Origin of the sequence: Dyadobacter sp. CECT 9275, from assembly GCF_907164905.1 — a bacterium.
Lineage (GTDB): Bacteria > Bacteroidota > Bacteroidia > Cytophagales > Spirosomataceae > Dyadobacter > Dyadobacter helix.
On the sequence record NZ_CAJRAF010000001.1, the window covers coordinates 1 to 115,343 of the forward strand.

The window sequence follows — 115,343 nt, forward strand, 5'->3', positions numbered from 1 at the left end:
CCACTTTCCAGGCTTTCTTTCAACTCTTTGGAAGAATACGCAGGTGCGACAATATTTTTCACCTCCGAAAATTCTTTGATATTTTTCACGTAGCTGTTTATCAAGCAAACGCCTATCTGTAACCACGATTACCGAATCGAATAATGGGTTTTCGACTCCTTTGCTGCCCGGAACCTGATCGTTTTCAGGGTAGGTTTCAATGAGCTGATAAGCAGCCCAGGTAATAGAATTGGACTTTCCGGAACCAGCAGAATGTTGTATCAAGTAACTTTTTCCAACACCAAACCGACTGGCATCGGCAATCAGTTTGCGCACCACATCCATTTGATGATAACGTGGAAAATACAAACGCTTTTTGGCTAACGGATCGGTGTCCTTGCCATCGAACCGGACAAAGTGTTGCATGATGTTAGCCACACTTTGCCGTGTAAGCACTTCATTCCAAAGGTAAGCGGTTTTGTGTCCGAGAGGATTGGGTGGATTGCCTTTGCCGTAATCATCTCCCAGGTTGAATGGCAAAAAGAAAGTGTTTTTGCCGTCCAGCTTTGTCGTCATGTACGCCTCGTCGGTATCCACGGCAAAATGCACCATACATCGGCCAAAGTTCAGTAGCGGTTGTGTAACGTCCCGCTCATTTTTATATTGATTTTGCCCGTGAAACTTCGCGTTTTGTCCTGTCCAGTGGTTTTTAAGCTCCATGGTCGCGAATGGTATACCGTTCAAAAACAGCACCATATCAATTTCCTCGCCGGGTTTGGTGAGGGAATAACGTACCTGCCGCGTTACACTAAACTGATTGCTCTCGAACTTCTGTTTGATCGCCTCACTACTACTGGCCAATGGCAGCACATACAGAAATGTAAAGTGCGCATCTTCCACATCCAAACCTTTACGCAGAATACTGATGATTCCTTTCTTTTTCAGCATCCGGTCAAGCCGTTCCAGTATTTTCAGTTTCCAGTCACTTTGCTTTTGCAACTTGGTCAGCTCGTCTTTTGAGTTGTTTCCAAAAAATCCCACAGCCTCACCTCGTCTACCGCATAACGTGCATTGAAATCACCTGGCAATCCCAAATAATACCCCTGACCGCTTCTGTATAGCGGCCTTCGTTCTTGGAGTGTTGGAAGTGATGAAATGGGTTTCAGATATTCTTCCAGGGTTGTTCCTGTTAACTTTTTTTCAATGGCAGATTCGAGGGCGGCTTCGTTGGTTTGGCTGGGCATCAGGAGGTTTTAGAAATTACTAAAATTAGGTTATATTTGAAGGTATGAAATTATTTGAAAAATATTCCAAGCTGCGCCAGAAGGCATATGTTACATCCATGGTCACCGATATGGTTAGCGGTAGCATGGCGTTGGAAAATCAGGAAGTTCCCCAGCCACAGATACAGGCTATCGTCATTGCGCTGCTACGTGAAGCAGAATTAAAAGGCCGTGAGTTCATTAAGAATTAGGTTTGTAAGTCCATGAGCATCGCCTCCGTCCGCTTTTCGTAAGGCCTGAATATACTCTTTTCTAGCTTCCCCTTCTCTGTGATACAATTGTACCGGTTCAAATCCTTTTAGCATCGCCGCCGCATTTAGAAGTAAGCGGGCGGTGCGTCCGTTTCCATTATTGAAAGGATGAATCCATACAAAGCGGTGATGTAAATAGGCTAACAACTCCGCGACTTCAACCTTTTCCTGTACAAATTTCAATCTATAATTTACATCATCTGCATACTGGTACATCAAGTTCGGCACTTGTGATGGATGAGGTGGAGTTAACTTCCCAACCTGAACTTCTATCGTCCTCCATTTTCCTGCCCAATCATACAATTCACCAAAAGCAGTCCTATGAATGTTCAGAATCAGACTTATATCAAACTCAGCTTCCTCGTCCAGTTCCTGAATCATGATTTCAGATTTCGCAATACCACTAGCCTCATATAAGTTCAAAAGATCTTTTTCTGCAATATTAGCAGATTCTCGTCAATTGAAGGTGTATAATTCGTCCCGTCAGTCATGTTGTTTTGGAGTTTGATCCATTTATTTTTGATTGCTATGATTACCAGCAATTAATCAGATGTAGAACTGTCAATCTTTCCAAAACGTTAAATGCTCGCCCGGCTGGCAACAATAAAGCCTCTCATCAAATCAACCGAGTCAGTAAGTTGTTGAAAGGTATATCTTATGTTGTTTGCATTCTCAGGGTGGTGAATCTGATGTCTTATGTACTCTGTCAATATTACAGGAGTCGGACCGACCGTACCGTTTCTAAATATCTTATTGTACGTAACGGTTTGTTTTCCCAATCTATATGCGCCAAGGAGCTCCTCAGCTTCAATATATCCATAAAGCTCATTGTGGTATTCTTCCGTCAAGTCTCTAAATGCTATATAATTAATTTCATTTAATGACGGATACGGTAATTGATGAGGTATAATACTTTCAATGCATTTGCTTCCAACTGCATCAATTGAAACCAATCTCAGATGGTCAAAATTGAGCCCTTTGACAATTGTACAACTATGGGTCGTAAGTAACACCTGCGTGTTTGCAGCACTAGCCAACTGCTTAAAAGCTCTGATTAGCATTTTTTGATGGTCCGTATGCTGTGACGTCTCAGGCTCTTCAATAGCATAAATGATTGATCTCGAATTGCCTTGCTGCTGCCTTCGCTCTGCCTCTGCTCGGAAGAAGTTCAATAACACAAGCCGCTTGATTCCACTCCCTCTTTTATTGATTGGAATATTCTCATCACCGGTTATCGAAACTGATTTAAACACGTCAGCCCATTTCAGAGCGTTGGCGGGAGGAATTATCGGCTTTAACGACGAGGCGACTTCCGGATTCATTTCCCGTAACTTTTCCAAAGTGCTATTGGAAACATCTATCAGGCGTTGCTCAACACGCTCAGCGACATCTGCCAATAAAGCAGTAATCGTGGCATCTGCCATGATCTGCTTCACAGCCTCTTTGAGTGGATCCTGTACTTCACTGTCGCTATCGCTATTCTTTCTGTCGGACTGGAATAGTGTATAGAGCGGTAAATACGTTTGCAGCTTTTCCCAAATATCCTTTGTATCTCCTTTGGTTACGTCAAGCTCAATCTCTCCAAGTTGCAAGTCTTCGGCAAAGTGATTCCAAATAGCCGATCGCATCTCCGCGTTTACAGATTGATTCGAGCATTCTATGCTATTGTCTTTGACTATTTTCTTTAACTCTGCGTTCTTCTTAACCAACAAATCTGCACAATTAGAGTTATTGGGATGATTTGCATTGACGAATACTTTGGCAGCGCCCGCATTTGGATACCTCTTGATCACCTCCAAACACCCATCAGAATTAAGCAAATATTCGCCTTCGAGCGTAGTTTCGTAAGAACTGTCAATCACCACCGAAGCTGGCAAATCATCAAAGAGCACGGCAATTGATATATTAGTATCCCGGCAGCTAGTGCAGTCTTGTTTACATCGTCTTTGTCGAGTTTTACAACCCCTTTACCATCATTGAAGAAAATATCCAAAGCTTCCAGCACGGTAGACTTTCCGATATCGTTTTGCCAACAATTACAGTCAAGTCATCGAAGTCAATGGAGGTTTCGTTGTAATAACCCCGGAAGTTTTTAAGACGTAGAGATTTAATGCGCATTTTAAAGGTAGTTTTATGGAGGATTTGTAATTGTTATTGAATTCTAGGCGATCTTTATTTTCCCCGTCACCGCACTATTAATCAAAGTCGATCTGTACTCCTTTAATTTTTCAATCTCTTTTTTTCAGGGAAATGGCGGTGGCAATTTTGCTGGTGACATCCTTCAAGTATTCAAAGATTGCTTCTCTCTCTTCCTTCGGAGCAATGATAACAGGAAAATTTCCAAGTTTCGTGCTATTAGTAGAAGCTAGATTGGTTGTTTTTTGCTGTATTGGTAAAATATTTTCTACCATAATCTGATTCCATTAATATAGAGGCAAATTGGGGCGAGATTACAGAAGTATCTACCCGAACCGCAAAACATGATTTTGGTGTAAGCAATTTTCAATTTCTCCATTCCAAACTGTACCTCTTCCAAGCTTATCTAAATCTCCACCTTCCGTCACCAGAATGTCTCCTTTTCTAACTAAATATTTATCCGCTTCTCTTTTAGGCATACTAATCTCAGCCATTTGATCAAGATTAAAATAACCTGATTGTACATTTGCAACCCTCAAATATGGGTAGGTTATAACATTCTTAGATACGTAACTTTTACCCAATGTTATTCCACTTTGAACAACTGAAAAATATTTCAATTTCTTCACTTCCCAATTCTCCGGAATCTCCCCAATCCATTCTACTCCCGAGTCCCTCATCTTCACATCCGGATCTAACCCCCGCGTAACAGCATTGTGAATCAGTATTTGCCTGCGATCTTTGAGTAATTCTATTTGTTTTTCTTTGATGGAAATGGCTGGTCAATTTGGGCCGTTTTACGATCGAGGAAATTGGCGATGGTGGTTTGTTCGGCGAGGGATGGAATTGCCACAATGATGGCTTTCATTTCATCATATCGTGTAGTCCAAAGGTCAGCAACGATCCCATGTCCCATTCGATAAAACTCTTCGATGAAAGAATAACTTTTTAGATAGTAATGACAAAACTTTGAATTTAGATTCTTTGGCTCCATCACAATATTATCAAAGAAACTGAGCCATCCAGATTTGAAACACCGCTTGATCCCTTTCTATCTGACCGACTATTAATAACAAAGTCTCCTGACTTAACGAGCTTTCTGTTGTCTCCATCATTACTTTTGCCGCGCTGTCAAGTTGCGGCAAAATTCCATTTTTAGTTACTGAAAGAGGTGCAAAGTCTTTGTCAGAAACTTTTGTGCGCCTTTCTTCAAATCTTGTCCCCAATCGAGTTAGCTCCCAATTCTTTGGAACTTCTCCTAACCATTTTACGCCGAATCCCTGTACTCACTATATTTCTCAAACATCAAATATGATCATTTAAAACGTCCACACCTTCACCCATAGCTAAAATCTCCCGAATCAACCCATCACTTTCCGCTTCCAAAGCCAATATATCAGCAGCCACCTCTTCAATACTTCTCAAAGGCTTGTGGCGGTAGAAATACTTATTGAAACTGATCTCGTAACCAATTTTGGTAGCATCCAATGATATCCAGGCTTCTTCCACGTGGGGTTTTACTTCGCGTAGAAAGTACTCGTATATATTCTCTTTAAGCGTTACATTCTCCGTATCCCGCAAATCGCTTTCCGTTTCGTATTGCAGGTATTCGCCTTTTTTATTGGTTGGAAAATATCCATGGTCGGATAGTTGCTCTTCTGTACAGTTTAGGTAATCCAACAGCTTTTCCAGTTTTTCACCCGGCAGTTTGGTAATTCCTTTCACTACTTTTTCGGCCCCGGCATCATACCAGCTCACTGCATTCAGGATTGCGTTCTTTTCAGAAGAAGACAGTTTGGCACCTTGCTTTTTAAGAGCGGCATCTACTTTTTCCTTGAAAATATTGAAGTCGCTAAATTCTGCTGTACCCATTGCCGCCAGCAAATCCGTCGCATTGTTCAACAGATCCAACTGCTTTTGCCAGGTATCTTTGCTGGTGAGGGCTTTGGCTTGTTTGGCGTTCAGGCTCAGGTCGTTTTTTTCACAGTAATCCAAAATCGCCTTTTCGTGTGCTGCGAGATTGGTGTACACTTCTTCTCCAAATTCTGTATATGCCCAGGTCATGGGTTCGCGTAAGGACTTGTCGAAACGGAGGTCAGCAATGCGTTCTTCGGTAAACTGTGCTTTCAGGCGTTTTGGCCGATCGATGGTCACTTTGTAATAACCAAAATCGGCATTTTCAAAAACCTGTGAAGCAATACCATCATCGCCTTGGCGTTCGATTGCTTCCAAGCTGGTGTACACCTGCACAATCTCTTTGATGTGCTCAGGAGCAAATTCACAGTTTTTGTTACCCAGGTTTTTGCGAAGCTTGCGGTAAAGCTGTCCGGCGTCAATAAGCTGCACTTTTCCCTGGCGGTGCGGTGCTTTGTTATTGCTTAAAATCCAGATGTAAGTCGTAATGCCGGTATTGTAAAACAAGTTATTGGGCAACTGCACAATCGCTTCCAGCCAATCATTTTCAATAATATAACGGCGGATATTGCTCTCCCCGCCACCAGCATCACCCGTAAACAAGCTCGAACCATTGTGTACAGACGCAATGCGCGAGCCAGTTACGCTTTTCTCTTTCGATTTCATTTTAGAAACCATTTCCATCAGGAAAAGCAGCTGGCCGTCCGACGAACGCGGCGTAGCATCCGCATCATCCTCCACGCCCCAGTAATCTTTCAGTTTGATCTGGAAACGCGGATCAATAATATCTTTTCCATCCTTGATATACTTCTGTTCACTCGCCCAGGATTTCCCATAAGGCGGGTTGGACAGCATAAAATCAAAACTCGTTCCGGCAAATTCATCCGTAGAAAGCGTAGAGCCCACCCGGATATTCTCCGGATTGTTGCCCTTGATCATCATATCCGACTTACAGATTGCATACGTTTCGTCGTTGATTTCCTTGCCATACAGATACACATCACCTTTTGCGCGGATCTCGCCCTCTTCATCTTTGATAAAATTCTGAGATTCCGTGAGCATACCACCACTTCCACAAGCAGGATCGTAGATCGTCATCACTGGCGGCAGCTTATCTTTGATCGGATCAAAAATAATATGCGTCATCAGGTCAATCACTTCACGCGGCGTAAAGTGCTCCCCGGCTTCCTCATTATTATCCTCGTTGAATTTCCGGATCAGCTCTTCAAAAACATAACCCATTCCTAAATTGGAAAGCGGCTGTAGCTTGCGACCATCCGGGTCCACCTTTTCAAAAGGCGTCAGGTTGATGTAAGAAGAAGTAAATTTTTCCAGTACGTTCAGCAGCACGTCCTTACTGGCCATGTGCCGCACCTGACTTTTCAGCTTAAACTTGTCAATGATCTCCTTCACATTGGCACTGAAACCATTGAGATATTCTTCAAAATTACCTTGTAAAATTTGCTGGCTGTTGGTGGCAGTGCTGTGCAGTCGCTGCAAAGTCCATGGACTCGTATTGTAAAATACATAACCCGAAGCCTGCATCAGTCCGTTTTCATCCCATTCGGTGAAACCTGCTTCGTCTTTTTGAAACGCCAATTCCTCCATCACAGCTTCTTTAGTAGGTTCCAGTAACGCATCTAACCGCCTCAATACTACCATTGGAAGAATTACATCCCGATATTTCCCACGCACATATACATCACGCAGACAATCGTCTGCAATGGACCAGATAAAAGAAACAAGCTTATTGTGTACTGTATTATTCATGTAATTTGATAAAATCGTAAAGGGTTGTTTGCTCCTGCTCTGTAAAAATAGTCTGTTTTAAGGGTGTCCTAAAACAAAATTTTGATTTTGACTAGAAATGAGACAAATTAAGCTCTCGATTCAGCCCGGGGTACTCTGCTGAAAGCAATATAGATAAGGCATCTAGATCTTTTGAAGTAATTTAATGACCCTGGCCTTTAAAAATAAATAATTTTACAAAATCAAGCTTCTTGATTATAACCGTAAGGAGACTCAATATAACTAGTAAGTAAGTTCACAACTAAACAACCACTGGATGAATTTAAATATTTACTCTGACAAATTCGAACCGATAAATGTGTACATCAAAGACATTCTGGAACTAGATAAATATGATCCAGTTATGTCAGTTGTAAGGTCAAATTTTCAACTTAACATAGCCCAGTATTTAGCATCTTTAAACGCAGAAAGTAGGAAAGATCCCGCAGAGGAAATCAGAAAATCTTCCACTATTCTTGGTAGTAATATAGAAAATGCTATCGAAGTACAAAAGGAAATATATTTAGACATCGGCAGAAAGTACGCATGTACTATATTTATGTTTGATTTAGTTAAAAAGCCCATCGAGGTAATAGACATACAATTATTTTACGAAATCCTTTTTTCCGAATATCACTTTCGACAGTCTGATGCTTTTCTTATCGATCAAAGCGGGCTTACACATCGATTCCCAAGATATCAAGATATCCAGTCCAACCTAGATAAGTTGATTGAGGAATTTAAAACCTTACAAGAAGATAGTGAGCTTCATCCTTTAGTTATAATAACATACTTTCATTACCGACTATTGGCCATCCATCCATTTCCTGACGGAAATGGTCGTATTTCAAGACTGATATTGAATGTCATGCTGGAAAATTCGGTGAAACTGACCACCCCAATTCGGTTTAAACTGACCACCTGTTCCGGGCGAAATTGACCACCCCATTTCGGATCAAACTGACCACCTGATTCCGGAGTAAACTGACCACCTGAGAGATTAGAAAATGCTGTAGAATCAACCATATTTTTGGCACGAACCAATCGTGTAAAAGGTATGGCCAATTCGACAATCAGCATGAGCAAAATAAGACAGATTTTACGGATGTACAGCCAGGGCCGCAGCAAGCTCTGGATAGCGGAACAGACAGGTGTTTCCCGCAATACCGCTAAGAAGTACATGACCACTTTTGATGCGAGCGGACTTACCTTTGAACAGATCAACAGCCTGAATGATAAAGAGCTGGATGACTTTTTCGGAACGGTTAAACAGCAGCCACCGCAAGACAGATTGTTGAATCTGCAACGTTGTTTTCCGCAAATAGACAAAGAATTAAAACGGACAGGTGTTACCCGTCATATGCTTTGGGAAGCCTATAAAAAGGAATTTCCGGAAGGATTTGCTTATACCCAGTTTTGCTTTCATCTGACCAAATGGAAGGCCCGCGTTAACCCTGTGATGCATCAGGACCATAAGGCCGGCGATAAGCTGTACATCGATTTTGCAGGTGTTAAATTAAGTATTGTAGATAAAGAGACTGGTGAATTAACTGAGGTTGAAGTGTTTGTGGCTATCCTGGGAGCGAGTCAACTCACTTACGTGGAAGCAGTCAGTAGCCAGCAAAAAGAAGATCTGATCGCAGCTTGCGAGAATGCACTTCATTATATCGGTGGTGTGCCGGCAGCAATTGTTCCGGATAACCTTAAAGCTGCTGTTATAAAAAGCAATAAATACGAACCTACGCTGAACGAGGCCTTTGCCGATTTTGCTGATCATTATGGGACTACGATATTACCTGCACGCGCTTACCGGCCAAGAGATAAGGCGTTGGTGGAAGGTGCTGTCAAAATCGTTTACAGCCGTATTTATGCGCCTTTAAGAAAGCAGGTTTACAACTCACTGACAGAGTTAAACGCAGCTATATTGATTGCTCTCGAGGCTCATAATAACCAACTGCTTCGGGGCCGTAATTACAGTCGCAGACTCCAGTTTGAAGAAATTGAGCGCAGTGCTCTGGCCCCGCTTCCGATCCTGCATTATGAGTTCAAAAAACAGCTACATGCCACTGTAATGAAGAACGGACATGTCTGCCTGAGCGTTGACAAGCACTATTATAGTGTCCCATACCGGTTTATCGGCAAGAAAGTCAAGTTGTTGTATTCCAATTCTGTGGTTGAAGCATATTATCATTACGAACGTATCGCCCTTCATAAAAGGCTTAAAAGTCCCTATAATTATTCTACCGATAAAGAACATCTGGCCAGTACACACCGCTTCGTAACAGACTGGACACCAGATCGATTCTTGGAGTGGGCTTCCTCGATCCATGAAGATGTCAGGTTGTATATTCTTAAAATCCTGGATCGCAAACAGCATCCCGAACAGGCCTACCGCTCCTGTATTGGTATCCTCTCTTTTGCGAAGAAAGCTGGTGAACAACGCCTGATCAGCGCGTGCCAAAGGGCTTTAAGCTATGGTATCTACAACTATAAAACAATCCAGACTATACTGGAAAAAAATATGGATCAATATGAAGACAGCCTGTTTGCAGACGAATTACCCATGCCCAAACACGATAATATCAGAGGCGAAGACTATTATCAATAATCCTTTAAACAATTAATAAAAATGAACACAAACACTTTGGAAAAGTTACGCAAGCTAAAATTTTACGGCATGTTCCATGCCTTTAAAAGTAGCCTGGAAAGTGGAAAGACTAATGATTACACGGCGGATGAGCTTTTAGCTCATCTAGTTGACGCTGAATGGGATGACAGAAATAACCGTCGGGTCGAACGCCAGATCTTGTACGCACGGTTCCGCTATAAGGCCATGGTCGAAAATATCCACTATCATGCTGATAGAAGTATTGACCGTAATCAGATCATGCGCCTAGCAGAATGCTCCTTTATTGGCCGAAATGAAAACCTACTGATCACAGGCAGTACCGGAATCGGTAAAAGCTATGTAGCATCTGCGATTGGTCATCAGGCATGTATACTTGGCTACCGCGTAATGTATGCCAGTACTCCCAAATTGTTTGCCAAACTCAAAATGGCCAAGGCGGATGGATCCTATATCAAAGAAATTACAAAAATAGAACGGCAACAACTTCTTATCCTGGACGACTTTGGTATCCAGCCGTTCGATGCCCAGAGCCGGGCAGCACTGATGGAAATCATAGAAGACAGGCACGGAAAAACATCCCTGATAATTACTTCTCAGTTGCCTGTTAGCAAATGGCATGAAGTAATAGGAGAAAAAACCATTGCTGATGCCATTTTAGATCGTATAGTACATGATGCACACCGGGTTGAATTAAAGGGGGAATCAATGAGAAGAAAACGAAAAACGGAGCTCGAAACCAGCTACGAATAATTATAACTTTTATTTACTAATTTTGAATCGCTTCTACTAGCATTTTCTACTACCGGCCGCCAGTTAATTAGGTGGTCAATTTGCCACGGAATCAGGTGGTCAACTTCTCCGAAATACCCACAAAGAACGGTGACCAAGCCTTTTTGACACTGTCTCAACAGGAATTTTGTTACTAAGTGTAACTGCCGTCGCAAAGGTGTTACGGGCGATATAAAAGTGAGCATTTTTTAAATCCCACACAGGATGGCAATCTCTTTCAGATAAGCATTCCATCTTCTGGATGCTTAAAACCGGCAGCATAACATCCCTGTTACTGCACAAAGGGTCATTTTCGTATTATTTCATTATTTCCAAGGCCATTTGAAGTAGCGAAATCCTGGTGGCTGCATCATTTTTCTGTCTGGTCGTATCGATCCAGATATCTCCATCCATTCCAGTAACAATATCTGTCCGTTTCAACTGCTTAACATCGACGTATGCAAGGCGGGTATAACAGCAGAAAAAAGATATTACGGATGTTACTTAGACAATCCAGTTCAAATTCCTTTTCTGTCAGGTGTTTTGAGCTCTTGCCGAGACAACGGATTTTTTACAGCTTCCTTTTTAGTCAGTTTGAATACCTGAAACGGTCATTATCAAGCCATTTGTTACTAACGCATATGTATTCAATTCTTTTGAGGTTAGACATATACTTGATGGCTGAATTTGAGGGGGGCGGGAAATTCTCAGCCCCTTTTTCATTTACGTCGTTTATGAGTTTGGGTCTTTAGTGTTTATATTATGTAATCAATCGGTATCTATATCTGAAGTATCGAACTTAATAAAATTGAAATTAGGCCTAATAATTCCTATTTAGCACACTAATAATCAACTTCTTAACCGTATCCATTTCCTCAGGTTTACTTGCAGCTGCAAAAAGAGTCAGACTTGCAAGCGCTTCATTGCTTATGACCAGGGCTCCGGATTTTGTTTTCAATATATCGTTATTTTCTAAAAAAAGTAAAAAACAAGCAGCAGCGATTCGCTTATTCCCGTCAACGAATGAATGGTTCTTAATGATCAGATAGAGTAATGTAGCTGCTTTTTCTTCAATTGAAGGATAGAAGTCGATATCTCCAAACCCTTTACTGATTTGTGCAACGGAACTCTGAAAGCTATCATCCTTTTCTTTACCAAAAATATCAGAGTCGAAATCCCTTCTCATACTCTCAATTATATTTCTGTAATCCGATAAATCCGGAAACTCTGCCTGCCGTGTTGTGATGCCCTTCGAATCCAATTTTTCATGATCGTAATCGTCTAGTAATTCAAGGCCTTTAGCGAATTGGTCTAGCAATGTTAGATCTGCATCGTCCATTTTTGTTTCAATTGCCCGGCTTAGTATACGGATTCCATCTTTTAAGGTCTGAACCTCTTGCTGCTTTTGGCTCAACCGTTTCTCATTAATTGCATAACCCTGGACCAGATAATCTCTTAAACGCTGTGTAGCCCACTGCCGGAATTGAGTTCCTTGCTGTGATTTAACCCGGTAGCCAACTGAGATTATTACGTCAAGATTATAATGATCCACCCGGTAAACCTTACCGTCTGCGGCAGTTGTCGCAATATTTGCGACTACTGCCGACTTCTCTAATTCTCCTTCAAAAAATACATTGTTTACATGCTTACCTATTGTTTTAACGTCACGGCCAAAAAGCTCAGCCAATTGATTCCTATTGAGCCATACAGTGTCTTCTCCAAATTTTACTTCTATTTGAGTTTGTCCGTCCTGGCTTTGATATATTTCTATTTGATTTTTCATTTTCTGGATTTAGAATTCAAGTTTACAATAAATTTATAATTCTTCTGGAGCCAGTAGCAGCCGAGGCTGATTGGTCAACACGTTGCGCTCAGAAGTCTTTATATTTCAGAGAAAGTCTTCGATTCTTTCTCTGCCACCTCCCACGATAAAAAACGGCTCATGAAAGCCATTAAGGTATGAACAAGATATTTGTAATTATAACACTACCAATGTATCGCAGGCATATTAGCGCCGCCTGCGATACATTGGTCTTAGGTGTTTCTCAACCGCTCCTTCAGCGCTTTCATATCCTCACTGATCTTCACATCCAGAATTTTGGCATAAACCATCGTCTGCTTCAAAGATCGGTGTCCAAGCATTTTTGACACTGTCTCAATTGGAACTTTGTTACTAAGTGTAACTGTCGTCGCAAAAGTGTGACGTGCGATGTGAAAAGTGAGCGTTTTTGAAATTCCGCATAAAGTCGCAATTTCTTTGAGGTAGGCATTCATCTTCTGGTTGCTTAAAACCGGAAGCACAACTCCCCGGTTACTACACAACGGATCATCTTCGTATTTCTTCATTATTTCCAAAGCTGTCGGAAGCAGTGGAATTCTGGTGGCTGAATCCGTTTTCTGTCTGGTTGTATCAATCCAAAGATCCCCATCCATTCCTGTAACGATATCGCTACGCTTTAACTGCTTTACATCAACATAAGCAAGGCCGGTATAACAGCAGAAAAGAAAGATGTCACGAACATTGTTGAGGCGATCCATTTCCAATTCCTTTTCCGTCAGGCGTTGGAGCTCTGCTCGCGACAACGGATTTTTTACAACTTCCTTTTTAGTCAGTTTGAATCCCTGGAAAGGGTCTTTTTTCAGCCATTTATTATTAACACAGATGAGCACAATCTTTTTCAGATTCGACATATACTTAATGGCCGAGTTGTGATTACAACCGCGTGCGCTGCGAAGCCAGAAAGAGAACTCGGAGATGAATTCAAAATCAAGGTCGCTGATCCGTCGGTCATCCATTTTGTATTTCCACTGGATAAATGAGCGCGTATGCTCGAGCGCAGTTTTGTATCTGCTTAGTGTAAGCGGAGCAAATTCTTTTCCAACAAGTGCTGCCATCTGCTCATTGTGGTACTGGAAAACTTCCAGAATGGTTCTTGTTTCAGTACTCTTTCCCAAAAGAACATTTTTGAGTGCTTCCGCGGTGACTTTTATGTCATCTTCGATAAGCATCTTTTTAGCCTGATGAACCTTCGCTGCCAACATGTCCAGATAGGCATTAAGCGTTCTGGTGTCTTCCTTGTTGCCGGTCGCTCTTCCAGCTATCGAATTCCAATGTCTGGTACTCCATAGCTTTTTTGTAGATAGCTCTGCAACTTTTCCCTGGACTGTAATCCTCAGATAAACATATCTGACATTTCCCTTTTGATTTTTAGCGGGCTTTAAATAAAAAAGCAGGCCGAAACTCTTTTCCAACATAACACAAGCGTTTAAGATGAATAAATATCGAGCCGCCGCGCTTGTAAAACAAGATGTTTATCTCTTGAACATCCTGCAAATCAATGATTTAACCCCACTTCAGTGAGTCTTTTTTCAAAAATGAGCGAACTACACGAATTACTCACTGAAACATTGAGAATTTTTGCATATTTTGGGATATCCCGGAAAGCAAAAATGCCCGTAAATCATTGATTTACAGGCATTTTGTTGATTTTAAAAACTTCTAAATGGGAGGGAGACGGGTCTCGAACCCGCGACCTCTAGAACCACAATCTAGCGCTCTAACCAACTGAGCTACAACCTCCGTTTTCGAAACGCGAAACGTTTCGGAGTACAAAAGTAGGAAAAGGTTTGAAGCTTGCAAGACTATTTTGCAGTTTTTTTACAGACTTCAAACCTTTTGTCAATTATTTATTGGCAACGTAAAGAGCGTCAGCCGCTTTCCAGTCTACCACGTTCCAGTATGCATCGATGTAATCCGGACGTTTGTTCTGATATTTCAGGTAATAGGCATGTTCCCACACATCCAGTCCGATCACGGGCGTACCTTTTACCTCAGCGATGTCCATCAGAGGATTGTCCTGGTTGGGGGTAGAAGTAATGGCGATCTCGCCGTCCTTCACGATCAGCCATGCCCAGCCTGAGCCGAAACGGCCGATGGATGCTTTTTTGAACTCGTCTTTGAAAGCCTGGAATGAGCCGAATTTCGCGGTGATGGCTTTGCCTAGTTCGCCGGTAGGTTCGCCGCCGCCGCTTGCCGACAGGGATTTCCAGAAAAATGTATGGTTCCAGTGCCCGCCGCCGTTATTGCGTACCGGAGTAGGCGCTTTGCTGATGTTGGCAATGATTTCCTCTATGGTTTTACCTTCCAGGTCCGTACCGGCAACGGCAGCGTTCAAATTGGTAACGTATGCCTGGTGGTGACGGTCGTGATGTATCTCCATTGTTAATGCGTCGAAATGGGGCTCCAAAGCATTATTTGCGTAAGGTAAGGGATCGAGTGTAAATGCCATTTTGAATCAGGTTTTATGGTTATTAAAAATTGTACAGTAAATGACTAACAGCAGAAAAGAGGTTTATGTTCTTAACCGTTTAAAAAATTTGAGCAGCAGTTCCCGGCTTTCTTCTCCGAGTACCCCCTTTACCAGCCTCGTCCTGGGATGTAAAATTCCCGTGCCAAGCCTGGAAAATCCTCGTTTTTCGTCTTCGGCTCCCATCACCACCCGTTCCATTTGCGTCCAGTACAGGGCTCCGGCGCACATTACACAAGGTTCGAGGGTTACATACAGGGTGCAGTCGGTGAGGTATTTGGAGCCCAGATAGTCCGATGCCGCCGTAATGGCGATCATCTCGGCATGGGCGGTAACATCGTGCAGCTTTTCCGTTTGGTTATATCCCTTTCCCAGTATTCTTTCACCGGATACCACCACCGCCCCCACAGGAATCTCCCCCTCCTCGTAAGCTTGCCTGGCCAGGCGATATGCCTCGCCCATAAAATATTGATCCAGTAGGTCCGCCTGTATATCCATACATGAAAAGCATTTATAAAAAAGCAAAAATGGGATATGATTGCCGTGCAATGTATATCCCATTTTTTTGATTATTCCAAAAAACAAAAGCTATGGTTTCACCACACGCTGAACGCCGGAGAGGTTTCCGTTTTGTACCCTGATCAGGTATAACCCGGATGGATAGGTTCTGAAATCCATATCTGAAATTTTATCCCTTGTCTGCTGATGTTTCAATACCCTTCCGTTCAGGTCAATGATTTCAAGGCTGGCTCCTTTTACGGAAACGGGCTCGGTGATTTCAACAACACACTTTTCCCCGACCATCGTGGGATATACCTTCATCCATGCCGTTACGGGCGGCTCTATGCCCAGGATCGGGTCCACCTGGATACGCGCACTGCCTGTACCTTTTCCTGTTCCACAGGTATTGGTTACCGAACTGACGGTATAAATGGTCGTTTTGGAGGGGGTGATCTTAAAGTTGTAAGGAGAAGTAGCCGCGCTGATCAACGAGTCACTGACACCGTTGTTGAGGGTAAAAGTCCAGGGGGCTTCACCAAAAATTTCTACATTCAAATTAGCACTTTCTCCGATCAATATGGTCTTGGATCCTGTGATTACCGCTGTTGGTATCGGATTGGCTTTGATACCGATCTGGCTCACACTTCCTTTTACCGTAAAAGCGGGGTTGGTACCTTCGCTCACTACCCTCACCAGATAGGAGCCGCCTTTGGTGGTATCCGGGAAGGTGGCGGTGATGGTATTGCCGGTCACTACGGAAGGTATCGAATAAAACTTGGTATCGTCATTGGTGGTGGATATCTGCGCTACAAATTTATTGTCCTTCGGAAATTCACCGGATTGTGCAAAAAGCAGCGAGAATGTTTTACCCGCACAGGCTTCGGCAACAGACGGGTTTCCGGTGGTGATCGTTGGGATTTTTACGGTCACCACGGCACGCCCGATCGGGAAACCTTTGCCACATGCGTTGGAAACTTCGGTCACCACATAGGTGGTCGTAACCGGCGGTGCAACGGAGATGATGGTGGAGGCAGTTTCAGAAGTTGCCGTTTTTCCGCTGGAAAGAACATAGGTCCACGGGCCATCACTGGTAAAATCAATTTTCAGGTTAGCGGTCTGTCCCAGGTCAATGGTGGCGTCGCCGGAAATGGTAGCAGAAGGAAGCGCCTTGATATGGATTTTTATTTCCTGTTTAGGGCTTTCACATCCGTTGGTACCCGTTTGTGTCACATAGAAAGAATAATCCTGTACTTTCTCTGTAAAAGGTGTGAACGGCACGCCCTGCCATTCGGTGCCGTCTGCGGTGCGGTACCATTTCAAAATCGTACCGGTTGCGTCCAGTATCGGTGCCACTTCTCCCTGGCAATAGGCCAGCGCAGGGGTAGTAGTGGGCTTTGGTGTGGTGTTGATTTTTACTTCAATTTTTGCCCTGTCACCGGTGCAGCCTTCCAGCGTTTGCGCCACAAAATAAGCGGTGGTACCTCCTGTTGCCGTGGAAGGCGTTGGAGCTGTGCCGGAAGAAGTGCCACCGGTTTCGTTGGTCCCAAACCAGTTCAGAGAAGCATTGGTAACCGGCGTGGCTGTCAATGGAGCCGCAGCTGCAAACTGGCAGTATTCGATAAGGGCTTGGGTGATAGTTGGCAGGCTTGGCAATGGTTTCACCCGAACTTTCTGCGGAATACGGGTAGTGCTTTCACAGCCCTTGTTTGTCACCTGGGTTGCGTAATAGGTGGTTTCTCCGAAATTTTTCAAATTGATGGAAGGGATAGATGTGCTTGCTGTTCCGCCGGTAGGATCAGTATACCAGTTGAGAGTGTTGCCACTTTCCGCCTTAGTGGGAAAGGTATAGCTTTTGTCTGCCCGCTCTTGGCAGAATGCCTCCGACAATGAGTTGACAGCAGAAGGAGTTGCATTCACGATTATATCTACTTTAGCGCGTGAGCTTTCGCAGGACAAAACTCCGTAAGTATTGGACTGGGTTACATAGTATGATGTGGTACCAGGTATTGTAGCTGTAGGTGTGGGGGCGGCACTCAATGCCGTTCCTCCGCTACCAACAGTATACCATTTGTATACATCGCCCGAGGGAGAAAGAGATGTGGGAGTTTGACCCACACAATAATTTATCGGTGTCTCTACAGTTGGAGCAACCGGTGTATCTTTGATCACTACATCCATCTTCGCACGCGGTCCCTCGCAGAGCCCAGAAGTAGTTTGGCTGACGTAATAACTCGTAGTTTCTACCACTGTTGTTGATGGAACAGGGGCAGACCCAAGTGCAGAACCACCGCTAGCTACTGTATACCATTTCAGAGAAGTACCCGTCGCAGTCAATGCGGTCGCCGTTGAATTCTGACAAAGGTTGAGCGCAGTGACTATCGGGGCCTCAGAAAGATTTTTGATAACCACTTTTATTTCCGCTCGCGTACTTTCACAACCGTTCAATGTTTGCGTTACGTAATAGCTTTTTGTACCCCCTATATTGGTGGCCGGTGTCGGGGCGGCCCCCAAAGCAGTGCCTCCCGACGCCTCTGCATACCATTTCAGCGCTGTTCCAGATGCCGTAAGGGCAGTGGCAGTAGCGTTCAGACAGTATTCTAAATTGATCACGACGGGAGCATCCGTTTTGTTGACAGTAACCTTAATTTCCGCCCTAGCACTTTCGCAAACACCGACAGTCTGTGTTACATAATAACTTTTGTCCCCTGCAGTAGCACTCGAAGGAGTCGGAGCAGCCCCCAAAGCTGAGCCTCCCGATGCATTGGCATACCATTTCAAGTTAGTTCCTGTTGCGGTGAGGGCTATGGTAGAAGCACCTAGGCAATAAGAAATGTCACTTACGCCCGGTGCGGGCGGCGGCGTACATGCATTGATCGTAACCACAATCTCGGCACGAGTACTTTCACAGCTAGCCACAGTCTGTGAAACATAATATTTTTGCGTTCCTGCAGCCGTTGTAGTTGGTGTAGGTGCACCGCTCAGGAGATTACCGGCAGTAGCAGCATCATACCATTTTAAAGTAGATCCCATTACACCGGTAGCAGTAAGTGCGGCTGGTGTATCGCCAACAGTATATGATACGGGAGCTACTGTGGGTGGGGCAGGTGGCGTACATGCATTGATGGTAACCACAATCTCGGCACGAGTACTTTCACAGCCAGCCACAGTCTGCGAAACGTAATATTTTTGCGTTCCTGCAGCCGTTGTAGTTGGTGTAGGTGCACCGCTCAGGAGATTACCGCCAGTAGCAGCATCATACCATTTTAAAGTAGAACCCATTACACCGGTAGCAGTAAGTGCGGCTGGTGTATCGCCAACAGTATATGATACGGGAGCTACTGTGGGTGGGGCAGGTGGCGTACATGCATTGATGGTAACCACAATCTCGGCACGAGTACTTTCACAGCCAGCCACAGTCTGCGAAACGTAATATTTTTGCGTTCCTGCAGCCGTTGTAGTCGGTGTAGGGGCACCGCTCAGGAGATTACCGTCAGTAGCAGCATCATACCATTTTAAGGTAGAGCCCATTGCACCAGTAGCAGTAAGTACGGCTGGTGAATCGCCAACTGTATACGAGACAGGGGATACTGTTGGCGCCGCAGGAGGCGTACAATTCACCGTAACCACAATTTCGGCACGTGCGCTTTCACAGGTACCAACTGTTTGCGTTACCCAGTAACTGGTAGTGCTGGCAGTAGCGGTAGATATGGTCGGTGGCGTTCCGGACCCCGATCCGCCATTTTCAGCGGTGTACCACATCAGATCTGTACCAGTTACCGACAGTGTCAAAGATACGGGTGTATCGCCGACGGTATAAGTTTTATTCACCACCGCTGGTGCGGCTGGTTTTGCATTGATCGTAAAAGCAGCACTTTCGGTGCCGGTAGTGACTGGCAGGGAAGCAATGACCCTCACCTTATAGGTAGCTCCCGTGGCCGCGCCTGACGGTATATTCACGGAGATGGGGGAAGTGCCCGTACTTGTTGCGAGCGGCGTTGTAAAAGACCCGGTGGCATCCGAAAGCTGTGCGGTGAATACATTACCGCCATCAAAAGTACCCGTTGTTGTAAAAGCAACTGAAACAGAACTTCCGGCACAATAACTCGCCGGAGACACAGCCGAAGTAGTGATTGTCTGGGCGAATGAGGCGGCTGCACCTAATATAGCAGCCAGGCATGTAAATATTCTTTTTGAGATAAACGTGTTTTTCATGTACCTGAATTAATAATATCTTTCCACTTACCAGTTTGCCGGTAAAGTTAGATATAATTTTCAAATACCGTTTGCTCAAAAGGTTAATGGAGAAGGCTTTTCCTTTCCCGGATAGAACTGTAGGCTACATCATGAATTCGCCTGCGTATGCGCTGGGTATTGATGAGGGTATTTTCAGGGTCGGGATACACGCGGTTGGACAGAAAAATAAATATAAGGTCTTCCTCGGGATCCACCCATACCATGGCGCCGGTGAAACCCGTATGCCCGAATGAATTCACAGAAGCCATCGGGGATACGTATGAACTGTTGCCATCGGAAGGGGCTTTGTCCCAACCCAGGCCCCGGTGATGGGCCTCATCATAAATCCTTGAAAAAAGCGGAACAGTACCTGGCTGAAAAATATTAGACCCTCCGTAACTGCCTTTCCATAAATTCATCTGGTAAAGGACTGCCAGGTCGCGAGCGGTACCAAACAGCCCTGCATGGCCCGAAACGCCTCCTACTTCTGCCGCCATCTGGTCGTGAACGGTGCCCTGCAGCAGCTGTCCTCGATAGCGATAGTCCTGTTCCGTGGGGGCGATCTGTCTGGAGGGAAATCTGCGCAGCGGATTAAAGCCCAGATAGCTGAGCCCGAGTGGTTCGTAAATATTCACGGCAACGAAGGTATCCAGCGGGATACCGGTAATTCTTTCCACCACTTTCTGCAAGGTAAGGAAGCCGAGGTCACTGTACAGAAATCCATACCCGCCTGACCGCTCCTTTTTATTGTTGAGCGGGGATTTTACCACCCATTTCCATACCGAATCCCGTAAGGCTTCTTTGGCAAATAACTTGGGAGCCACCTGCAGATTGTAAATGCTGTCCTGCCTTGAACTGTAATATTCTGGCAGCAACCCACCGGCGGCAGTTTTGGTGCGTTCCCACAGGGAAGGATAAAAGGACAACAGCCCTGACCGATGCAAGAGCAGGTCGCGGATGGTCATGTTCTCTTTATTGGTACCCAGGAGTTCGGGCAGATAACGCGATGCTTTTTCTTCGAGGCCGATCTGCTTGCGGTCGTATAAAAGCATGATGGCCTGCAACGTGGCCGATACCTTGGTGAGCGAAGCCAGGTCATAAATCGTTTCGGAATTTACGCGGTCGGGCATCCGGTAGTCAAGCCCGCCAAACTGTTTGTCGTAAACAATCTTTCCTTTGCGGGCCACCAGTATCTGACAGCCTGGAAAAACGTGGTCGGCAATGGCAGCGGTGGCAATGTTGTCTATATTTTTGAGCATCACACTGCTCATTCCTACACTTTCGGGCGTTCCAATTGCCATGCGGTTAACCGTTTCTGTTTCAAAACCGGCTCCTGTTTGATAGGACGATACCGAAACGGGAAGTTTTCCTTCGGACGAAAGTGCCCCGAAGATGATCTGCGGAACGATCTCCTGCTGTTCGGTACCATCCTGGTTGGCACAAATCAGCGCATCGGTTTCCGGGAAATACTGGATACTATACGGCGATCCGAAAAGGCAGAGGATTACCTTTTTCCCTTGTTGCCGGAGCTGTGTTACAAAACTGGCGGTTTCGGACGTTATCCCGTAATACTTGCGGGGATTGGAGGAAATGCCATGTACATCAACCACCACCACGTTGTAGGGCTGAAGATATCCCAGCATTTCCGTGATTTCTTCCTGGTTGGCGGGGCCATCATAAAACGTAAAGGGTCTTACCGTTTTATAAAAAGCCATCATCTTCTGGAAAATAAAATTGCTGCCTCCGCCCAGTGAAACCGTTGCTATTTTTACATCTCCCGAGGTCTGTAACGGAAGAATCTGATTGTCGTTTCTGACAACGGTAACAGAAGCTTCGCAAAGTTCCCGGTACAATTTTTTACTTTCGTCCCGGTTGAGGTCGGTGTACAGATTGGTGATATCAACCGGTTTATACTGATTTAGTCCCGCCCAGTATTTTGCCTGAAGTATCCTTTTCACTTTGTCATCAATAATTTTTTCGCTGATCAGCCGCTGGGCAACCGCATCCTTGATCCGCGTAACGGTTTCACCAACGTTTTCAGGATACAGCAGTACATCATTGCCCGCCACCAGTGCTTTCAGGTTTACATCAGCAGCCCGCCCTGTTTTCAGTACCCCCCGCATGTTCATGGCATCGGTGAATACCAATCCCCGGAAACCCAAGTCTTTTCGCAACAGGCCGTTGATCACTTTTTCGGAAAGTGAACTTGCAAGCTGCGGCGTGTTGTCCAGGGAAGGGATATATAAATGCCCGCTGAGTACCCCCATGAGGCTGTCGGCGATCATCCGGCGGTAAGGATACAGGTCTACTTCGGAAAGCTGTTCCGGAGAGTGTGTCAGCACAGGAAGGGTAAAATGGGAATCTGCGTCGGTATCACCATGTCCTGGAAAGTGTTTTGCGGTAGCAATGACCCGGTTATGCTGTAGCCCTTTCATATAGGCCACGGCTTTGCGGCTGACATTCTCACGGTCTTCACCAAAGGACCGTACGCCAATCACCGGGTTATTAGGATTGCTGTTGATATCCGATACCGGAGCAAAATTGATATGAATTCCCAAACGCCGGCATTGCTGGCCGATGTCCGCACCCATTCGGTAAATCAGGCGGTTATCCGGTATAGCGCCCAGCACCATTTGTTTTGGGAAAGTGATGGTACTGTCCAGCCGCATTCCCAGCCCCCATTCGCCGTCGATACCTATAAACAAGGGAACCGGGGATTGTGCCTGATACCGGTTGGTGAGCTGTGCCTGGGCAAGGGGCCCTCCCTGGAAAAATATAAGGCCTCCGATATGGTATTCGCTGATCAGCTTTTCAACATATTTGTAATGGCTCTCATCACGGTTGGAGAAGGTGGCCACCATGAAAAGCTGCCCGATTTTCTCATCCAGTGTCAGAGACTTCAAGGTACTGTCTACCCATTCCGCTTCGGGTAATACCAAAACAGGGTGATTGATTTTCTTAACTTTTTGGGGAGATTTGGCAGCGATAGTTTCCGGCCGGGTTGCCGGATTTACCTCAGTCTTCAGTATCAGTCTCCAAGCAACAGCGGCGACCGAACTGAGCACAAACAATGCTGCTACACTTAAAGTAAATCCAAAACGGTTCTTCAACCAATACTTCATATCAAAAATACGCTGATAACACAGAGGGAAACAGATCAGAGTTAATTAGACAGCGCGCCAAATACGCTGGTCACTGTTACAATGTTAACAAATTTTCGTCTGGATTTAGCAATGAAAAATTGCGATTTAATGCAATTCTAATAATTACTATACTTATAATAGATAAAACAACAAAGTGAAGGGCTTTTCTAGCGGGTCAGCTCCCTGAAAGTTTCTTCGAGGGTATGCCCGGTCTGACGAAGGTTATCCAGTGTGCTGTCGTTCACCACTTTACCTTTGTTGATGATAATCACCCGGTCGCAAAGTGCTTCCACTTCCTGCATGATGTGCGTTGAAAACAGCACGGTTTTATTGTTTCCGGCGGTCCGTATCAATTCCCTGATCTCCTGAATCTGATTAGGATCGAGGCCGGTGGTGGGTTCGTCCAGAATCAGCACTGATGGGTCATGTAAAAAAGATTGCGCGAGCCCAACCCGCTGACGGTATCCCTTGGACAACTGCCCTATTTTTTTCTTTTTTTCCACCTCCAGTCCGCACAAACTTACCATTTCATCAACCCGTGCTTTCAGTTTATCTCCTTTTATCCCATAAAGCTTCCCTGAAAATAGCAGGAACTCCTTTACATACATATCCAGGTAGAGCGGGTTGTGCTCGGGCAGGTATCCAATGGCCCGCCTGGCTGATAAGGACTGAGACATCACGTCGAAATCTGCCACCCGGGCGCTGCCTGAGGTGGGGGTGAGATATCCCGTGAGTATCTTCATCGTAGTAGACTTTCCGGCTCCGTTCGGTCCCAGAAAACCTACAATTTCGCCCGGAAGGAGCGAAAACGAGATGCCGTCAACGGCAAGTTGAGAACCGTATGCCTTTGTAAGATTATCTACTTTGATAGACATTCATTCAATCGGATTAGTAAGTTATGCCAAAAGGTTAACCGCCTGTGACCGTGTCCATCAAACGATTAACCTTTTGCAAAGAACATATTTACCCGTCAGACTTTCAAAAATAATTTGTTGCGATACAGCAGATACATAAATGCCCACTGCACCCCAATGAATGCCAGTACTTCACCTACCTTGGCGGAACCTTCCGGTAAAAAGCTCAGGATACCTCCGAATAAGGCCTCGGCGGTATAGCCAAAGTCGATATAACTTCCGACCATGTAAATCACGATTGAATTCATACCGATCACGACAAAGAAGAAGGTCCATTTACGGTAGTTAAGCACATCTACAATCCAGTAGAACAAGGCCAGCAGAAGCACACTGAAACCGCCTGCACAGAGTACGAAAGAGCTGGTCCAAAGGTTTTTATTAATAGGGAAGAAGTAGTCCCACACAAGGCAAAGCAGCAGACTGGTCATACCGGCCGCAACCAGATAGACGACTTTGTTATTTTTGGATATCAATGTTTCGCTCGTGCGGAGCAGTTCACCGGAGAATATGCCCATCAGCCCGGTTGCAATGGCAGGAATGGTAGAAATCAATCCTTCGGGGTCATGGATCTTTACGTGCAGCCTTCCCGGAAGGATCATCCTGTCAAAATAACTGGCGGGGTTACATTCCATGGTCAGCAGACCAGCCCCGCAGCCTGGTACCGGATAGAGCATCATGAAGGCATAATAGCCCAGAAGCAATCCGGCAAACCAGATCCACCGGGCCTTCCATCCGAAATAGAGGTAAATGATCTGCGCAAACATACCTGCCAGTCCTATACGTGCCAGCACACTCGGATAGCGCATGTTGGCCCATTCTGTATGAAAAATTCCGTTGTTGTAAATGATTCCGAGCAGTACCAGAATGATCCCGCGCTGGATTACTTTTTTGATCAGCTCCGAGGGGGCTACTCCTTTTTCCAGCCTGCTTCCCAGGGAAAATGGTGTGGAAACACCTGCCATGAAAAGGAAAGTCGGAAAAATAAGGTCATAAGCGCGGAAACCGTGCCAGTCGGGGTGGGTGAACTGATAGGCCAGAACGGCGGCCCAGGACCACCCGGTTACCTTGGCCAATACATGAAATATTTCCTCCCCGCCCGATATCCAGAACATATCGAAACCCCGCAGGGTGTCAAGAGACAATAATCTTTTAGAGGGAGGAGTTTCAATTCTCCCGGGAATTTCCGCCTCGGGGGAATTAAATTCGGTGTTTGTTAACATGAATCAAATAATCTAAAAACAAATTTCAAATACGAATACTGGATATTCTGATAAAGATACTACGACCTTCCGGAACTAAATATCAGTTTGTTCAAATAAACATATTAGTCCTTCTTATAATAATTTTTTAATCTTATTTCTTCGTAGTACTTTTCTGTCAAATTACTTGAATTTACCCCTAATTAGTTGTCATCAGCATACTGCCATGATCCGTTTTTCTACGTTTAAATTTATCTTCATTTTTGTCCTAATTGGTTGGATAAAAAATGCTTATGCTCAACAGGGCATTCCGAATTGCGGCACGCTTGATTCAACGGTCTCGGCCTATCTCTCAAAGTTTACGAAAACAAAGGATCTGACAAAAGCGCGTGTGGCAGCCGGAGAAAAACTGGAGTACCGTCTGGCACTGGATATAAATTACGGGACCTACCTGATGTACAATGGCGACAAGGAACTGCTTACCCGCACAGCCTATCGTTTCATTGAGGATGCATCCGCCATTTTTGAGCGGGATATTAATGTAAAACTCACGGTTACCTCCATTTTAATATGGGATCATCCGGAGCCCTATCAGCTCCAGAACGATTTTGACTACTATGGCAACGTGCTCAATTACTGGGAAAACAATCGCTTTGAACCCCGAGACGCTGTGGTAAGCTTGTCTGTCCGTTATGGATGGTTTTATGGCGGTTACCGCATGTGTTCTTCCAATTTTCCGGAGCCTAACAATCCTGGTCTGGCGGTTGACCTGCTGTGCCATGAGCTGGGGCATACGCTGGGATCGCCGCATACCCATTATTGCGGTTGGCCCGACGGCCCTATAGATTACTGTAACATCCTGGAAACGAACGACCCAGAATGCACCAGTGATTATATAGAATATGTAAACGGATCGTTGATGTCGTATTGCCGGACCGTACTGAGGTTTCATCCCTACTGCCAGAATCTGATGCGCGACTATGCGGAGGGAAATCTCAATCCTTATTTCAAATTGAATCCTGTAAACGCAGCACTGTCCGACCCGGGAACACTTAGATTGAAAGAACCTGATCCTCAGCTAGTTTCCAATACACCTTCCTTTGAATGGAACGCTCCCGTCGGAGTTGAACAATACCGCATTCAGATTGCAAAAGATGCCGATTTTACCCAACTGACTGAGGATACGCTCGTAAAACAGTCCTATTTCCGATCTGCAGGACAGGGAGAGGGCAATTATTTTGCGAGATTCAGAGCCTCCAGCCAGGTAGGAAACAGCAGCTGGTCAGAGGCCGTGGCTTTCACAATACCGTCTTATTCGGACAATTCCACTCCGCCGGTGCTCATGAATCCTTTATTGTTTAACGGAGGCACCTTCACGGGATATTTCTACAAGTATCCGGGAATAGAATCGTATCAGCTGGAAGTAAAGAACATATATATACCCGATCAGATTTACCTGCATGAACTGAAGACCACTGAAGCAAAGGTGCAGTCGTTCAGGCTTCCGATCTATGGAGATATTTACGGGCGTTATGAGATCAGGCTGAGGGTCAGAAAAAATGAGGTGTGGAGTACCTGGTCGAAACTTTCTTATATGTATCCGGCCTGGAACAGTGAGATATGGAGGTTCAACAACCTGAGTAAAATTACTGACAAACCCCTTCTGGCAGTGAATCTTTATCAGCCCTCGTTACACAACGGAATGCTTTCCAGCATGGAAATTGCGCGTGATGCTGCCTTTAAAAATGTGGTTTTCAAGGATTCCCTTCTTTCAAATGATTTAAACGACTGGCAGACCAACAAAGCCACCTTTCAGCCAACCTTGGATGCTAACAGCTCCTATTTCGTCAGGACCCGTATTCTTTTTCAGCCAGGTGTGTATTCTAACTGGAATGTATCCCAGCTCACCACCGGACAGCAAGACCAGCGTTTTGAATACCTTGGGTTGGTTTCAAAAAATCTCCAGTCTACCAATTATGCTTTTGGTGATTTTTTGCGAAACCGGTTTTATAAATCCGGAGACAAGTTGTATGTCTCTGCCCTAGGATCTGGGTATTACGCCACCAGTGATCTGAAAACCTGGCAGCCATTTATCACCTCCACCACCAGAGGTAAAAGTCCCAACATCTTTAATCTTTTCGGAGCATCTGAAAACGGGGATACCTATGTTCTGGACCAGAACAATGCAGTGGTCAGGAATTCTGGAGGCAACTATGAGAAGTTTTTCTCCAATGGTAGTTTTTATCTGTATGAATACAATTCCATTGCAACTACGAAGAACGATGGTATATTTTTCAAAACTGACAACCAGGGTGTAGCCAATCTTAAAGATGGTATCTGGACGTTTTATGACCAGAGTGTTTTATTTTCTGCCAGACCGCTTTATGTGGCTGCCAATGCCAATGACCAGGTTTATGCGGTCATGGACGGCGGGTATGTCTGGTCTTTCCAGAACGGGCGTTGGAAACAGGAACCGTATATGTTCCAGTGGCAGGGTGTAAGAGGTATTGCTTTTGATCAGAACCAGGCGTGTTATCTGTATGGCGACTGGGGTGTGGCTAAGCTCAACCAGCAACAGGGGACCTGGGATATGATTCAGCCGGTTTCGGGATACCCTGTCCGAAAGGTAACATTTGACAAAGACAACCAGATGTGGATTGCCGCCTACCGGAACGACGGACAAAACTATCAGTATTACGGACTGATCAAATTAAAGGATCAGAAAATGAATATCTATACCGATGGACTTGGGTTTTTAAAAGAACCATTTGATCTGGAAATATTTAACAACAAGGTTTTAATACTTACGGCTGGCGGAGAAATTCACTCTTTTGACGAAAACAAAATCCAGCGGTTTGACGGAAAAACGAGTTACTGCGTGGGAGAAGAACTGGGTGTTACCATTACCTCTAACTCAACTTTCGGGCGTGATAACCAGGCAGGCCTGCGGCTTGTTCACACCGAAAGCAACGCCGTTACCACGCTCACGGGGCAGCAGACAGGTAATGAAATCAAGGCGGTTCTGCCGTTAACCCTTGCCGAAGGTACCTACAGGGTAAGCACGGTTACCACCCAGCCGGAGCTCCTCAGCAATGAAAGCGCCACGTTCAGGATTTATGCGCAGGCTCCGGCGGTTCTGACCAAGGCTGAAACCTCCCGATTCAAAACCAAACTGGTAGCAAGCACCGGGCAGGGATTGACATATCAATGGTATCTGAATGGCAACGAAATCCTGGGTGAAAACTCAGCTACGCTGGAAGTTTCGCAGTCGGGAGAGTATACGGTGATGGTAAGCAATGAAGGAGGGTGTAAAACAAAATCGAATGCAGTAACCGTAGAAACTGATGAGCCTGCTGAAATAACCTTGTTGCAAAACATGCCGAATCCGGTGAATACTACAACGGAAATAGCGTTTTACCTTCCGCAGGCCGAAGAAGTATCCCTGGACTATTATAACGTAAGGGGCCAGAAAATGGGACAACTCAAAAAAGGAAGTTTTCCGAAAGGGTGGCATTTTGCCAGTGTGGACGGTAAAACCATCCCGGCCGGTGTGTATATCTACAGTCTCAAGGCGGGCAAGTATACCAAATCCCTCAAAATGCTGAAATTATAGGGATTATGTTAGGCCAGAGCCGACAGGGGTAATCAGCCCGGTGCTGAACCTCTGTTCACAAAGTTTAACAATTCCATTCGGTCTGAATATATAGCAGTTGCCGGGGCAAGCGTTATTAGCTACAAATTTAAACCCCACGACAACCATGCGCAAATATTGGATGGCCGCGATGATCTCCGCAGGTCTTATTTTTACCGGATGTGCCTCTTCCAACCAGGGGATATCACATGATTCATCTCAATACGAAGAAACCAGCCAAAACAGTAAACTCAACAACCGGCGCCTCGAAAAAAACCTTGAGAAGTATAAAGATGAACTTCATCTGACTAAAAAACAGGTGAAACAACTTAAAAAAATTGACCGCCGTTATGCACGAAAGGACCGGAAATTATCCCGGGACGACGATGCCAGGCGCCGCGATCACCGCCAGCTGGCAGAGCAAAAAAGGGAGGAAATGTTAGACGTCCTAACCCGCGAACAGCAGGATCAGTTACAGGCGCTGATCAAAAAAGGAAGATTCAGCTTTGACCAATGGTTTGGCAAATAAGGCAGGCAAAGGGCGAAAGCAAATGTGAGTAGCCCTTTATGTTTGGTTTAACGGAAGTGTTGTTATGCAATTGAAAGGCTCTGTGTTATTTCCAGCTTTCCAAAATCACACTTCCTTCTTCACTTTCTTCAATTTTCAGATAGGTTTGTATCTCCTGCTGAAGATCTTCCACATGGCTGATGATACCAACGATCCGGTTTTCTTTCCGTAAGGATTTTAACGTTTCAAAAACCGTCTGCAGGGCATTTTTGTCCAATGAGCCGAAACCTTCGTCCAGGAAGAAAAAGTTGTGCTGTGATTCGTTCCGTAAATGGATATGATCCGCAAGGGCCAGCGCAAGCGAAAGGGCCGCCTGAAATTTTTGCCCGCCGGATAAGGTTTTTAACAACCGCATGTGACCGCCATTGAGCAAATCTCTGACCCAGAAACTGTTATCCTTTCCAAGCTCCAGGTGCAGCCGCTGGTGTGTCATCTGGTGGAAGCGGGTATTGGCGGCATGGATCAGGTTCTGGAGGTATATACTGGAGGCATAATCCACGAATCCGCTGGACCTGAATAACCCGGCCAGATCATTCAGATGCTGTCCCCGTAAATCCAGTCTTGTTTTTTCCGTCAGAAGTTGTGTCCGTCTGGCCAGATCTTCCATCTGTTTTTTAATTATTCCGTCCAGCCGTCCTTCCTCCTTTCGCAAGGTATTCAGGTTTTCGGTAAGCTCCTGTTTTCTTTGGATGACTGTTTCATGGCGGGAAGGATCATATTCCGCAACCGCATTTTCCGCGAGCTGATTTTCCAAATCCTTCTTTGTACTCTGCAGACTAAAATAGAACTCCTCCAGTACTTTACGTTCCGTTGTGATATTCAGGGCTTTTGACAGTACCGTTTCTACCCAAAGCTCGGATTCATACTGATGCGCTTTTAATTTTTCCTGCATCTCTTTTTCCGTTGCTTCCAATGAAAGTGTGTTGGTATCTATCCCATTTTTCAGCATTTCCTGTCGCCCCGCAAGCAGATGATTCTCCTTTTCAAGTTCATCTATCTGTTTCTCTGCCTGTTCGTACAGCCTTTTTATCTGGTCATATTCCTTTTTTAAACCCAGTACCTTCTCCGCAATTCCGGAACGGTTCTCTATATCATAATCTTCCGCACGGATACTTACCAGCTGGGACAGCAAAAGGGCATTCGTATTTTCCATTCCGGCTATTTCCTCCCTGAGCTCCTGTAAAGGTTTTTCAACCTTAACCCTTACCTCTTCCTGTTCCTTTTCCAGCTGGTGAGTCAGGTTTTTGAGCAGCAGATCGTTGGATCTGATCTGTTTCTGAAGGCCCTCAATTTCCGTTTCATACCTTTCAAAGGCGGGACGATCTTTTTTGTCGAACTGAGCCCAGACAAACCGCTCCTCCCATGTTTTCATATTTCCGATCGCTTCCTCGTACCGGGTGCGGATGGATTGCTTCTGATTTTCCAGACTTTGAATCTTCAGGAAGAGCCTGTCTATGGTTGTGCCTTTTTGCCTGAGGAGCTGTTCCTGCTGCTGTATATGCTCCCGTCTGCTTTCTATTTTTCTGATTGTCCCTGTAAAATCTCCATCCGTATGCAGGAGCAACGGATGGTGCTCCGCGCCGCATAACGGGCAGGGGTCGCCCTCCTTTAAATGGAGCGCATATTGCTGCAATCCGGCCCGGGTTTTTATTTCCAGAATCTCTTCATCGATCTCTTTCCGCCTGTTCTCAGCCGACAGCAAGAAATCCTGAAACGCTGTATTGACCCGTTCCATATCACTCTCTGGCGATAATTGCAGCAGGAATTCTTCCGACACGCCGAGGATAGTCTGCCTGAGATCGGCCTGCAGAGCTTCCTGTTCCCGCTTTAACTGCTGTGCCTCCTCCTGAATACGCTTCCTGTTTGCCGCATGACCATCCATGGTGGCAAACCATGATTTTACATTGCCGATTTCCGTAATATCCGGCAGTTTGCTTTTCAGGATATCCGTTTCCTGGTCTTTTTCCTGTTTTTGTTTTTTTAGTATTTCAATGGCCGCCGTTCTTTCTTCAAGCTGCTGTTTCCCGCGCTCAAACGATGCCTGTTTTTTATGCACCTGAATGGTATTCTCAAATACCTGCCCCAGCTTTTCCAGCTCTTCTGCTTGTTTCAGAAGAACCTCCCTGCCCTCATACTGCGGACGCAGATCAGCCTGTCCGGCCCTGAGTTTGGCAAGCTGCTCCGTTAGTTCACCCGTGCGAACGGCATTTTTAGTATAGGTATCGGTATCCGTTTTAAGGGAAATCGATAATTTCTTCTTTTGTTCCAGCAGTGCCTTAAAATCATAAGAGCAGGTCTCGAATATCTTCAATGTTTCCTGCCTGCTTTTCATAAGAGGCTCCTGCGCTTCCAGCGCCGCAAGCTGATTTTGTAACTGAAGAATTTTCTCTCCGGCCATTTTCTGCCTGGCCAGCAAAAGCTCCAGTTCCGTCAGGACGAGCAGTTCTTCACTTTCGGTTCTGATAACCTGCTTCACCGCTTCGCGGTTTTGTTCTTCGGCCAGGATCATTTCCCGGGTAACTTCTCCCAGGCTCAGAAGCTGGCCTTCTATATGCGACTTATCCACGTCGTTCTGTCTGACGAGCGTCGTAACTTTACGGCTCAGATCATACTTTTCCAGCTGGAAAAGCTCTTTCATCATTCTGGTCCGTTCTGCATCCTTTAGCTCAATGAATTCCTGAAACCGGCCCTGCGGAATGATGATTGTACGCCTAAAATTATCATAACTAAGGCCGATGATACTTTCAGCCGATTCGGATTCAGGAAGGGGAACCCACAGTCCCTCCCTTTGAATATATGCTCTTCTTTCAAAAGTTTTTACATCTCTGAAATTCTTGCTGTTCCGCTTTCCCCTGACCGTAAACCGGTACTGCTCTCCTGCTTTTCCGGCAATGCATTCAAAGTCGATCAGGAGCTCATCCGACCGCAGGTTCATCATGTTGTAGGTACGGTCATCACCGGACCGGTTCAGCCGTTCGGTATCTCCGTAAAGGGCAAAGGTTATCGCTTCCAGTATGGATGATTTCCCGCTTCCCACTGCCCCGAAAATGCCGAAAAGGGATGCGTCGGTAAGTGCATCAAAATGTATTTCCTGCTCCTTCTGATAGGAATAGAGCCCTTTGATTTTAAGATATTTAGGAATCATTATACTGATGAGGCTATTGGCTGCCGGCCAACGGCTTTGGATACTTGTCCGGGTGAGGTATTTATTTTCAGTTTTCCTGCAGTATGGCCAGCAGATCGTCCAGATATTCTCTGTCATTGCTCAGCCGGGGTACCTTATTCTGCCCTCCGAGTTTATTTCTTCTGCCCATCCAGGCATAAAAGGTACCGGGCGGCACCACATGGACAAGGGGGGGCAGCAGTGCCATATCTTTATACCGTTTGGCATCATAGTCTGAATTCACCTCTCTGATCGATTCATCCAGAATTCTGTTGAATGCCGCGGCGTCTTGCGGCTCACTGGTGAATTCTATTACCCATTCGTGCCTTCCGCGGGAGCCATCCCCCATGTAAACCGGGCCTGCGGTGTAGTTTGCCACAAGGGCATTGGTTTTCTGCGCGGCGGTTTTGATGCCATATTCTGCATTCTCAACAATTACTTCCTCACCAAAGGCATTGATAAAATGCTTGGTACGCCCGCTTACTTTAAGCCTGAAAGGATACTTGGATGAAAATTTGACAGTATCTCCTATAAGATAACGCCACAACCCGGCATTGGTAGAAATTACCAGTGCATAATTTACACCGATTTCGATTTCGTCCAGCAGCAATGCCCTGGGATGTTGTTTGCCTACTTCATCCAAGGGTAAAAATTCATAAAATATGCCATAATCCAGCATCAGTAGCATTTCTCCAACTTTATCGAGGTCGTCCTGAATGGCAAAAAAGCCTTCGGAAGCACTGTAAGTTTCGAGATAGGTTACCTGGGGAGAAGGAAAATATTTCTGACAGAATAAATCGCGGTAAGGTTCAAACGATACGGCTCCGTGGACAAATACTTCGAAATCGGGCCATACCTCCAGCAGATTCTTTTTGCCGGTGAGTTCAAGTATCTGGTCCAGTAAAACGATTGTCCAGGTAGGTACCCCCAAGATACTGGTAACATTTTCCTGGGAACAGATGGTGGCCATTTTCTCCAGCTTGCTCTCCCAGTGGTCCATCAGCGCCACGTCAAGCGGAGGTGTCCGCATGATCTGGCCCCAGGCAGGCAGGTTTTGCATAATCACAGCCGAAACGTCCCCCACCTGTGTGTAATCATCAAAGGGGTTGGCGTGTAGGGTTCCTCCGATGGACAAGCCTTTGCCGTCAAACACCCTGGTTTCGGGCCGGTTGTGGATCAGCAAGGTCATCATATCCTTGCCACCTTCGTAATGGCATTCTTCCAGGGCTTCGGGCGAAACAGGTAGAAACTTGCTCCGGGCGTTGGTAGTACCAGACGACTTGGAGAACCATTCTATCTGAGATGGCCAAAGTACGTTAGGTTCTCCTTTGAGTACCCGTTCAATGTATGGATACAGATCTTCATAGGTCGAAACCGGAACCTGCTCCTGAAATTCTTTAACGGTCCGGATCTGCCCATAATTAAATTTTGCACCCCATTCTGTATATCTGGCAGTTTCCAGTAATTCCGAAAACATGCGTAACTGCGTTTCAACAGGATTTTTCTTAAACTGATCTATCCTTTCAAAGCGGCGCTTTAAAAACCAGACAGTCATATCATTTACCAACTTCATATCCTATCCTAACGTTTGAGAATTTGACCCTGAAAATTGTAAAAATAACAAATAAAAATGGTGAGAGAGTACTATTCTACTGATTCCCTCACCCTCAACATGCTATTCCTTTCAGGCTTTATTGCTGAATTTACGGTATAAAAATAAAAGCAGAATGGCTCCTAATACGGCGATAAACAAACTGGATATATCAAAGCCATCCACCACACCAAATCCTAAAAGAGAAGATATCCACCCGCCCACTACGGCACCAGCTATACCGATCAGAATGGTTACGATAAATCCGCCGGGATCCTTTCCCGGGTGAAGCGCTTTGGCAATGGCTCCCGCCACCAGGCCCACAATAATCCATGATAAAATGCCCATTGGGTGTATAGTTTAGTTGAAGTAAATATTTTTATCTAAACTATAACAAAAATTATATTGAACAGGAATTCTGTCCAACTTTATTTACCGATAAGCAGGAGGCTTCGATTTAGTGGCTAAAGAACATGTTACTTCCTCCTGCTTTTCTGGAGACCGACGACATGATTTCTACCCCGGAAAATAGTTTTGTTTCTGCCAAGGGTATCCTTCGTACCACGCGTGAGCCAAGGATTTTGAAAAGCGCCTCGCTGAGCAGCGGGTCGCGCAGGTCTCCGTAAGGATATAAGAGAATTCCCTCCGTAGCACGAACATCGGGGGTAAATCCCACAGAATAGTCGGACTTGTGAAGGCCATTGAAAGATTTGGAAACGATGGGCTGTAACCCCCAGGTAATGCCGTCTTTTTTGTTGGACAGGGTTATGGATCCCACATTTTTCCCGACGGTGTTATCACCTACCAGAATCACATTCATGAAGGGTTTCAGACCGTTAATGAGCAATTCGCTTGCCGAAGCGGTACGGGAAGAGGTAAGTATCACCAGGTTATTCAGGGTTGAGCCTATGTTCTGGGTTTTTGCCGTAAACTTATCATAGAAATAACCTTCTCCATACTGCTTTTTCAGCGCGGTGGTGGCTGTGGGGTTGTACTCCTTGTAAAAAAAGATATCGTTGGTGGTGGCTTTTACCAACAGGCTGGCAAGGCTGGTTGCGGAACTTACATAACCTCCTGGATTATATCTTAAATCCAGAATAATAGAACTGACATTTTTTTCCTTGAATGAACCGACAATTTGATCAAGCTCTTTATCGTACTGCAGGGTTTTGGACTGATAGGGTTCGGGGATGAACTGGTGATATACGATGTATCCTATTTGAGTACCATTGAACTGAAAGAGGGTGTCAAAATAAACCGGGTTTTCCTGCAGCACAACCGGCACAACTTCCCTCTTGACAGTACCTTCTGTCACTTTCCCCCCCGAATCAACTTTTGCAAGCGTATAGGTTTTGGTTCCTTCGGCGTTCAGCAACTGGCTATAGTTGGCGCCTGTGAGTTGCTGGTTATTGACACTGGTAAAAATATCTCCGCGTTTGAAACCTGCTTTCTCGGCTGGTGAACCAGGTAAGGTATAGGTTACAACGGCAATCACATTACTGGTCCCGCTGGGGTAGTAAAGCAGCTTGTACTCCATACCCGGTGTTTTTCCTGAGCCGCTCAGGCTGGCCTGAAGTTCGTCCGCACTTTTCTGGATCCACGAAAAACGGTCGCCATCCGGTCGCAGATTGGCGTCGTACTTATAAAGCAGGGAGTTAAACAAGTCGGCGGGAGCCTTTGTGAGGTCGGGCGTAGCTGTAATTTTATCATTCCAGTAGTACCAGTATTTCATCTGGCTGTAAATCCACTGATTGGTTTCAGCGTCCGTAGCGGGATCCACGGTTTTATCTTTACACCCCCAAATAACCAGTACCAGAACCGAAATTTTCAGTAATGTTTTAAAATTCATATAGCGTATCAGTTATACCCCAGGAAAACCTCTTCAATGATATCACAAGCCTGATTTATTTGTTCTGCACTGATCACCAGCGGCGGAGCGAAACGTATTTTGTTACCATGCGTCGGCTTACAGAGCAATCCTTTGTGCATCATGCCGTAGCAAAGGTTCATAGCCGTAGGACTGTCCTCATCATCATTGATCACGATCGCATTCAGCAATCCCTTTCCTCTAACGAGCTCGACCAGAGAACATTGCTTTTGTAACGAAAGAATTCTTTCTCTGAACAATTGCCCCATTTTTTCGGCGTTCTCAGCCATTTTTTCATCTTCCACCACCTGAATAGCTGCCATGGTAACAGCACATGCCAGCGGATTTCCCCCATAGGTGGAGCCATGTTCCCCCGGTGCGATGGTGAGCATTACTTCATCGTTGGCCAGAGCCGCAGATACAGGCATGATACCTCCCGAGAGTGCCTTTCCGAGTACCAATATGTCTGGCTTCACATTTTCCCAGTCGCAGGCCAGCTTTTTTCCTGTCCGCCCAATCCCTGTCTGCACCTCGTCTGCGATGAAAAGGACATTGTGCCTGGTACATAACTCCCTCACGCCGCTGAGGTACCCTTCTGCCGGTACCACCACGCCCGCTTCTCCCTGAATGGGTTCAACCATAAACCCGGCGATATCGCGATCCTTTTTGAAAAGATCCTCCAGCACATTCAGGTCGTCGTAAGGAATAATTTCATATCCGGGTAAAAACGGACCGTAATCGTTGGTACTGGAAGGGTCGGTTGAAGAGGAGATGGCCGCCAGGGTACGTCCCCAGAAGTTCCCGGAAGCATACACGGTTTTGGCTTTTCCGGGTGTTATGCCTTTCACCTTATAAGCCCATTTACGGGTTAGCTTCAGAGCGGTTTCACCGCCTTCCACTCCTGAATTCATCATCAGTACCTTGTCATAACCGAAATACTCGGCCAGAAACTTTTCACACTCGCCAAGCCTGTCATTGTAAAACGCCCGGGAGGTCAGGGTCAGTTTTTGGGCTTGCTCTATCATAGCGTTTACGATACGTGGATGACAATGCCCTTGACTTACAGCGCTGTATGCTGAAAGGAAATCAAGATACTGCCTGCCTTCCACATCCCAGACATGCACACCCAGGCCTCTGGAAAGCACAACGGGCATCGGTTTATAGTTATGTGCTCCGTAACGGTATTCCAGGTCCATTGCATTTTGAGAGGCGTCTATCACGGTAGTTCCCGTGCTGGCGGTGTCTGTATAGTCAGGCATTTTCTTTGTTTTTTGCTAAAAAAATTGTGTTGTGTAAAAATACAAAAAAGGACAGGGATTACTAAAATCCATATTTTTATTGTCGAATAAGCTTCCTTGCACTACCTTTGTAACGTAATCTCAAAGGGGTGCCCTACCGAACGGGCTGAGATCATACCCATATCACCTGATCCGGATAATGCCGGCGAAGGGAGAGAAGCTAATCTTAAACGTTTTTCGGACGCCGTGATAGACGCGTTTGACCGGCTGATGGTTCGTTAAGATTCAGGCGATTTTCAAAATTAATTTTTGTAAACCTAAGGATAGGTGGCCCCTTGCCTGTTCGTAACAACTTTTTATCGCCATGCGAAAAGTTACGACCTATCTGAATGTGCTACTTTTTAGTGCGCTTATATGTATTTCTGCTTCGGCTCAGCATACCATCACGGGCCGCGTGACCGATGCCACGGACGGGAAACCACTTCCCGGGGCGTCGGTAAAAGCCGGGGAGATCCGCGGTACCAACACCGGCGAAAACGGTACGTTTAATCTCCGAAACATACCGGACGACATCCATATCCTGGAGGTATCCTATGTGGGGTATCAGACCGTGAAACTGGACATGACCGGAAAAACCCAGCTGGATATCCGCTTAGCCAAAAGTACTTATCAGGCGGATGAGGTGATCATCAGCGCAACGCGGGTGAATAGTAAAAGTGCCATGGCTTTCACCAATGTAACTGCCGATGCCATTGATAAACAGAACCTTGGGCAGGATTTGCCGGTTTTGCTCAACTTTACGCCGTCGCTGGTCAGTACCAGTGATGCTGGCGGCGGTGTGGGATACACCGGCATCAGGATAAGGGGTTCGGACGCCACCAGGATCAACGTTACGGTTAACGGCATTCCTTATAACGACGCAGAAAGCCAGGGTGTGTACTGGGTTAACATGCCCGATTTTGCCTCTTCCGTCAGCAGTATCCAGATACAACGGGGCGTAGGAACGTCTACCAACGGAGCCGGAGCTTTTGGCGCAAGCGTGAATGTGAACACAAATACATTCCGCCAGGAGGCATACGCCGAACTGAATAACGCGTATGGTTCTTTTAATACCTTCAAAAATACCCTTAAACTAGGCACCGGGCTGATCAAGGATCAATTCACCTTCGATGCCCGGCTGTCACGGATTTCATCTGATGGATTCGTGGACAGGGCGACGTCTGAACTGCATTCCTATTATTTATCGGGGGGGTATTTTGGCAAGAAAAGTTTTGTAAGAGTCAACGTTTTCAGCGGAAAGGAAAGAACATACCAGTCCTGGAACGGAACACCAGAGGCCAAATTACGGGGCGACCGGGCTGGTATCCTCGCCTATATCGACCGAAACGGTGTGGGTGAAAAGGATGCAGAAAACCTGCTGAATGCTAATAACCGTACCTATAATTATTATACCTACAAAAATGAGGTGGATAACTACCGCCAGGATCATTACCAGGTGGTATCTTCCCATGCTTTAGGTAACAATCTTACTTTCAATCTGAACGCTTTCCTGGTGCGTGGACTTGGGTATTACGAACAATACAGGAGCCAGGATAAATACAGCAATTACAACCTGCCTGATGTAGTCATTGGCGGGGATACCCTTTCCAGAACGGATTTTATCCGCAGAAGGTGGCTGGACAACTACTTTTACGGGACCACGTTTTCACTGGACTACAACTCTTATAAAAAGCTGACCGCAAGCTTTGGTGGAGGGTGGAACCAGTACGATGGTGAACATTACGGGCAGGTCATCTGGGCGCGGAATGCAGGAAATATTGGTAGTGAGCATCAGTATTACTATAATCTGGGTACGAAAAAAGACATTAATTTTTACGGAAAGATATACTACCAGTTTACGGAAAAATTAAATGCTTTTGCAGACCTGCAGTACCGCCATGTCAACCACCGGATTGCTGGTCAGGATAACGATCTGGTGGCGTTACATTTCGATAAGAGTTTCTCTTTCCTGAATCCTAAGGCGGGAGTTAATTATCAACTGTCTGCTCAGAGCTCGGTTTATGCTTCTTACAGTATCGGCAACCGGGAGCCAAACCGCGATGACATTGCTTCGTCCGTCACAGGCATGTTCCCTACCAGCGAATCCATGCAGGATGTGGAGGCCGGGTTTCGTACCCAGCATGGGAAACTGGCGTTTGCGGCCAATTACTATTTGATGTACTATAAAAACCAGCTGGTACTTACAGGACAGATTAACGACGTGGGAAACTCCATCCGTGTCAACGTCCCTAAAAGCTATCGTATGGGTATTGAACTTGAAGGGGCAGTCGCCATCAATAAACATCTGAAATGGAATGTAAATGCCACTTTCAGTCAGAACAAGATCCGTAACTTTACCGAGTATATTGTGGATTATGATAATGGCGGTTATAAGACCATCAGTCATGGGAAATCCGATATATCCTTTTCCCCGAATGTTATTGCTGGTAGCCAGTTCAGTTTTACACCTGCCAAAAATCTGGAACTTACCTTGCTGAGCAAGTATGTAAGCAGGCAATATCTGGACAATACTACCGATAAGACTCGCCAGTTGGATGCCTACTTCACCAATGATGTCAGGTTTTCCTATGCTGTTAAACCCGGATGGGCGAAAGAAATATCCTTCAATCTGTTGATCAATAACATCTTTAATGAACGTTACGAGTCCAATGGCTATACCTATAATTATCTGGCGGGTGGAGCGGTCACCCAGGAAAACTTTTACTTCCCACAGGCAGGAACAAATTTTCTGATAGGGATGAATTTTAAATTTTAACACTTTTAAAGGCGCACCGCGGAGTAAGTGTTTCCGGTGCGTCTTTTTTTATCTTTAACCGACCTCCTGAAAATAGCCTAATTATTAATTTAAATAGTTCTAAAAATTAACCATACGATAAGTTAACGGGCTGTAAATTAGGTTTTTAATGATAAAATTGTAAATTGCTTAACGCGCCTCCCGGCTGAGAATTTCTACCTAAGATAGATTTTCCATCGTTATGAAAAATTTTACAATTTTTACAGCCTATGTCCTTGTGATATTTGCAGGATTATGGCATCATGAAATGTGGCGGGACGAACTCCAGGCCTGGAACCTGGTCCTGCACACAGTGAATCTGATTGACGTTTTCAGCAATACCCGATACGAGGGGCATCCCGTTCTGTGGTTCTACGTCATCTGGCCATTGGCACAGCTAACTTCCTCTCCTGTGGCCATTCAAGGCATTAATCTCATCATGGCGGCGGTTACGGCCTACCTTATTGTGTTTAAGAGCCCCTTCCGCGATTTTGAAAAAATCCTCATACTTTCCGGATATTATTTCCTGTACGAGTATTCGGTGATCAGCCGAAACTATATGATTGGTGTGATGCTTCTGCTGCTCATTGCATCGCTGTGGCATAAGAAAGATGCAGCCCTCGTGTTATCGGGCGTCCTGATTCTGCTGCTGTTTCAGACCAATGCTTTCATGGCTGCCATTGCCGCTGCCATATCACTGGTACTCTTGCTGCGGTTAAGCCGGCAAGGCAAACTGGAAACTTCCCAAAGTAAAGCATTCATGTGCATCATTACTGCCGGGGCGGCGTTGTTTGTTTTTACCACCCGTACACCGCACGACAGCTCGTACGCCAGCACATGGCACGTCACTTTTGATCCCGGGCGCTGTTCTGCGGTTCTGGGCAATGTGTTCAAAGGGCTTTTTCCGCTTTCCGACTTCACCAGGAATTTCTGGGAAGGGTATCACCTCATTCAAAATAATCATTTTCATGCGATAGCGGGCATTTTGTTGTGCGCTATTGTTTATTTCCTGTTCAGAAAATCCGTTTACTCATCGGTTTTCATTGTTGCAGCATTCGGGTTTATCATGGGGCTGATGTACCTCAAAATCATCGGACAACCCAGGCACTACGGACATTTTTCGATGGCTCTTCTTTTTGCTTACTGGATTGGTTACGATCAGGTTCCGGTCTATGCAAAACGTTTTTTGTGGGTTATTTTCAGCGTGCAGATGGTCCAGGGGGTCTTTGCCTACACCGTTGATCTGCAGTATCCTTTTTCGAACGGGAAAGAAGTTGCCGAATATATCAATCAGCGTTACGATCCAAAAGTACAGGTGGCCGGAGCTTACAACAACCTGTCCACAACCGTTGCCGGATACCTAGGCAGAGACATATACCTGCTGAACGACAAGCGCTTCTCGAATTACGTAATATGGAAGCAAAAATTCTGGAATCCCGATCTTTTCTTCATAAGTGACAGCGTATTGCTAAAACGCTTTCTTACAATGGTCAATACTAAAAAGAGCAATCTGCTGCTCATGGAGAAAGGTGCCGGGCAGTCGTTGCTGACCAAAATGAAAGAAGGGCAAAGTTTTATACTGTTGCAGAACCGGATGTTTTACAGAGTAACGTGCCTGAAAATTTTCAGAGGTGCCATCGTGTCTGACGAAGATTACTTATTAGTCACAGTAACACCACCCTAATGACTTTCTCCCTACCTTTGCGCCATGAAATTGAAAAATGACCTTATACTTCGGGCGGCGCGGGGTGAACAAACTGAACGCACGCCCGTATGGATGATGCGCCAGGCGGGACGGATCCTGGCGGAATACAGAGCTGTACGGGAAAAAGCCGGTAGTTTTATAAAACTGGCCACCACCCCTGAACTGGCTGCGGAAGTGACGGTTCAGCCGGTGGATTTATTAGGAGTTGATGCTGCCATCATTTTTTCGGACATACTGGTGGTACCCGAAGGAATGGGGCTTCCTTATGAAATGATTGAACAGCGGGGTCCTGTTTTTCCTCAAACCGTCCATACTCTTGGCGATCTTGAAAAACTGCGCATTGCTGACCCAGAAGAGCATTTGGGTTATGTGCTGGAAGCAATCCGGATCACAAAAAAGGCGCTTGATCACCGGGTTCCTCTGATCGGGTTTGCCGGTGCTCCGTTCACAATTTTTTGCTATATGACCGAGGGAAAAGGTTCTAAAACTTTTTCGGTTGCCAAGAAACACTTGTATACCGATCCCCTGTTTTCGCATGCATTACTTCAGAAAATTACCGATAGTACCATTGCTTACCTCAAAGCACAGATAGCAGCCGGGGCGGATCTGGTACAGCTGTTTGATTCCTGGGCGGGCATTCTTTCTCCTGAGCAATACCGTGAGTTTTCGCTTCCGTATATCAAACAGATCTGTGATTCTATTACCGAGGTGCCTGTCACGGTTTTTGCCAAAGGTGCCTTTTTTGCAAGAGAGGAAATAGGCCAGCTGAGCTGTTCGGTGGTTGGGCTGGACTGGAATATGGATATTTCGGAATCAAAAAAGCTAATTCCAGACAAAACGCTTCAGGGAAATCTGGACCCCTGTGTACTGTATGCTTCCTATGACCAGATCAGAACGGAGGTAAGGAAAATGATCGCGCAGTTCGGAACTCATCCCTACATTGCTAATCTGGGACATGGGGTATATCCGGACACAGACCCCGACAAGGTAAGGTGTTTTATAGAAACGGTGAAGGAGTATTCGGAAAAATAGGCGCTTTGTTATCCGGACTGCTAAAATCATAAAAACCTGCCCATGCAAAAGAATAAGTGTGTCTTCCTCGACCGGGACGGAGTCTTAAATGAAGACCTGGGGGATTATTTGTACAAGCTGGATCAACTCGTCATACCGTCCGGTGTACCCGAGGCACTAAGGATGTTGAAAAATGAGGGCTTTCTGCTCATTGTAATTACCAATCAGGCCGGAATAGCAAAAGGGCTTTACGGACCTGCAGAAGTATATGCCATTCATGAATATATGCAGCGGGTTTCGGGAAATGCGCTGGATGATATTTACTTTTCACCTCACCATCCTCTGTTTTCCGGGATGTCTCTTTCCAGAAAACCGGACTCGCTCCTGATTGAAAAAGCCATTGCAAAATATAATATTGACCCGGCTCAGTCCTGGATGATAGGAGACAGGGATCGGGATATGCAGGCAGGCAAAAAAATGGGGCTCAGCACCATACACATTCTCTCCGGTGCGGAAAGGCTTGCCGGAGACTATGCAGCAGAAAATTTATGGAGTGCAGTAAGTATTATTCTTCGGCAAAAAAATTAAGCTCTCTCGGTGTTCGCCGTGGCTGCTTTTTGTACCTTACCGTAAGCAGGACAGGCGTGCTTTGTGCAGGAAGAAAAAGCAAGTGCTCCGCAAATCACAAATAGTAAACCAAGTCTTTTCATTTTTCTTGTTTGTTAGATTTTTATACCGTTGTCACTTTCCCCGGCGGCAGTGGTAACCGCAAAGTTATAAAAAAGAATTCTTTGAATGATATCCCTTAGTATACCTAATAACGATCTCATTCAAAGAACTTTATATAAACGCTTAAATTTTTGTTTCAACCAATTCCTCTTCAAGGGCCTCGCCGGAAGTTTCGGCCGTATTTTTTACCACAGGGGCCACAAAGGAATCATCTTTAAATCCCAGAATACGCAGCATCGACTCGCTGTTCTGCTCATCTGCAAACACCCTTGTGTAAATTCTGCCCTCCTCATCCTTGTCAACCAGTACATGTTTGGGGGCCGGTATCAGGCAGTGTTGTATACCTCCGTACCCGCCCAGTGATTCCTGATAAGCTCCGGTATGGAAAAAACCGATATACTGCGGCTGGTCATCCTCAAAAATGGGCATATATAAATCAGCGCTGTGCATCTCACTGTTGTAGAAATCCTGCGAATCGCAGGTTAATCCCCCCAGGTTGACTTTTTGATACGGGCTGTCCCAGTTATTGATCGGCAGCATGATATACTTCTGGTTCATTCCCCAGGAGTCGGGAAGCTGGGTGATAAATGACCCGTTGATCATATACCATAGCTCTTTGTCGTTCTGAAGTTTTTTATCGATCACTTCGTAGATTACCGCTCCGCTTTCACCCACTGTATAACTCCCGAACTCCGTAAAAAGATGAGGTACCGGGACGTTATTCTTATTGCAGATCCACTGGATATTTTCAACGATTTCGTCTATCATCTGCTGATAGTCGTAGTTGGACTGCAGGGAAGTTTGTATCGGGAGCCCGCCACCTATATCAATAGAATCCAGGTCGGGGCAGATCTTCTTCATCTCACAATACTTGAACATGAAACGGGTAAGTTCACTCCAGTAATAAGCACTGTCTTTGATGCCCGTGTTGATGAAGAAGTGAAGCATTTTCAGCTTAAACTTCGGATTGGGAGCTATTTTATCCTTGTAAAGTTCCTGAACATCGTTGTACCGGATTCCCAGTCTGGAGGTATAAAAAGCAAAATTAGGCTCTTCGTCCGTAGCGATCCTGATGCCCAGATTTACGGAGTCCGCTGTCACCAGTTTCTCATAAGCCTCAATCTCTTTCAGGTTATCAAGAATGGGAATACAGTTGAAACCTTCATTGATGAGCTCACTCAGATACTGCGTGTAAAGGGGTCTTTTAAACCCGTTGGCAAGTACGAAGGTGTTCTTGCTCACTTTCCCGCGGCGGTACAGCTCCCGGATGATGGGGATATCAAAGGATGACGACGTTTCAAGGTGTATGTTATGCTTAAGAGCCTCTTCCAGCACAAAACTGAAATGGGAAGACTTGGTGCAATAGCAGTAGGTATAACTTCCTTTATAATTATGTCTTTTAAAAGCATTTCTAAAAAACATATTTGCATTCTCGATATGCTCTCCAATCTTTGGAAGATAGTTCAGTTTCAAAGGCGTACCATGTTCCTTGATGATATCCATCAGGGGTACATTGTTGAACAGCAACTGGTGATTATCAACGTTAAACTCCATGGTGGGAAACTCGAACGTCTGCTGAATCAGGTCAATGTAGCTTTTCATTTATGATTGTTTCGCGGTAGCTGTTTGTAAATTGTGATTAAAAATAACGGTTATCCTTCTCCTTTGTTGTTTCATAGCCAACATAACCCCGTTTTCAGAAAATTACTACCTAAAAACCAAAGTATCGTTTTCTAAAAAAGATCGGAAATTTGATCAGAAATTGTGTCTTTTCCAAACATCGGTATTTTATAAATCATTCCATCGCCAGAGAATTTTATCCTGGATTTTTGCCGGTTCACACGGCAAATCTTATGCTTAGTATTTTTTTGATTGTCCATGGACAAAAAGATGCCTTATATTTAGAGTCTGATAAAAGGATATTGGTTACCAATGGTAACATATTGACCTGTTACAGCATAAATATATCCTGGTAAAGTACAATTAAAAAATAGTAATCATTGTGTTATACCTGCATGCTATTCCTTATCTTGGACAGGTTTTGGGGATCAGACCGAAAACACCATCTTACTTTAATTTTATGCATTTCAGGATGTTATGAAATCATTAATTTATTCTCCTAAAAAATGGTAAGAAAAAATTATTGAAAATGATGATGAAAACTCTGAACAATTTTAAAGTTTTCTTGGTTTTTGTCGTAGAAAAACATAAGATTTGCTTTGTGAGAGAGAGAATCATCAAATCGGCCCTGTCGCTTTTCTGGCGATACGGCATTAAAAGTGTGACAATGGACGATATTGCCCATGATCTGGGGATATCTAAAAGGACTATTTACCAGCATTTCCCTGATAAGGAAGCTATTCTTGTCCTGGTAATTGAGCAGGAGCTGACTTCTCAAAAATGTGAAATGGAGAAACTTGGCGAAGCAGCGCCCAACCCCATAGACGAAATGCTGCGGGCCTCGGAACAGATACGTATATGTATGGTGAACATCAATCCTGTATTTTTATATGATTTGAAAAAGTATTACCCCAAAGCCTGGAATCTTTTTGCCGTATATAAGAATGATTTCATCCTGCGCGGAATCCGTGAAAACCTCCTCAGGGGAAAACACACCGGTTTGTACAGAGATGATATTGATGTGAATATACTCTCTATTTTACGCATTGAACAGATCGAGTTGGCCTTCGATCCTACAATATTTCCTCCGGATAAATTCAACATGACGGATTTGCAACTGGAATTCGTACAGCATTTTCTCAGGGGGGTTTTAAGCGAAAAAGGCCATCAGTACTATAACACCATTCAAAATAAATCAGTAATTGAATCTAACATTCCATGAAAAATGATCGAATGATTCGCAGTTGCCTCTTGGCAATTGTGTTACTTGTATCCATACATTCTACTTATGCACAGGACGGAGGGTACACAGTAAAAGAAGCCGTTGACTACGCGATCAAGCACAATCTGAATGTCAAAAACTCGCAGCTTGACGCATTGTCCGCAGAAGCAAAAATCGGGGAAGTTCGTGCAGCAGGCCTTCCGCAGGTTACCGCTAATGCCAGCATTACCGATAACCTGATCATTCAAAGGTTCTTCCTTCCGGCTAATTTTGCAGATCCCACCGCACCGGCAGATGCTCCTCCTGTGGCGCTTAAATTTGGGGTGAAATATCAGGGTAGTGCATCGGCTACCTGGAACCAGCTCCTGTTCAACGGTACCTATCTGGTAGGTCTCAAGGCTGCGGCCACCTATCGGGAACTGGCGCAGAAAAACGTGCAGCAATCGAAAATAACTGTCGCAGAGGCGGTTACCAAAGCCTATTATTCGGCACAGGTTGCAGAGGAAAGGGCCAAAGTACTGGACCTTAACATTACCCGGGTGGATTCGCTTATGCTCGAAACCAAAGCCATGAACCAGAGCGGATTTGTGGAACTGCTGGACGTAAACCGTCTCGAGGTGCAGATCAACAATCTGCGAACGGAACGCCAGCGCGTACAAAATCTGATAGAGTTGAGCTATGCCCTTTTGAAATATCAAATGGGAATGCCGCTGGATGAGCCTCTGCAGCTCAAGGACAAAATTGAGGATGTTGATGTGGAGTCAATTAAAACGGAAGTAGCACAGCCCCAGGTAAACTATACCAGCAGGATCGAATACTCGGTGCTGGCAACCCAGGGGAAACTGGCAGACCTGGATCTGAGAAGTATCCGCAGCGGTTATCTTCCCGTGGTATCGGCATCGGTTGGCTACGGACACAATAACGGGCGCGACAGCTTTGGCGATCTTTTCGGTTCCAAGTGGTTCAATAACTCAGTATTGAGTCTTAATCTGATGATACCTATTTTTGATGGTTTCAGCAAGAGATACCAGATTTCCCAGAAAAAAATTGCCCTGGATAAAGTGAAAGTGGGGCAGACATTACTAGAGCAGTCCATCGATTTTGAAGCAAAACAAGCCGCCATCAACATCAAAAATGCAGTGGCAACGCTTGAAACCCAGCAACGCAACCTGGATCTTGCCAAAGAGGTGGCGCGGGTGTCCAAAATCAAATACAAGGAAGGCGTCGGTTCCAACATAGAGGTAATCAATGCGGAGTCGTCCCTGAAAGAGTCACAAACCAACTATTTCGCGGCTTTGTACGATCTGGTTATAGCCAAAGTGGACCTGACAAAGGCTAAAGGCGAGCTTTATTCAGACACTCAGAACTGATTTTATAAAATTAACACCGAAACAAATTTTGAAACTGCTACTTATCAATCTCATGAAAAGACATATTCTAATACTGATGGCCGTAGCCTCTTTTCTTGCCTCCTGCTCAGGAGAGAAAAAGGATGGCCTGGCCGGAAAAAAAGAAGAGTTAGCCAAGCTTAAAACCGAACAGGGCGAAACCGAAAAGAAAATTAAAGCGCTGGAAATTGAAATTGCCAAACTGGATCCTAAAAAAGCAGGAGAAGCGAAGGTGAAACCTGTCACTGTGGCGCCGTTGGTCGCCGAAACCTTCCGCCATTATGTGGAGCTTCAGGGTACTGTGGATGCCAAAAACAGTGCGATGATCACCCCGAAAACGGGCGGTGCCGTTACGGCCATGTATGTAAAATTGGGTGATTATGTGAGTGCGGGAGGTGTAATCGGGAAGATCGACGACACGATTCTACGCGAGTCTATTGAGGAGCTGAAGACGCAACTCTCATTGATGAACACGCTTTACGACAAGCAAAAAAATCTCTGGGATCAGAAAATAGGAACCGAACTTCAATTCCTTCAGGCAAAAAACAATAAGGAATCACTTGAAAGGAAACTTACTACGCTTAACGCACAGCTGGCGCAATCGAAGATCATTTCTCCAATGGCGGGTGTGGTGGATCAGGTTAACGTGAAAGTAGGAGAACTGGCCTCTCCCGGCGTAGGGGTGGTTCGCATTGTGAACCTTAACGACCTCAAAGTAGTGGCCAAGGTATCGGATACCTACTCTGCCAGTGTAAAAAAAGGAGATGAGGTAATTATCAAGTTTCCTGACCTTAAGAAGGAATTTAAAGCACGGGTAACGTTTGTCGGTACTACGGTAGACCCTCTTTCCCGGACTTTCATTATTGAAGCCAGCCTGCCTTCATCAAAGGATATCAAACCAAATATGATGGCACAGGTGCAGATCAATGATGTTACCAGCAAAAATGCGTTAGTTATTGATCAGAATTACGTTCAGAGCACCGAAAAAGGCACAGTTGTGTATGTTGCCCAGACAGAAGGAAATAAAAAGGTGGCAAAGGCCAAGGAAGTAAAAACCGGCCTGAGCTATGACGGGAAAATAGAGATACTGGAAGGACTGGCTGCCGGAGATCAGATCATCACACTGGGTTACCAGGACGTTTCCGACGGACAACCCATATCGTATTAGGAAGGATTTGGAAATATAAGCTCGGGTATCACGGATGGATACCTCTGCTACTTTTTCCAACGCCCCGTAAAACTTTTAACTTTCATACCTATGAAATTTGACGAATATAAAACCCTTGGCTTTACCAACTGGTGCGTAGAAAACCGGACAACGGTGTACATCTTTACGTTCATCATTACCCTGGCCGGGTTCCTTGTCTATACCAATCTGCCGAAGGAACAATTTCCTGATATAAAGATACCTCAGATATACATCAATACCGTTTACTTTGGTACGGCTCCGGCTGATATTGAGAACACCATTAACAAACCGATAGAGAAACAGCTGAAGTCGCTGAACGGGGTTAAGAAAATCAAATCCAATGCCTTACAGGATGTATCGGTAATCCTCGTGGAATTTACCCCGGATGTCGCCGTTGAAGTTGCGCTTCAGCGCGTACGGGATGCTGTGGATAAAGCAAAAACGGATTTGCCACAAAATCTGGACTCTGGGCCCACCGCTCAGGATGTTAACTTCTCGGAATTTCCGATCATGAACGTCAACATCGCGGGGAATTATTCTCTTAAACAATTGAAACAATATGCAGAGGATCTGCAGGACGGAATTGAGGCATTGCCCGAAATTACACGGGTAGACATCCTGGGTGCGCTGAACAGGGAAATCCAGATCAACGTGGATCTTCCGCGTATGCAATCTACGGGCCTTACTTTTTATGACGTACAAACGGCCGTTCAGGGAGAGAACATCAACATTTCGGGAGGTGAACTGAATGTGGATGGCGTTCGCCGGACCTTGCGTGTAAAAGGGGAGTATACCAATGTTGCGGATATGTCCAATATCCGGATCAGAACCGGTACGGGGGCAACCGTGCGCCTGGGAGATGTGGCCGACGTAGTGGACAACTTTGAAGAGCAGCAGGATTTTGCACGCCTGACGGGCAAGCCTGTTATTACCCTCAACGTGATCAAACGTTCTGGAGAAAACCTGGTGGATGCCTCTGATAAAATTGAGAATCTGATTGCAGAATATAAGGAAAACCGTTTTCCCTCAGGGCTGGATATTAAGATTACGGCGGATCAGTCCATCCAGACCCGCGCCGACCTCCATGACCTGATCAACACCGTTGTACTGGGTTTTATCTTCGTGGTAATGGTCCTTATGTTTTTCATGGGTGTACGTGATGCCATATTTGTCGGGCTGTCCGTACCACTGTCTGCTTTGGTGGCCTTTGTGATGATGCCACTCATCGGACCGATCGTCGGTACTGAATTTACCCTGAACACCATTGTTCTTTTTGCATTTTTGCTGGGGATCGGCCTTGTAGTGGATGACGCCATTGTGGTAATTGAAAACACCCACCGGCTTTTTAATCAGCACCGCGACTGGACCATCCAGCAGGCTGTGAAAGCAGCGGCAGGGGAGGTGTTTATACCGGTACTTTCCGGAACGCTCACCACCATTGCTCCGTTTTTCCCATTGCTTTTCTGGACAGGTATAGTCGGGGAATTCATGAAATTTATGCCGCTGACGCTCATCATTACGCTGGGTGCATCGCTCTTTGTTGCTTATGTGATGAACCCGGTATTTGCCGTATCATTCATGGGACGGCATGAAGACGAAAAGGAAGCGCATGATACCAGTTTTAAGGCTATTCGCAGGCCGATGATCATTCTGGCAGTGGCAGCAGCATTGGGATACTTAATTGACCGAGGTGTTGGGAATTTCTTTATTTTCCTCATCATTTTGTATGCCTTCAATCATTATATCCTTACCCCCCGAATTCTGGTACCGTTCCAGGATAAGCTTTTACCGGAGCTGAAAATAAATTATCGTAAACTAATCAGCTGGCTGCTCGTAGGCTGGCGCCCGGTTGTGCTGGTACTGTCCATGCTGGTTCTGTTTGTTTTCTCGCTTGTGCTGACCGGCATTGTGCAGCCAAAAGTACTTTTCTTCCCAAGTGGTGAGCCGGATTATGTGTATGTATACACCAAAATGCCGATTGGAACGGATGCCAATGTGACCGACTCGGTTACCAAAGTAATAGAGAAAAGAGTATTTGATGTCCTGGAAAAAGAAAAAGCCATGGACATGGTGAACTCCGTGATTGCCAATGTGGGTAAAAATGCGGGTGATCCCTATGCGCCAGATCGTTCAGCTACCCCTCACAAATCCAAAGTTACTGTTGCGTTTGTATATGGTACCGAAAGGGGCGGGCGTTCGTCCCAGGCCATACTGGCCAAAATAAGGGAAGCGGTTTCGGGCATTCCCGGCGCCGAAATTTCCGTGGAACGCGAAGCTGTGGGGCCTCCTACCGGAAAACCAATTTCTATTGAAATTTCGGGAGATGATTTTACGATACTTCAGAAACTGGAAAAGACAGTACTTAAAAAAGTCCAGGATTCGGGTATTGAAGGGATAGACCAGCTCCGTTCGGACTTGGTAACCAACAAACCTGAAATAGTAATAGATATCGACCGTGAAAAAGCACAGCGTGAAGGGATCAGTTCGCAACAGATAGCTATGGCTGTAAGGACCGGGCTTTTTGGTTTTGAAGTTTCCAAGTTCCGCGACGATAAAGACGAGTACCCGATCATGGTCCGTCTGAAAAAGGACGACCGCGAGCAAATTGAAAAACTGTTGAGCCTGAATGTGGTGTACCGGGATATGAATATGAACGGAGCCCTGCGGCAGGTACCGATTACCTCCGTTGCAAACATCCGCTATTCAACTACTTTCAGCCAGATCAATCGCCAGGACCAGAGGAGGATCGTAACCCTGGGGTCGGATGTATTACCAGGTTACAATGCCAATGAAATTGTAGCCCAGATCCAGACACTGGTTGAAGATATGGACGTACCCAACGGATATACTATCAAAATGGGTGGAGAGCAGGAAGAGCAGCAAGCTTCCATGATGTTCCTCGTAGGCGCATTAGGAGCAGCCATCCTGATGATCTACCTGATCCTTGCGACGCAGTTTAACTCTGTTGTGAAGCCGATGATTATTTTCTTTACCATCCTGTTATCCATTATCGGGGTATTGTTAGGCTTCATCATTTTCAACCGCGACTTCTCGATCATCATGTCTGGTGTGGGTATCATCGCCCTGGCCGGTATCGTTGTGAAAAACGGTATCCTTCTCATTGAGTTTATCGAGGAATTACGTGAGCGGGGATATCCCATGCGGGAGGCCATTATTGAAGGTGGGACCATCAGGCTAACACCCGTGCTGTTGACAGCCTCCGCAGCCATCTTAGGCCTGGTACCGCTTGCACTGGGTATCACAGTAGATTTCGTCGGACTCTTTCAGGATCTGTCGCCGCACCTCATCGTTGGCGGCCCAAGCGCAGTTTTCTGGAACATATTGGCCTGGACGATTATTTACGGGCTAAGCTTCTCCACCATACTGACATTGGTGATTGTACCATGCCTTTATTACATCAATGAAAAAGTACGGGATAAGTGGTTTAGAAAGAGTAAAGAAGTGGTAAATCCCAACTGGCAAAACGAGACAATCTGATTTCGTTTGCATCGTTAGCCACGATGCCCATTTCTGTTCAAAGATTTTTGTTTCAGAAATGGGCATTTTTGCAAAAGATTCTTACATTTGCAACCCGAAAGCATTCGGGATGTAGCGCAGTTGGGGACGCCCAGTCCGGTAGTGCACTGGAATGGGGTGAATTCAAGTTAGCTAAACAAATACGGGATGTAGCGCAGCTCGGTAGCGTACTTGCATGGGGTGCAAGAGGTCGCAGGTTCAAATCCTGTCATCCCGACAAAAGCCTGGTCAGAAATGATCGGGCTTTTTAGTTTAAAATATCCAGGTGATTGAAGGGGTGGGCGCCCCCGTTCCAATCCTGGCATCCGTCAGCAACTGCGAAATCGCCGCGAGCAACTGTGAAACGAAAACGAGTGCTTTAGGTGGACTGAGGTATTTAGGAGGATTTTCATTGGGCTGGGGCTTTAGTAAGTACGTGGTGGTTGGTTACGCCTGGGGAGATGGGTGTTCAAATTTTTCTTCCAGGGAGGAAATGTGCTCTTGTTTACTACTGGCAATTGTTTTTTATTTAATTCTGCTATTTTTACATAACCAAATGTAACTCGGATCATGAACCTACCGGGAATTAAAACAGAATATACAGCCAAAGGCCAGGTAAAACGTGTAGTGATCAATGGCTCCACGAAGTCGGAACTCGTAGAGGATCTGCTTGACATCATTGCCTACGAGGAAGCCAAGCAGGCTGATACCGGCGAACGACATAGCTGGGATGATGTGAAGGAAGAAATGGAGAAAAAGCACAAAACTGCCAAATGAGGTATAAGGTAATCGTTACCTCAAAAGTTCTGAAGTACATAAAAAAGCTGTCGGCACGTGATTACAAAATTGTTGCCAATGCACTCGAAGGACTGGCGGCTGATCCCTACGCAGGCGATGTCAAAAAAATGAAAGCCTACGACCACACATTTCGAAAGCGAGCCGGCAATTATCGGATTATTTATGAGATAAATGGCGATATACTATTAGTAGATGTGCTGGACATCGGTGACCGGAAGAACATATATGAATAGAAAGGCATTATCATCCCAGCCCTTTTACGAGACAGGTCCCGTTCAAAAATCCTCCTTTTTTGTGCAATCCAAAGCGCGCCGCACAGGCAGCATAGCGTCAGCAGCCAGGTTATAGTAGATTCTGTGTCTTAATACGTTGGTCGAAGAATAATGTAACAGGGTCATTTCAAGTCGTACTTTCGCTTTATTCGAATCGTAAACCTATATTAGCAGCTACATATCCAATCTACTACTTTACGAAATATTCGCGTGATCAAGTTAATCCTCCAAACCCCGAAGCAAACACTCAACAAGGCTTTCCTGAAACAGCGGCCACTTCGAAAGGAGATTGACCTCTTTAAGGAGAACTGGATCAAGTTGTTGGGGAAGGTGGATGAAATAGAACGTGAGGAGAACCAGAAGAACAACATCCGTGATTTTTGGGGCGACGAGCATGACCCAGCGTTTGAGGACGCTCATTGAAAGGAACCTTTAGGGCCGTGAAGTCATCATTAGTTTTGACAGCTCATCGGGCAGGTTCTTTCAAAAAGCCTGCAGGATGTCCCAATATACCCGCATCATTTCAGAATGAAAACTCTGCCCTCGCCTGAGGCCTGTTGAAGTTTTCCTGATTTTCCAAGCCTGCCAGAGTCACCCAAAATGGTCTACTTCATTGGAAGTTTTCGATCCCCGTAATGAACAAATGGAGCATTGGACGTCAGGAGTGTGCACTGCCTGGCTGGAAGAGAAACAAGACTGATGGATCGCTTGCTATTCTGTCCTGCAGGTGGTGAAATAAAAATACAGATCACCGTTCGTCTTTGTGAGTGCTTGTCGGTACCGAAAGGACAGTGATGTCGAGGTGCATGTCTAAATATTTTTTAAAATTTTTATAAAAAATAGGATTAAAATACCTCATTTCAGCCATTAGTATATAGAGGGGTGTTCTTTCGCGACGATGGCGGGGAAGATGCTTTACAGGATCAAGTATTTGATTGACGTTGTCTAATTAACGGTGGCTAGTGGCTTCACAAATGTTGGATATTGAACTTTGGAATGAATTTCGCGGCGGGTGCCAGGAAGCTTTTCAGCGGCTCTATCAGCTTTATGCGCGTGACCTGCTGAATTATGGATACAAGGTAACCGGTAATACTCAGCTCATCGAGGATAGTATTCATGACCTCTTCATAGAATTGTGGCAGCAGCGTAATAACCTGGGTGAAACCGATTCAATTAAATTCTATCTGTTTCGTTCGCTGCGTAATAGAATAAACCACAGTCAGCGCAAAGACCTTTTTTACAATACCACCGACCTTAACAACGCCTGGGGGAGCCCCGATGATTTTTTGATCGAAAGCCATCTGATCGAAGCAGAAGAGAAGGAAATACTCCTGCAACAGCTTCGCAGCAGTTACGGGCTGCTAAGCCCAAGACAGCAGCAAGCGCTCAATCTGAGGTTTTATATGCATTTCAGTAATGAGGAGATTGCGCGGATCATGGGTATTAATTACCAGTCTGCCTGCAAGTTTATCTATTCAGGATTGAAATCCCTGCGTGAGGCAGTAAGAATATTAAGCATCCTGCTCGTGTTCGGGGAAATCTGATCTGGCAGCCGTTTTTTTATTTGATCAGGGAAAAATCACTTTACAGGTACCGGATGATTTTAACTTTTGCCATACTGTACGGCGTCAGCATCCAGCTGACAATATGATAGGAAAGAGCAACTGCAGGATTCAAGCCCCGGCGGTTTGTCAGATAAAATTTTAAGAGCTATGAACTATTATCAATTTAGGGCGGAAGATTTTGCCGCGGACGACTACTTTAAACAGTGGGTATGTTCGCCTGATGCGGAGTCGGAGGCATTCTGGCAGGAGTTTTTGAAAGACTATCCTGAAAAGTACTACCAGCTGAATGAAGGGAAAATACTGGTGCAGGCACTTCATCATATCAACAAGATAAAAGCGGATGAACCACAGGTAGCCCGGGTATGGTCCCGGATAGAGGATACCGTTGCTTTGAAGAATAAAAGCGGGTTTAGAGGCTGGGTAAAAAGGTATTATGTATGGCAGGTAGCCGCCTCGGTGTTGTTAGTCCTGGGCGCGGCTGGGTTATGGCATACAAGGCAGGCCAATACTCAGCAGATTGCCGGTACAAAGCCTGCATCCGGACAGTGGGAGGAAGCTGCCAATGATACCGACCAGCCCATGGGGGTACTCCTTGCGGACGGCAGCAAAGTGCTGCTTGAGAAAAATAGCCGCCTGAGGTATACAAGAGAATTTGATGGCGGCCAGCGGGAAGTATATCTACACGGCGCGGCGTTTTTTGAAGTACGTAAAAATCCTGAAAAACCTTTTTTGGTATATGCCAATGGATTGATTACAAAGGTTCTGGGTACCAGTTTCCGTGTTCAGGCACATGATGGTGATCCCAATGTTACCGTGGCTGTCAGTACAGGAAGGGTGTCGGTATATTCGGGAAATACTGCAAGGGCGCAGGATCCGGAAGTGCACGGGATTATATTGACACCTAACCAGAAAGCTATTTTTCAGCGTGACATCAGAACACTCAGCAAAACGCTGGTAGAAAAACCTACTATACTTGTTGAAAAGAACCATTTGCCTTCCTTTAGTTTTGAAGATGTACCGGCTGCAGATGTTTTCCAGACCTTGGAAAAAGTATATGGTATTGATGTGGTTTTTGACGAGGAGCTTATGAAAAATTGTACACTTACGGTCAACCTGAGTAAAGAAGATCTGTTCCAGAAGCTGGAGGTGATCTGTAAAGTGCTGGAAGTGAGTTATAAGCTGATCGACGCACAGGTAATTATTTACAGTAAGGGCTGTTGATATCCGTCTATTATTTGTTCCTGCAAGAGTACCAAATGGCCATTATCTGAGTACATATCAGATAAGTGCTAAATCCGTTTATCCTGAATATCTGCACATTCTAAACCCAGGCGGCCTATGTAAAACCCAGAAATTTACTTCACAAAAAAAAGCACCAGTAGTGTTGAGACCACCCTGGCGCTTGGTTTCCTCCAGTCATGTACCGTTCAATGCACAGCGTCAGTTTCCTGACGTGATAGGAGGTGTTTTTGCTCAAAAATTCACAAAAACATTTGAATCTAATGAAAAGACAGCTAATTATAAACCCATTTTTATTTCACCTCATGAAAATCTCACTTCTCCAGGCCTTTTTGGCAGTGATTTTTACAGGTGCTTCGCTTGCCCGTAATGTCTCTGCCCAGGAGTTACTGAACAGAAAGGTTAGTTTGAGGGTTGAAACTCAGGAGATTCGTAAAGTGCTGAATAAAATAGAAAAGCAGGCCGACATCCGGTTTGCTTATCGTCCGCGTGTATTGCCCTCCGATCATAAAATTTCGCTGACTGCCACCAACGTTTCGTTATCCGAAATACTTGAAATGATAACAAAGCCGCTCAGGCTCAAGTATGAAGTAGTTGGGCAGCAGATCATACTGAGTCCTGAGCCAAGCTCTGCTCTCCCTACCGGTACTCCTGGGCGCAGAACGGTGGAAGGAATCTCCAGCGAACAGACCGTTTCGGGGAAAGTCTCAGATGAAAAAGGAGAGGGATTACCTGGGGTAAGTATTGTTGTAAAAGGTACGCAGCAGGGAACGATTACCGATGCTCAGGGACAATATTCACTGAGTTTTCAGGAAAAGAATCCGGTACTGATTTTTTCATTTGTTGGTTATGTCCCGCAGGAAGTTTCGGTTGGTAACCTGGCGAACATTGACATTATCCTGAAAACAGATACTAAGGCACTGGAAGAAGTAGTGGTGGTAGGATATGGAACGCAATCCAGGAGAAATGTGACGGGCTCGGTTTCAAAAGTGGATATGAAACAAACCCAAAACCTGCCCAACACCAATGTTACGCAGTCGCTCCGCGGACGGGTGGCTGGTGTACAGTTTACAGATAACGGGCGCCCCGGGCAGAACGGCACGATCCTGATCCGCGGCCCGCGTTCGTTGAACGGAGGAAATAATCCGCTGATCGTGGTGGACGGGATATTTTTTAACGGTAGCCTGGCAGATCTTAATCCAAATGATATTGAGTCAATGGAGGTTCTGAAAGATGCCAGTTCAGCAGCGATATATGGCTCCCGTGCAGCAAACGGAGTGATCCTGATCACCTCTAAAAAAGGGACTACCGAAAAACCGACAATCCGTATCAACGCTTTTTCGGGTTTATCAGACTGGAGTTACAAACCCAAATTATTGTCGCCGGAGCGTTACCTGCAAAAAACGCTGGACAACCGTCAGCAAAGTGGCCTGACAGCCGACCCTTCCAAGATCCGGGATTATCTGACCACTTCGGAACTTGTTAATTATGATGCGGGAATTACCACAGACCCGTACGATGCGATCAGCCAGCAGGGCCGGATCAATTCTTACGACCTGAGCTTATCGGGTAAAACGAATTCCACCAATTATTTTTTATCGGCTTCCATAGCAGATGAGAAGGGGTTGATTTATAACGATAACATGAGGCGCCTGGCGGTAAGAGCCAATGTGGAGAACAAGGTTACCAAGTGGCTGTCCATTGGTTTAAATTCAACTTACATCAAAAGAGATCTTTCAGGAAAAGAGGCGGACCTGGGCGCGGCTTATGCGGCCACACCCTACGGGACCTGGTATTATCCGGATGGCGAACCTACCTGGTACGTGATTGCCGAGGACCAGATTCCTTACAATGCCATGCGGGATGCCATTTTTACAACCAACGAAGAAGTGTACAATAATTTGTTTGCGAATTTTTATGCACTTATTGATTTACCAATGCTTAAAGGTTTAAGCTACCGGTTCAACTATTCTCCTAATTACCGCTGGCAGCACAATTACAATTTTGTAAGGCAGGACAAACACGAACCTGCTATTAACAATACCAGTGCAAGTAAATTTAACCGGGAAGATTTTGACTGGGTAATGGAGAACATAGTTACCTATTCCCGTCAGTTCGGGGCCAATCACGCGCTTGATATTACCTTGCTTTATGGCAGAAACCATTCGGGGTTTGAGTCCACTACAGCCAGCTCCTCCAGGCTTTCTTCGGATGCGCTGAGCTGGAATAACCTGGGATTAGGGGAAATCCTCACGAATAGTTCCACTGCCCAGGCCGCTGATGGTGTATCTTCCATGTTTAGGCTCAACTACCGGTTTATGGATAAATACCTGTTTACGGGTACCGTTCGCAGGGATGGAAGCTCGGTTTTTGCCGCCAACAACAAATACGCTACTTTTCCCTCGGTTGCACTTGCCTGGATTGCTTCGGAAGAAAAATTCCTGAAAAATGTTTCTTTTCTCGATAATCTGAAACTTCGGTTGTCTTATGGAGCCGTGGGTAACCAGGCTATCAATCCATACCAATCACTTAGTTTGTCTGCCACCAACCGGTATGTTTATGGCGACGGCGGGCTATCTTCTCTTGGGGTATATCCGGCGAATATGGCAAACTCAAACCTGAAATGGGAAACTACCTACACAGGAAATGCGGCTATTGATTTTGATCTTTTTAAGGGACGATTGGGGGGTACATTTGAGTTTTACAATATGAACACCCGGAACTTGCTGGTACAACGGTCACTGCCGGATATGACAGGTTATAATTTCGTACTGACCAACCTGGGAGCAACCAACAATAAGGGGGTGGAGATAACGCTTAATTCCGTCAATCTCAGGAAGGGGAAATTTGAGTGGAGCAGTAACATTGTATTTTCAAGAAACAAAAACAAAATCGTCCATCTGTATCATTCGGATACCAACGGCGATGGCAGGGAAGACGATGATTTAGGAAACCGGTGGTTTATCGGACAGTCACAGAACGTAGCTTTTGATTATGTCTTTGATGGTATCTATCAGGAAGGAGATGAACTGCCGACCGGCTACAAACCGGGATTTGTGCGCCTGAAAGACCTGAACGGAGATAAAAAGATAGACGCCAGCGACCGCCGCGTGATCGGACAAACGCTGCAGCCGAAGTATCGCTGGGGCGTAACGAATACCTTCCGCTACGGAGATCTTTCAATGTCGGTTTTTGTGAACGCAATGCAGGGATGGATTTCCAACCTCAGTACGGTTGATTACAGCGTAACAGGTGGAAATTACCCGCACAGGCCGCTGAACATGATTGATGCAGGATGGTGGAATGTAGAGAACAAATCCAACACGAGGCCTTCCATGGTCTACACCAATCCCTATGGCCATGGGTATTACTACAGCCGTAATTTCATCCGCATCCAGGACGTTTCGCTTACGTATGATATGCCTAAGAACCTCATTAACAAGGCAAAATTGACCAATCTGAGACTCACCCTTAGCGCTAAAAACCTGTACAATTTTACCAAATGGATTGGTCCGGATCCAGAAAGCGGGTATACCGACAGGGGAAGCTTTTATCCTACAGCAAGGTCGGTTACGATGGGAATCAATTTAGGTTTTTAATGAATTCAAAAATATAGCCTCTTAGTTATTATGAAAATAGTTAGATATATCGTTGGCAGCTATCTGTATCTGATGCTGTTTGCAGGCTTAGCAGTATGGGCACTGACCGGCTGTGAAGACAAGTTCCTGGATGAAAAACCACTTGCATCGCTGAGCTCTGATGTGGTTTTAAAATCAAAGGCCGGATTTAAAAATTACATTACCGCCCTGCATCACGCGGCAAGGGAAGAGCAGACCCTGGAAGATAACCACGATTATTACTTCACCATGCAAAGCGGTACCGACATCGCTACCACCGGACAGGAGGATGCACGTCCGTTCAGGAGTTATGTGACTTACCTCAACCCCAATGCCAATACGGTGGTAAAATACTGGAGATGGGCCTATCAGCTGATGCTGGTCAGAGCAAATACCGTCATTGTTTATGCCAATAAACCGGAACTGAAAGGTATATGGAGCAATGAAGCCGAAAAAAATGCGATCATTGCGGAGGCCCGTTTTTTTCGGGCTTATGCACACAATACGCTCGCGAACCTGTATGGCGGCGTGCCCATTGTGGATACCATTTATACCGGCCCGAAAACAGACTTTGTAAGAAATACACGCAAGGAGGTATACGAATTTGCCAGAAAAGATCTTGAATTCGCTTCGCAGTATTTACCTGCCACCGTGGAGAAAAGCAAAGAGGGGCGTATCGTAAAAGCCGCGGCAGATCACCTGCTCACTGAAGTTTATATCAGCCTTGGCGAGTACGACAAAGCCGTAGAAAGTGCCTCCAAAGTGATTGATTCGGGGCTTTACAATCTGATGACAACGCGTTTTGGGAGTGAAAAGGATTTGCCGGGCGACGTATTTTCTGACCTTTTCAAACTCGGAAATCAAAACAGAAGTTCTGGCAACAGGGAATCCATCTATGTGTGGCAGTTTGAAGATCTTACACAGGGAGGATCGGGTAGCTCGGGAGGCAACAGCATACTGCGCGGCTGGGGGCCCTGGTATATCAACCTGCGGGATCCTGACGGGAAAGCCGGGATGATCATCGTGGATAGCCTGGGCCGCGGCGTAGGTTTGACAAGGCCGACCACCTATTTTCTGTATAATCTCTGGCAGAACAACTGGACGAACGATATCCGGAACTCAAGCTATAACATCCGCAGGACAATGTATTACACCAATCCGGCGTCCAAATATTTTGGGAAACCGGTTGAGCCAAAAACAACCAGAATTGATACGATGCAGAACGCATATCCAACGCTGAGAAAGATTGAAGGTAAAACGCCTAAGTCAGGAAACAACACTACTGGCCGGACTTTTGCGGATTTCATGGTTTATCGGCTGGCAGATACCTACCTGCTGCGAGCCGAAGCCCACACCCGGAAGGGCGACCTGCTAAAAGCTGCGGCTGACATTAATGTGGTCCGTGCCAGGGCCAACGCGAAACCTGTCACGCCTGGTGAAGTCAATATAGATTATATCCTTGATGAACGTGCACGCGAACTGATAGTCGAGGAGCCGCGCCGCCGTACGCTCATACGGATGGGTAAACTTGTGGAGAGAACCAGGAAATATAATATGCGTGAAGATACCCGCAGCAGTATCCAGGATTTCCATGAATTGTACCCTATTCCCCAAACGGCAATTGACGCTAATTTCAGTGCCAAACTTGAACAAAATCCTGGTTATTGATTTTTTACCCAAACTATTTTCGCATGAAATTTTTAAAATCCATCCAAGTACTTCAGGCTTCTTTAGTGATTGCAGCGGCAGCTTTCCTGAATCCTTCACAGGCGCAGGTTGACCTTAACAAAGCGGATTCCCGCCGCGCCGCCGCAGGTATCATTCTTGAGCAACCCGTTAATGATCCCAGAATACAAAACAGGCAGCACGAGATGGTATCGTCCATTGCGGCCTCTGCAGATGGTAAACAACTATTTCTGGTATGGTATACCGGCGGAAAAGGGGAGGGGCCTGGCAATTATGTAACGCTTGCTGTAAGTGTGGATCAGGGCAAAACCTGGAAAAACGATCAGCTTGTTATTTTCCCAAAAGAACCCACAACAAGATTTTTCGATCCCGTCCTCTGGCGTGATAAAAATGGGACGGTATGGCTGTTTTATGCCGTTTCCATGGATAACAAGCATTGGGACCTAAAAGAAGGGGTGAATGCAATACCCATTTCCTGGAGCGGTTCCAAAGTGGTTTATGAACAGCCAAAGCTAATTTCATATGGGGTCATGATGAATAAGCCGGTGTACATTCCTCAAAAGAACTTTGCACTTTTCCCGGTTTCGGTATGGCAGTTGGGTACTGATCATTCAAAAGAGCCGGGATACATCCAGGACGGAACCTTTATTCATAGCTTCGATTTTAAAAAGAAAAATGCCAGAATTAATACCTTGTCTGCCCATGGATCGGTGCCAGTTCTGCCCGATAGTATGCGTACATTTGACGAACATCAGGTGGTGCAGACAGGAAATGACGGCAATCTGCTGTGCCTGGTCAGGACAAAAAAAAGGATCTATTTTTCAAAAAGTGCTGACTACGGTAAAAGCTGGTCTAAGCTTGAGCTTTTCAAAGCAACTGGTCCAACTACCTCGAGCCGGTTTTACATCGGGAAACTTCGGTCGGGAAATCTGCTGCTGATACTTAATAATAGTACCTCCAGAAACAATATGACCGCCTTTATATCAAAGGACGGTGGCAAAACCTGGCCTGAAAAGCTACTGCTCGACAGCCGTGATAAGGTCTCCTATCCTGATGCTGACCAAACCGAAGATGGTGTGATTCATGTAACTTTTGACAGGGACAGGTCTGGTGCGAAGGATATTTTGTATTGCAATTTCACCGAACAGGATGTGGCGGCAGGTAATACCAGCGGAGTTTTTATTACACGGGTAAATCCATAATGATGAGCAACTACCTGTTATGCTGTGATTGGGGAACAACCTCTTTCAGGCTGCGACTCACCGACATGACCAACCGGGAGATTATCGGGGAAATCACAGCCGGGCAGGGCATTGCAGCTACATCCTTGGAATGGAGCCTGGTTTCGGCCGGAGGATCTGTAACGCGTGAAAATTTTTACAGAAAAGAGTTATCGCGCCAGATCACAAATTTGTCGGTCAACCTCGCTTTGGATCTGGACGGTATCCCCATTGCCATGTCGGGAATGGGGTCCTCTTCTCTCGGGATGGTGGAACTACCCTATGCTTTTTTGCCATTTTCCCTGGCCGGCCAACAGGCAGTTGTCAGTATTGTGGAAGCAGCAGACTGGTTTCTGCACGATATTTTCCTTATTTCGGGGATTACAAATGGGCTTGACGTCATGAGGGGAGAAGAAACGCAGCTGCTTGGTGTGTGGGAGTTGATGGAAACAGTAAGGCAGGCCGCCGGAGAAACAATTTTTATATTCCCTGGTACCCATTCCAAGCACATTTATGTACAAGCTGGCCAGGTTACCGGTTTTAAAACGTACATGACGGGGGAGATATTCTCACTTATGGTCAGCACGAGTATTCTCAGGGAGTCCGTTGAATTCCCGTCTGCTCATGCAGCTGATATGAAGGCTTTCGCAGAAGGAGTGAAATATGCAGGTGCTGAAAACCTGCTGCACACTTTGTTTTCGGTGAGGGGCAACCAGCTTTTTGAAAGGAGAAACAAACGTGAAAATTTCTACTATCTGAGCGGATTGATCATTGGTGCGGAATTGAAGGAGCTGGTATCCGAGATTCGCCAGATTGTATTATGTTGTGACGAAAAACTTTACGAATTTTATAAATCGGCACTGAAAGAATTGAGCATCCCGGCCGTGCTGGCGGATCCATCCATGATGGATAGGGCCGTTGTCGCCGGGCAGATCAAAATTTTCCAGAACCAGATTTGCGGGATACTACCTGATCAAGTTTGAAAATCCACCTGTTATTTATGAATCGTCGTATTTTAAATTCTCTGATATTCCTTTCTGTAGCTGCTCTTGTTCTGAGTTTTGCTGCCAGGCCATCGGACCCGTTTGCGGCTGACCGGCCCACGGAAATAGCAAAAAAAGGAAAATGGGTTAGCTTATTTGATGGTAAATCATTTGACGGGTGGCACTCTTATCTTAAAAAAGAGGTACTCCCGCAATGGAAAATAGAGGATGGGGCTATCATGCTCTCTGAAAAAGGCGGGGGAGATTTGCTCACCAACAAAGCGTATGAGAATTTTGAACTGGAACTGGAATGGAAAATTTCGGAAGGCGGCAACAGCGGTATTGTTTATCATGTCAGGGAAGATCCGGCCTTCAAGTCTGCCGATGTTACCGGTCTGGAAATGCAGGTACTCGATAATGAACGTCACCCCAATGCCAAACAGGGGGCAGACCGTACAGCGGGCTCCTTGTTTGATATGGTTGCTCCGTCGGATTCAACTGCTTGCAAACCAGCAGGCGAATGGAATAAAGCCCGGCTGGTTGTGAACAACAGCAAAGCCGAACATTTCCTGAATAACAAAAAGATCGTACAGTATCAGATCGGCGGCGCTGAATGGGATCGGTTAATAAGTCAAAGCAAATTCAAGGATTGGAAATATCTGGGCAAATTCAAAACCGGGCATATTGCCTTGCAGGACCATGGAAATAAGGTATGGTATCGGAATGTGAAAATCCGCGAATTGTAAGGCGGCTGCTACATCTCACCGCAGCGTTATATTAACATTTTCAGGCAGGAACAGGTAAAACCGAAATACGAGTTACTTATTAGTATCACGTTTCTCCATCGTCATTTTAACGAAAGCAGGCCTGCCATGCAACTAAAAAAATACCTTTGTTTTCTTCTTTTCTGTATATGTGCCTTCACAGCCCAGGCAAAAGACTACCGTGCTTCCCTGTTTGGCATATATTCAGATGGCGTTACACTCAATACCCGTTCCATCCAATATGCCATTGATTACATACACCAGAACGGTGGCGGCAGGCTCGTTTTCTTTGTAGGCCGTTACCTCACAGGTTCTATACATCTCAAGTCGAACGTGACGCTGCATCTTGAAGAAGGCGCGGTGCTGGTGGGGTCACTCAACCCGTGGGATTATGACCGGAAGGTGTGGACTTCACTGATTTTTGCGCAGGATCAGAAAAACATAGCCATTACCGGACAGGGAAGTATCGACGGCCGCGGCCGATATATTGCCAGGAATATCGTCGACATGATTCATAAGGGATTAATCAAAGATCAGTTTCGTTTCGACCGGCCGGAAGCGGAGTGCAGACCAGTACTTGTCTATTTCCGGAACTGTGAAGATGTAAAAATCCACGAAGTGACCATGCAAAATTCATCGAGCTGGGTACAGATCTATGATCAATGCAAGACGGTGGAAATCGACAGAATCACGGTAGATAGTAAAGCGTACTGGAACAACGACGGCATCGACATTGTAGATTGCGACGGGGTCAGTGTGACGAACTCCTTCATCGATTCTGACGATGACGGTATTTGTCTCAAGTCGCATGACGCCAGCAAGGTTTGCAAGAACATCGTCATCCGGAATTGCACCGTTCGGTCCAGTGCTAACGGAATCAAATTCGGTACAGCCTCATACGGAGGATTCAGTAACGTAAAAATATCGAATGTAAAAATATACGATACCTACCGTTCAGCCGTGACACTCGCCGCTGTTGACGGTGGGTTTGTAGAAAACGTGCAGGTGGACAGCGTGCAGGCGTACAACACCGGAAATGCGATTTTTTTGCGTATCGGTGAAAGGGTCAAAGGCAAGAAAGGCCGAATGGAAAACATCCACATTTCAAATATATATGTGGAAGTACCTGCCACCAAACCTGACGCGGGCTACGAATACGAGGGGCCCACGGAAGATATGCCGCGCAACATCTCCCCGGCTGGTATTGCAGGCATGCCGGATGCGCTCATCGAGAATGTCACGCTGAAAAACATAGAGATAAGGTATCCCGGCGGAGGGAATCCGATGTTCGCCGGTGTACGCCTTACCGACCTGGATAAGGTACCCGAAAAACCGGAATTTTATCCGGAATTTTCAATGTTCGATGAATTGCCTGCCTGGGGTTTGTATGTACGTCATGCCAGGAATATCAAGGTAGAGGGCCTGACCTTATCCTGCGAGAAAAAAGATTACCGGGCAGCGGTGGTTCTGGACGATGTACACGGGGCTAACTTCAAGGCTGTTAAAATTTCGAAACCCGACAAAAGAGATTGGATTTACAGTCATAAATCTACCGGTGTGGTGACAAAGTAGTGGCTTTGGTTACTGCTTGCGTTCAATATACGGAAACCAATTTATTGTATGAGAAAGTGTTACATCTCTTTTGCGTTCATTTTGTTTACTGGCGTTGCTTTGGCACAAAATGTAAAACCTTGTAAACCCTGCGAGGAATTAAAAAATCTTCAGCTTCCGGATGTGACGATTTTGGCCGCAGAAGCTAATGTCGGCAACACAACTGTCAGCACAAGGAAGCCATTCTGCCGCGTACTGGGCAGGATAAGCAAGGAAATCAATTTTGAGATATTACTTCCGGACGAAAGTAACGGTCGTTTCCTGATGTCTGGAGGTGGTGGGTTTGTGGGCAGCATTCAAAACCAGTTTCGCAGCAAAGTAGAAGAGGGGTTTACCACGGCTGGCACGGACACAGGCCACAAAGGTGGCGGTGACGCAAAATGGGCCTTCAACAATATGGAGAGACAGTTGAACTTTGGCAGACTGGCCATACATCGTACGGCGGTAGTATCTAAAGCCATTATGCAATATTATTATTGTGGCGCACCTTTCAAATCCTATTTTGCCGGTTGCTCCCGAGGCGGTGGACAGGCGATGGTCGAGGCACAGTATTACCCGGAAGATTTTGATGGGATCGTGGCCGGGGCACCTGCCTTTGCATGGCCAGCGATATCAGCTAAATTTTTGCAGCATAGTCAGTACAATTATCCGGATCCAAAAAAACTGAGGCCGGTCATTACCAACGATAACCTCAAACTTTTACAAGCGGAGGTACTCAAACAGTGTGATCAGCTCGACGGTGTCGCCGATAACATACTTGACAACCCCGGCAAATGTAAGTTCGATTTTTCTAAACTGGCTGTGTGTGCCGACAATAAACCAGGAAGCACATGTTTTACAAAAGAACAGCTCGAGGCAATCAAGTCGGTTTACAATCCACTGGTGCTTAACGGGAAGCAAATTTACCCGGGTTTTCCTTTTGGTGCAGAAGCTGAGGAGGATTCCTGGGATACCTGGATTACCGGCTCGAGCCCCTCGATGAAAAATAGGCCCAGCCAGCAATATATGTTTGGTACAAACATTTTCAAGTATCTCATTTTTAATGATTCAACTTTTGACTACACGAAGTACGATTTCAAAAATTTTGATGTGGAAACGGAATATGCTTCTTCTTATCTGGACGCCACGAGTACTGACTACAGTGAATTCAAAAAACGAAACGGCAAGATCATCTTCTTCCACGGATGGAATGACCCGGCACTTTCAGCAAACGCAACTGTAGAGCACTACGACGGGATACTAAAAAGCGACAAAGATGCGCAGTCTTTCGCAAGGCTGTTTCTGCTGCCTGGGGTCTTGCACTGCGGAGGCGGCTTAGGTTGTGACAAGGTAGATTGGATCGGCCTGATTATTGACTGGGTAGAAAAGTCCAAGGCGCCTGATCAGGTGGTTGCCACGAAGGTGGGTGGGGGGAAGGTTGTTACGAAGGCAATCTTGCCTTATCGCAAGAAGCAGGAATGATATAACACCCTGGGGTTTTCTTGCAGGCAGCGATACCACAGAATGGTATTCCAGTTTTTATAAACATATACGACCGCCGGGCAGCCTGCAGCTGTTACAACTGCATTTCAGATATAACGATTTTCATCTTAATTAATCTTGATTTAATATATAATTAAATTATATATATTTGCATAATACTAGCACGAAGTTTCATTTGCTGTCTCTGGTCAATGCATCAAATCATGTTAAAATCCGTATTGTTATCGTTAATTTTTGTGCTATTGTGCGTTCCTATGCACCTGGTGGCCTGTTCGTGTTCGGGTAATTTTCAGAGAATCAAGTCGCAGCAGGATTTGAATAGTTATGCGTTCGTCGCATTGGTAAAGATTACCTCAGAAACCATCAACCCTCCTTCAAATGCATCCTCTTTTCGCGAAGCAACGCTCGGATTTAAAATTATTGAAAAATTTAAAGGGAAGGATACTGACGAAATAATCGAGCGGGGTGTTCTTTCTTCTTGTGATATGGGTATCAATGTGGGAGATGAATGGGTGTTATTTGCTACCGCTCATACAGGAAAACTTGTAATTTCGGCATGTAACAGAAATGTCCGGTACCGCGACAAGGACGGCGTGCATGACTGGCATTACAAGGACGGCATCCAAGAGGTGGAGGATCTGAGGAGTGCGCATGGGCGCCGCCAGAAGCGGCCAAAGGATGGTATCAGTCACCAGTATTATCCCGACGGCAAAATCGAAATTGAAGAAACCTTTCATGACGGTCTCAGAAATGGTGCCCGGACGGTATACCACCGGAATGGGAAGGTTTGGGGTAAGCAAACGTATGTGCGCGACTCTTTACAAGGAAAGTCAGAATGGTTCTTTCCGTCGGGCCAGCTGTATGATCAAAAGTTTTACCGAAATGGTATTTTAATCAATTTGTCGAGGGTGTATCACGACACGACGATCATCGATCGGTGGAAGCATCGTCTCATCCAAGACTTTTATCTGACGGAGGACTCGCTTCGTAAAACTTTTAGTCGTATTCAGGTTTGGCATGAAGCACTTTACGATTATAACGGAAAAATCGTTTTATCCCGGGAATATTCAAGATGGGGTAAAATACGGCAGGAAACCGTTTATCATCCCGAAGAGAATTATATTACTTCGGTTTATTATCATGACAATGGGCAGGTGAAAGTGATACAGCATCATAAAGATTATAAAAACTTTGGCCATTACCAGGAATATGACCCCGAAGGGAACCCCACCAAATCCTGGGATTACGACACCAATGGCAGGCAGATCAACCTGCACATTCCCAGGTAAATGCTGGCGAAAACAGGAAAAGCCACCCCCTATATTTTATCAATAGGCGGCGGCTTTCCGGTATTGCTCCAGGAGAAATTTTTATTTGCTGATCACTATTTTTCTGATCATCTTTAAACCTTCTGCCGTCGTTATTTGAATCAGGTATATTCCATTCTCAAACCGGCTCAGGTCGATACCTCTTTCAGTGACTGAGTCATATTCTGCCAATGCCTGGCCATTGATATGGGTTAAAGTAACTTTGCGGATAGAGGGCAAAGCGGCATTATTGAAACGAAGTATGCTTGATACCGGATTCGGATGTACAGATATATCCGACATGCTCTCCTTTAACCTGACATTGATCAGATGAGAAAATGCGAAGCTGCCATCCTGATCCACCATCCTGAGGCGATAATAGCTGATTCCTGCACAAGGATTTGCATCGACCGCATTGTAATTGGCCAACTCATTACTCCACCCGGTGGCTAGTACTGTTGTTAATTTGCTCCATTGTCTTGCGTCGCTGCTCCGTTCCAGTTCGAAATGAGATGCATTTGTCTCCTGAGCCGTCTTCCATCTTAAGCTTACCATAGTGCCTTCCACGCTCGCCTCAAAACTTACAAGCGTTACCGGAAGGGATTCGTTCCAGCTAAGCGTATAGGTTGCCGGAGGCGACGCTACGCCGGCCTGATCTACATAGGCGTATTCAAAAACAGTCGATTTGGCCCCCGCACCAGTCATTTTTAGCTTGAGTTTCGACGGGTCAAGTACTTCAATCGTAAAAGGGTTCGAGGGTGAAGGCGGATTCGTCGCATTTTTTCCGACTGTAATCTTTGTGTTATCATACCACAGCTCCATCCCGTTGGTTGGCAACGAGGTAATGAGTATGGTTTTACCTGACAAAGATCCCGAGGTAGATTGATCTTCCGGGTCACTTCCCGAAAGTGCAGGAGCGTTCGTAAATGTTCCATCTACCGGAATGAAATCATTCATAGATGGTTTAGCCGTCAGGATTCCTGATTTGATATCTGCGACGGGAGGTCGCTCAATTCCAAAGTTGGCGTTGGTCACATCTTGGTCTGTGACTGTGATGTCCGTCAGGATACCGTTGGCAACACCGTCATTTCCAGTTTCAGTACCCAGATGCTCACCGCTGTAAAGCCAGCCGGTAGGAGGCGTTACAGTGATACCAGAGCCCAACGTTCCTACGGCACTGGAAGTGACGTCTGCGGTAGTGAGTCTGACACTGTATTTTCCGGGACCTACCGGGAAGGAGTAGGTTCCAGTTGCTGTTCCTACGGTTGTGACGGCCACTACATATCCGGCTTCATTCACAAGCACGGCTTTAAGGGCTAAATTCTCAACAATGTTAGAACCATCTACTTTTTCGTTTTTAAGACCGTTGGCGTCTTTAAATACATTTCCTGACAGGGTATTACAGAGGTCGTTCGTCTTGTTGAAAGTGATGGTACTCGCCTTTTTTCCCCACAAGCTAAGCGGATCACTGGAGGGTTCTGTGGTACCATAATAAGCCGATAGCCCTCCAAAATTTGCTTGAAAATCCACTTTTGCGCCGTCGGTAAACTGGTCTCCACCCGCTACCACTTTGATTTTTAGCTCAAACGGCAGATTCACGGGATTCCCGCTATTACTGGTGGTTCCCTCCACAGCCATGCCCGTTACATTAAGTTTGTTGTTGGTTCCCAAGCCGTCGTTGGAAATCATTACCGCTACCGAAGATCCGAAAATCCCTTTAAGATAGGTTTCAATGTCGTCTTTTGTATCCGCGAAAGAAAAGCGGGGATCAAGAGGAAACTCAAAGGTAACACCTGAAAACGCCCCGGATGCCGTGTTCTTTGCCCCGAATTGGATGTTGAAGTCAGATGGCTTCGAGCAATTGGGGATATCCACATTGCCGTTGCCATCTCCGGCCGTAAGCGTAAGGCTCAGCCGATATGCACATTCACAGCCATCGGATTGCGGAGATGTGGCCGAAGTCCCTATGCTGCTAACGGTACCGTCGGTCTTATCTATCGCGTAGAAATTGACATGGTCTCCTCCCTGGCCGGGTACTCCATAGCTAAACAACTGTCCTCTTTCATTAAAAAACAGCGTGCCCATGGTATAATCTGCTGCTGCTCCTATTTTTACAATGGCTGCGGTTCCGGTTGTAAAGTTCTGGATCTCGTATAATCCCCTTGCGGAATTACCTGCATTAGTACTACCGTGGTACCAGGCATAGGCTTTTCCGGTTAACGGGTCAAAGGCGATATCCCCCCAGAGTCGGGTACCATTCCCTGTCATGGTAGTGGTTGCGGAAGTTGCGGATAGTCCGGTATCCCAGTTCTTAAGATCAATTTTATATAGTATTGGGCTGGCGTCAACCGACAATATGTACATAATACCGTTCTTATCCACCCCTGCATTGTTGTAGTTGAGATTAGAGCCCGTAGGCATATCGCTTACCGTCTTAGTTGTATAGTTATTCGTAGCACTGTAATCGGCTATTCTTGCCAGCTGGAAGCTGCTCTGGTTCCAGCGCTGCGTAAATATGTAGCCGTTATAATACACAGTGGCATTTGTCAATGCGTTTGGATTTAAAGACAATTTGTCAGAAACAGAGACGGTTCCATTGGAACTCACATTCACGGAGCTGATGCGGGTACTGGTGTTATCAATCTGACGGGTAAAGTACAGGCTTCCGTCACAAGGAATGCTGCCCTGGGCCAAGGCAGGAGTATTGGCCCAAAGTGAGACCACTACAAATGCAAGAATCGAAAATTTCATTTTCGTATAACGTCTGCAATCTTGTCGGGAACTGGTAAATTGCTCTAATAGAAACTGGCTGATGCCAGAATAGACTGCTTTACCTATGGGGTTAAGGTACAATAGGGAGGTTTTTTGTAAATGGTGTTTCATTACTGATTGGTTTTATTATGATAGAGGTGATATTGAATACCAAAATACCGCAAGTCCATCTGGCTTGTTTATTGAAATTCGCATACAGAATATCCTGCGTCTAAGAAAGACTTGGGATGACTTACGTTGTCGGAATGCACGAATGAGATGTCTAAGTTCTCAACACACATCCTGATCCCACAACGGATGGGATGACTATCCAAGAGGCTATGATTCAGGCCCGGCCTGAAGGGGTAGCTCTCTGAGGAATAATGATGAACCAACCCACTACGCGGACGACTTCAGGACAGCGAGTGCCTGATCAACAGGGGTTTTCAAAAATTTCATTTTAAATGTTTGGAACTGAATAGATAGGGTTATTAAGCGAAATCCTGCGGCGAAAATAGAGAAAATTTGTTTTTGGATAACTAATTCATCCTTAAATACATGCATTTTCTTTCATGTATTCAACGTTTTCTACGACTCTATTTTAAGTCCATTAATATCTTCACAGAACGGTGGAATAATTTGTATAAATTCGATAAATAACTTACTACAATATACGTAACCAACTTCCAATGTTTTTGACAGAAATAAATAGCGCTCAGAGCTATTTATTTCTGTCTGCCCACCTGAAAATATTACTAATAATAGAACCCTGCCAGCAAGATTATCGATATTTGGACCTAAAGGTGGGAAACGGCTAAGCCGGAAGAATCTGAAAGGATGAAAAGCGCTGTTGACTTATACAAACAATGGACATCACTGAAGCGAAGCTCAGTGTGTCCAAATGCCTGCCAGATTAAAAATTGCTAAGATAGATTTACTCAGGCTATCCAGGGATATTGATTATTATTTCACTCCTCTTCCGTTAGAGAAATCCAGTGTAAGATTATGGCCTGTTGGCGAAACCCTGAAAATCTGCCCGCTCCCCGGTTTGGAAAATGAACCTGAAACGGCCGGGATCGTGTATGTCAGCCCTTCGAATTCACATCTGGCCTGAACTCCGTCAATGTTTTTAAATGGCAGGTTTTCAGATTTAGCGGCGGCCAGATCCAGAAACCATTTTTCTCCCTGGCCGTCTTTTACTGAAACAGCCATTTGATTTTCATTCAAATCCATCACCAGCGTGCCTTTTATAGTAGTCAGCGGCCAGGTGATGTGTAGCTTCCCGGCTGCCGTACTGGTAATCACAGGTGTTCCGCCTTTGACCAGCACCTCTTTTCCCCCTACCACCGCCTTGAGGCGTAGCCCTGCCAGATGATTCTTCTTACTCCACAGGTATCCGTCTACCACCGGAAGTGTAAAAAACTGGCATTCGTTGGAAGTGGCTTTCTGTGTGGTGTAAACGGATGGAAGTTTTTCATCAAACATGTGGATGTCACGGATCCGCAGTGATCCATCTTCCCAAAGTATATTCGTGCGGTAAAACCGGCTGTTGAACCACACTGTTTTCAGATCACTGCCCGGCAGGTCATTATTGACCGTAAATGAGGTTGCCGGTGTCAGTTTGAAGTTGTTTCGGAACCAGCGACCCGAGGCCTCCAGTGTTTCCACCCTTATTTTGCCCTGGTCACGTAATCGGGAGATCAGCGGCATCTGCATTTCAAATCCTTTAGACATACCGTTCCAGGTGAAGGAGTTCTCCTGGCCTGCTTGGGTGTAATTGAATGCCAGGGCTTCTCCTTCCACAAATTCTTTAAAAAACCAGTTGACCCAGGCCGCACTCCCGCCCGCCTCAGGGTACACCGGTTCCAGGGAAACCACCCCTTGCCTGCTGTTGCCAAGGCCGGTGTCGTATTGCCGGATCGGGTCGCTGCCCAGCATTCTGAAAACAGGTATCGGAAGCTGATTGGAGATCGTTTGCGCGGGCATGTAGGAATTGATCCTGCTTGGATAGTAGGCCTGGTTCCAGTACCCGCCCCAGAGGGTATACCCATCCGTCCCATACTGATCCTTGCAGTTGGCCGACGCGACGATCTTGTATTTGTCATACATATAGTTCAGTGAATGCGCGTCGATGAACCAGGAAGCGACGGATTTAGGGTAGTAACCAAAAATCTTTTTGAAATCCTCCATGTAAACGTCAATAAGCTTTTCACGTTCCTGTGGAGTATAACCTGTAGAAAAGCCAACATCGGCATGCCAATCCCAGGGATATCTTCCGCGCCATTTCAGCCCTGCCTTTTCAATTAGCGGTTGTGGCAGCTCCCACCATGCACCGATTTCGAAAGTTCCTTTTGGCAGGCCTTTTAATAATTTCTGGTAACGAGCATCCATCAACGCGTCGTATTGCAGGAGAAAAGTACCCCCCAGACGGTTTTTCGTCATGACTTCAACCTGTTTGACCACGGTCTGATACAGTACCTCCTGAGTAATGAGCGGATCCCGGGGTTCAAGCAAACGGATGAAATTGACAATATTTACGATTTTCGGGCTCTTGCTTTTAACGTCTCCTTCTGCCTGAGAAGTTTGCCTTTTAAAAGAAGATGCCAGCCCGGCAATCAGGATAACAGATATGACAATAGCTACTTTGTGGATACGTTGCATGGTTTAGGAATTATTTGACCAAAGATAAGACTGGATCGGTTTGGGGCTCAATTTTCTGATGTAATATCTTAGGTATGGTTCGTACTTGATCCTGGGGTTGTGATTTGAACTGGAGTTCCAGGCATTTATTCCGCTTACCGGATGTACAGGAAAGCAGGCACAAAGAAAGGATAAGACTCACTTACCATTAATTTTTACGTCCCTGAACATAAAAGGATTATCGCTCACCCTCAGTGGTTTTCCGCTGGCGGTTGTTACATTTCGGAGAATAACCTCTCTGGTCTTGATGTAAGGGAATTTTTCCTGATAGGTATCGTCCGTCATTTCTGGATTAAAATTAGTGAAAATGGCAGGCCCCAGATAGTTTTCCGGATGAAGGGAGTCGTCGATCTTAAGATTTTCAATGGTAATTTTTTCGGGCATGTAACAGGTATAACCGAAGTCATGCTGCCCCGAATAGGATCCGCTGATCAGCTCCGCATGACCGGCCTTGCCATTGGCAGGCACAAATACACAGTTACGTATCACCAGCTCGCCTTGCCAGGTACTGCCGTAGTCGGAGCGCAGGTTGACAATGCTCCTGCCACGGATCGTGGAATTCTCTACCAGCAAAAGCCCGCTGCCAATGGCATTGATACCCATATGGCCGAGGGTGGAGTTACGAATGGTGGCATTGGCAACGCCTTGGTGGGCATCAAACCGGGAGAGGGTACAATGGTCATAAAGCATGTTTTTGCAGAAATTGGAACCCAGGATACCCCAGTACTTATTGTCGTTGATATCATTGGTCTGGCTGCAGTTAATAAAGGATACGTTCAGCGCACGGTTGGCCGAAAGGTCGTAAGTCCCCATGGAGACGGGCTTCCCCGCGGCACCGATGGTACTATAGGTTTTATGCCCGGTCAGGATGGTGTTTTTCATCGTTACATAGGAACAGTCCCCGATACTGATGAAACCTCCGTAAGGTGCTCCATGGTCTTCCTCCCCCGTAATGCGGTGTTCAAGTCCTTCAACCAGTACGTTGGACCGCCGTATCGCGATGTTCCTGCTATAATAGGTATACTTTGACTCGGCCCGGTTGGCGATGGTGGTGAAACGTCCCCCGGTAATCTTCAGGAGTTTTTCGTCAATAGGCAGCACCGTAATGTCGGTGATCTGATCAAAATCCCAGATGATCGGCGCTTTCATATCCACATTGCTATTTTTATCCACCACAAAAATGTCGGTTTGCGCAGAACCGTTGTTTTGGTTAAGGCCAAACCGTATGTACTGCTTTACGTTAGCATTGGTAACGGTGATCAGGCAAGGGCCTGGCAAAGCCGCCTCGATTTTCTTCTGATTTCTTTTAAGCGAAGTGATCGTTTTCGGTTTAAATGATTTTAAATCCGACCCCACCAGGAAAACCGACGCATTCCGGTTCTGTACTTCGGTGTCGTCAATAATAAAGGAAGCCTTGCCAAAATCGGTATTGGTCCGGATCATGGCCGTACGCTCTTTCCCACCGATGTAGTAGGTAGCGTGATCTGCCGCTTTCACAGCCAGACCATGCAGATTGGCAAATGCGTGTGTTGCGGCGATGGCGTCCATATCGTCGGTTTTGCCGTCGCCCGCAGCGCCAAAGTCAGCGTAGCGGACCAGTCCTGCTGCTTGATGGCTGCGTACGTCCTTTGGAGGTACATTCACATATAATTCCCCGTTTGCAGTATGTACCCTGACTTTCCCCTTTTCGGAAGTGATGACAATGTTTTCAGACTTTTTATCCTGGGCATGTGCTGCCCCCAGTGCACAGATAAAAAATAGAAATATTTGCAGTGTATACCTCGTCATAAAAGTGCCGGTTAGTTTTTCATTACACTCTGAAAAGCAAGATGAACGAAAAGGCTACTCTCTGGATAAGGCAATCGGAGTGCCTGCGTCATGGTCTTTACCAGTACTTGGGGGGCTATCCCGCCAGGATTTCAGCAAATCAGCTTGTATCCGAAGCCTCGGTGGTTAATGATTTGGACCGACGGATCCGGATGAAAATGTCGCCTGAGTTTTGAAATATAGACATCCAGGCTCCGTGAGCTGAAAAAATCGTCATTTTTCCATACTTCGAGCAACAAAGTTTTTCTTGTAAGCAATCGGGTTCTGTGCTGGTACAAAATCGTTAAAACCTCACTTTCCCTGGCGCTCAGCCGTATCAATCGGCCTGCATACAAAAGGGTGTGCCGCATCCTGTCATATTGAAATATGCCGATAGCCACCCTGTCTTCCGCCCGGTGTTCTGTTACTGCCAGTAAACGGTTACGGTTCATGAGTACCTCCATCCGGATAGCCAGTTCTTCGAGATCAAAAGGCTTTTTGATATAATCATTTCCTCCGGCCGTAAAACCTTTAATGAGGTCTTCGGTGGTGGATCTCGCAGTCAAAAAAAGAATGGGAGTCTGTTTGTCTTCCTGCCTGATCCTGCCTGCAATATCCAGTCCATTCACGGCGGGCAGCATCACATCCAGTACGATAATCTGTGGTTTTTCTTTTAAATAAGTACTGTAAGCCAAAGCCCCGTCGGTGATATGAATGACCTTAAATCCCTTGATCATCAGTACATCACTGATGATCTGTCCGAGCGCCGCTTCGTCTTCCACCAGAAGTACTTTACCATTGTTACTCATTGCTGGGGCAGTTTGATGATAAATTTACTTCCATGTTTCCCTGAATCTGCCAGCACAATGGAGCCCCGGTGTTTTTCGATAATCATTTTCACATAACTGAGTCCCAGCCCATAACCTTTGATCTGGGGGGCGGCGGCAGGTACTCTGAAAAATTTGTCAAAAACAAAATCACGATATTCCGCCGGAATACCGTTGCCCTCATCACTTACCGACATTTCAATTCCGCCTGCATAATGGCTGCACCTGATGTGTATCCTGGCCTCCGGTCCGGAATATTTGATGGCATTGTCTATCAGGTTGATCACCACATTCTGAAGCTGCGTTTTATCTCCAAATATCTCAGCATCGGCAGTATAGTCCAGCGTTATGGTTACAGGTTTTTCCAGCCTGGCCTGCTGAGTATCTACCACACCGGTTAGCATCGCTTTAAAATCAAATCGTTCGGTACTGAGCATAAAAGAAGGACTTTCATAAAGTGAAATGTTCAGTATTTTGTCTGCCATCAGGGACAACCGCTGGATTTCGGAAGATGCCGCAGTCAGATAGGAACTGGCTTTTTCGGGATTCTGGCCGAGATCAAAAAACTTCAGTCCCTGAACAGCCGCCAGAGCGGTGGCAATCGGAGTTTTCAGTTCGTGAGAAATGTTACTGATAAAATCGTTTTTGAGGTTCGATAGTTGCTTTTGTTTCAAAATGGTCTGGTACATATACAACAAAGCAAGCATAATGAAGATCATGAGTGCGAAAGATCCGAAAATGCCGGCAGACATTTGTTTGCCTATCCAGGTAGACGGTGTATGAACCGAAAGCAAAAAGGTCGGTACTGTTTCCGTCAATATATTGTTCACGTCATAGAGGAGCGGTTTGGCAACAAAGGTGGAGTCGCCAAGCTGGTTCAGACTATCTGTGAATGCCTTCAGTAAATCCAGTTTTATTGCCAAAGATCTGCTGTTATCGGAACCAGAAAACACAGATACGGATTCCTGACTGACATTTTCCTGAGTCAGATTTATCTTTTTCGGTTTGTTGTAGACACTGCTGATATCGTTGTAACACCGAATGTTCCCCTGGAACGGCCGGCCTGCCTGAGAAAAGGTTTTTCTCAAAATAGTCGCCAAACCGGCCGTCTGCTCATGAATTCTGAAACTGCTGCTCAATTTCTGTTGTAGGTCTTTTTCAGGTGTATTGTCGGCGTACCGGTTCATGCCAATCAGGGTAACGTAAAGCGGGTCCAGTTCATCCAGTTTTAAACGGGCCATTTTTTTGATCAAAAAATCGTAAGGATCTTTTTGAAGTGCAACAGTGTCTTCCGCTGAGGCGGCATATTTGGCAAAAGTATTCTGATTTCTCCCCGCAAAGCAAATTTGCACCCCCGAAGGCCAGTTCAGGATACGGTACTTAAAATCTTTGTCGGAGCGAATGAGCTGTCGGATCAGGCCCCGGACGCTATCGGCTGTCTGGCGCTTTTGTTCGGTAACGGCCAGGTCCAGCAGTGCTTTCACCTCCACTTCGTTTTTTTCTTTGCTTACTGCATAGCTACTGAGGAGCCAGCTTCCCTGTAAAATCACTACTGCCGCAATGGCCGTGCACATCAGCGCGACAATGGCTGTCATCCTGGATCGGGTCATCTTTTCGAGGTTACTTTGTGATTAAACGTTCTATATCTTCGGCCCTTTTGGTATGGTTACCCACCACATATCCTTGTTTGTCAACCACAAAATGGGCAGGATAAGAATAGAATTCAAAAACATTGTTCATCATCGCTACCTCGTCGTTTGTGAGATTGATAAAATCTGCCTTGATCTTGTATTTTTCTTTAACCCTTTGCACACTCATGTCTTTGGTGTTAGCCGAGAAGAAAATGAACTTCAGCGGTTTGCCCTCAAATTGGTTGATCAGCTGCGGATAGGCGGGCATTTCCATCATGCAGGGGCCGCACCAGTCTCCCCAGAAATCAATGAATATGTTACTTCCTGCGGCTTTTTCAAAGGTACTTAATAGTCTTGTTTTTAATTCGTTACTGGCTTTCAGCTCCCGGATACGGCTGATGATGTGATAGGGCTTGAACCCGTCGCCTATGGAATCTGCCAGTTTTTTGAGACTGCTTTTCAGATAGGGCTCCTCCAGAACGGATTCAAATCTTCCGGCAGTGGGTGCCATGATATTTTTCCTTGAAGGAGATTGAAAATGCGAAACATACAGATTGAAATACAGGATCTGCCGGGTAATGCCGGTAGTCAGTTTGTCAAACTGTGCGAGGTTGACGGGAACCGGATTGTTGCCGTTTTCCTTCTTTACCTCCGCGTAATCCGGATTGATGTTAACGATAATCTGATGGCCCAACATCAGCATATTCAGAAAATCGTAATAGGCAGAATTATGAAGGGCGGAAGTGTCACTGATACTGATGGAACCAAGCATTTCCAGTAACTGAGGTCCGGTTATGGAGGTGTTCATTTTGCCTAAAAAAGGATACATCAGTATCTCCTTCCCTGCAGCATAAACGAGCTGGTTCTTTTGCCAGCGGATAAATGTTTCATTCGGTGTTTTTAGCGTATCGGCGAATGTATTCAGAAAAACCAGTTCTTCTTCTAGCCTTTTGCGCCTGTTTGCAGCAAAGGTACTGTCGGTCTGCTCTTTATTGCCTAAGTCGGCCTGATACAGAAAGTCATGTTCCCTGAATACCCTTTGAAAATCAAAAAGCAGGTTATTCACCTCTGACAGCTCGCCTGTTGCCTTGAAAACATTTTTTCCTGGTTCACCGGCATTGGTAATACTGTTTTGTATTTCCAAGTGAAGAGGAACGCCTGGCCTCACAAAAAGACTGGCGAAAGCGGTCTTGTAATGAACGGTAATGTCACCCGCAAAACTTTGATAAACGGTGATATTGAAGGAGCCATCCGCCGAAACCTGAAACGCCTGTTTTCTGCCGTTTCCATTGATATCGAATGTCAGAAAGCTGATAAAGTCGTTTCCATCTCCCGGTTTGAAGCCGATGATCCTGCCACTCACCCGAATGCTGTCCCGGTCATTAAAAAAAAGTGATGCAGTTTGCGCGGAGCCAGGATTGGATCTGAAAAAACAGAAGAAGGGAAACCAGATCAGTAGATATTTCATATATAGGCAGGATTTAATTTCTCCCAAAACTACGGGGCCTGAAAATCTTAAAAAACTGAATTAAGGAACGTTAACATACAACCGGCTAGTCAGGGCGCAGTATCTTTCATCGATTTTTGAATGTCTTTCATCGATTAAAAAAAGCAGGATGAGATTATTGCGGATACCTTTCGAATAAATCGGTTAGGTGGCTAACCGTCTTGATTCAACTATTAAAACTGTTCTGCGCATGCTACGCCCGGGGTTTTTACTGGTTTATTTCTGCCTATGCTGCCATGCTCTGGCTTGTGCGCAGCAGGGAGGTCAAAAAAACACGCGGGTTCAGTTTTCAGGGGGGCTCAATGCCTATGCCGGTATTTACACTTCCAGCGGCATTGCGGGGCGTAATCAACCCAATCCTTTTGGACTAAGTGGTGCCGTAACTTTAACCCTTCCCGGTGGAGTATCCCTGCCGTTCTCTGCCGTACTGGGTAATCAGGGGGCCAGTTTCAGGCAGCCTTTCAACCAGTTCGGGATGAGTCCTACCTATAAATGGGCCACTGCTCATGCTGGTTACCGCAACGTATCTTTCTCACCGTTTACCCTTGCGGGCCACACTTTTTTGGGCGGAGGAGTTGAGCTTAACCCGGGAATGCTGCGGATCGGTGCCGTTTACGGGCGTTTTAACAAAGCAATTTCTTCAACATTGACTGATCCGGATGTGATACCTGCCTTCAGACGTACGGGATATGCCGTTAAAGTAGGTTATGGTAAGCCAGGCAATTATGTGGACCTGGTGATGCTGCGGGCACGTGATGATACCAATTCTATAGACCGCCTTCAGATTTCTCCCGAAAAGTTTACCGCACCCGCAGAGAATATGGTGATCGGGCTCACTTCCCGCTTACTTCTGATAAAGCATGTTCTGGTTGAAGCAGACCTGGCAGCGAGTTCCTACACACGGGATATGTCAGCAGCAGAGGTGCAGGCAGAAGGGAAAAACCCGTTGTTCAGGCTGGCAGGGAAGCTCATTACTCCCCGGCTTTCCACACAGCTTACCCAGGCCACCCAGGCTGCTCTGGGTTATCAGGGCAAATGGGGGTCGGTGAAATTTCAGTACAAAAGGATTGACCCCAACTTTCAGACGATGGGTGCATACTATTTCCAAAGTGATATTCAGAGCTACACTGGTAATCTGACGTTGAACCTGTTGAAAGGAAAAGCACGGCTAGCGGGTAGTTACGGAAAACAGTTTGACAACCTCGCACAAAACAAAAATGCTCGCACCGGGCGTTCTGTGGGTTCCCTGATGGTATCCCTGAATCCCGACCCGGCTTTTGGCCTGGACCTTTCTTTGTCCAACTACGGGCTCAGCCAGCGCGCCGGTTTACGGCCACTGATTGACACGCTCAGGATCGCTCAGAACAATTTGTCGGCCACGGCTAACCTGCGATACTCCGTTTTTGATAAAGATTACTCCCATATTTTTACACTGACTGGTTCGCATCAGCAGCTTTCGGACCTGAACGCAAACACGGCTGTTCAGACGGAGAACAATAGTCAGAACGCCAATCTGGGGTATTTTTTACAGGCCAATCAAAGTGGTTTTGGTGCGAATCTCATGCTGTCCTATACCCAGACCAGCCTGCCGACGGTGGGAGAAGATAAGGATAAGCTTAAGTTTTATGGTCCGACACTGGGCAGCAACTATGCATTTTTCAAGAAGAAAATAACCACTTCGGTGAACGTCTCCTATCTCGTGAACAAACAGGCGGAGGTAACCGGAAAGGTACTTACTGCCACTGCAAACGCGGGGTATCAGTTAGCAAAAAAACAGACCGTAAGCATCAACCTGAACTACCTGAAATCAGACACAGGAGTACAGTCGGAAAAATTCAACGAATTCAGAGGAAATATTAGTTATGGAATTTCATTCTAAAGAATCTGGCATTTTGAAAGGACGGATTATTTTCACGGGGATATTATGGTTCCTTTGTATGGCGTTTCACGCTGGCATGGCGCAGAACCAGGTCCGCATTACCACCAATGTGCTGCCGCCTTACAGCCCTTATATCCAGGATTATCCTGGTACTGGCAACCGTGTTCAGGTATTTATTTCAAATCTGTCGGGTAGGGCGTTGTCGGTACGTTTACTGGGAAAACTGGAAGGAGATAATGGTGTGGTCATCCGTACCTCCCTGAGCTACCGCCCGTTGCGTGCGCTGGAACTTCGTCCAACAGATGTAAACAGGCTGGTCACCCGGACCGAACTGGAAGGGCTTTTTGATCTGGGTCAGATCGAAGTGCAAGGTATGAACAAGGACCTGCTTTACCGTGGTATGCCGCTTCCCGAGGGTAATTACCAGCTCTGTGTGCAGGCTTTTGACAACGCTACCACCAGGCCTTTGTCCGGAGAGTTTCCGATGGGCTGCAGCGGGCTGATTCCCGTCAGGATTGTAGAACCCCCGATACTGATTTCCCCCCAGGCAGATGAAGAAGTAACCATTAAAACACCCCAGACGCAGCTCTTTACCTGGACGGCACCCGTAGGCGTTATGCCCAATCAGGTGGAATACAGTATCCGGATCATCGAATTGCCTGAAACCAACACGGACCCGAATGTTTTTATAGACGCCGTGGTACTTCCGAGGTCAGGTATAGAAATAAACAATCTGAGAACCACCACATTTGTTTATGGGCCTCAGCACCCGCCTTTGCAAAAGGGCAAAAGATATGCCTGGCGGGTGCAGGCAAAATCTGTCAGAGAAAGGCTCCATTTTATGAACGACGGAAAAAGCCCGGTTCAATCATTTACCTATGGTGCCACAGTCCCCGCTGGAGTTGATCTGGATTATATTACCATTATCAAACCGGCAGGCAGAAGGAATCTAACAGTTGAAGTGGGGAACAATAACCCGTTTGAGGTTTCCTGGAAACTGGATGATGCATTTGAAAAAATACTGAGAAAGGCCTTTGAAGCTCAGCCTAGAAAATCAATCGTGGAACAGTTCAGCGAGTTGAGTTACCGGGTGCAAATCAAAACGGCTGATAGGGGTGGAGCAGGGAAGATAGTCATGGATCGAATGATACGGGCAGAACAGCTCAGCCTGCAGAAGTCGGAATTACCGGCAGATATGCCTACAGGGAAAAACTATCAGGTTATAGTAGAGTTACAGGGAATGTCAGCGTTGCGGAGGAAACGTGCCGAGCTGGGTGAAAATGCGCTGGTCTCAAAACCAAGATCTTTTTTACTTATTGAAAAAAACAAAGGGAACGAAGCGGATAGTCTCACCATCAGGGGATTGCTTGCGTACCGTTTCCCGGGAGAAAGCGGTGCTGCCCATCCTCTGCCATACACGCGGGTGGTACTGATGAAGGTGTTTCCGAACAAATACCGCGGAGCGGTTGCCTACGGCAAGTCTGATGCCTATGGTAATTACACCATCAAAGTACATAAAACCGCATTGCACGGTGCGTCGGATTCTACGGTATATACCCGTTGCCTGGTTGATCCTGTAAATCCTTTCATTCAGCCGATCGCCGAGGCCGGATATTATCAGAACAGCAATGAAAATACCTTCCAGATCGCAAGCTCGGAACAGGGTACTTATGATGTACAGGGGATTACCTGGCTGGCCACTGGCTATACGCTGGATGTTACTGCAAAACAATCCTATAAAAACTGGCCTGGCGCGCCGGATGTCAACCTGGAAGGAAAACACCTGGTGCTTTACCGGAAACCAAATATTGCTAAAGATTACGACAAGTACCGGCTCCCTTATGAAGGGCAGTCTCAGGGTAATTCGTCTTCGTCTGTGCAGGTGGATATCAAGCAGGGCACTCCGTTTGGCGGGAATGTGGTGAACGACAAGCTGACCCAGAGTGTAAGTGCTGCAGCGGAGGCTGTTTCCGGATCGGGAAATCCCAAAACGGCCGAAGAAACGTTGCGGCTGAAAGTAATGGGTGAGCTGAAGGCAAAGGGCTATGAATTTATGGGTATGGCCGTGTTGCAGCCGAAAGGAACGGGTTACGGAGCTCAGTTCTATAACCTCCTGTATGCAGGAATTTCTTATGATGCCTATCAGATGTATTGCCCCGACTGTGAACTTAAGCCCGATGATGCCGACCCCGTGGTATTCATGAAACCTAAAGAAAAACTGCCGCTTTCGCCCGCTCGCATTGAGAAATATACCTATCAGATCCAGACCACCGAACCTCCCACCATGACCTTCACTGGCAAACTTACCTACAAGTTTGCAGATGCTGGCTTGAATGGCGCACAGATCAAGGCATTGGGTTACACACAGGTGCATCTGCAGGTGGTGTACCGGAATACGAATGTCGAGAAAAGTACTTTCAGTACCAGCTATGGAAATTATGGGGAGTTTGCTGAACAGCATCAGGATTTCAGCCAGACACTGGACACGAAGATTACAGCCGCCGACGGATCGTTCACTTTTACAGTGAAAATGACCAAAGCCATGCAGCTGGGGGTACTACCGCCAACCGAGGCAACAGGTAGTGGAGAGTTTTTCAATCCATCGGCAGTATTCATCCGGGGGATAAGGGTGGTTGTCGATAATCCGTATTATACCAGCCCGACAGAAACCTACGGCTTGCTGGCGGGCCAGCAACTGAAGCCTCAGGGGTCCTACGACTTCGGGCCTGTTGTCAGCATGGTAAGGAGTTATACGCTTGTTACGCAGATCAAGTCGGATACAACGGGAATTTCCCTCGTCAACAAACAAAAGGCAGATATCAAATCGGACCTGTTCGGCATAAGGGTGTCGGTACTGCGTGCTGCCAAAACAAAGGTTCCTCCGATAGGGCCCAACCGGCAACCGCCCGCGGACGAAGGTGCTGGTACGAAGCCCACCATCAGTATCCAGAATCAGAAGTTTACCGTTGTTGCTACCGAGGAAACCAATGTAAACGGCATAGCCAGATTTCCAAGAATGGTGATGGCAAATGGCGAGTCTGACGCTTACTTTATAGCAACGCAGTCGTCCTTAGATGGGCTTAATAACTATAATCTTGTCACCCTCAAACGGATCACAGCCGGTGAAGAATGGGGGTCGGTTTATTCCACGGAGGCCACGCAGGAAGAAAAGGAGCGGTCGGACCATGCCAAGAAAACGCAAAAGGACGCGGCGCAGGTCAATTGTAAAACGGTATGGGAGCTCTGGTACAGGCAAAATCCCAATTTCCCGAACACTTACACGTATCTCGCCCAGTATACCGACGAGCAGTATGAGGAAATGAAAGCAGAAATGCATTCGCCCGAGTACAGCTGGAAGAGCCATTATGTCGGCTGCCAGAAAGCAAATAATTACTGGCTGGGTGACAAGCTTCATGACGTGAAAATTAACAATGTTGTGTTGCTGACTTCTATGAACAATGCTCAAGCCTCAGCCCAGTTTGTCGATCAGTACAAGACATTTGATTCGGACGTAGTGAAACGTTTTCTTGCCCCGGGTGATCCGGTGGTGAACCTTCGGGTAGTGGATAAAGCCAACCCGACCCAGGGTATCAAAAATGCGGTGGTGAAACTCACCTATATCAAAAACGGTGCATTTATGAATATACCAACTTCCATTACCCAGTATACAGGTGAGGATGGATGGATACTCAAGCCTTTCCAGCTGTCGCCGGGTACCAATGCAAAAGTCCGCATCCAGGCGGACGGGTATGTATATTTCAATACGATAATACAAAAAGCATCGGCAGAAAACGTGATCAATATAGGGGAGGTACTGCTGGGGCAGAACAGCTACTATCCGGCTGTTCTGATGGAACCCAACACGGAGATCCATGGAAGGGCCATCGATGCCGACGCCCTGGCGGGGCCCCTGCTTGGCTCATCGGGCAATGTTTATCTGGGCGATAAAAGTGCTGCGGGAAAAGTGGTGACAATGGATAAAAATGCGGCCGAAAAGAAAGTATCATCTGGTTCTGTATTAAGCCAGCCATCCGCTTCGGTGTTCGATAATGATTATTCGCTGGAAGCGTACGTCCAGGCTGACGACGGTAATATGGTCAAAACGAAATATTTGGAAGGTTCATGGAAATTCGCTCTCAGGGCACCTTCTACTTCTGCCACCCTTAAGATATTCCCGGTTAATACCAGTTACTTCGGAGAGGAGAGGAATATCAAAACACAGCTCCCGAAACCCATTCAGGGGAAAGATAATTTGTTCAGTATCCAGGCCGGGGACATCAATGTCTATGAGCGGGATCACAGGATCACTTTCAAATTGCTGGACGACATTTCGGGCAAGGAAGTGACGGGTGCGTATGTGAGGCTTTTCGGGAAACACGCCAGCGGCTATGAATTCGGGCCCAGTAAAACGGATGGAGTTGTGGAGGCCAGATTCAAAAACGTTTCCATTGAAAATCTGTATGTGGAAATTGCAGCGCCCGGTTTTGTGACCAGAACCGTTTCCATTAAAAACGAGGAAAGTAAAAAAGCTGTATCCGAAACGGTACGGCTTCAGCCAGCCAGAACCGTGAAAGGTATAGTAGTGATGAGATCTGCATCCGGTATCGAAACACCACTGCAGGGCGCTGAGGTATTTGTAGCGGCTGGGGGTAATGCACCTTTGAAATACAGTACTGTTTCGGCTAAGGACGGTTCATTTTCGCTGGATGTATCCAAAACTTTCGATGGCTCTTCTATCAAAATCGAAGCGACTTTTGATCCGAAAAATAATCTTTCTCTGCCGGCAGGTACCACCTTCGTGGGAGCAAGCAGCAACCAGCTGGTACCTCAGCCCAATGGCCAGTCTCTCAAACTGACTGTAACGACGTTTGATAAATTCAGCATCACATCCTTGTGGGGTTTCCCTGTCACGATCGAAAAAATAGATCCTAAAACCATGCAGGTAACCGGAGAAGTAGATTTGTCGGACAGCGGACTGGGGCCGTTTGCTATCATGGACAAGAACGTCCGGGTGCGTTTTAAAAATGTACCCTTTAAGGCAGATCCTCAAAATACGGCACAGGGTATTCCGGCGAGTGAAACGGTGGAACTGGACGCAGGACTGCTCAACAATCTGCTCTATCATACATCGCCGGACATCAATTTCAATAAGGCTAAATACAATATCAAGCTCACCTCGGCAGACGGACTGTTCGGAAAACTGAAGATCGTAAAAACACCAGGTGCATCAACCGGCAGGATCATTGCCAAAGCGCAGGTGGTTGATAATTCATTTAACTTTTCGGCCAACCTGCTTTCCTATGAAAAGGGCCAGTTTTTTCTCTACGACCCTGATGCTCCCGGGCGGTCCACGGATAAGCCCGTAGTCACCGCATTTGATGCAGCCAAAAGCAATATCAAATGGACCAATTTCGGGATCTCGCAGGAGAATGGAGCGCCTATGAAGCTAAAACTGCTTGATTTTGATGCCAACAGCAAACTGGAGGGCTCCAGACTTATTGAGGACGAAATACACCTCAGTCCGGTAATGACCTGTAAAGTGAAAAACGCAAATCCGTCTGAACTTAAGGTAAGTATTGGTGACCTTGTTCTTAAAAATAATACAGTCGATGCCAAAACAGGAGAAACGCCGCTCACCTTCCCGCTGGCGGGTAAATGGGGTGTTGAGATCCGGGACTGGAATCTGGATTTCAAAAAAGGAGGATTTTATTCAAAATCTGGGGTGGTGAAAACGGGCAAGGCTGATATCCCGATCAAAGAATTTAACCTCCGAAGCGATTTTTACAGTCTGATTGTGGAGCCTGCAGGCTCTCTTGAACTGGCAGGAGTGGCCAGCCTGAAACTGGGAGGCAAAGCCTATTTCGGGTATGATCCTCAGACGGGCTCGGATATGAAAGGGCATTGGGCAGTGGTGGTGGTTCCCAATGGCCAGTCACCGGCGGCTGTGCTTCCTGCCAAATCGGTTCCGGGCCTCACCCAGGACATGGAATTTGCTACGTTTTCCCTGCTGGATAACGGAGAGGATGTGGTATCTTTTGGTTCGGGAAGTAAAACCTTCAGGTATTTCGATATCATTGATGTCCGTCCCACCACCATTGAAACGGGCTCCGATTACTTCGCTTTTGACTCCGGCATGTCCAGTGCCATTCCAAATGCCCCACAGGACGTATCCATGCGTTTTATTTACTCCAGGCCCCAGGGCAGTGCAGTGAAACTGACTACCAAGGTTCCGGGAGGATACAAGCTGCAGACTAAAGGGTACCTCAATTTTGAGGCAGGGCAATATGTTGCCGCGGACAAGAGCCAGACCACCGCAATCTTCTTCGCCGACGGCGTGATGGCCATCAGGGGTAGCCTGGAAGAGCCCGGGAAATTGCTATTGGATAATGTTTTACTGGTGCATAACAAAAATGAAACGCACATTACCCACGGAAGGAATGTTGATCTTACTAACACCTCGGTTTTGACAAAGTGGAAAACAAGTCTCTCGGATCTGACCGACCCTGCTAAAGATGAAATGTATTACAATGAAGGAGGTGATTTCAAACGACTGCGGATTTCACTGGGCGGAAACTCGGGCCTTAGTAAAGTATACTGCCATCAGTCCGTGAGCAACAAACAGTGGGAACTCTTGAAATTCTCGGGCCTGCCGCAGGGTTTCAGCAAAATGCTGGGCGAGGAGGAAAAAAACAGGCTGGGCTTCACCGCCTATGGTGAGATCAAGGCAGAAGGGCAGAAGATAAAACTCGACGGGATCGATACCGGTATGGGAGGGCTCAACCTGGTTTACGACCATGAGAAAAAACGACTGACAGGCTCCATGCAGCTTTCGAATATTCCTGTTCCGCCAACCATGACTTTTGCCAACGGGATGGCGCAGGTAAGGCTGGATGGAAACGGCTTTTACATGGTCGCCTCGGGTGAACTGCAGAATGTCCCGCTGATTGTTCCGGTAACCATGCGTGCCGGGCTGATGCTGGGTGTTTACACCAGTAACGATCTGGGCGAGGCCCGACAAATACTTTTCGCGAACAGCCACCGCAAGGAACTGCCATGTTCTTTCACAAGCGGTTTCAAAGGGATGTATGCTATAGGTGAAATTCCGGTCCCCATCATCAGTAGTTATAAGTACGAAATGTCGGTGCCGGGTGTAGGTGGATACAAGGTTGGTATGGATGCTTATGTGGATGGCTATGTGTTCGGCAATTACGACAACGGGTCCTTTGCTGTGGGCGGAGGGATGGGAATTGCCGCGCATGCCTATGCCTACGGGAGCGTACTTTCACTGAGTGCTGGGGGTGAGATACACGTGAATGGCGGAGTGGATACCAAGCTGGCCGTAAACCCAGGTACCAAGAGCGTTTCGGTATCTGTAGATTCGCGTCTGAGTGCCGGGTTTTCAGTAACGCTGACCGAAGATCTGACAGGGCTGGATACGGGGACATCGGCTGATTTCTGCCTTAAACTGGCCGGTACAGCCTCCTACACCATAGGATCAAGTCCCGATCTTTCCGTTACACCCGATTGCAGTTTTACAAAATGTGACAGCGGATGCCTGGTAAAAGAACAATGACCTGACAAACGATATGAAAAATTTACTATACCCCATACTGTTGTTTATTTGTTTTTCCCCTGGCGCATTGCTGGCGCAAAAGCCTGAGGTGGTTGCTGGTCCCTACGGAGTTTTTATCCGGATCGATCAGCTTTTGCATGGGCCGCAATACGTAGTGGAGAGGCTGGAAACGGGCCTGGCAGCCGGCAAGCCCGACTGGCGGCCGGTATGTACAACGGACAAGGGACCAGCCAGCGCTACCGACCTTACAGCCCGTCTGACGCTACTGGCCGGTAAAAATCCGCTATACGAGATTCCGAATGATTCACTTACGGCTTTGCTGTACGCACGTTACCGAAATGCTTCCCATGCCGACTCCCTGGGAGCATATGGGTCTCATCCACAGTACCTGGAAGCATTCGGGCTGGGTTTCCTGGATACCCAGGTGGAGCAGGGACAACGATACGACTACCGCGTCAGGGCAGTGGGGGCGCGGGAGGGGGTTTATCAGAATCCTGGTACAGTTTCTGTGCCGGGCTCGAGGCTGTCAACAACCGCCGAAGCCGTCAGCCGTAATGCCGATGGCAGGGTGGTGAATATCCGGTATCTGCTCAAAAAAGCAAATCCATATATTGCAGGTGCACGTGTGCTCCGGTCTGCTTTCGGACAAACCGGTTTTGCGGAATGCGGTGCAGAATGGGGATTCAGAAAAGGAGGGAAAGATTCACTTTTTCTGGTGATCACGGATCAGAATGTTCGCAGGAAAATGATCTACTCCTATGTAGTATACCTTAAGGATTTTCTGGGAAACGAAAGCAGTCCGTCGGATACCGTTACCATTGCCAATCTTCGCCCGCAGGACGAGATTCCGATCATTCACCGTATCAATACTTTTTCTCAGACAGACCAAAATGCCATTGCCGTAAGCTGGGAGTTATCCTCCATAAAAGATATCCGGGCTGTTGAGATCTGGCGGAGTGAAAATTTTGACAGGGGATTCAGGAAGATCGGTATTGCCGCTCCCGCTGATACCGTGTATTATGACCCGCTGGTTGAACCGGTCAAGGGATACTATTACCAGATCCGGCTAAACGGAACTTACGATCGGTCCACAGAGTCTGTTAAAATTTCGGGTATGCTCAAAGCCAACCGTCCGGCTCTGGTGGCGCCGTCACAATTCCAGCTGACAGAAACTAAAGATTCTCTCCTGTTCCGCTGGCAACCGGCAGACTTTGATACACAAGGCTACTACATCTATTTTGCTGCCGGCCAGACAGACTCCCTGCGGCGCTACTCGGATATCATTCCGGCTAAGTCGGCCTTGAAATATCAGGTTTCGGTTAAAAAACTGGCAACCGGCGCGGCTTACCGGTGGGCAGTTGTGCCAGTAAATACCAGTTATAACATAGGTCCGATGAGCAAAATCCTATATTCGGAGCCCCGATTCCCCGAACGCCTCGCCACACCAGTTAATCCGGAAATGATTCGTCAGGAAGGCCAGGCGTTGCTGGTATGGGAAGATATGAAACGGATTGATCCTTACATTCTGGGATATATTATCGAAAGAAAGGCTGCCAGTGACAAGGCCTTCAAGGAACTCTACAGGCAGCAAGAGGAGGATCACGCGAGGAACACCTATGCCGATGCCACTGTAAAACAGGGTGTGCAATATAGTTACCGCATCAGGGCCTATGGGTTGAATGAAAAATTAAGCGGATTCAGTACCCAAATCGAATATTACAGGCCGCTTGATGCGGTATTAGCCGTCCACGGGTTGAATGTAGTGCTGACGAGCAAAGGTGTACAGGTCAGCTGGGATGCTCCTTTGAAAAAGCCGGATAAGTTTTTGATTTACCGTTATACTGAAAAAACCGAAAAACCAAGACTCATCGGCTCAATGATGGGCACTCAAAATGTGTTTATCGACCGCGAAGCAGCACCTGGCGTGGGTTACTATTACAGTGTGGTCACTGTTGAAGCGGATAACCGTGAAAGTAATGCAACTGATCCGGTGAAGGTTGACTGGAAATAAATTTGGCTCCTTGAACAATGAAAAATCGATTCACCTGTAATATCATCACGCCCTTTGCGTTCTGTCTGATCAGCATGATGGCTGGTATGAACATCTCTCTGGCCCAAAGGCCTCAGTTAAGGGCTACCGTTATTTCCTATCAGCAGGTAAATCTGTCGTGGGACAGGCTTCCCGGAGGGCCTGACGTGCATGTTGTTGAACGGAAGGAGGATGGCTTAGGGCAAAATTTTGTTGCCATCAGCGGCAATTTGCCAGGAAGTACCTTTTCTTATGAAGATAAAACTGTACAGGAAAACCGGACATACGTTTACAGAGTTACCGTTTACTGTGACAAATCCTGCGGCGGCGAACTGAATCAGGTGACGGTTAAAACACCTTTTGCACCACCCGCCGCACCCAGCAATCTGGATGCTTTTTACATTTCGGGTCGTGGAATGACGGTCACCTGGCAGGGGAATAATAGCGACGGGACTACTTTTGTGCTGGAACGGTCCGTAAATGGCGGCGGTTACAGTCTCTTGGCCAGGGTACCATACAGCAGATCGCTGAGCTACAATGATAACGACACTTCGCCGGGTAATCAGTATTGTTACAGAGTAAAGGCACTTAATACCGGTGGCGAATCCGGTTATTCCAACGTCGGATGCGTCACCCTTACTCCAAATAAACCAACTGCCCCATCGGGACTTTCTGCTGCTGTTATGAACGCCGGTCAGATTAACTTGTCCTGGACTGACAATGCCGGAAATGAAACAGGGTATGAGATTGAACGTTCGCAGGACGGGATCGCCTTTTCCAAAATCGGCGATGCGGGTGTCAATGCAACGTCTTTTCAGGATACAGGCGTAATTCCCAAAACAAAATACTGGTACCGCGTAGTGGCCAAAAATGGCGGAGGCTTGTCGGAATACTCCAATATTGCGGACGCCACCACACCGGACATAGCCCCACAGGCTCCCCGAAACCTGGCAGCCGCGCCGGTATCCAACACCCAGATTAACCTGAGCTGGGCGGATATCTCAGGCCCCTACGGAAACGAAACAGGCTATGAACTGGAAAGATCGGCAGACGGTAATGTATTTAACAAAATCGCTGATCTGGCTGCGGATATCACTTCTTACGAAAATACTGGCCTCACTACTCTTACAAGATACTGGTACCGGCTGCGCGCCAAAAATGCACTGGGATATTCACCGTATTCTTACGCTGATGCTATTACCTTTGACGTGCCGCCGATTGCTCCTTCTAACCTCACTGCGGTCACTGTTTCAAGCAGTCAGATTGATCTGGCCTGGACAGATAATTCTGCCAATGAAACCTCTTTTGAAATTGAAAGATCGGCTAACGGCACCGCTTTTGAAAAAATCGGAGAAACTGGTACAAATGGCACGAAGTATCAAAGCACCGGTCTGTTGCCCGCCACCCGGTACTGGTACAGGGTCAGGGCTAAAAACAGTGTTAATCCATCTTCGTATACTAATGTAGCAGACGCGACAACAAAGGACGTGGTTCCAAGCAAGCCGCGTTCATTCTCTGCCACAGCCGTTTCGTATCAGCAGATCGACCTGACCTGGGCGGATGTTTCAGGAAATGAAACGGGATTTGAGATCGAAATATCAAAGGATGGTTCCCAGTTTTCGAGGCTCACAACGACACAGTCCAATGCAGAAAAGTATGAAAGTAAAGGCCTGTCGGAACTCACAACTTATTATTATCGGATCAGATCTTTGAATGCCATTGGTTATTCGGAATATTCGGATATCGCACAAGCAACCACGCCCAAAGCACCCATTCCCGATCAGCCAAAGAACCTGACGGCCACCCCGGTTGATTACGATCTGATCCGCCTCCAGTGGGCAGCGTTGTCGTCCAATGCCACAACCGTGATCATTGAACGTTCGCAAAAACCTGATGCCGATTTTGTCCAGATCGGCAGCCAGTCGGCCACGGTTACGGAATTTCCTGACCGCGAGATTCTGGATGTATTCGACTACTATTACCGGATCAAAGCGGCAAACAGCGCAGGTGCTTCACCTTACAGCGAGGTGGTAAAGGTACCTGCCAGTGCCATCATCACGGGAACTGAGCCTGCGGCTTCGAAAGCGCTCATTTATGTGTACAACAAGATGCTTCACCTGTCACCTCCCAATTCCTTTTCGGGGCAGATGCTTCTGTATAATACCAGAGGGGTTGCTGTAAAAACGGTTTCGTTGTCTGGAGAAATGCGTGTCGATCTGGCCACTGTATCAGCAGGGATTTATATCGTCGTACTGGATGGCGGTAAAACCCGGATCAAACAAAAAGTGCTTGTCTATTAACCTTTTTATGATGAAAAATAACCTGTACCTGATGGTAATGCTTCTTCTGATTGCTTGCCAGCCGAAAAAAGTGGAGCCTGCCGATATTGGGCTGCTCTGGAAAGCCAGGACCGTTAAAGAAAATGGAGTTTTGGTTTATACAGAGGGAAATCCGGCAAATGCCAGGCCGGGTTACGCGCGTTTGCGTCTCGATCTGACCCAAAAGGAACAGGTTGTTTTTTTCGACATCGACGGGCGCAGGCTGGTAGGGCAGTGGTCTCTCTCTACCGATAACAACCGCCTTATTCTGGAAAACTTAACTCCGCCACCCAGCGAATCGGCAGGGAACATTGAATTTTATATAACCGAAAAGCCTGCCCGCGACAAGCTGCTTCTAAAGCGCACCAACGAAAGCAGAAAGACGGGAAACACAGTGAACGAATACGAACTGGTACCCGAATAGCCCGGCGTTTTGAAAGTATTATCTTGTCTTGTCTGTACTTTTCAAAGGTTAAATAGTCCTATTTTTTATATTCCGCGTATTCAGAAGGAATAGGCCGGAGTATAGCTGATCCTGGAAACGAGCCTGTTTTATAATCACTCAATTCCAATTCATATATGAAATCCAAGATATTAATCCCGATTTGTATCTGTCTGCTCTTTGTTACCGGCTCCTTTACCAGTAAGCCTAAATGGAAGTCACTTTTTAATGGTAAGGACCTTACGGGCTGGAAAACGAGCGGAAAAGCCGTCTGGGAAGTGAAGGATGGCGTCATTACAGGAAAAGATGGCAGAGGGCATCTCTACGCGGAGCCGGTTTTGCGTAATCTTGAAATAAAAGGAGAGTTCAGGATCAGCAGCCAGGGAAAAAATGCCAATGGGGGACTTTATATCCGGGCAAATGCCCCGGCCGACGATCCCAACGGGTTTCCGTTAGGTTATGAAGCGCAGATTTGCAACAGCCAGGATGCTTACACCGGCTGGTTATGGAAGCCCGGAACACCCACGGGCAAGGCCAGTGCCCTGCTCACCAAAGACGGGGAATGGTTCCCGATGCGGGTGGAGGCTATCGGAAATAATATCAGGATATGGGTGAAGGACCAGCTGGTCATGACGCACCAGGACGATGAGTATAAAGAGGGTCATTTTGCCTTGCAATGCCACAACGCCGGTATGACTTTCGAGGCGCGGAATCTTTATTACAAAAAACTGGACTGATATACAGGTAGTAAAGGCGCTCACGAACATTTATCACTTCCTTTTTCAAACGAGGTAAAACATTTGCTTTCAAAAGCATTTTTATTTTACTTTGTATTTCAAAGTACTCTGTTATTGTGACAGCAGGAAATGAATACAAAGAGATAAAAGGAAAAATTGCTATGAAATATTTTGTTGAAGAGGGCTCTGTGGTGAGAGAAATCTGGGGGAAAGCCGATACCATCCTGTTTATTTTCGCAGGTGCTTCCGCAGAATTTGCCTTGAACAAGGCTGTGGACTGGCTTTATTTTACGGGCAAACTTCCATCGGATCCGCTTGAGAGGTTATTTTCAACGGTTGACTATGCCCGGCAGATCGTATTTTCGGAGTACCACGATGCCCTGCGTGCGATTGACGTGATTACTGCTATTCACCGAGGAGTGGAGGAAAAACGCGGGGCACAGATTCCCGACAGCGCCTATCGTGACGTTCTGTTTATGCTCATTGATTATTCCGTCCGTTCTTTTGAAGTACTGGAGCGAAAACTCACAGGCACCGAAAAAGCAGAAATATTCGAAGTTTTTTATCAGGTAGGAGCCCGTATGGGAATCAGGGGTTTACCCGAAAATTATGAAAATTGGGAAATCATGCGGGCGGAGCATCTGCACAAAAACCTTGTCGCAAGTACCTTCACTGCGGATTTGTTTCAACAATACCGGAAACATCTGGGTGTCTCAAGGTACCTGCTGTTGAAAGAAGTACAGGCACTGGTGGTACCGCGGGAGGTAAGAAAAATGCTTAAGCTCGGGAGGATACCCTTTCTGCTGCCTGTGTTGGCTGGTTATAAACTCGCCCGGATTTTCAATGTGGCGGCAGGGTTTAGAAATATTATCTTACCAAAGGCTTACAAAACGAGGATACTGAATCTCGATTTGCAGCCGGCAGAGGCCTACTGACCTGCTTGTCACGTGCCCCATGCAGGTATTGAGCATTGGGTTAATGTGAGCCGCCCCGAAATTTCATCGGGCTTAGTGAACTCAATCTTTATAAATGGATCGGAGCTTTTCTGCTAATGCGTTACCTCTTAAATTCCTGGCGATAATGATACCTTGTGGGTCGATCAGGAAATTATCAGGAATGGCCTTTATCTGGTAACGTGCTGCTTCTGTACTATGCCATCCCCCGAGATCACTGACATTGAGCCAGCTCAGGCCATCCTTTTGGATTGCACTAATCCAGCTGGACTTGTTCGCATCAATGGAGAAGCCGTAAATCTGAAACCCCTTTTTGTGATACAGATTATATGTTTTTAAGGTGGATGGATTTTCCTGTCTGCATGGGCCACACCATGACGCCCAAAATTCCAATAATACGTACTGCCCCTTTAATTCGGATAATTTGTGTTTTTTGCCAGCCTGATCCCGCCCTTCGATATCAGCAAAAGGTTGTCCGATCTGAGGACCCGTTTGGCTGATGTAAGTACTTAAAACCACACCGTCTTTGGTTTTCTGTAGATGAGCCGGGAATCTGCTGAATACTTCTTTCAGGCTGTCGGCTGAAAAGTCATTGCTGAGATAGAAGAGTTCTTTTAGTGTGAAGTAGGTAGGTTTTTCTCTGTTGATAAATGCTTTGCGGTAATGAGTTGTCCAGCGGTCGATGTCGTTCATTTCACGAACGATCTGCCGCATTTGTAATGAATCGGCCTCACCGAGTGTCATGAATGTCTGAACAAGGCTATCTCTGGTTTGCTGATACTTTTTTTGGGCGTTTCTTGATTTTACCCAGTACATATTGATCTCCGATCCTTCAATCCCGGCATAATAAAAATCGGCGTAACTGCCCTTGATGGTGATACGCTTATTTTCCAGATATACGATCAGGTACTTATTGTCAATTGTGTGAATCCGGCCTACAACGGGCTCCGTGACTTTCCCCCTGAAGGTTAGCTTGCCATCCCGTATCCTGGTCGAATCAATGACTTTTTCCTGGTTCAGATCTACCAGTTCAAATTGCGTCCCATTCTTAAAACCGCTTAAATTCATTTGAATGATATAACCTTGCTGAGCCCTTAAGGCGGATGCTGACAGTAGGAAAGAAAGGATCAGGTTGCTGATGAAGTTCATGTGATTTGAATGGTTACCGGATTGTTACTGATGGCTATTTTTGGCTTCAACGAAGATGGCTCCGTTACGGGCCGCCTTGCCCCATTTACGAATGGCGTTCACATCGTTTGAGGTATATATACCCAGTACAGGCGGGGCGCTGAAAGTAAATTCCAACCGACCGTTTTTACTTAACAAATCTCTTATCTGCTCGTCGGGATATACCTTCCCATTGATTATGAAAATGCCTTTGAAGGCAGTTTCAGGCTGGTCCATTTGCGGGCCTTCCCTAAATTTCACAATGTTTGTTGTGGCACGGAATCAAAATTTGATTCCGTGCCATTGACATAATTGGTTCCCAGTTTATGAGCATATACGAAATCAGAATCAGCGGTGCTATTACGGCATATTTATATCGACTCCCGGAACCTAACCCGATATTCATCATACTGATGCGCCGTTTTATTTTGGATGAATAAAATGCGTTTGTCATATTGAACAGCGGCTTACCCGTTGCAAGGCTTAGCAGGCTGAGCTGATAGGCTTTTCTGTCCGCACCACCACGAATTACCTGCTCGTCGGCAAGGAATTCCAAATTCAGTTTTACCTGATCTCTGTATACGTATACCAGCGGGTTAAACCAAAACAGGATGCGGGCAAGTTCTGTTAACAGTACGTCGATGCTATGTAACTGCCGACAATGACATAATTCATGAGTGAGGATATAGCGGTATTGTTCGGGATTCAGGGTTTGGCCGGATATTACAATATACCGGAAGAAAGAGAATGGGGGTAACTCCTGGATCGGTTCGCAGTAAACCATTCCCTGCATGACGCTCCTTTTACTTTTACTCACTATCCCGAGTATTTTTAAAACCTGAAACAGGAGTTTTATCAAAAGAAACGTGATTACCAGCAGATAGACAGCTGTCGCGACCATGGAAAGGTCCGTACTTTCAAGTCTGTTTGTAATGATTGTGCGGTCCGGATAGATGGAGGTTTCGAAAAATGTATAAAATCTGGTGACGGGCGCTTTTAAAATATGGCCTGGGTCGATTCCGGCAGGAACCAGGTTGGGACACAGAGGGAGTGTAAGGGCTAAAAGGAAGATACCCGCCAATAGAAAGCGGTTGAATACCAGAAACTTTTCTTTCCGCAGTAGCAGGTAATATGCCGCAAAGAGTACTGTGAAAATCACATTTGCTTTCCATAAAAAGCCCGGTAAAGCTGCCATGTTATTTCTTCCGTTTTTCAATCATTTCCAATATCTCTTTCAATTCATCTGCTGTAACCTCTTCCTGTTCCGCGAAAAAACTAATGGCATTTTTAATAGAATTGCCAAACAGGCCCGCCAGAAGTGGTTTTACAAATCGCGTGGTATAATCCTTTTTTGTAATGGCCGGGGAATAGCGGTAGGTCGTCCCGAAATCTTCAATTTCCAAAAAACCTTTATCCGCCAGGCGCCTCATCATAGTGGATACCGTGTTGATGTGAAGTTTGGGTTCAGGAAGAGCTTCTCTTACATCTTTTACAAAAGCCTTGTTCAGGTTCCAGCAAATCTGCATAATGCCTTCTTCTTTTTCGCTAAGTCTGTGTTTCATTTTACAAACATAACAGAATATTTCTGCTTGTAACTACAATTGTAATTTTTTAATTACAATTGTAGTTGTGTGGTTTCTTGAACCTTGTCAAGGTCTTAATTACCGATCTTAACGGGAAGGCCAGATGAAATGAATAACCTGAATGGCAAGAACGGGCATTACTCCGGCCGCTACGATGAGCTCCAGTGAGCGGATATCCAGCGGCCGGAGTGCCAGAATTTGTCTCAGGAACGGGACATAGTAAGTCGCGATCAGAATTACAATACAAAGCAGTATGGCCAGCCAAATGAATTTGTTTTTTGTGATTTCGTTGAAGAAAAACCTCTTTTTGCCTGAATATAAATTGAAAACATGCAGAAGCTGGGCCAGCGACAATGCATAAAAAGTAACCGTATTCCCTTCCTGCTGGCTTAATCCCAATCGATGCGTTCCGTACCAGAAGATCCCAAGTACCGAGGCGGTCATTACCATTGCGTAAAACACGATATTCTTCCAGTCTTTCAATTCCAAAACCGGTGTTTTGGGATCGCGCGGGGGCGATTTCATGAGCTTGTCATTTTCTTTTCCCACCCCCAGAGCCAGTGCCGGAAATACGTCGGTAACGATATTGATAAACAAAATCTGTAGGGGCAGTAAAGGGTTTCCAACATTGAGAAAACCGGCAAAGGTGACCACAAAAATTTCGCTCATATTACAGGACATCAGAAAAATGATAAATTTCCGGATGTTCTCAAAAATTACCCTGCCCTGTCCGATAGCGTAAACAATGGCCGAGAACGAATCATCTTTTAACACCATATCAGCGGCTTCTGCTGCTACAGGTGTGCCGCGCAGGCCCATCGCAATACCAATATCCGATTTTTTCAGAGCGGGGGCATCGTTCACACCGTCGCCGGTCATACCCACTATATTTCCCTGCTTCTGGTAAAAATCAATCATGTCCAGTTTCTGTGCAGGATTCACTCTTGCAAAAACCTGGCAGGCCATCATTTTTTCCTTGTCCTTTTCTGATGAGAAATGAAAGGACTGGAGGTCCTTTCCGGTTAAAACGAGCTGTTCTTCGGGCCCCACCAGGCCTACCTGCCTTGCAATATTAAGAGAAGTAGTGGGATGGTCGCCGGTCACCATAATGACTTTGATACCTGCCCCATGACAGGCTTTTAATGCAGGAGTAACTTCCCTGCGGGGAGGATCCAGAAATCCGATCAGTCCGAGGTAGGTCAGCTTTGCTTCTTCTACAAAATGATCCGAAGGTTTTTGTTCGGTTTGCCGGTAGGCAAAAGCCAGGGTGCGGAGGCCATCTGCTGCCATGGTTTCGGATACACCTATTTCCAGATTGCGGTCTGTTTCGTCATTCCATTCGCACAGTTCTGAAACCTCTTCCACTGCTCCCTTCACCGCAATCAGATAGCCGCCCTCCGATTGATGCAGCGTTGCCATGATACGGGTATCGGAACTGAAAGCCTTTTCTGCTTCCCGGGGAAGATGCGTGTGAAGTTCGGGGATGTCAATTCCGGCAGCCTGTGCATATAACAGCAGGGCAACTTCAGCAGGATCACCCATCTCTTTTCCTTCCTCAGTCTGCAGTTGTGCGTTATTGGCCAGTGCGCCTACTTTAGCCAGCTGCCGGAATTCCTCTGATCCCGGCAGCTCCGTATCGCCGTGGGTTACTTCCAAAGCATTTTTTTCGTTGAATCGGATTTTTACATCTCCCGCTGGTAAATGCACGGCGTGTACTGTGATTTTATTTTGGGTTAAGGTTCCTGTTTTATCCGTAAAAATAACATTGGTGCCACCGAGCGTTTCCACTGCTGATAGCCGCTTAACGATTACCTTCTTTTTTGCAAGGCGCAGCATGCCATAAGCCAGCGCGATGGTAGCTACCACCGACATCCCTTCGGGGATGGCCGCTATGGCAAGTGCCAGTGCGGTAATGACAAGTTGTTCGGTTTCCTCTCCCCGGATTAATCCCACAATCAGAAACAGAGCTGCCAGCCCGATTGTAATCCAGATCAGTACCTTAGCCAGGGCATCCAACTTTTTTTCCAGCGGTGTTGCACTGCGGTTGGATTCATGGACGAGTGTTGCAATTTTCCCCAGTTCGGTATCCTGCCCGATACCCGTGACGATGGCTTTTGCATTTCCGTTGGTTATTGCGGTACCTTTAAACAAGCGATTATGCTGGTCGCCAAGCGGAGCGTCTTTTTCCGAAGGGCTTTTGTTTTTAACGGAAGGAATGGATTCGCCCGTCAGGGCCGACTCATCTACTTCAAGCTGATTGGCGTTCAGGATGCTGGCATCTGCGGGGATCAGGTCGCCAGCTTCCAGTATCAGAATATCGCCCCTGGTAATTTGTTCCGAAGGGATCTCTGCAACCTGCCCGTTCCTCAAAACTCTTCCGGGGTTGGTATCCAGCTTTTTTAAGGCCTCCATAGATTGCCGGGCACTGTATTCAAGCACGAAACCCGTAATGGCATTGATGAAAATAACGGCAAGAATGGCATAGCCTTCGACGATGTCGCCCAGAAAAAAGGAAAGGACGGCCGCTGCTGCGAGTATCCATACGATCACGCTGTTCAGTTGCCGCAGCAGGATAGCCCACACACTTTCCTTCTTTTCCTGCTGGAGTTGGTTTGGGCCAAATTTTTCGCTTCGGGCCTGGGCTTCCGGCCCTGTCAGCCCCTTTCCCGGATCGGTATCAAGCTGTATGACAATTTCTTCGGCGGACAGTTCGTGTAGGAGTGGAGGCATAAGGGATGTAACGTTAAGTCTGTTTCTTTAAACCTGGATAAGATCTTATCAGAACTCAGAGAAGGTGAAGCGCTGAAATCTCACCCCAAATTACAAAATTGTGTCCGGTAGTTATATTCAGGTACACAAATTCGGTTTTTTTCTATGACAGGGCATTCATCCGAATCACTATGAAACTGCAAAGAAAACAGTTAGAATCTTTAATCAGCCTGATACCTGCAATAGGAGTAAAAAAAGCGATGGAAGTTGTTTTAACTTAATATCCCGGTTGATCCTGAACCTGCCCAAGTTCCCAGATACCGAACTCAGGCATACTTTAAAATCCTGTTTTTATGTCCGTTTTCATTTTTCCCGGATTTGCCTTACCAAAAACGAATGTAATGTTGGTCGGTATTATGGCTTCTTTGGTACTTTATTCCTGCCGTCAAACTACTTCTCCAACCGAAAATCATGTCATTCAGGAAATAAATGAAAAGGAAATAAAACTGGGGCTCAAAATAATTGCCATAACAGGAGCTACCGTTATTGACGGGAATGGCGGGCAGCCAATTGCAAATGGCTGCGTGATTGTTGAGAACGGCAAGATAAGGGAAGTTGGTAAAAATGGAGAAGTGTCAATTCCTGCCGGAGCTGAAATAGTGGATGGCAAGGGTATGAGTCTGCTTCCCGGTTTTATTGATTCTCATTTTCATCTGGACGGGGAGGAGAACCTGCCAGCATTATTTCTTCAGAACGGTGTTACCTCATTGCGGGATCCAGGTGCCTGGATCGAGGCCTATGACGGTGAAAGGAAATCGGGGAAGCCTGTTCCAAGATTGTTCCTGGCTGATCCGCATCTGGATATGTTTCCGCCCGCCTATCCCAAGGATGCCTATGTTGTAAGAGATGCCCAGGAAGCTGTTCATCAGGTCAATAAAATGGCGGACAGGGGCGCTTCTGTCATTAAAGTGTACTTTCGGCTGCCTGCGGGCATCATCCAGGAAATATGTAAGGCGGCGCATCAAAGGGGGCTGCCGGTGACGGGCCATCTGGAAACAACAGAGGCAATGGAAGCAATAGAGGCGGGTCTGGATGGAATTGAGCACATCACCTCTTTTGGCTTGTCCCTCCAGCCACAGATTGAGGGCGAAAAGTACAGGCAACGGGTACTGGCTGATAACAATGCAAGAAAAGAGGGCAGATACGATGTTTGGAAAAAACTGGATGTTAGCGGATGGAGGGCGGATACCCTGATGAAATTTCTGGTTCGGAAAGGGACCTTTGTGAGCCCTACACTAGGCGCGTTTGAGTATCAGGCACCGGAGATGAACAAAATGGAAGTGGGGGAGAGTACTCAGGGAAAAGGAGTACCTGCTGCACCTACCGGCTTAACAACGGACACTACCCGTCTGACAGCCTTTAATCACATGAAAGCCTTGACTGCAAAACTGAAAAAAGGAGGAGTGAAAATAGTCGTTGGGTCGCACTCCATGATCACTTATGCGCTTACGGGCTGGGCTTATCAGCGTGAAATGGAAATTCTGGTGGAAAGCGGGTTAACCCCGGCTGAGGTAATCGTAGCGGCCACGATGGAAAATGCCAGGTTTTTCAGGATAGATGACAGACTGGGCAGTATTGAAAAGGGGAAACTGGCTGATATGATTCTGGTCAGAGGTAACCCCCTGGAAAACTTCAGTGCTATCCGCCAGGTAGACAAAGTGATGTTAAACGGAGTTTGGGTTAAATAAACCAAGTCGGCAATTCTGACGAAATCTTCAAAATCAATCGCTTCCCACCGTTTTTTGACATTGATTTTTTAAGATCCGGTGGCAAGAGCAATGTTATTCAGAAACTTTTAAATTCAAAATGGTGAAAGCAAACCAAAAATATTCAATAGCGGCGTTTATCCTGATTTTAATCTATTCATTTGCCGTAACAGGTACACCTTATCGGCTTGGTGATGGCGGTGCAGACTCGGATACATTACGGTTGTTCCTCATTGGGAATAGTTTTTCACAAAATGCAACAAGATATCTTCCTCAGCTTGCTGCCGAGGGAGGGCACCCGCTTAAAATCGGAAGGGCGGAGTTGGGTGGATGCTCTTTGCAAAGGCACTGGGAAATTGCAGAAGCTGCTGAGAAAAATCCGGACGACCCAAAGGGAAAAGCCTACGGAGGGAAGTCATTAAGGGAGCTACTGTCTGCTGGAACCTGGGATGTGATTACCATTCAGCAAAATTCAATGAATTCGGGAGATGTTACAACCTATATGCCGTATGCCAGAAAACTGTATGATCTTGTCAAATCCATTCAACCGAATGCCCGGGTGGTGATGCAGCAAACCTGGGCCTACCGGACAGATGCAAAAAAATTTACCCAGACAGCAAATAACCAGTTTGCAACCAATGCTCAGGAAATGTGGAAAAAGTCCAGAGCAGCTTATCATTCCATAGCCAAAGAGCTGGGCATAAGGCTCCTGCCGGTAGGAGATGCATTTTGGAAAATAAATTCAGCACCTCAATGGGCGTATCAGCCGGATACCAGGTTCAATTTTGAGGATCCCAAGTATCCCGTTCTTCCCACCCAGCTGTATTCGCTACATGTGGGTTACCGGTACGACAATAGTCAGAAGCTGGCTTTTGATGGGAACCATGCCAATGAAGCAGGCTGTTTTCTGGGTGGGCTGGTTTGGTATGCTGTTCTTTTTCAGGAGTCGCCGGTTAAACTGAAATTCAAACCTGAAAATGTGGAGGATGACTTTGCAAAGCAATTAAGAAAGGTAGCACGAGAGGTTACAAAAGGAATGTAACAGGAGGAGCAAAGATTTTTGCCTGATCAAAAAAGAGGTACCCTGCACTTCGCAGGATACCTCTTTTGAGGCCTCTTTATTGGAATCTATCAATCCGTTTTCTGTTTCTTCTTTTGCGAAGCATCCACAATCGCTCCTGTTCCGGCACCTACTCCCGCACCAATAAGGCTGCCAATCAGCGCACCTTCTGCCCGGTTTTTGTTGATGATTGCCCCGGTTACCGCTCCCGTACCTGCTCCCACCACAGCTCCTTTGGCAGTATGGTTCCATTTTTTCTTTTTCGTCGCAGACGGTGCCGTTGCATAGCTGCTTGCCACATATTGTTTGTTTTTTTTCTCCTGCAAGCGCTTTATTTCTTCCTCCCGCTCGGCCATTACCCTATTCATAGAGTCAATTACTGCCTTTTTAGAGATTACATTTTTCATGGAGTCCACAGCCATCTGTTTTGCCTGCTGCATCGCAATTTCCTGACTTTTTCGGCTATCACAAGCCGATAAAAACAAGGTAGTACCTAACATTAACATTGGTAATTTCATAGTTCTAAACCGGATGTTTAGATACTAAGGAAATAAAAACCATGCCAGCGCCTGTTGGTTGCAACTTCAGGTTTTAGTTTCCCCGGGCCTCAGGCCTCTTCCAGCTGTTTTATATTGAGTTTTCTCATTCCCATGATCGCCTGCATCACCCTTTTCCCTTTTTCGGGGTCAGACATATATTTACCCAGATTGGCCGGTACGATCTGCCACGAAAACCCGAATTTATCTTTCAGCCAGCCGCACATACTTTCGTTCCCTCCGTCGGATGTGAGTTTTTCCCAGTAATAATCGATTTCTTCCTGGGTATCGCAATTTACGACAAGAGAAACAGATTCGTTAAATTTGAACAGAGGACCGCCGTTCAGACCCATCATTTTGTTTCCGTTAATCTCAAAAATAACCACCATCGGGGTCTCATCCAGGATCCTGGAATTTTTAAAAACTGAACAATAAAATCCTGCGGCCTCCCTGGCATTGCCGTCGAACCATAAACAAGGATAAATCTGGTTATTCATTGGTCGGTATGTTTAGTGTAGCGATTGAAACAATTGCCTGTATAAATTTAAAGGGTATCGTTAAACCAGGAGGTGGGCTAATGCGACTTTCTGAGGGTGTATTGCGGACAGATTTAGTGGTGGGAGGACCGAAAATATAAATATGTTCTGTTTTAAATAAAAATAATGATGCAAATGTAGATCGGGCAAAGTATTTGTTTGGGCCGAAAAGGAAAGGCCATGTCTTCTAAATCTCCTGAAAAATGGGGCAGGAGTGGCAGATCGGTATAAATAAACGAGCCCCGTTCCATATTTCATGAACGGAGCCCACGGAAACAGAATGACAACGAGATTATAACCTTCTGATCTTTATTTCTTTATAGAACACCTGGTCGCCGTGATCTGTGAGCATGATGTGGCCCGTATCTGCCTTGGCATAGTCCGGATAATCTTTAAATTTGGTAGTAGCAACCTTCTGATTAAAGTCCGTACTTCCCCTTTCATATTCTGCTACTTTTACACCGTTCAGCCAGTGTTCGGTATGTTTCCCTTTTACCAGAATGCGCATCTTGTTCCATTCGCCGGCAGGTAGCAGTTTCTTCCCTTTTGGAGCGTACAACAGATAAACAGCCCCTGTTGATGATACCCCGTCAGGGTCATTTTTTACCTCCGGATAGTTTTTATCATCGATGATCTGATACTCGACTCCCATGGGAGAATACTTCTTCGTATTAGCATTCTGGATCGAATTGACGAGGTACTTGATTCCACTATTGGCGGCATGCGTCAGCTTGAACTCACATTGAAGTTCAAAACTGCTGTACGTTTCTTTGGTGATGATGTCGCCCCCTTTTCTGCCTTTCGTGGCCGATAAGGTCCCGTTTTCAATAATCCATCCTTTGGAAGGAGCGCTGTCAACCGCGGCCTTTCGCCATTTATCCAGGTTTTTGCCATCAAAGAGTGTCTCCCATTTTTTTGTCTGATAGGTATCTGTCCGCATTTCTCCGGTATCTTCAAAGGCGGGGAGCCGAAAGGCTAAGAGGAGACTCAGCGAACTGATCATTAAAACTGCCTGGGTTGTCTTCATGTTTGTGGGTTTAAGGTTCGGGTTATAATAATGTATTTCGGTGTTCGGAAAGTAAAGCCGGACGGAGCAGTATTTTACCTGGGGAAATGGGTTTTACTTAACCGGCGGCATAAAATCTAAATTTAGAATTAAGTTATACCGGTAATCAGTACTTTTTCAGTGTGTGAAAAGGCTAGCTTTTTATGGGATAAATTATTCCAGATGCAGCCTAAGTCAGGAAGGTAAAGATGACTTATCTTTTATGACACAAATAGGGAAATACAATATTTCTTAAGGTTTATGATGAAATTTGCAGCCGTACTCCTGACGTTTAATCTCGTCACCCAACCCCTCTTCTCCCAGAAAACCATCCGGGATGAAAGCCAGGTGGTCTCCTATGTATTACCGGATTTGCTTAAAACAAGATCCGGAAAGATGGTACGTACAAAACGAGACTGGGAAAAGACACGCCGACCGGAGCTACTGAGTTTGTTCTCGGAAAATGTGTACGGGAAAACTCCCTCTGAGAAGGTTCCGATGCGTTTTGTGCAGTATGATGCGGACAGTAATGCCCTTGGCGGGCAGGCTATCAGGAAGCAGGTAACGGTATATTTTGGTAAGAAGGGGGAAAGGAGTATGGATATACTGCTTTACTTTCCACGTAATGTGAAAGGGAGCGTCCCTGTGTTTTTGGGGCTGAACTTTGCGGGTAATCAGGTCGTTCATCAGGATCCTGGTATCACCATCACAAAACGTTGGGTTCGGGATGGTGTGGCCCCTGTTATAGTGGAACATCGGGCTACGGAAGCCAGCCGCGGTAGCCAGGCGGGAGATTGGGTAGTAGAAGATATTCTGGCCAGAGGTTACGGTTTGGCGACGGTTTTTTGCGGAGACCTGCAGCCGGACCGGCCCGACAGTTTCAATGAAGGAGTACATTCGCTTTTTTTTAAAGAAGGCCAAAACATGCCTCAGTCCGACGAGTGGGGGGCCATTGGTGCATGGGCATGGGGGCTTAGCAGGGCTATGGATTATCTGGAAACGGACAAAATGGTGGACGCCACGAAGGTGGCGGTGATTGGGCATTCCAGGCTTGGGAAAGCCGCTTTATGGGCAGGTGCGCAGGATCAGCGGTTTGCAATGGTGGTTTCCAATAACTCAGGTGAAGGTGGTGCGGCCATTACAAGAAGGAAATTCGGAGAAACAATAGAAATTATTAATAAAGCTTTTCCGCATTGGTTTTCGGGAAATTATAAACAATTCGGAGGAAGAGAAGATGCGCTTCCGGTGGATTATCATGAGCTGATCGCATTGATTGCTCCGCGGCCCGTTTATATTGCCAGTGCGTCGGAAGATTGGTGGGCCGATCCTAAAGGAGAATACCTGTCCGGTTATTATGCTTCACCTGCGTATGCCCTTTACGGATCTGAGGGTTTGTCAACTCCGGAGCTGCCTGAAACAAACCGGCCCACAGGCGCTGGGAAAATAGGGTATCATTTGCGGAAAGGTGGCCATACGATGAATCGGTATGATTGGCAGCAGTATCTTCATTTTGCGGATAAGTGGCTGAGGAGGTAAACTTTATTCTGATAACAAGTGGTCAAATGGCCTTTCTGGTCGTTTCATGCGTATTTGTGTTGATCATTTGTCTGGCCTCCTATGAAAGAATTGTTTCCTGTAAAAGGAATTATTACAGTTTTAAATACCCCGTTTGATTCAAACGACAGACTGGACGAGCAGGCGCTGAGGCTGCATGTGCGCATGGCTATGGAGGCGGGTGTGGCAGGTTTTCTGGTTCCGGCCATGGCATCGGAGGTCTATAAGCTGACTATGGCGGAGCGTTTGAAAATGGTTGGTATTGTGACCGAAGAAGCGGGAGAGAAAGTACCTGTTTTTGCCGGAGCAGGCGAAACCGATCATCAAAAACGTTTGGAGATTGTCGGTAGATATCTGGAACTCGGTTGCAGAAATGTGTTATTACAAATACCTTTTGAAAACGAGGAACTGTTTAAATCACATTTTCGGCAAGTGGCAGATCTGGGGATCGAAACCATTATGCTGCAGGATTGGGATGCGTCGGGTTATGGCCTGCCTGATCCCTTAATTCTGGATTTGTTTAACACGGTGGAGGCATTTCGATGTCTTAAAATCGAAACAGTTCCTGCAGGAGTTAAATACAGTCGTTTGCTTCAGTTGACTGAGGGGCGTCTGCATTTAAGTGGCGGATGGGCGGTAACGCAGATGATCGAGGCGCTGCAACGAGGCGTGCATGCGTTCATGCCAACCGGTATGCATTTTATATATACTGCCATTTACAATGCTTTTCAGGCCGGGGAGTATGTACGGGCGGAAGCGTTGTTTAATGAGTTGCTGCCCGTATTGGCTTTTTCAAACCAGCACCTGGATATCTCCATACACTTTTACAAACGTCTGCTACACCGGCAGGGCATTTACAGTACGCCCCTGGTGCGTCAACCTATCCTTCCGTTTGATTCGTATCACGAAAAGCTGGCAGACCGGCTTATGGAAAGGGTGATTAGACTGGAGGCTGCGGTTAAGGGTTGATACTTAAATTTTAAAGGACAAAGGAACCGGGGCAGACGACATCCTCGGTTCTTTTTTTTGTGCTCTTTTTTCTCTTTTCTGACTTGGTCTGATGAGAGTATTTATAATGAAAATATATAATTATTTCGTTATTGTGCTTTAAGTTCTTATCTATGGATAATCGCGTTTGGTACTATAATTTTAGGGTGTAAAGAAAGTACTCGTTAACTTAAATAGTACTTTATTGATATATACTATTTAAGATTTTAAGATAATTTGCAAAACTATTTACTTTGTAAACCATTGATAAACAATTATTGTTGATATTTGTGATGAAAATGAAGGTGTCTGTTGTAATCAACATTTAGGAGTGCGTTAAAGTAATTATTTAAAGACAAAATAAAATTGAATACTAGTAAGATAGACCTGGCGGATAGGATGGTCAGATGAGGAGATTGTTTTTAATAATTGTATTATACCAATTATCATTGTTTAATGTCCGAAATAGTATCTTCATCTAGGTTCTGAAAGTATCGTTTCAAATGACGAATAAAAATCATGACACAAATACAAAAGTATATAAGCAAATCTCCGATCTCGGATCTCAGAAATTTATTCCAAAACCTGTTTGATGTTTTATCGCAGCCGGTTGCTCCGTTTGGAGGTAATTTGCTGGAAGCGGGCCATGCTACAAAGGGAGCAGTAACCCTGGGTAGTAAGTCAGAAAATAAGCCGTCTAAGGATAACAATAGATATTCTGAAAATCGCTATTCGGTATTGTACATGCTTAACGCGCAGTATCACCATATTGGCTGTTCGTCCCAGGAAGAAGCTCAGGCGGTTTTAGGGCTTTTGATGACAGACGGCAACCGTATACCTGTGGGGATTTATGACGGGCATACGGACATGTTCGAATGGGAGATTATCGGACAATACTTTCATAGTAAGGATCCGATCAGCGAGCAGCAGAGCCGATTGGATGAAATCCTGACGATTTCCCGTGTTCTACGTCGCCGTGATTCCAGCTGGCAACCCGGGTATTTACAAAAGCCCAGCTTTTTTGCATAAACGGTGCGTAGCAGACTGACCATTCCGGCGTGTGATGAGTATGTATCTTGCTATTAGATACATACTCATCATTAACGGATATGTAACACGATCAGTGCCACAATAGCGGGCAGGGCCTGCACAAAGAATATTTTCCGGCTGGCGGTAACTGCACCATAGATGCCTGCGACAAGGACGCACGTCAGAAAGAAAACGGCAATGTAAAAGGCCCAGTGATGGTCTGTAATGAAGAAGGTCCAGATGAGGCCGGCGGCTAAGAAACCATTGTACAGCCCCTGATTGGCAGCAAGGGTTTTTGTGGGTTTAAACAGCTCGGGTGCCAGTGAGCCTTTGAAAACTTCTTTGCCTTTTGTTTCCCAGGCAAACATTTCGAGGTAAAGGATATACAGGTGTTCCAGCGCCACCATGCCAACGAGGATTTTTGATAGGATTTCCATGGGTTTGGGCATTGTTATAAGTTACTATCTTTTTTAGTACTGACCGGGTCCTCCAAATATAAACTTTACTTTACGCCTTTTCCAGTGGCAGCCCAGAAGATGCCTCCGTATAGGTGATCCAGAAAGGACTGGTCGGAGTAAACCATTCCGATGTGCCCCAAGCCTGTATAAAAGGCTCTTCCGCCGTCGTAAGGATGGTACCATGCAATGGGGTGCACGTCACCCATGCCGTTGCCTTTACTGGTTTTGGGATTATACGTTTTTTCGTCCAGTGTGATCAGGAATTTGAGATCGTCGGATTTGTATGGTTTCTGGTATTCATACCATTCGTCGGTCCAGAGCATTCGTTTGGGGAAACGCTCCAGCCCGGGGAAATTACTGTTGACTACATCCAGATATGCCGTTTGTTGCGCAGGGTGTGTATAAAACATCATCCCCACCAGCTTGGTGTACCAGGCCCAGTCATACTCGGTATCTGCTGCGGCATGGATACCCACCCAGCCTTTGCCAGACTGAATATATTTTTCAAAGGCCGTCTGTTGTTCTGCATTCAGGATGTCTCCCGTCGTATTCAAGAAAATTACTACATCAAAAGCTTTAAGCCGCTGCTCATTAAAAACGGAGGGGTCTTCCTGCCAGTCAACGGTAAAATTATGCCTGGCGGCAAGATTCCGCACGCCATCAACGCCTTCATGAATGGAAGTGTGGTGAAACCCCGCTGTTTTCGTAAACAACAAAGCTTTGAACTGCTGGGCGTGGGACGAAACGGCACTCAGGGCTACCAGCAGCAGTGGATATATTTTTTTGATCATGGGTTTAATTGTAAGATTTCAGATAACATCATTTACCCGCGAGGAAGAGATTTGTATCCCGTCTCCATCAATTCCTATAAAGACATGCTTATGGGCTTATATACTTAAATGACTTCGCAAGTCGGAATAATAGCTTGCAAAAGTGGGATTGATAGGTACATGTCCCGGAAGACTGCCCTCCGTTACGAAAAACCAGCCAGGCAAGCGCTCAGGGTAATATCTTCCAGAGTATATCCGAATCGTAATCGGTATAGTGGACGTATTTCCGGTTTCGCATCCAGAGCAACACATTTTTGTCGCCCTTTTTTTTGTATCTGGGAATCACCGGACGAACATTATCAAACTCAGAATTTCGGGTGATCGGCGTGATTTTCCAGCTTTTGCCCAAGTCCCTGGTTTCTCCTTTTGATATTTCAAATACATTGTTAACCTCGTGTGAAAAATATACCACCGAAGGGTCCAGCGGGTCAATGGTGAGGCCGCCTGAATAATTTTCTTCCCGTTCCTTTTTGCCCTCCGGCGTCTGAGGGAACCATTTGCCGGAATCTGTCAGATGGTTGTCGTTCCATTTCTGACCATCCCATACGGCATAATAATACTGATGCTGCTGGTTGGTAGGGTAACGGGTATAGGCAACAACGGGCCGTCCCTTCCGGTCTGGCACGATGTCAAAAATCCAGGCTTTTCCTGTTTCGGCAGTGGCTTTGTATACAATGGAGGCATCGGACGGATGAAATGGTAGTTGATCCATATTGGCAATTTTGGATCCGTCCGCACGCCAGAAAGCACCTTTTTCGTAGTAACAGTAATAAACCGAGTTCAACGGTTCGGCATTAGGATGCCCGTCAGTAAAAATAAGATGGATGCGGGATTTGCCATCTGAATAGTATTTGACGTACGGCCGGTTGTTGGTGTTAAGTTCTTTGGAGGTGATCACCACCATGGGGTCAGACCAGGTCTTGCCATTGTCGGTAGAGGTAATCAGGTTGGGTTTGAATCCTACCCAACGGCCAAAGCTGAAAATTTTGTTGTTTTCTCCGCTCAGCATAAACGGATTGGCATAAGTGTACGTCTCACGTTTAAACTTTTCCAGCAGAGCCGGTGTCTGCGGTTTAAAAACCAGCGAGTCCGAAAACGTAGTAATATCCCATGGCTGTAAAGTTGTATTCTGGATCACGCCCATGCCGTTTTTACTGCCTCCATGCCAGGTATATTGAGCAAGTATCCGGTTGTTGGGAAGCTGGAGAAAAGCCGGGTTGTCATGGTCGTCAATTTCCAGTTGGGTGTACAGTACCTTGCTGATCACTTTACCTGATTTAAGATCCAGAGAAGCCGCCAGGATATCGCCTGTTTTGGTAACCCAGCCCGTTACAATTTGTCCGTTTTTATTACTGGTATAAATGGCCCTCGGGTCGCTGAACCAGCACCATGCACCGTCGTTTGTGAGGGTTGAAACTGTCTGGGCAGAAAGTGTTGAAATGAAACTGAGGAAAGTGAAAATTAGAAGGCTGATTCTCATCATTTATCGGTTAAGTTAAAAGTCTCCGGTAATCCTGTTACGGACCATGTGAAAAGGTATAATATTATCTCAATTTAGTGAAGAGCTGTTTACCTGTCGCTCCATATCCCGGAATGCCCATCGGGCCATTTCATTGATCACGGTCTCCAGTTCTCTGCCCGATTCCGTGAGCGTATAGGTAACGTATGGAGGGACAACCGGTTTGGCTTCCCTGGTTAGTAAATGGTCGGCTTCCAGCTGTTTGAGGTGCTGGATCAGCATCTTTTCAGTTATGTGGGGCATCGCCTTTTTGATTTCATTGTATCGTTTGCTGCCCGATAAAAGGTGATATAAAATGATAGGTTTCCAGTGTCCTCCGATCTTGTTCATCACATAGGTGACAGGGCAGGTATTCAGGACAATCTCTCTGTTGGCATGGTAGGTCGAACTCTCCTTGATTCTTGTCATGGTACATACTTTGGGGTAAGTACTTGTATAAAAGTAAGTACAAATATAGTTTTGTCCCATCAGAAAATCAATTTTAATGATCGTTTATTAATCGTCTTATCACAATGAAATACATCATCACAGGGTCACTTGGTAACATCAGCTTACCCGTAACAGAAAATTTGGTCAAAGACGGGCACGAGGTAACGGTAATCAGCAGTAACCCCGGGAAAAAGGAAGCAATAGAAAAACTGGGCGCAAAGCCGGCGATTGGTTCCGTAACGGACGCGTCGTTCCTGTCGGATGTTTTCAGAAATGCAGATGTGGCATATCTGATGGTCCCCAGCGATTTTTCGGCGCCGGACTACCCTAAATTACAGCGTGAAATTGCCGATCATTATGTAGGGGCTATTGCTGGCAGCAGTATCACACACGTGGTTTTATTGAGCAGTATCGGGGCGCATTTGAGGCAAGGTGCGGGGCCCATCGACGGGTTGGGATATCTGGAAGAAAGATTACTGGAGTTGAAAGATGTACATACTAAATTCCTCCGTCCTTCTTATTTCTTCAACAACCTTTACAGCCAGGCTGGCCTCATCAGCCATGCGGGCATTGCGGGAAGCAATTTCGGTAATACCGAGGAAAAACTGGTACTGGTTCATACCGGGGACATCGCGATTGTTGCATCCAGGTACCTGCTGGATCTGTCGTTCACCGGTAACAGCATAACATATATCTCCAGTGACGAAAGACATCCCAATGAAATTGCAGAACTACTGGGCAAATCTGTTGACAAGGAGGGTATACCCTGGATCACTTTCACAGATGAGCAGGCGCAGCAGGGAATGGTAGACGGAGGCTTGAGCCCTGGTTTTGCCGATCTGTATGTTAAAATGGGCAGGGCTATCCGTGAAGGAAAATTACAGGAACATTACTGGCAAAACCGGCCCGAGGTTTTAGGAACCTATAAGCTGGAAGATTTTGTGAAAGCATTCAGTCTGGCGTATCACAAGGGCTGATCTTTGGACTTCTAATACTCAAAAGAGACCGGCTAAACGGTCTCTTTTGAGTTATTTTTTTCATATTTATATACTTATTTTCCCATGATAAGCCGGGTCTGAGCAGCACCTGTCTCAGCTTCAGGTAACTGCACTGTCAGGGTTTTATCCTTGAAAATATTGCGGTCAACCGCCAGGGTAATCTGCTGAACACCTTGAGAAAGCTCTGCGGTGGCACTCTGTCCGGAAAGTTTGAGTGGCTTGCCGCCTGCCCAGGCCGTTATACCAGCTGTTTCGTTGAATGCCAGCGTGACATTCCCTTTTGTAAGTACCTCTACTTCGAAACGGATGAAGCTGTAACGTTTGTTTCCAGTGATTTCCGTCACAGGCAGTTCTGCAAGAGGGAGCTCGCCAGAAACTCTGCTGTATGCTGGCTGGAAAACCGTTTTGGTTTTGTCTTTCAGAATGTAGGCAGGACCTTCAGCCTGGACTTTACCGGTAAGTTCCTTGCTTGTTTCCGCTGTACTCCAGCGTCTTACAAACCTTGCGTTAGGTACCCTGAATTTCCCTGACTCGCCCAGTTTGGAGAGGAAACCAACCAGGTTAATAAAATCTTCCTTGTCCAGGCTGGCCGTTAGTCCGGGAGGCATGAGCGACCCGGGTGTTTTCTCTACCACGGTGATCTGGCTTTTGGGAATTGCGGTTTCGTTGCCCGTAACATCCCGCATGATCAGTTCGGTAGTGCCGTTGCTTACCAGGTATCCCAGCATTTCACTGCCATCCTTTTTTACAACACGCTGTAATTCAAAACCTTCTTTGATAGAGGCAGTCGGGTACAGTATGGAGCGGATAATGGTTTCAACAGGAGAGCTTGTTCCAAGGCTGCTAAGGTCTGGACCGATGCGGCCTCCTGCACCTCCGATGGCGTGGCAGGTGAGGCAGCTCAGCGAAGCTTTGCGGAATACGGTTTCGCCCCGTTCAGCATCTGCAGTAGCCACAACCGTTTTTGCAAGGCTGGCGATTTGCTCATTATTCAGTTCCTGAGGCATTGTTTCAGCAGGAAGTATGCCACCTGAGGCTTCCAGCGCCTGTTTCAGTAATTTTACATCCGTGTCTTTCTGCCGGTTCTGAGAATACTGGCGTTGCACGATCTGCCGACCCGCCTT

80 protein-coding genes, 2 tRNA genes, 1 pseudogene and 1 riboswitch (1 of these 84 running past the window's edge) are annotated in these 115,343 nt (G+C 46.2%); of the genes and pseudogenes, 41 read left to right on the forward strand and 42 right to left on the reverse strand.

Going from position 1 to position 115,343, the window contains the following annotated elements:
- Both KOE27_RS00005 and KOE27_RS29560 read right to left on the reverse strand, forming a co-directional pair.
- The coding region (locus KOE27_RS00005) for a type I restriction endonuclease (protein ID WP_229252557.1) at positions 1-978 on the reverse strand (978 nt) is incomplete at its 3' end.
- 5 nt (positions 979-983) lie between these two features.
- On the reverse strand, positions 984-1,223 hold the full coding sequence (locus tag KOE27_RS29560; protein WP_229252558.1) for a hypothetical protein: 240 nt from the start codon (positions 1,221-1,223) through the stop codon (positions 984-986).
- Between the two features lie 44 nt (positions 1,224-1,267).
- Here KOE27_RS29560 and KOE27_RS00010 point away from each other — a divergent pair, with 44 nt between their 5' ends.
- Positions 1,268-1,453, forward strand: a complete 186-nt coding sequence (locus tag KOE27_RS00010) for a hypothetical protein (RefSeq protein ID WP_137340549.1) — start codon at positions 1,268-1,270, stop codon at positions 1,451-1,453.
- Here KOE27_RS00010 and KOE27_RS00015 read toward each other — a convergent pair.
- The 6 genes and pseudogenes from KOE27_RS00015 to KOE27_RS00035 form a co-directional block, all read right to left on the reverse strand.
- Positions 1,424-1,894 carry a Fic family protein gene (locus KOE27_RS00015; protein ID WP_215236840.1) on the reverse strand — a complete coding sequence of 157 codons (471 nt, stop codon included), beginning with the start codon at positions 1,892-1,894 and terminating at the stop codon, positions 1,424-1,426. The two genes, KOE27_RS00010 and KOE27_RS00015, sit on opposite strands and share 30 nt — an antisense overlap.
- Before the next feature lie 197 nt (positions 1,895-2,091).
- Positions 2,092-3,417: an ATP-binding protein gene (locus KOE27_RS00020; protein ID WP_406566842.1), complete on the reverse strand. Its 1,326-nt coding sequence runs from the start codon at positions 3,415-3,417 to the stop codon at positions 2,092-2,094.
- Positions 3,372-3,631: pseudogene (locus KOE27_RS29990) on the reverse strand (AAA family ATPase). Before KOE27_RS29990 ends, KOE27_RS00020 begins: the two are co-directional and overlap by 46 nt.
- A gap of 110 nt (positions 3,632-3,741) precedes the next feature.
- Positions 3,742-3,924 (reverse strand): restriction endonuclease subunit S domain-containing protein, encoded by a 183-nt coding sequence (locus KOE27_RS00025; RefSeq protein ID WP_215236842.1) that lies wholly within the window; start codon positions 3,922-3,924, stop codon positions 3,742-3,744.
- 51 nt (positions 3,925-3,975) lie between these two features.
- Complete coding sequence (locus KOE27_RS00030) at positions 3,976-4,329, reverse strand: restriction endonuclease subunit S domain-containing protein (RefSeq protein ID WP_215236843.1); 354 nt, start codon at positions 4,327-4,329, stop codon at positions 3,976-3,978.
- Between the two features lie 625 nt (positions 4,330-4,954).
- Positions 4,955-7,333: a type I restriction-modification system subunit M gene (locus KOE27_RS00035; RefSeq protein ID WP_215236844.1), complete on the reverse strand. Its 2,379-nt coding sequence runs from the start codon at positions 7,331-7,333 to the stop codon at positions 4,955-4,957.
- 295 nt (positions 7,334-7,628) lie between these two features.
- On the opposite strand from KOE27_RS00035, the gene KOE27_RS00040 reads away from it, so the two are divergent.
- The 3 genes from KOE27_RS00040 to istB all read left to right on the forward strand — a co-directional run bounded on the left by KOE27_RS00040 (position 7,629) and on the right by istB (position 10,730).
- Positions 7,629-8,291 (forward strand): Fic family protein, encoded by a 663-nt coding sequence (locus tag KOE27_RS00040; protein WP_215236845.1) that lies wholly within the window; start codon positions 7,629-7,631, stop codon positions 8,289-8,291.
- 117 nt (positions 8,292-8,408) lie between these two features.
- Positions 8,409-9,959, forward strand: coding sequence for an IS21 family transposase (istA, locus tag KOE27_RS00045; protein ID WP_215236846.1), 1,551 nt, complete (start codon positions 8,409-8,411; stop codon positions 9,957-9,959).
- A 21-nt stretch (positions 9,960-9,980) separates the two neighbouring features.
- Positions 9,981-10,730 carry an IS21-like element helper ATPase IstB gene (gene istB, locus KOE27_RS00050; protein ID WP_215236847.1) on the forward strand — a complete coding sequence of 250 codons (750 nt, stop codon included), beginning with the start codon at positions 9,981-9,983 and terminating at the stop codon, positions 10,728-10,730.
- Between the two features lie 838 nt (positions 10,731-11,568).
- On the opposite strand, the gene rhuM is transcribed toward istB, so the two are convergent.
- The 9 genes from rhuM to KOE27_RS00095 all read right to left on the reverse strand — a co-directional run bounded on the left by rhuM (position 11,569) and on the right by KOE27_RS00095 (position 25,066).
- Positions 11,569-12,531 carry a virulence protein RhuM/Fic/DOC family protein gene (gene rhuM / locus KOE27_RS00055; RefSeq protein WP_215236848.1) on the reverse strand — a complete coding sequence of 321 codons (963 nt, stop codon included), beginning with the start codon at positions 12,529-12,531 and terminating at the stop codon, positions 11,569-11,571.
- A gap of 251 nt (positions 12,532-12,782) precedes the next feature.
- Positions 12,783-14,003, reverse strand: a complete 1,221-nt coding sequence (locus KOE27_RS00060; protein ID WP_215236849.1) for a site-specific integrase — start codon at positions 14,001-14,003, stop codon at positions 12,783-12,785.
- 250 nt (positions 14,004-14,253) lie between these two features.
- A tRNA-His gene (locus KOE27_RS00065) sits at positions 14,254-14,329 on the reverse strand.
- Positions 14,330-14,431: 102 nt separating this feature from the next.
- Positions 14,432-15,037 carry a superoxide dismutase gene (locus KOE27_RS00070; protein ID WP_215236850.1) on the reverse strand — a complete coding sequence of 202 codons (606 nt, stop codon included), beginning with the start codon at positions 15,035-15,037 and terminating at the stop codon, positions 14,432-14,434.
- Positions 15,038-15,100: 63 nt separating this feature from the next.
- Entirely contained in the window at positions 15,101-15,553 is a 453-nt protein-coding gene (locus KOE27_RS00075; protein WP_215236851.1) for a nucleoside deaminase, read from the reverse strand.
- 90 nt (positions 15,554-15,643) lie between these two features.
- Positions 15,644-19,768 (reverse strand): Ig-like domain-containing protein, encoded by a 4,125-nt coding sequence (locus tag KOE27_RS00080; RefSeq protein ID WP_215236852.1) that lies wholly within the window; start codon positions 19,766-19,768, stop codon positions 15,644-15,646.
- A gap of 83 nt (positions 19,769-19,851) precedes the next feature.
- The gene (locus KOE27_RS00085) at positions 19,852-22,911 is read right to left on the reverse strand and encodes a glycoside hydrolase family 3 N-terminal domain-containing protein (protein ID WP_215236853.1); all 3,060 of its coding nucleotides are present in this window, start codon (positions 22,909-22,911) and stop codon (positions 19,852-19,854) included.
- Between the two features lie 188 nt (positions 22,912-23,099).
- Positions 23,100-23,807, reverse strand: a complete 708-nt coding sequence (locus KOE27_RS00090; protein WP_215236854.1) for an ATP-binding cassette domain-containing protein — start codon at positions 23,805-23,807, stop codon at positions 23,100-23,102.
- 95 nt (positions 23,808-23,902) lie between these two features.
- Positions 23,903-25,066, reverse strand: a complete 1,164-nt coding sequence (locus KOE27_RS00095) for an acyltransferase family protein (protein ID WP_215236855.1) — start codon at positions 25,064-25,066, stop codon at positions 23,903-23,905.
- A gap of 205 nt (positions 25,067-25,271) precedes the next feature.
- Here KOE27_RS00095 and KOE27_RS30090 point away from each other — a divergent pair, with 205 nt between their 5' ends.
- Both KOE27_RS30090 and KOE27_RS00105 read left to right on the forward strand, forming a co-directional pair.
- Entirely contained in the window at positions 25,272-28,658 is a 3,387-nt protein-coding gene (locus KOE27_RS30090) for a zinc-dependent metalloprotease (RefSeq protein ID WP_215236856.1), read from the forward strand.
- Positions 28,659-28,803: 145 nt separating this feature from the next.
- Positions 28,804-29,205: a hypothetical protein gene (locus KOE27_RS00105; RefSeq protein WP_215236857.1), complete on the forward strand. Its 402-nt coding sequence runs from the start codon at positions 28,804-28,806 to the stop codon at positions 29,203-29,205.
- A gap of 85 nt (positions 29,206-29,290) precedes the next feature.
- Here the strand turns inward: KOE27_RS00105 and KOE27_RS00110 are convergent, their stop codons facing one another.
- The 5 genes from KOE27_RS00110 to rocD all read right to left on the reverse strand — a co-directional run bounded on the left by KOE27_RS00110 (position 29,291) and on the right by rocD (position 37,124).
- Entirely contained in the window at positions 29,291-32,506 is a 3,216-nt protein-coding gene (locus tag KOE27_RS00110) for an AAA family ATPase (protein WP_229252559.1), read from the reverse strand.
- Positions 32,457-33,980 (reverse strand): GH3 auxin-responsive promoter family protein, encoded by a 1,524-nt coding sequence (locus tag KOE27_RS00115; RefSeq protein ID WP_215236858.1) that lies wholly within the window; start codon positions 33,978-33,980, stop codon positions 32,457-32,459. Before KOE27_RS00115 ends, KOE27_RS00110 begins: the two co-directional genes overlap by 50 nt.
- A 111-nt stretch (positions 33,981-34,091) precedes the next feature.
- Positions 34,092-34,346, reverse strand: a complete 255-nt coding sequence (locus KOE27_RS00120) for a GlsB/YeaQ/YmgE family stress response membrane protein (protein WP_215236859.1) — start codon at positions 34,344-34,346, stop codon at positions 34,092-34,094.
- Between the two features lie 109 nt (positions 34,347-34,455).
- Positions 34,456-35,847, reverse strand: a complete 1,392-nt coding sequence (locus KOE27_RS00125) for a S41 family peptidase (protein ID WP_215236860.1) — start codon at positions 35,845-35,847, stop codon at positions 34,456-34,458.
- A gap of 8 nt (positions 35,848-35,855) precedes the next feature.
- On the reverse strand, positions 35,856-37,124 hold the full coding sequence (gene rocD, locus KOE27_RS00130; RefSeq protein WP_215236861.1) for an ornithine--oxo-acid transaminase: 1,269 nt from the start codon (positions 37,122-37,124) through the stop codon (positions 35,856-35,858).
- 114 nt (positions 37,125-37,238) lie between these two features.
- Positions 37,239-37,334: riboswitch (TPP riboswitch) on the forward strand.
- Positions 37,335-37,467: 133 nt separating this feature from the next.
- Here rocD and KOE27_RS00135 point away from each other — a divergent pair.
- From KOE27_RS00135 to KOE27_RS00150, 4 genes are all read left to right on the forward strand, one after another.
- Positions 37,468-39,918, forward strand: a complete 2,451-nt coding sequence (locus tag KOE27_RS00135; protein ID WP_215236862.1) for a TonB-dependent receptor — start codon at positions 37,468-37,470, stop codon at positions 39,916-39,918.
- Between the two features lie 220 nt (positions 39,919-40,138).
- Entirely contained in the window at positions 40,139-41,620 is a 1,482-nt protein-coding gene (locus tag KOE27_RS00140; RefSeq protein ID WP_215236863.1) for a hypothetical protein, read from the forward strand.
- Positions 41,621-41,644: 24 nt separating this feature from the next.
- The gene (gene hemE / locus KOE27_RS00145) at positions 41,645-42,673 is read left to right on the forward strand and encodes a uroporphyrinogen decarboxylase (protein WP_215236864.1); all 1,029 of its coding nucleotides are present in this window, start codon (positions 41,645-41,647) and stop codon (positions 42,671-42,673) included.
- A 42-nt stretch (positions 42,674-42,715) separates the two neighbouring features.
- Positions 42,716-43,240 carry a D-glycero-alpha-D-manno-heptose-1,7-bisphosphate 7-phosphatase gene (locus tag KOE27_RS00150; protein ID WP_215236865.1) on the forward strand — a complete coding sequence of 175 codons (525 nt, stop codon included), beginning with the start codon at positions 42,716-42,718 and terminating at the stop codon, positions 43,238-43,240.
- Between the two features lie 264 nt (positions 43,241-43,504).
- Here the strand turns inward: KOE27_RS00150 and KOE27_RS00155 are convergent, their stop codons facing one another.
- On the reverse strand, positions 43,505-44,983 hold the full coding sequence (locus KOE27_RS00155) for a type III PLP-dependent enzyme domain-containing protein (protein ID WP_229252560.1): 1,479 nt from the start codon (positions 44,981-44,983) through the stop codon (positions 43,505-43,507).
- 619 nt (positions 44,984-45,602) lie between these two features.
- On the opposite strand from KOE27_RS00155, the gene KOE27_RS00160 reads away from it, so the two are divergent.
- The 18 genes from KOE27_RS00160 to KOE27_RS00245 all read left to right on the forward strand — a co-directional run bounded on the left by KOE27_RS00160 (position 45,603) and on the right by KOE27_RS00245 (position 68,842).
- Positions 45,603-46,223: a TetR/AcrR family transcriptional regulator gene (locus tag KOE27_RS00160; protein ID WP_229252561.1), complete on the forward strand. Its 621-nt coding sequence runs from the start codon at positions 45,603-45,605 to the stop codon at positions 46,221-46,223.
- Positions 46,220-47,593 carry a TolC family protein gene (locus KOE27_RS00165; protein WP_229252562.1) on the forward strand — a complete coding sequence of 458 codons (1,374 nt, stop codon included), beginning with the start codon at positions 46,220-46,222 and terminating at the stop codon, positions 47,591-47,593. Before KOE27_RS00160 ends, KOE27_RS00165 begins: the two co-directional genes overlap by 4 nt.
- Before the next feature lie 52 nt (positions 47,594-47,645).
- A complete protein-coding gene (locus tag KOE27_RS00170; RefSeq protein WP_215236866.1) occupies positions 47,646-48,779 on the forward strand; it encodes an efflux RND transporter periplasmic adaptor subunit in 1,134 nt (377 codons plus the stop codon).
- A gap of 90 nt (positions 48,780-48,869) precedes the next feature.
- Complete coding sequence (locus KOE27_RS00175) at positions 48,870-52,298, forward strand: efflux RND transporter permease subunit (protein ID WP_215236867.1); 3,429 nt, start codon at positions 48,870-48,872, stop codon at positions 52,296-52,298.
- A 182-nt stretch (positions 52,299-52,480) separates the two neighbouring features.
- Positions 52,481-52,554, forward strand: a tRNA-Pro gene (locus KOE27_RS00180).
- Between the two features lie 332 nt (positions 52,555-52,886).
- Complete coding sequence (locus KOE27_RS00185; RefSeq protein WP_215236868.1) at positions 52,887-53,093, forward strand: hypothetical protein; 207 nt, start codon at positions 52,887-52,889, stop codon at positions 53,091-53,093.
- Positions 53,090-53,347, forward strand: coding sequence for a type II toxin-antitoxin system RelE family toxin (locus tag KOE27_RS00190; RefSeq protein WP_215236869.1), 258 nt, complete (start codon positions 53,090-53,092; stop codon positions 53,345-53,347). The genes KOE27_RS00185 and KOE27_RS00190 overlap by 4 nt, the downstream gene beginning before the upstream one ends.
- 249 nt (positions 53,348-53,596) lie before the next feature.
- Complete coding sequence (locus KOE27_RS00195; RefSeq protein WP_215236870.1) at positions 53,597-53,809, forward strand: DUF7149 domain-containing protein; 213 nt, start codon at positions 53,597-53,599, stop codon at positions 53,807-53,809.
- 551 nt (positions 53,810-54,360) lie between these two features.
- Complete coding sequence (locus tag KOE27_RS00200) at positions 54,361-54,930, forward strand: RNA polymerase sigma factor (protein ID WP_215236871.1); 570 nt, start codon at positions 54,361-54,363, stop codon at positions 54,928-54,930.
- A 168-nt stretch (positions 54,931-55,098) separates the two neighbouring features.
- Positions 55,099-56,172 carry a FecR family protein gene (locus tag KOE27_RS00205; protein WP_215236872.1) on the forward strand — a complete coding sequence of 358 codons (1,074 nt, stop codon included), beginning with the start codon at positions 55,099-55,101 and terminating at the stop codon, positions 56,170-56,172.
- A 323-nt stretch (positions 56,173-56,495) separates the two neighbouring features.
- On the forward strand, positions 56,496-59,789 hold the full coding sequence (locus KOE27_RS00210; RefSeq protein WP_229252563.1) for a TonB-dependent receptor: 3,294 nt from the start codon (positions 56,496-56,498) through the stop codon (positions 59,787-59,789).
- Positions 59,790-59,819: 30 nt separating this feature from the next.
- On the forward strand, positions 59,820-61,475 hold the full coding sequence (locus tag KOE27_RS00215) for a RagB/SusD family nutrient uptake outer membrane protein (protein ID WP_229252564.1): 1,656 nt from the start codon (positions 59,820-59,822) through the stop codon (positions 61,473-61,475).
- Between the two features lie 23 nt (positions 61,476-61,498).
- The gene (locus KOE27_RS00220) at positions 61,499-62,695 is read left to right on the forward strand and encodes a sialidase family protein (protein ID WP_215236874.1); all 1,197 of its coding nucleotides are present in this window, start codon (positions 61,499-61,501) and stop codon (positions 62,693-62,695) included.
- On the forward strand, positions 62,695-63,696 hold the full coding sequence (locus KOE27_RS00225) for a 2-dehydro-3-deoxygalactonokinase (protein WP_215236875.1): 1,002 nt from the start codon (positions 62,695-62,697) through the stop codon (positions 63,694-63,696). Before KOE27_RS00220 ends, KOE27_RS00225 begins: the two co-directional genes overlap by 1 nt.
- 17 nt (positions 63,697-63,713) lie before the next feature.
- A complete protein-coding gene (locus KOE27_RS00230; RefSeq protein WP_215236876.1) occupies positions 63,714-64,442 on the forward strand; it encodes a 3-keto-disaccharide hydrolase in 729 nt (242 codons plus the stop codon).
- A gap of 126 nt (positions 64,443-64,568) precedes the next feature.
- Positions 64,569-66,032: a glycoside hydrolase family 28 protein gene (locus KOE27_RS00235; protein WP_215236877.1), complete on the forward strand. Its 1,464-nt coding sequence runs from the start codon at positions 64,569-64,571 to the stop codon at positions 66,030-66,032.
- 48 nt (positions 66,033-66,080) lie between these two features.
- Positions 66,081-67,532: a tannase/feruloyl esterase family alpha/beta hydrolase gene (locus tag KOE27_RS00240; protein ID WP_215236878.1), complete on the forward strand. Its 1,452-nt coding sequence runs from the start codon at positions 66,081-66,083 to the stop codon at positions 67,530-67,532.
- A 224-nt stretch (positions 67,533-67,756) separates the two neighbouring features.
- On the forward strand, positions 67,757-68,842 hold the full coding sequence (locus KOE27_RS00245; RefSeq protein ID WP_215236879.1) for a toxin-antitoxin system YwqK family antitoxin: 1,086 nt from the start codon (positions 67,757-67,759) through the stop codon (positions 68,840-68,842).
- An 81-nt stretch (positions 68,843-68,923) separates the two neighbouring features.
- Here KOE27_RS00245 and KOE27_RS00250 read toward each other — a convergent pair whose 3' ends face one another.
- The 6 genes from KOE27_RS00250 to KOE27_RS00275 form a co-directional block, all read right to left on the reverse strand.
- Entirely contained in the window at positions 68,924-71,611 is a 2,688-nt protein-coding gene (locus KOE27_RS00250; protein ID WP_215236880.1) for a T9SS type A sorting domain-containing protein, read from the reverse strand.
- A gap of 963 nt (positions 71,612-72,574) precedes the next feature.
- The gene (locus KOE27_RS00255; protein WP_215236881.1) at positions 72,575-74,272 is read right to left on the reverse strand and encodes a hypothetical protein; all 1,698 of its coding nucleotides are present in this window, start codon (positions 74,270-74,272) and stop codon (positions 72,575-72,577) included.
- A gap of 177 nt (positions 74,273-74,449) precedes the next feature.
- Entirely contained in the window at positions 74,450-76,099 is a 1,650-nt protein-coding gene (locus KOE27_RS00260; protein WP_215236882.1) for a hypothetical protein, read from the reverse strand.
- Positions 76,100-76,230: 131 nt separating this feature from the next.
- Complete coding sequence (locus tag KOE27_RS00265; protein ID WP_215236883.1) at positions 76,231-76,926, reverse strand: response regulator transcription factor; 696 nt, start codon at positions 76,924-76,926, stop codon at positions 76,231-76,233.
- Complete coding sequence (locus KOE27_RS00270) at positions 76,923-78,554, reverse strand: sensor histidine kinase (RefSeq protein WP_215236884.1); 1,632 nt, start codon at positions 78,552-78,554, stop codon at positions 76,923-76,925. The genes KOE27_RS00265 and KOE27_RS00270 overlap by 4 nt, the downstream gene beginning before the upstream one ends.
- Positions 78,555-78,564: 10 nt before the next feature.
- Entirely contained in the window at positions 78,565-80,043 is a 1,479-nt protein-coding gene (locus tag KOE27_RS00275; protein WP_215236885.1) for a TlpA family protein disulfide reductase, read from the reverse strand.
- 229 nt (positions 80,044-80,272) lie between these two features.
- On the opposite strand from KOE27_RS00275, the gene KOE27_RS00280 reads away from it, so the two are divergent.
- From KOE27_RS00280 to KOE27_RS00310, 7 genes are all read left to right on the forward strand, one after another.
- Positions 80,273-81,961: a hypothetical protein gene (locus KOE27_RS00280; protein WP_229252565.1), complete on the forward strand. Its 1,689-nt coding sequence runs from the start codon at positions 80,273-80,275 to the stop codon at positions 81,959-81,961.
- A complete protein-coding gene (locus tag KOE27_RS00285; protein WP_215236886.1) occupies positions 81,945-89,534 on the forward strand; it encodes a hypothetical protein in 7,590 nt (2,529 codons plus the stop codon). Before KOE27_RS00280 ends, KOE27_RS00285 begins: the two co-directional genes overlap by 17 nt.
- Before the next feature lie 13 nt (positions 89,535-89,547).
- Positions 89,548-91,545, forward strand: coding sequence for a fibronectin type III domain-containing protein (locus KOE27_RS00290; RefSeq protein ID WP_215236887.1), 1,998 nt, complete (start codon positions 89,548-89,550; stop codon positions 91,543-91,545).
- Between the two features lie 17 nt (positions 91,546-91,562).
- A complete protein-coding gene (locus KOE27_RS00295; protein WP_215236888.1) occupies positions 91,563-93,863 on the forward strand; it encodes a fibronectin type III domain-containing protein in 2,301 nt (766 codons plus the stop codon).
- 7 nt (positions 93,864-93,870) lie between these two features.
- On the forward strand, positions 93,871-94,305 hold the full coding sequence (locus tag KOE27_RS00300) for a hypothetical protein (RefSeq protein ID WP_229252566.1): 435 nt from the start codon (positions 93,871-93,873) through the stop codon (positions 94,303-94,305).
- Positions 94,306-94,460: 155 nt separating this feature from the next.
- The gene (locus KOE27_RS00305; protein WP_215236889.1) at positions 94,461-95,060 is read left to right on the forward strand and encodes a 3-keto-disaccharide hydrolase; all 600 of its coding nucleotides are present in this window, start codon (positions 94,461-94,463) and stop codon (positions 95,058-95,060) included.
- Between the two features lie 161 nt (positions 95,061-95,221).
- Positions 95,222-95,995: an oxygenase MpaB family protein gene (locus KOE27_RS00310; protein WP_215236890.1), complete on the forward strand. Its 774-nt coding sequence runs from the start codon at positions 95,222-95,224 to the stop codon at positions 95,993-95,995.
- An 81-nt stretch (positions 95,996-96,076) separates the two neighbouring features.
- Here the strand turns inward: KOE27_RS00310 and KOE27_RS00315 are convergent, their stop codons facing one another.
- From KOE27_RS00315 to KOE27_RS00335, 5 genes are all read right to left on the reverse strand, one after another.
- Positions 96,077-97,162, reverse strand: a complete 1,086-nt coding sequence (locus KOE27_RS00315; RefSeq protein ID WP_215236891.1) for a TlpA disulfide reductase family protein — start codon at positions 97,160-97,162, stop codon at positions 96,077-96,079.
- Between the two features lie 24 nt (positions 97,163-97,186).
- Positions 97,187-97,441, reverse strand: coding sequence for a hypothetical protein (locus KOE27_RS00320; protein ID WP_215236892.1), 255 nt, complete (start codon positions 97,439-97,441; stop codon positions 97,187-97,189).
- A complete protein-coding gene (locus KOE27_RS00325; protein ID WP_215236893.1) occupies positions 97,431-98,375 on the reverse strand; it encodes a M56 family metallopeptidase in 945 nt (314 codons plus the stop codon). Before KOE27_RS00325 ends, KOE27_RS00320 begins: the two co-directional genes overlap by 11 nt.
- Before the next feature lies 1 nt (position 98,376).
- Positions 98,377-98,742 carry a BlaI/MecI/CopY family transcriptional regulator gene (locus KOE27_RS00330; RefSeq protein ID WP_215236894.1) on the reverse strand — a complete coding sequence of 122 codons (366 nt, stop codon included), beginning with the start codon at positions 98,740-98,742 and terminating at the stop codon, positions 98,377-98,379.
- Between the two features lie 108 nt (positions 98,743-98,850).
- Complete coding sequence (locus KOE27_RS00335; protein WP_215236895.1) at positions 98,851-101,493, reverse strand: cation-translocating P-type ATPase; 2,643 nt, start codon at positions 101,491-101,493, stop codon at positions 98,851-98,853.
- 332 nt (positions 101,494-101,825) lie between these two features.
- Here KOE27_RS00335 and KOE27_RS00340 point away from each other — a divergent pair, with 332 nt between their 5' ends.
- Entirely contained in the window at positions 101,826-103,220 is a 1,395-nt protein-coding gene (locus KOE27_RS00340; RefSeq protein WP_229252567.1) for an amidohydrolase family protein, read from the forward strand.
- Positions 103,221-103,338: 118 nt separating this feature from the next.
- Positions 103,339-104,280, forward strand: a complete 942-nt coding sequence (locus KOE27_RS00345) for a DUF4886 domain-containing protein (protein WP_215236896.1) — start codon at positions 103,339-103,341, stop codon at positions 104,278-104,280.
- 89 nt (positions 104,281-104,369) lie between these two features.
- Here the strand turns inward: KOE27_RS00345 and KOE27_RS00350 are convergent, their stop codons facing one another.
- The 3 genes from KOE27_RS00350 to KOE27_RS00360 all read right to left on the reverse strand — a co-directional run bounded on the left by KOE27_RS00350 (position 104,370) and on the right by KOE27_RS00360 (position 106,397).
- Positions 104,370-104,816: a glycine zipper family protein gene (locus KOE27_RS00350; protein ID WP_215236897.1), complete on the reverse strand. Its 447-nt coding sequence runs from the start codon at positions 104,814-104,816 to the stop codon at positions 104,370-104,372.
- A gap of 89 nt (positions 104,817-104,905) precedes the next feature.
- Positions 104,906-105,331, reverse strand: a complete 426-nt coding sequence (locus tag KOE27_RS00355; RefSeq protein ID WP_215236898.1) for a VOC family protein — start codon at positions 105,329-105,331, stop codon at positions 104,906-104,908.
- Positions 105,332-105,662: 331 nt separating this feature from the next.
- Positions 105,663-106,397 (reverse strand): 3-keto-disaccharide hydrolase, encoded by a 735-nt coding sequence (locus tag KOE27_RS00360; protein WP_215236899.1) that lies wholly within the window; start codon positions 106,395-106,397, stop codon positions 105,663-105,665.
- Between the two features lie 279 nt (positions 106,398-106,676).
- Here KOE27_RS00360 and KOE27_RS00365 point away from each other — a divergent pair, with 279 nt between their 5' ends.
- The 3 genes from KOE27_RS00365 to KOE27_RS29565 all read left to right on the forward strand — a co-directional run bounded on the left by KOE27_RS00365 (position 106,677) and on the right by KOE27_RS29565 (position 109,985).
- A complete protein-coding gene (locus KOE27_RS00365) occupies positions 106,677-107,951 on the forward strand; it encodes a glucuronyl esterase domain-containing protein (protein WP_215236900.1) in 1,275 nt (424 codons plus the stop codon).
- Between the two features lie 81 nt (positions 107,952-108,032).
- Positions 108,033-108,938 carry a dihydrodipicolinate synthase family protein gene (locus KOE27_RS00370; protein WP_215236901.1) on the forward strand — a complete coding sequence of 302 codons (906 nt, stop codon included), beginning with the start codon at positions 108,033-108,035 and terminating at the stop codon, positions 108,936-108,938.
- A gap of 537 nt (positions 108,939-109,475) precedes the next feature.
- On the forward strand, positions 109,476-109,985 hold the full coding sequence (locus tag KOE27_RS29565) for a hypothetical protein (protein WP_229252568.1): 510 nt from the start codon (positions 109,476-109,478) through the stop codon (positions 109,983-109,985).
- A 71-nt stretch (positions 109,986-110,056) separates the two neighbouring features.
- On the opposite strand, the gene KOE27_RS00380 is transcribed toward KOE27_RS29565, so the two are convergent.
- From KOE27_RS00380 to KOE27_RS00395, 4 genes are all read right to left on the reverse strand, one after another.
- Positions 110,057-110,422 (reverse strand): DUF1304 domain-containing protein, encoded by a 366-nt coding sequence (locus KOE27_RS00380; RefSeq protein WP_215236902.1) that lies wholly within the window; start codon positions 110,420-110,422, stop codon positions 110,057-110,059.
- Between the two features lie 65 nt (positions 110,423-110,487).
- Positions 110,488-111,234, reverse strand: a complete 747-nt coding sequence (locus KOE27_RS00385) for a ThuA domain-containing protein (protein WP_215236903.1) — start codon at positions 111,232-111,234, stop codon at positions 110,488-110,490.
- A gap of 208 nt (positions 111,235-111,442) precedes the next feature.
- Positions 111,443-112,756, reverse strand: coding sequence for a BNR-4 repeat-containing protein (locus tag KOE27_RS00390; RefSeq protein ID WP_215236904.1), 1,314 nt, complete (start codon positions 112,754-112,756; stop codon positions 111,443-111,445).
- Between the two features lie 66 nt (positions 112,757-112,822).
- Positions 112,823-113,200: a winged helix-turn-helix transcriptional regulator gene (locus KOE27_RS00395; protein ID WP_215236905.1), complete on the reverse strand. Its 378-nt coding sequence runs from the start codon at positions 113,198-113,200 to the stop codon at positions 112,823-112,825.
- A gap of 104 nt (positions 113,201-113,304) precedes the next feature.
- On the opposite strand from KOE27_RS00395, the gene KOE27_RS00400 reads away from it, so the two are divergent.
- Positions 113,305-114,198, forward strand: coding sequence for an NAD(P)H-binding protein (locus tag KOE27_RS00400; RefSeq protein ID WP_215236906.1), 894 nt, complete (start codon positions 113,305-113,307; stop codon positions 114,196-114,198).
- 74 nt (positions 114,199-114,272) lie between these two features.
- Here the strand turns inward: KOE27_RS00400 and KOE27_RS00405 are convergent, their stop codons facing one another.
- Positions 114,273-115,343, reverse strand: the final stretch of a protein-coding gene (locus tag KOE27_RS00405) for a PVC-type heme-binding CxxCH protein (protein WP_229252569.1). The gene runs 2,403 nt beyond the window's last position; the window shows 1,071 of its 3,474 coding nt (coding positions 2,404-3,474); its start codon lies beyond the right edge, outside the window; the stop codon is at positions 114,273-114,275.

Coding starts and splice junctions, on each gene's coding strand:
- KOE27_RS29560 (WP_229252558.1), bottom strand. CDS start 1,223: ATGCCCAGCCAAACCAACGAAGCCGCCCTCGAATCTGCCATTGAAAAA.
- KOE27_RS00010 (WP_137340549.1), top strand. CDS start 1,268: ATGAAATTATTTGAAAAATATTCCAAGCTGCGCCAGAAGGCATATGTT.
- KOE27_RS00015 (WP_215236840.1), bottom strand. CDS start 1,894: ATGATTCAGGAACTGGACGAGGAAGCTGAGTTTGATATAAGTCTGATT.
- KOE27_RS00025 (WP_215236842.1), bottom strand. CDS start 3,924: ATGGTAGAAAATATTTTACCAATACAGCAAAAAACAACCAATCTAGCT.
- KOE27_RS00030 (WP_215236843.1), bottom strand. CDS start 4,329: ATGAGGGACTCGGGAGTAGAATGGATTGGGGAGATTCCGGAGAATTGG.
- KOE27_RS00035 (WP_215236844.1), bottom strand. CDS start 7,333: ATGAATAATACAGTACACAATAAGCTTGTTTCTTTTATCTGGTCCATT.
- KOE27_RS00040 (WP_215236845.1), top strand. CDS start 7,629: ATGAATTTAAATATTTACTCTGACAAATTCGAACCGATAAATGTGTAC.
- istA (WP_215236846.1), top strand. CDS start 8,409: ATGGCCAATTCGACAATCAGCATGAGCAAAATAAGACAGATTTTACGG.
- istB (WP_215236847.1), top strand. CDS start 9,981: ATGAACACAAACACTTTGGAAAAGTTACGCAAGCTAAAATTTTACGGC.
- rhuM (WP_215236848.1), bottom strand. CDS start 12,531: ATGAAAAATCAAATAGAAATATATCAAAGCCAGGACGGACAAACTCAA.
- KOE27_RS00060 (WP_215236849.1), bottom strand. CDS start 14,003: ATGTTGGAAAAGAGTTTCGGCCTGCTTTTTTATTTAAAGCCCGCTAAA.
- KOE27_RS00070 (WP_215236850.1), bottom strand. CDS start 15,037: ATGGCATTTACACTCGATCCCTTACCTTACGCAAATAATGCTTTGGAG.
- KOE27_RS00075 (WP_215236851.1), bottom strand. CDS start 15,553: ATGGATATACAGGCGGACCTACTGGATCAATATTTTATGGGCGAGGCA.
- KOE27_RS00080 (WP_215236852.1), bottom strand. CDS start 19,768: ATGAAAAACACGTTTATCTCAAAAAGAATATTTACATGCCTGGCTGCT.
- KOE27_RS00085 (WP_215236853.1), bottom strand. CDS start 22,911: ATGAAGTATTGGTTGAAGAACCGTTTTGGATTTACTTTAAGTGTAGCA.
- KOE27_RS00090 (WP_215236854.1), bottom strand. CDS start 23,807: ATGTCTATCAAAGTAGATAATCTTACAAAGGCATACGGTTCTCAACTT.
- KOE27_RS00095 (WP_215236855.1), bottom strand. CDS start 25,066: ATGTTAACAAACACCGAATTTAATTCCCCCGAGGCGGAAATTCCCGGG.
- KOE27_RS30090 (WP_215236856.1), top strand. CDS start 25,272: ATGATCCGTTTTTCTACGTTTAAATTTATCTTCATTTTTGTCCTAATT.
- KOE27_RS00105 (WP_215236857.1), top strand. CDS start 28,804: ATGCGCAAATATTGGATGGCCGCGATGATCTCCGCAGGTCTTATTTTT.
- KOE27_RS00110 (WP_229252559.1), bottom strand. CDS start 32,506: ATGACAGAGAATATCTGGACGATCTGCTGGCCATACTGCAGGAAAACT.
- KOE27_RS00115 (WP_215236858.1), bottom strand. CDS start 33,980: ATGAAGTTGGTAAATGATATGACTGTCTGGTTTTTAAAGCGCCGCTTT.
- KOE27_RS00120 (WP_215236859.1), bottom strand. CDS start 34,346: ATGGGCATTTTATCATGGATTATTGTGGGCCTGGTGGCGGGAGCCATT.
- KOE27_RS00125 (WP_215236860.1), bottom strand. CDS start 35,847: ATGAATTTTAAAACATTACTGAAAATTTCGGTTCTGGTACTGGTTATT.
- rocD (WP_215236861.1), bottom strand. CDS start 37,124: ATGCCTGACTATACAGACACCGCCAGCACGGGAACTACCGTGATAGAC.
- KOE27_RS00135 (WP_215236862.1), top strand. CDS start 37,468: ATGCGAAAAGTTACGACCTATCTGAATGTGCTACTTTTTAGTGCGCTT.
- KOE27_RS00140 (WP_215236863.1), top strand. CDS start 40,139: ATGAAAAATTTTACAATTTTTACAGCCTATGTCCTTGTGATATTTGCA.
- hemE (WP_215236864.1), top strand. CDS start 41,645: ATGAAATTGAAAAATGACCTTATACTTCGGGCGGCGCGGGGTGAACAA.
- KOE27_RS00150 (WP_215236865.1), top strand. CDS start 42,716: ATGCAAAAGAATAAGTGTGTCTTCCTCGACCGGGACGGAGTCTTAAAT.
- KOE27_RS00155 (WP_229252560.1), bottom strand. CDS start 44,983: ATGAAAAGCTACATTGACCTGATTCAGCAGACGTTCGAGTTTCCCACC.
- KOE27_RS00165 (WP_229252562.1), top strand. CDS start 46,220: ATGAAAAATGATCGAATGATTCGCAGTTGCCTCTTGGCAATTGTGTTA.
- KOE27_RS00170 (WP_215236866.1), top strand. CDS start 47,646: ATGAAAAGACATATTCTAATACTGATGGCCGTAGCCTCTTTTCTTGCC.
- KOE27_RS00175 (WP_215236867.1), top strand. CDS start 48,870: ATGAAATTTGACGAATATAAAACCCTTGGCTTTACCAACTGGTGCGTA.
- KOE27_RS00185 (WP_215236868.1), top strand. CDS start 52,887: ATGAACCTACCGGGAATTAAAACAGAATATACAGCCAAAGGCCAGGTA.
- KOE27_RS00190 (WP_215236869.1), top strand. CDS start 53,090: ATGAGGTATAAGGTAATCGTTACCTCAAAAGTTCTGAAGTACATAAAA.
- KOE27_RS00200 (WP_215236871.1), top strand. CDS start 54,361: ATGTTGGATATTGAACTTTGGAATGAATTTCGCGGCGGGTGCCAGGAA.
- KOE27_RS00205 (WP_215236872.1), top strand. CDS start 55,099: ATGAACTATTATCAATTTAGGGCGGAAGATTTTGCCGCGGACGACTAC.
- KOE27_RS00210 (WP_229252563.1), top strand. CDS start 56,496: ATGAAAATCTCACTTCTCCAGGCCTTTTTGGCAGTGATTTTTACAGGT.
- KOE27_RS00215 (WP_229252564.1), top strand. CDS start 59,820: ATGAAAATAGTTAGATATATCGTTGGCAGCTATCTGTATCTGATGCTG.
- KOE27_RS00220 (WP_215236874.1), top strand. CDS start 61,499: ATGAAATTTTTAAAATCCATCCAAGTACTTCAGGCTTCTTTAGTGATT.
- KOE27_RS00225 (WP_215236875.1), top strand. CDS start 62,695: ATGATGAGCAACTACCTGTTATGCTGTGATTGGGGAACAACCTCTTTC.
- KOE27_RS00230 (WP_215236876.1), top strand. CDS start 63,714: ATGAATCGTCGTATTTTAAATTCTCTGATATTCCTTTCTGTAGCTGCT.
- KOE27_RS00235 (WP_215236877.1), top strand. CDS start 64,569: ATGCAACTAAAAAAATACCTTTGTTTTCTTCTTTTCTGTATATGTGCC.
- KOE27_RS00240 (WP_215236878.1), top strand. CDS start 66,081: ATGAGAAAGTGTTACATCTCTTTTGCGTTCATTTTGTTTACTGGCGTT.
- KOE27_RS00245 (WP_215236879.1), top strand. CDS start 67,757: ATGTTAAAATCCGTATTGTTATCGTTAATTTTTGTGCTATTGTGCGTT.
- KOE27_RS00250 (WP_215236880.1), bottom strand. CDS start 71,611: ATGAAATTTTCGATTCTTGCATTTGTAGTGGTCTCACTTTGGGCCAAT.
- KOE27_RS00255 (WP_215236881.1), bottom strand. CDS start 74,272: ATGCAACGTATCCACAAAGTAGCTATTGTCATATCTGTTATCCTGATT.
- KOE27_RS00260 (WP_215236882.1), bottom strand. CDS start 76,099: ATGACGAGGTATACACTGCAAATATTTCTATTTTTTATCTGTGCACTG.
- KOE27_RS00265 (WP_215236883.1), bottom strand. CDS start 76,926: ATGAGTAACAATGGTAAAGTACTTCTGGTGGAAGACGAAGCGGCGCTC.
- KOE27_RS00270 (WP_215236884.1), bottom strand. CDS start 78,554: ATGACCCGATCCAGGATGACAGCCATTGTCGCGCTGATGTGCACGGCC.
- KOE27_RS00275 (WP_215236885.1), bottom strand. CDS start 80,043: ATGAAATATCTACTGATCTGGTTTCCCTTCTTCTGTTTTTTCAGATCC.
- KOE27_RS00280 (WP_229252565.1), top strand. CDS start 80,273: ATGCTACGCCCGGGGTTTTTACTGGTTTATTTCTGCCTATGCTGCCAT.
- KOE27_RS00285 (WP_215236886.1), top strand. CDS start 81,945: ATGGAATTTCATTCTAAAGAATCTGGCATTTTGAAAGGACGGATTATT.
- KOE27_RS00290 (WP_215236887.1), top strand. CDS start 89,548: ATGAAAAATTTACTATACCCCATACTGTTGTTTATTTGTTTTTCCCCT.
- KOE27_RS00295 (WP_215236888.1), top strand. CDS start 91,563: ATGAAAAATCGATTCACCTGTAATATCATCACGCCCTTTGCGTTCTGT.
- KOE27_RS00300 (WP_229252566.1), top strand. CDS start 93,871: ATGATGAAAAATAACCTGTACCTGATGGTAATGCTTCTTCTGATTGCT.
- KOE27_RS00305 (WP_215236889.1), top strand. CDS start 94,461: ATGAAATCCAAGATATTAATCCCGATTTGTATCTGTCTGCTCTTTGTT.
- KOE27_RS00310 (WP_215236890.1), top strand. CDS start 95,222: ATGAAATATTTTGTTGAAGAGGGCTCTGTGGTGAGAGAAATCTGGGGG.
- KOE27_RS00315 (WP_215236891.1), bottom strand. CDS start 97,162: ATGAACTTCATCAGCAACCTGATCCTTTCTTTCCTACTGTCAGCATCC.
- KOE27_RS00325 (WP_215236893.1), bottom strand. CDS start 98,375: ATGGCAGCTTTACCGGGCTTTTTATGGAAAGCAAATGTGATTTTCACA.
- KOE27_RS00330 (WP_215236894.1), bottom strand. CDS start 98,742: ATGAAACACAGACTTAGCGAAAAAGAAGAAGGCATTATGCAGATTTGC.
- KOE27_RS00335 (WP_215236895.1), bottom strand. CDS start 101,493: ATGCCTCCACTCCTACACGAACTGTCCGCCGAAGAAATTGTCATACAG.
- KOE27_RS00340 (WP_229252567.1), top strand. CDS start 101,826: ATGTCCGTTTTCATTTTTCCCGGATTTGCCTTACCAAAAACGAATGTA.
- KOE27_RS00345 (WP_215236896.1), top strand. CDS start 103,339: ATGGTGAAAGCAAACCAAAAATATTCAATAGCGGCGTTTATCCTGATT.
- KOE27_RS00350 (WP_215236897.1), bottom strand. CDS start 104,816: ATGAAATTACCAATGTTAATGTTAGGTACTACCTTGTTTTTATCGGCT.
- KOE27_RS00355 (WP_215236898.1), bottom strand. CDS start 105,331: ATGAATAACCAGATTTATCCTTGTTTATGGTTCGACGGCAATGCCAGG.
- KOE27_RS00360 (WP_215236899.1), bottom strand. CDS start 106,397: ATGAAGACAACCCAGGCAGTTTTAATGATCAGTTCGCTGAGTCTCCTC.
- KOE27_RS00365 (WP_215236900.1), top strand. CDS start 106,677: ATGATGAAATTTGCAGCCGTACTCCTGACGTTTAATCTCGTCACCCAA.
- KOE27_RS00370 (WP_215236901.1), top strand. CDS start 108,033: ATGAAAGAATTGTTTCCTGTAAAAGGAATTATTACAGTTTTAAATACC.
- KOE27_RS29565 (WP_229252568.1), top strand. CDS start 109,476: ATGACACAAATACAAAAGTATATAAGCAAATCTCCGATCTCGGATCTC.
- KOE27_RS00380 (WP_215236902.1), bottom strand. CDS start 110,422: ATGGAAATCCTATCAAAAATCCTCGTTGGCATGGTGGCGCTGGAACAC.
- KOE27_RS00385 (WP_215236903.1), bottom strand. CDS start 111,234: ATGATCAAAAAAATATATCCACTGCTGCTGGTAGCCCTGAGTGCCGTT.
- KOE27_RS00390 (WP_215236904.1), bottom strand. CDS start 112,756: ATGATGAGAATCAGCCTTCTAATTTTCACTTTCCTCAGTTTCATTTCA.
- KOE27_RS00395 (WP_215236905.1), bottom strand. CDS start 113,200: ATGACAAGAATCAAGGAGAGTTCGACCTACCATGCCAACAGAGAGATT.
- KOE27_RS00400 (WP_215236906.1), top strand. CDS start 113,305: ATGAAATACATCATCACAGGGTCACTTGGTAACATCAGCTTACCCGTA.